Below are 115343 nucleotides of genomic sequence, written 5' to 3' on the forward strand. Positions count from 1 at the left end.
GTTCGTCACTTGCACATCGAGGCTGATCACGTCCCCGACGCTCACCGGCGTAATCGGTTGCCGCTGGACTTGGAGGGCTTTGAGCGATCGCATCGGTAAGACCGCCCCCAAGATCAGTAACGCCAGGATTAACCCACTAATCACATAGAGCCAACCCGCCATGGTGTTCGTGGCTGCCCCGAAAAAACAAAGACCAATCGTCAACAAAACGCCGCCCCCAAAGGCCGGAGCGGCTCCGTTGGACTCTAGCCAGTCATACCATCGCTGCAATTTTCGTTTCATGAATCCCTAGGGTGTCGCTATGGTTGGAGAGGATTGGGTGCATGGTTCGATTGATTCCCTGTTACCGAGTTTGTGCCGCCCACTGTCCCACTACACCATACAAAATTGCAGTTCCAGAATGAGCCGATCGAATCCTCTGGGCCGCCCAGGGTGAACCCTGGCAGAGCCACAGTTATTGCAACGGGGACGTTAAAAGAGCTTGAAGGAAGCGCGATCGCCCTGGGTCATTGTCTAGGATCAACAGTAATCATTCAATTTGAGCACAGGAACAAGAAGCCATGACTCAGCAGCGTATTTTAATTGTTGGGGGTGTCGCTGGCGGGGCATCCTGTGCGGCGCGATCGCGTCGTTTAGACGAAGATGCCGAAATTATCATGTATGACCGCGGCCCCTATGTGTCCTTTGCCAACTGTGGTCTGCCCTATTATGTGGGGGATGTGATCGTTGATGAGTCTAAGCTCTTAGTGGCTAATGCAGACTTATTTCAAGAGCGCTTCAATATTCAAGTTTGCCTAGAGCATAATGTGTGCGGGATCGATCGCGATCGCCAAACCATCACCGTAGAAAATTTAAAAACCGGTGAAAAACGCGAAGAAGCCTACGATGCCCTCGTGCTTGCCCCAGGTGCTGCCCCCATTCGTCCCCCCTTGCCGGGAATTGATTTACCAGGAATTTTTGCCCTGCGGACGATCCCCGATAGTCGGCGGATTCGGGACTGGATTACGACCCACCAGGTGAAAACAGCGGTGATCGTCGGCGGGGGATTTATTGGCTTGGAAATGACAGAAAACTTGATCCATCGGGATATTCAGGTGACGTTATTAGAACAACTCCCCCAAGTGATGCCGCCCCTTGACCCGGAAATGGTGGCCGCAGTGCATGATCTGTTGCGGGAACGGGGGGTGAACCTGTGTTTAGGGGATGGCGTGAGCGGGTTTGCGACGGCGGGCGATCGCATCCAAGTCAGCACAGCATCAGGGCAAAGGCATACAGCAGATCTTGTCATTTTAGCGATCGGGGTGCGACCGGAAAATCAACTGGCGAAGGCGGCAGATCTGGCCATTGGCGAACGGGGCGGCATTCAAGTCAATGACCAAATGCAAACCAGCGATCCGCACATTTGGGCTGTGGGGGATGTGGTGGAAGTGCAGGATTTTGTCACCCAAACGCCGACCCAAATTCCCCTAGCCGGCCCGGCTAACCGTCAAGGTCGAATCGCAGCGGATGCGATCGCTGGCCGTGCGAGTACCTTTCGCGGTGTTCAGGGTACGTCCGTTTGTCGGATTTTTGACCTCACCGTTGCCAGCACCGGAGCCAGCGAAAAACTGCTGCAACGCCTTGCGATCCCCTACGAAAAAGTCCATCTCCACCCAGGGCATCATGTGGGCTATTTTCCCGGTGCAACCCCCATTGATATTAAGCTCCTATTCGCTCCCGAAACGGGCAAAATCTTGGGGGTGCAAGCCGTGGGAGAATCGGGCACGGAAAAGCGGGTTGATGTGATTGCAATGGCAATTCAAACAGGAGCGACGGTATTCGACCTCGAAGAAGCAGAGCTATGTTACGCGCCGCAATTTGGCGCGGCAAAAGATCCTGTCAATTTTGCCGGCATGATTGCGGCGAACCATCTCCGGGGCGATGCACCGATCGCCCAATGGTCGGATCAGGCATGGCGATCGCATTGTCTTGTTGATGTGCGCACGGTGTCTGAATTTGCAGCGGGGGCAGTGGAAGGGGCGATCAATCTGCCCTTGAATGACTTGCGCGATCGCTTAACCGAACTCCCTCTCGATCAGCCCATTTATGTCTACTGCCAAGTGGGACAACGGGCCTACTATGCCACTCGCGTTCTCCGTTTAAATGGCTTCGAGGCCTTCAACCTCACCGGCGGATACAAAACCTATGACGCGATGCAGGCAACATAAGACGCGGTGATCATTGGGGCAGTGAGTATTGCCTGATATCGACTATTCCCCCTCTCCTCATGTGCTATTCATGGGGCAAGAGGGGTTGAAAATGTCACCCGTTATTCAACTGGGCCAAAGCTTTATCTAGGTCCAAATCCATGAAGCGATCGCAAGCAAAATACATCCACTGAATCGACGTTTGCGGATCGCGGCCAATGGATTGAAACCCCAGCGCCGCCGTCAACGCCTCATAACTGGGATGAATAATCAGCGTATAAATATCGCATAAATTCGGAAAATCCACCGTCATCTGCTCCAACGTCCTTTGCACATCCTGAACAAACACCCGACGATAGGCATTTAAATAGTCCGGCGCAATCATCCAACTGCGAATAAACACCGCCACACAGCTTGTATCTCCTGGGGTTGCCATCTTAAACCGGTCTACTTCTCGAATTGCGCTCAGATGCAGGCCACGATTGGGCGGGCCAAAAAAATTAGCCTCCGACTCACTCGTTACCGGATAGAGCAAGAAAAACCCGACCGGATTTTGATTATCGTCCCGCCGCAACACCCGCATCCCCACAGAATACTGCCGTGCCCAGCCCCGCAACAACCGCGCAATCCGATGGGGTACGGCTTCGGTATTGTGGTTCATCCAGTTGTAGTTTGTGGCCAACAACTGCGCCACGGGAATCGCATCACAGCGGGGATCAAAATCATCCAGATGCAGCGGGGGTAAGATGCGGTGCTCTCCTTGGGTTTCGGCAAATAGGGTGAGGGCGAGGGGTTGAATGGTGATTTGGGTGGTGTTGCCGTCGAAGCGTTTGCCAATGAACCCCAGGGCGGCCAGTTTATCGAGCATCATCCCGGCGGAGCGATCGCTCCCCTGCTCTTTATCGCTGTAGAACAATTCCGCCGCCTGCCGATGGCTACAGGTCACCAGGCCCGCCGGTTGGGTTAATTGGGTCAGCGGAGCCGGTCTGCCCTCGTGGGCCAACGCATAGATCCACAGCCGCACCAAGCATTCCGCCCGCACCCGCGTCAGCCCCACCCGCTGAATTAAACGTTCCACCCAATCCTGATAATGCTCCGCACTGACCCACTGCTCCAACTCGAACATGGCCGACAATCACGCCTCACGTTTTCCCTATTCTAAGCAAATTTCCTGCACTCTCCTACATCCTGCTTCACCCCCCTACACCCTGCTCTTCGGCTTTCGGGTGGCTCAGGGTTACTCATTGTTTCCTCACAATTCCCTTTGGCATAGTGAAAACAGTTCAGCAATTCATGATCCATTCGAGGTTTCTATGGCAACAACAACAAAGCATCAAACCGCACCTGTCCATACCAATGCTTGGGTCTTGCAAACCTATCTTTGTTTTTTTATTTCCATCGCGGCTACTCTCCTCGGCATTTTGTATATGCCGAATCAAGATAATTGGGTTAAAGGGTATCTATTAATGGGAATGCTATTTTCCGTGGGTTCAACGGTGAGTTTGTCGAAAACAGTGCGCGACATTGAAGAATCCAAACGGATGATCAGCCGCATTGATGAAGCTAAGTTAGAACGCCTCTTAGCTAATTACGATCCCTTTAAGGACGTTTAATCATCTCCACACGGATAAGGGGCTGAAGCCCTTTGCCTGGCAATCCACCCACTTAGACAAGGCGGCTTTAGCCCCTTGTTTTTTTCAGGCAAAGTAAACCCAAAAAATAAGGCAGCGTCAGCCCCTTGTTTTGCCAAGTCAGCCCCTGATTTGGTGTACAGAAGCACGAGCTTAACAGTCGTAGTCTACGGCGAGGGTTTCGGCGAGGATGGGTTTGATTTTGGTGGCGATGATTTCTTGGTGGAGGGGGTGGGGTTGGTAGTCGGCGAGACCTTGACGATCGTGGAATCGCACCACTAAGCCATGGGTGAAGCCCTGCGATCGCGCCGAAAAATTTTCCCCACAGGATAACGCCACAATGCTGGGAATTTTCCCCACCATGCCCCGCAATGCCGCGAGAACATCGGCGATCGCCGCCTCCGTTGCATCCGGCTGCCATTTAAACAGAACAATATGTTCAACCATTATTTAGTATCCGTTCAGACCAAATTTGAGTGTAGGGCGTGACGGGGTAGTCTGTTCCTTCGGGTCTCTTTTTATCAATTTTTCATGAAAAACACAAACTTTTGTACCTTGTAATACTATTTGTTTTCAGGAAATGCAAATTAGAAACAATCTCATTGGCAGATAACGTGGGGGCAGCCTCAACGCCCATTCTGGGGCTGCGTCTAACATTCTAGGGACAGAATCAGGCCTTGCCCTTGTCTCCATCTGCTTCAACTGTACTGTGGAGATTGAGGCAAACTCACCCGGAGCGGAAAGGGAACCGATAGGATGAAGGTGAGTTGTCTATTTTCCCTTCGCGCCGATTTTATGGTGTTAGTTCTGCTCGACTGTGATGGAAATTTAAACCAGGTCGTCACGCTAACCCTCGAAATTCAGGCTGAGGGCCAGGCAACACCGCCCCGCATTGTTGACCGTTTACCCCCCAATCTGGCTTTGGCCGAATGTTATGAACAGTGGCGATCGCTTGCTCACCCCTGCGCCTCGACTCCGGAACACCTCGCCCAACGACAAGCCCTCACCGCCACCCTAATCCAAGAGTTCAATCAGTGGCTGCGATCCGAATCCCATGACAATCTTGGTGATACCCTGCGCACTCACCTCGATCCGACGGATGACATTGTGGTGCTAGTGCAGGCGAGTGTGGGGTTACAGGGTTTACCGTGGCAGCAGTGGGACTGGTTGACGCAGTATCCCAAGGCTGCGATCGCGTTCCGTACCCCTGACCCTCGGGCCGAAGCACGGGAACTGAAGCCACGCGATCGGACCGCCCTCCAGCCTCTCCGCATCTTGATGGTGTTGGGCCAGCAGTCTGAACCGGAAGACCGCGATCGCCCCCTCCCCGCCATCGAATTTTGTCGGTTAATTGAACCGAGCCGCGCTCAACTCCATCAGCACCTCTGGGATGCTCAGGGATGGGATATCCTCTGCCTGTCGGGGGCGCACCTCAACCCAGAAAATACCGCTCAGATGCTACACCATGGCCTCAAAAAAGCGGTAAAACAGGGACTTGTAGTGGTGCTGCTGAACATTATCGATGGCCTAGCATTCGTCCCGACCTTAGCGGCCTTGGGGTTGTATACGATTGTGATGCGTGAGCCGGTGTCGGATGCCGTGGCGCAAACTGTTTTATATCAGATTTTACGGAATTTTCAACGGGGACAGCCCCTTTCGTTAGCCGTGCGTACGGCTCAAGCGCAGTTACAGGCTGTGGACTGGGACGGTTTGGAGGGGATGGGGCTGCCGATGGTGTACTACCCGGCGATGGGGGGATCACTCTCCCAGAGCTATGGGGTTTTAACCTGGGATGATCTGAATCCGACGGCAACCCTGCCCTGTCCCTATCGAGGGTTGGGTGCATTTACGGCGGCGGATGCGGCGGTATTTCGGGGACGGCAAACGATGGTGGAGCGTTTGGCCTATGGGGTCTATAGTCAGCCGTTGGTGGCGTTGATCGGAGCGGCGGGGATGGGGAAATCGTCCTTGGTGTTGGCGGGGTTAGTCCCGCAGTTTGCATCGGAGGCGGCGATCGCAATTTTTCGTCCTGGCACGACACCGCTCCACAATCTTGCCACCGCTTTAATGAAGCTGCTGCCGGAGCCTGATCCCCTGCTGGCGTTAAAGTTGGCGACGGGGGAGGCGAATTTTTTGGCGGTGATTAAAAGTGCGTTGCAGCATCAGCAGCAACCTCGTTTGCTATTGATCGCGGATCAATTTGAAGAACTGTTTACGGGGTGCGATCGCACCACCCAAGCGGAATTTTTGGAGGTTTTTCTGTCCCCTGTCCATGCGGCTGATACCACGGCCTCACCCTGGCACACCCCTAAATTGACCGTTATTCTCACCCTGCGGGCCGATTTTCTCGAAGCGGCCCTGACCGATGCCCAGCTTGCGCCGCTGCTCTGTCGCCATCAGCCAGAATTATTAATGCCCATGACCCCGAAGGCGTGCCATGCTGCGATTGTCGAGCCTGCCGAGGCGGTGGGTGTGAGCCTGGAATCGGGTTTGACAGAACGGATGATCGCGGCGGTGGAGAATGAACCCGGCCGGTTACCGTGGTTGGAATTTGCCCTGACCCGTCTTTGGGACTACCAACGGGAGCAGGAGCCGGAAGGGTTGCGATCGCACCAACTCACCCACCACGCCTACGATGCGATCGGGGGCGTGGAGCAGGCGATCGCTCGCTATGCGGAACAGGCTTACCATCACTTAAACAGAGCCGCACAGGCACAAACTCGCCGCCTGTTTACCCGCTTAGTCCAACCCGGCCAGGGGACAGCCCCTGCCCGTCGCTCCATCCCCCTCGACGATCTCGGCGATCGCGATCTCCTCACCTATTGGGCGGATCATCAGTTACTTGTGGTGGAGTCGGATCGGGTGGAATTGGTGCATGAGGTGTTAATTCATGCCTGGGATCGGTTTCAATCATGGCTCCTGGAGGATCGGGGGTTTCAACTCTGGCAGGAGCGATCGCGTTCCCAGTGGCAGCAATGGCATCAAGCCAGATCTGACGAAGACAAGCTCTTGCAGGGTATGGCTCTCACCGAAGCAGAACAGTGGCTTGCCCAACGGGATACAGAGTTAGCCCCCAGGGCACGGGAATGGATTGCGGCGAGTGTAGCCCTGCGGCAGCGGGAGGCGCGATCGCGTCGGTGGCGGCAACTGTGGTTCGCGGCGGGGTTGCTCTTGGCAGTATTGTGGGCGGGTGCAATCCGCTGGCAGCACCATCAGGAGCAAGACAAGGCCCCAACCAGGACGAATCGAACCTGTCCCGCAGCGGTACAGCCCTTGGATCGTGAATGGTGCAGTTGAGCATCACGGATGAAAACGATAGGCTGAACTCAATACACCGAACCCCTACCCAGGAAACACCCATGTCTACGCTCCATCACTACACGATCGCAGAATTGAACGCCCTCGACCAAGCGGCGTTTACGGCGGCGCTCGATGGCATTTTTGAAGAAACCCCCAGCATCGCCTGTCAAGCCTGGCACGCCCGACCCTTTCGCGATCGCGATCTCCTCCATGGGGCGATGGTGGATGTGGTGCGATCGCTTCCCCAATCCGAACAACTCGCCCTGATCAAAGCCCATCCCGACCTCGGCAGTCGCACCAAAATGGCCGATGCCTCCGTCCAAGAACAAACCCGCGTCGGCCTCAATCACCTTAGTCCCACGGAATATGACCAGTTCACCGCGTTAAACAATACCTACAAAAAGCGGTTTGGCTTCCCATTTATCATCGCCGTGGGTCACCACACCAAAGAAAGCATCCTCGCCGCCTTTGAAACCCGTCTGCAAAACAGCCCAGAGCAGGAACAAGCCCAGGCATTAGCAGAAATTTTTGCGATCGCCGCCCTCCGTCTCGAAAATCGAGTCGCCGCATCACCCTAGAGCCTCACCCCGTCCAAACTTGAGTGTTTCTCAGGTTGGCAGGAACAGCCCTAAACTCCGATGATGAAAGAGACCCACTCTAACGTTAGATGGTGTGATCATGGTACTCCTCAAAATTAAAGGCTCAATTACGTTCGGTCTGGCCTTGGCTGCGATCGTTTTCTTCACATCGGGCGATAAATTTCTCCCCCAACCCCTCAGCGGCTGGAGCTACAGCCTCCGCACCGGAACCGTCAACTGGATCAGCGGCATCTTCGACCCCAGCAACCGACTTGACCCCAACGAAGCCCGCCAAGAACAGATCGAACAACTCGAAGGCCAATAGGCGGGGAGGTGCGATCGCACCACCGCCGATCAACTCCACCGCCATCGATCAAGACAAGCAAGACTGACCCTTGAGAATCAAGCTTTCTTGCGAGTTGAGCTTTTGCGGGTGGTGGTTTTCTTCGTCGTGGTGGACTTTTTCGCCGTCGTCGATTTTTTGGCGGTGGTGGACTTTTTCGCCGTCGTGCTGGTGGATTTTTTGCGGGTGGTTTTCTTTTTCGTTGCCGCCTTTTCCGCCAAAATGGGCAGAGCCTTTTCCAGGGTCATCGTCTCAATCGTTTCACCCTCCGGTAAACCCGCATTAACGTTGCCATGCTTCACATAATTTCCATAGGGGCCGGCATAGATGTTGACGGGTTCTTGATCCTCAGGATGTACCCCCAACTCTTTCAGCGGCGTTTTGCTCGCATTGCGACCCCGGCCCCGCTTCGGTTGGGCCAACAGTTCCAAGGCCCGCTCCAAGGTAATTTCCAACACATCATCCGGCACTTTAATCGACCGATAATCCTTACCATTTTTGCCTTGATCATGAACGACATAGGGCCCAAACCGTCCCAAGCTGGCTTTCACCTTCGCACCGGTTTCCGGGTGTTCCCCTAACAGGCGAGGCAACGCCAACAGTCCCAGAGCCAAATCCAGGGTGACATCTTCCGTCTTCACTCCCTTGGGCAGGGAGGCCCGTTTTGGTTTCGGATTTTCATCGGTTTTTTCGCCCAGTTGCACATAGGGGCCATAGTTACCCACGAGGACATAAATGGATTCTTGCGTTTCCGGATGAACGCCCAATTCTTCGGGGCCTTCCAGTTTTTGGCGAATCAGTTGATCCACTTGCTCCGGGGTGAGATCCGCCGGGGTTAAGTCCGGGGGAATGGAGGCGGTCACCACATCATCACCGTGGGGGACTTCAATATAGGGGCCGAATCGACCGATTTTAACCACCCCCGTCAGGTTGTCGAGGATGACGGTTTTAGCTTTGCCCACTTCGATGTCCTGTTCGCGGACTTTGACCTGCTTTTCGAGGCCCTGTTCCCCTAAATAAAAGGATTCTAGATAGGGCAACCACTTGGCATCGCCAGCGGCAATTTCATCAAGGGTTTGCTCCATCCGGGAGGTGAAGCCAGTATCGACTAGATCGGGAAAATGATCTTCGAGGAGACGGGAGACGGCGAAGGCGGTGAAGGTGGGAATTAGGGTTTTGTTGCGCATCTGGGCATAGCCGCGATCGATGATCGTGCCGATGATGCTGGCGTAGGTGCTGGGGCGGCCAATGCCTTCACTTTCAAGGACTTTCACCAAGGAGGCTTCGGTGTAGCGGGCGGGGGGTTGGGTGTCATGGCTGAGGGGGTCGAGGGCCTGACAGTTCAGCACATCATCCACCTTGAGATCCGGGAGGGTGATTTCTTGATCTTCAAGGGCGGCATCGGGATCATCGCTGCCTTCAACGTAGGCACGGAAGAAACCGGGAAAGTCAATCCGTTTGCCGCTGGCGCGGAATTCGGCATCATCGACTTTAACGGTAACGCTGAGTTGGGTTAGTTTAGCGTCGGCCATTTGACAGGCGACGGTGCGTTTCCAAATCAGGTCATAGAGGCGGAATTCGCGATCGCTCAATCCCGTCTCCTGGGGTGTCCGAAAACTCGACCCCGCCGGCCGAATCGCTTCATGGGCTTCTTGGGCCCCTTTACTTTTCGTGGTGTATTGGCGCGGCTTCTTGGGTAAATACTCGTTGCCATATTTATGGGTGACACAATCGCGGGCAGCCGAAATCGCCTGCTCCGACAAATGCACCGAATCCGTCCGCATATAGGTGATGTAGCCCTCTTCGTAGAGTTTTTGGGCAATGCGCATCGTGTCCCGCGCTGAGTACCCCAGTTTCCGGTTGGATTCCTGTTGCAGGGTGGAGGTAGTGAAGGGGGGCGACGGGCGGCGGATGGTGGGCCGTTCATCGGTGTGGCTCACCGTCCAGGTTTGGGGTTCGAGGCGCTCTTTGAGGGCGAGGGCTTCGGCTTCATTGAGGACAACGACTTTTTTACCCTTGGCGAGGGTGCCGGTGCTCGGATCAAAATCGCTCCCGGTGGCGAGCTTTTTCCCCGCTAGGGTGACTAATTTCGCCTCAAATTTACCTTTTTTGGCCTGCAAGTGGGCTTTGAGATTCCAATAGGAGGCGGTTTGAAAAGCTCGCCGCTCGCGCTCGCGTTGTACCAAAAGCCGCACCGATACCGATTGAACCCGTCCGGCGGACAGTCCGAAGGAAATCTTTTTCCACAGCAGCGGTGAGAGGGTATAGCCGACGAGACGATCGAGAATGCGGCGGGTCTCTTGGGCATGGACGAGATTTTCGTTGATGTCGCGGCAGTTATTTAGGGCCTTTTGGATGGCTTCGGCGGTGATTTCATGAAAAACCATCCGCTTGGGGGGAGTTTTCGGCTTTAAAATTTGCAACAAATGCCAGGAAATACTTTCGCCTTCACGGTCTTCGTCAGTGGCCAGGATTAATTCATCGGCATTTTTGAGGGCATCTTTTAATTCCTTAACAATCTTTTTTTTGGTTTTCGGAATGACGTAAATCGGTTCAAAGTTGTTGTGAGCATTGACCCCAAGTTGCGACCAATCTTGTCCCTTGTAGGAGGTTGGAATTTCATCAGCGGATGAGGGCAAATCCCGCACATGACCCATGGAGGCTTGGACTATGTAGTCACTGGGAAGATAGTTCCGAATGGTACGGGCTTTTGTGGGAGATTCAACAATAACAAGAGTGGACATAAGTCGGTTATCAAGGAATGGAGTTATCAGAGATTGCGAAACAGTCGGCTAATAACTTCAAGGTCAGGGGTAAATGATTTACCTATTTTCAGAGATACCACAGACCAGCCAGAATTGGCAGTGGATGGGATCAAGCTTGAGCCGATGCTGGGGCAAAATCGAGGGCTGTGGTGCGGTGAAATCAGGTCGATGGAATCGTGAGGAAGGCAGGATCGCGCCTTGCTCTGAACGGTGGTGCCACTATTCCATCTAAGTTAGCCGATGATGTGTCCCATGGTGGCCGGTGGGGGACAAACGGGGTTGGGTGAAAAGAATGGTGAGGGTTTAACCCCATTAATTCTTTATTAAGCCTGCCCGGATTACCATCGATGGCCCAAGGGACGGCTTGGGTCTGGGGTAGGGGGGCGATCGCATCACCGTGAATCCGAACCGTGAATCCGAATTGTGTCCCAATTCCGCATCCCCCCAAAGGTTAGGATAAAATGTGGCCATTCCTCAGCGACAAGACTATGGGCAGTACATTTGGGCATCTGTTTCGGATCACCACCTTCGGCGAGTCCCACGGGGGCGGCGTGGGCGTGGTGATTGATGGCTGTCCCCCCCAGCTTGAGATCAGCCGCGATGAGATTCAGTTTGAACTCGATCGCCGCCGCCCCGGCCAAAGCAAAATCACCACCCCTCGCAAAGAAGCCGACCAATGCGAAATCCTGTCGGGGATGTTTGAAGGGAAAACCCTCGGTACACCGATCGCGATTATGGTGCGCAACAAAGACCCACGCCCCCAGGATTATGAGGAAATGCGCCTCAAATATCGCCCCTCCCATGCTGATGCCACCTATGATGCCAAGTACGGGATTCGTAATTGGCAGGGGGGGGGGCGTTCCTCCGCACGGGAGACAATTGGCCGGGTGGCAGCAGGGGCGATCGCTAAAAAAATTCTCCATCAAGTGGCCGGCGTTGAAATCGTCGCCTACGTCAAACGAATTCAAAATCTTGAAGGTGCGATCGACCCCGAAACCGTCACCCTCGACCAGGTCGAAGCCAACATCGTCCGCTGTCCGGATGTCGAATGCGCCGACCGAATGATAGAACTAATTGACCAAGCCCGGCGCGATCAAAACTCCCTCGGCGGCGTTGTCGAATGCGTCGCCCGCCACGTCCCTCCGGGCCTCGGCGAACCCGTCTTTGACAAACTCGAAGCCGACCTCGCCAAAGGGATCATGTCCTTACCAGCCACGAAAGGCTTTGAAATCGGGTCAGGCTTTGCCGGTACCGTCTTAACCGGCAAAGAACACAATGACGCTTTCTGCCTCGATGATCAGGGAACAATGCGCACGGCCACCAACCGTTCCGGCGGTATTCAAGGGGGAATCTCCAACGGAGAATCGATTATTTTACGGGCTGCCTTTAAACCCACTGCTACCATAGGACAAGCACAGCAAACGGTGACAACCACAGGTGAGGCCACTGTCCTGGCCGCAAAAGGTCGTCATGACCCCTGCGTTTTACCCAGAGCTGTCCCCATGGTGGAAGCAATGGTGGCCCTAGTCCTGTGCGATCACCTCCTGCGGAATCAGGGTCAATGTACTGTTTTAATGCCTTGAGTGCTCCATGGAAACTAACCCTTCTAATGAATTTCTGATCCAATTCTGGGGAGTTCGGGGAAGCATTCCCTCCCCTGGCTCTGACACTGTCGGTTACGGCGGTAACACCTCCTGCGTCGATATGCGCATTGGGGGTAAACATCTGATCTTTGATGGCGGCACCGGTCTTCGGGTTTTGGGTAAGTCCCTGCTGAAACAGTCCCCCATCGAAGCCTACGTTTTCTTCACCCATTACCACTGGGATCACATCCAAGGAATTCCCTTTTTCTTTCCCTATTTCAGCCCCCAAGATCGGTTTCATATCCATGGCCAAGTGCCACCAGAAGGGGAACTGATGACGATGGAGCGGCACTTTAAAGAACGGGTGCTGCATGTTAATTCCCCAGTCCCCATCGCTGACATTTCCGCCGATCTGCGTTTTCACGATATTGTCTGCGGTGAAGCCTTCCAACTCGATGACATCACCATCGAAACTAAGCCCCTCAATCATCCCAACGGGGCCATGGGCTACCGGGTCAGTTGGCGCGGCTATACGGCAGTCTATTGCACGGATACCGAGCATTTACCCGATCGCCTCGATGAAAATGTGGTTCACCTAGCGCGGGATGCGGATGTGTTCATCTACGACGCGATGTACACTGATGCGGAATACCACAACCCGAAATCTCCAAAAGTGGGCTGGGGTCATTCCACTTGGCAAGAAGGAGTGAGGGTGGCTGAAGCGGCTGGGGTGAAGCAGTTAGTCATTTTTCACCATGAGCCAAACCATAGCGATGTGTTTCTGGATGATCTCAGCCATGAGGTGTTGGCTGCGTCTCCCACGGCAGTGATGGCAAAAGAAGGCTTAATTCTGGATGTTACCCAGGCCGGCCAGTAATAGACGGCCTACTCGTACTCTAGGATTCATGGTACTATAGGAGACTGTGAGTTTTGGGCAAAACGAATGTTGCACGCAGAAGAAATTATTCGTTCCGTTGAGTCGGAATTTATTAAGGATGATATCCCCACGATCCATGTGGGGGACTTGGTGCGGGTCGGTATCCGTATTCAAGAGGGCGGTAAAGAACGGGTTCAGCCCTATGAAGGCACCGTGATCGCCAAGCGTCACGGCGGGATCAATGAGACCATCACCGTGCGGAAGATTTTCCAAGGGGTGGGGGTTGAACGGGTTTTCTTGCTTCATTCTCCGAAGGTCAGTGAGATTAAGATTGTGCGTCGCGGTAAAGTGCGGCGGGCGAAACTGTACTACTTGCGCGATCGCGTCGGGAAAGCGACTCGGATCAAACAACGCTTCGATCGCCCCCTCAAGTAGTCTCCAGCCTACTGTTGACGGTTTACCTGCGTTACTAGCCATTCGTTCCCGCTTTGCATTACAATGAAAATCCAGTGGAGAAACCTGTTGAAGCACCCCACTTCATCGACTCCCTGTGCGCTCTTAGTTCAGTTGGTAGAACGCAGGTCTCCAAAACCTGATGTCGGGGGTTCAAGTCCTCCAGGGCGCGTCACCATGCTTACTGGGATACGCCGTCGGCAGCGCAGTGCTCTATCCCGATGCTTCAGTTGTCATTATGGCTGGGCGCGGGTGGGTCTTCTGGCGACCAGAAATACCCTGGATTTAGGGTATCGTGAAGAGAAGGGACACCTGACTCTTGAGGTGAGATGATCGGGTCAGTGGATCGCGAATTGCGATCGCACCTCGGCCCACCCCCTTGAGTCCGTGCAATATCCCCCAATAACACCGTTTAGGTCATCCAAGTATCACGGGAGATTCTGGTTATCGTGGCTAAAAAAAACCCCCAAAGCAACAACACCCCCAAAGCAACAGCAACCCCAAAAGGCGGCAAACCTGATGCCAAAAAAGACGGCAAAGGAAGCGAAGACTTCAGTGTGACCGGCTTTTTAAGCGAATCCAAAGAAGAATTAAGCAAAGTCGTCTGGCCCTCGCGCCAGCAATTGATCAGTGAATCCGCAGCCGTCATCTTAATGGTGACCCTCGTTGCGACCACGATTTATTTCGTGGATAACTTGTTTGTGTGGTTGAGTAAAGCGGTATTTTCATGAGTTTTCTACCCGAAGATGAACATCAAACCGAACAGTCCCCAGAAACCCGCGAAAAACCGCGTTGGTATGCTGTTCAAGTCGCATCCGGTTGTGAAAAACGGGTGAAAACGAATCTAGAGCAACGGGTTCACACCTTAGATGTTGCTGATCGCGTCTTGCAAGTACAGATTCCCCAAACCCCCACAGTCAAAGTCCGTAAGGACGGAGTCCGGCTGCATAGCGAAGAAAAAGTCTTTCCCGGCTACGTGTTAGTGCAAATGCTCCTCGATGATGAATCCTGGCAAGCGGTGAAAAATACGCCCCATGTGATCAACTTCGTCGGCGCTGAGCAAAAACGCCCCACCGGGAGAGGGCGGGGTCACGTGCGACCGGTTCCCCTCAGTCCGGGAGAAGTCGAGCGGATCTTCAAACATGCTGAAGATCAAGAACCCGTTGTCAAAATTGACATGGCCGTTGGTGATAAGATCATGGTCCTGTCGGGGCCGTTCAAAGATTTTGAAGGAGAAGTGATTGAGGTCAGTCCGGAACGGAGTAAACTCAAAGCCCTCCTATCGATTTTTGGGCGCGATACCCCTGTTGAATTGGAATTTACACAGGTCGAAAAACAAGGCTAACTATGGCAAAGAAAGTTGTTGGGCTCGTTAAACTGGCGTTACCCGCAGGTAAAGCCGCTGCGACCCCTCCCGTGGGGCCCGCTTTGGGTCAGCATGGGGTGAATATCATGGCGTTTTGCAAAGAATACAATGCAAAAACGGCGGATAAAGCGGGTTTGATTATCCCGGTGGAAATTTCGATCTACGAAGATCGGAGCTTCACCTTTATTCTGAAAACGCCTCCGGCATCGGTTTTGATTAAAAAAGAAGCCGGTATCGATAAAGGAGCCGCTCAACCGAATACCCAAACGGTGGGCAGTATTACCCGTGATCAGTTGCGCAGTATCGCTGAAATTAAGTTGCCGGATCTCAATGCCAATGACATTGATGCGGCGATGAAGATTGTGGCGGGCACGGCGAAAAACATGGGCGTTGCGATTACAGACTAGAACACGATAGCGGGGAGAAGCACGGCTTCGTTTGCACCCAAAGGAGAATAAAATTCATGGCTAAAAAATTATCACGCCGGTTACAGGCTGCGTGGGCGAAGGTGGAAGATCGGCCCTACGAACCCACAGAGGCATTGGCATTGTTGAAAGAGACGGCAACGGCTAAGTTTGATGAAACGGCTGAAGTCCATATCCGTTTGGGAATTGACCCGAAGTACACGGATCAACAGTTGCGGACGACGGTGGCGCTGCCGAAGGGTACGGGGCAAGCCGTGCGGGTGGCGGTGATCGGTCGCGGTGAAAAGGTGAAGGAAGCAGAAGATGCTGGGGCGGATCTGTTCGGTTCGGAAGAGTTGATTGAAGAAATCCAAAAAGGCATGTTGGATTTTGATAAGTTGATTGCGACACCGGACATGATGCCGAAGGTGGCGAAGTTGGGGCGGATGTTGGGGCCGAAGGGCTTGATGCCGTCGCCGAAGGCGGGCACGGTGACGACGGATGTGGCGAGTGCGATCGCTGAATTTAAAGCCGGGAAATTAGAATTCCGGGCCGACCGAACCGGCATCGTTCATGTTATGTTTGGTAAGGCATCGTTTCCGGCCGAAGATTTATTACAAAATCTCAAAGCCCTTCAGGAAACGGTGGATCGTAACCGTCCCTCTGGTGCAAAAGGTCGCTATTGGCGCAGTATCTATGTTTCTGCTTCGATGGGGCCATCGATCCAGGTCGATATCAGTGGGTTACGGGATCTGAAGTTAACTGAAGCGGCTTAGACGAACCATTATTCCGACACAATTGAATGATTCATTCTCTGTGACATGCTAAAGACAGCAGGTGCAGATGGCTTAATTGCCTGCCGAGGTTTGTTCCGGGAATGATGTGCGATCGCGGACTATACCCTCCGTAGCACATTGTTTCCGTAACGCGACCCCGGCCCCCGTGTCGGGGTTTTGTGTGGGCGAAGCGATGCTAATTACAAGGAGGTGAGACCAGATTATGGGGAGAACCCGCGAAAATAAGGCCGAAATCATTGCCGACCTCAAAGAACATTTGAGTGCGTCGCAATTGGCTGTTGTTTTTGACTATCAGGGCCTCTCCGTTGCGGAGATTACCAATCTGCGCGATCGGATGCGTCCCCTCGGTACGGTGTGCAAAATCACGAAAAACACGTTGATGGAGCTGGCTGTTGCTGAGGATAGCGAATGGAAACCGATGACAGAATTTCTGTCGGGTTCCAATGCGTTTTTGTTAGTCCAAGATGACATTGGCGGTGCAATCCGTGCTTTCCAAGCCTTTAAGAAGGAAACCAAGAAAACGGAATTCCGAGGCGGGGTGATGCAGGGCCGGGCCCTCAATGAAGAGCAGGTGAAAGCGATCGCTGATCTGCCCTCCAAAGAGGAACTCATGGCACAAATTGCGGGCGCGATCAACTCGATCCCGACCAAGATTGCCGTGGGTGTCAAAGAAGTCCCGTCATCCATTGCACGGGGTATCAACGAAGTACCCAGTTCTTTGGGTCGTGCGATCGCCGCGATCGCCGCCAAAGGCGACGAATAGGCCCAACCCGATTCGGTGCTGAGCCAACAAAACTCAAACATTACGACGATTTACACTGATACAGGAGATCAACTATGTCCGCAGCAACCGACGAAATTTTGGAAAAGCTCAAGGGTCTAACCCTTTTGGAAGCATCTGAACTCGTGACCCAAATTGAAGACGCTTTTGGCGTGACCGCAGCCGCTCCCGCTGGCGGCGGCATGATGATGATGGCTCCGGGCGCTGGCGCTCCGGCAGCCGCTGAACCCGAAGAAGAGAAGACCGAATTTGACGTGATTCTCGAAGAGTTCCCCGCTGACAAGAAAATCGCCATCCTCAAAGTTGTCCGTGCGATCACCGGATTGGGCCTCAAAGAAGCCAAAGAAGTGGTGGAATCTGCTCCCAAGGCGCTCAAAGAAGGCACCAGCAAAGACGATGCCGAAGCGATCAAGAAGCAGCTTGAAGAAGCTGGCGCAAAAGCCACGATCAAGTAGCTTCATCGCATTAATTAAAGCGTTATTGAAAATCTCCCTAGTGAATATCACTAGGGAGATTTCTTGTCTTTTGAAATGCTGGACTTATACTGGAAATTGTGATCGACTAGAAGCTATATTCCCAACTCACTACATAACGTTGTATTGAAAATACGTGTATCCGGATCACCGTTCTCAATCCAACCCTTTTCAGGATGGTTGATTCGTAACCATTCTGTTTGAGTATCCTCACTAAAATACGGGCTTCCCACTACTGCAATACGTTCGCCCGGATAAACACGACCACGTTCATCAGTGCTAGGATTTGGCAGTTCGTAGGCATTAAGTCCAACTGTGCTACTTACTCGATAGTTAATACACAATGTATCAGGAGCCGTTAAATTGGGTCTCACGTCTGGCAACTCGCGTTCACAATCCGATATCAGATAGCGTGCCTGGACAAACCCCTCACCAGGGAGCCGGACTGCAATCCAACCGGATAAGTCACCATCTTCACCTAAGATAACCTTATCACCTCGACTCAAATCCATAACTATACCACTTGACTCTGTGCGAGATTGGTGAATCATCGCAAGATCATTGTGTACCTGTCGGCATTCCCCCGTCATATCCCTTTCAAGTTGAGCTACCTCGAAGGAAGCTGCATGAGCAACAGGAGAGGTCAAAGATACATGTTGCACTATGCCTGAGACAGAAAGGATACTTACTGCGCCAATGTTGAGCCAATTTTTTATCATATCTATACCTTTCCCTGAATTTATCAACATTCTCTTAAATTATTCTCATCATTTCCAGGTGTACGAAACTCAACCCATCCTTCAATGGGAGAGTTTGCGTCCAAAAGAATCACTTTGATCCACCAGCGATCTGAATCTAGGTCATCTGGTTCAATGGAAGTGTTCAGTTGTTGATAAACAGTTTCACCAGAGAACAGTTCTTGATTGGTTTTTCGGCGAATATGCGGTGAAGAATGAACGATTAGATCTTTATTGACTCGGTAGCATTGTCCACGCTGTTGCAAATTAGTTGGGGTAGCCTGAACTGAAATGTCGAATTCATCACAATCATCATGTTCATCTACAGACCGCGCTTGGACAAAACCCGAAGTTCTAGGGTTTTCGGCATCTTCAATTTTGACCCAGCCATCTGGATAATCTTCGATTATACGAACAATATTTTCCCGATTTAAACTGACACCTGGTATTGGAGCGGCTGTTGAGGACCTCCTGAATACACCTGTCTCTTCTTTAATGTAGGCGCATTGATTCCTGAAAGATCGCTGAGTGATCTCAGTTTGATCCGGGAGAAGGTCACGAGGGGATGAAGTTCGGGAGAGAGCTGCGATCGCAGATCCCTCTGCCAGTGTTCCTAACGTTAGTGTGAGCAGCGCAAATAGACGAGTCCAGCAGTTCATTGGTTTCATCATTCCAGTGGTTCGGTCTCTAATATACTCAAGAATTCTCAATTGCGGACGAGAAGACTTTTCCATCTTCGCTTATATAGTCTGGCTTGATCCTGCATTTTTATACATCAGCAGGGTTTTGTCACGTTTATTCACCGTGAATAACACTCGGTCTGCATCAGGCTCTAAGCAGAGTGGACAGTTTTTGAAGTGCCTCCTAATGTAACGAAAGATGGCGAAGGTTAACGATGGATTGCGAAAAGGGCGGGGAGTGCGATCGCACCAAAAGCCCAGTGATAGGCTAAGGGACAAATTTAACCCCTCGCGTCATTGAAAAAGGGCGCAACCCTGCGCCCTAGACCGATGAAATTACCCTATGTACAATCACAATAGCAACAGTGGACTGTTAGAATCTGCACTCCTTGCTACGGTTGGAGCCGGAATTGTCACCTCTTTTGCGATTAGCCAGGGACAACATCCGCTCCACGCGATCTTAATCACGCTCACCGCCGCTAGCTTCGCCTTGCTCTGCCAGAAGTGCAGCCAGCGTTAACCCCGGACTTAATAGTAGTTGCCGACTTTGCGGTGATGGACGGCGGTGCGGGCCTCGGTTTTCGCCACCCGGCCATCGGTCACTTGACTGTAAACAATCCAGTGATCCGGCACATCCATGCGGCTCACCACTTCGCATTCTAAATAGGCAAGAGCATCGGCGAGAATCGGCGCACCGTTGTTGGCTTGGCGGGTTTCGATGCCTTCAAAACGGTCTTGACCGGGCTTAAACCGCTTGAGGAAATGTTTCATCAGGGGTTGATAGTTGCCGTCTTCAAGAACGTTGAGGACGAAGCGATCGCCCACCTGCATCAAGGATTCAATGGCGCGATCTTTGGCCACCGCGATCGACACCCCAAAGGGTTCAAAACTCGCTTGGCTCACCCAAGAGGCTAACATCGCCCCTTTCACATCACTCTTTTGAGCCGTAATGATATACAAGCCGCCACTGATCCGCCCGATCGCCTTATCCAAATCACTATCGAGGGATTTGCGCTTTTTAATACTCTTCTCACGGCTGAGGAATTGCCCCAAATCCGTCCCCGCTTCATCACAGAGTTGGTAGAGCGCTTCATCGGGATTATCTTTGATCCGAATACTGGGAAACGCCACGGTTACGCCCAGGTTGCGGAATTTGGTGAGGAGCGGATCAAGAGGTTCATCATCACTGCCGTAGGATTCCAGCAAGCCCACCACCTGCTTATCGTTGGCGGAGGCGAGGATCGTGCTCAGGCTCGTGGATGCTTCGGTAGCCTTGTCCCCAGCGGCGGGGGGCATCGCAATCACTAGCCCGGCGGCCCGTTCGGCCAATTCCCGAATTTCCTGCTGATCTTCGCCGATCATGTCCATCATTTCGACGGCGATACCGGTTTTCGTGATGCCGTGGGCGATCGCTTGGGAGAGGCGATCGCTATATCCATAGTCCGACACATAAAACACCGCCACCACCGTTTCGCCCTTGGTTTGGGACACTGACCAATCGTGGTAACGCTGGATCAACTCGTGGGCATTGTGGCGCAAGAGCGGGCCGTGACCATTGGCTACCGTTTCCACCTCGCCTAAATTCTTCATCCGCTTAATCGCCCCTAAGACCGATCGCGCATTGGGGCCCATCAAACAGTCGTAATAGAAGCGATAGTCCGGCTCGATGGCGCTCAACTGCACATCAAACAGGTCATCGCTGCAATAGTGCAGCCCGAACACATCGCAGGTGAAGAGGGTCTGCGTGCCCCAGTCGTAGGTGAGGATTGTATCGGGCCAATGGAGGTTTGGGGCGTTGACGAATTCGAGGACGTGATCTTTGCCGAGGTCGATTTTGTCGCCACTTTTGACGATCTGCCGTTGGAAATCTTGGTGAATGAAGCCTTCGAGAAATTGGATCGCCACTTTTGAACCCACAACCGTCGCGTTTGGAGCCATTGCGAGGACATCTTTCACTAAACCGCTGTGATCGGGTTCGGTGTGACTGATCACGAGGTAGTCAATTTGGCTGGGGTCGATCTGACCCGTGAGAGCGTCAAGGTAAAGCTGTTTAAATTTGGCGTGGGAGGTATCGACGATCGCCAGTTTATCGCCGCGAATGATGTAGCCGTTGTAGGTTGTGCCATTTTGCAGGCCGAATTCAATATCGAAGCGATCGCGATCCCAATCCAGCGATCGGATCACCGTGGTATCGGCGGCAACCTCAGCGATTTGGATGGTTAGGCGTTTTTGGGCTTGTTCGGCGGTGGCAACCATGCGACAACCTCCTTCACAGTTGTTAACAGTATTTAATCTGTTTACATTGTGCCACGCTGACCGAGGCGGTTGGGATTACGGTTCGTTATGGCGTTAATTAAAGCCAGCCGATGCGCTTGGGGGGCCAAAAGCGGAACACGGCGCGGCCAATCACGTTGGTTTCCGGCAGCACGCCCCAAATATGGGAATCATTGCTGTTGTTGCGGTTGTCCCCCATGACGAAGAGGCGATGGTCTGGGACGGTGCGATCGCTCAGTTCGTAGTGGGGCGGCGCGGCGGTATAGGGTTCGGTGAGGGGTTCATCGTCGCGGTACACCTGGTCATCGTGAACGCTGATGTGATGGCCGCCCGTGGCCATGACGCGCTTGATGAAGGCTTGTTTGGGGAGATAGCCGTATTCTTGCAGCAGACTGGGGGGATTGAACACAATCACATCGCCCATGGTGGGGGGATGGAAATGATAGGACACCTTTTCGACAACGACGCGATCGCCCGTTTCCAGGGTCGGCAGCATTGAATCGGAGGGAATATAGCGCGGTTCCGCGAGAAAGGAGCGAATTAAAAAGACGCAGAAAAGTGCGATCGCGATCGTTTTAACGTTCTCCCAGAGCGAGGCTCGCCATTGGGGAACAGGACTAGGGTTAGGCTCGGTCATCAGCGTTTGCAAGGTGAGGGCAGCCCAGAGCAGGCACGAGTTCCAATGTATCGCAAATGTCCGAGGGTTTTACCGAGGGCTTACCCTATCCCTAGCGGGAGGCTTCGCCAACGACAGGCTCAGGGTACGCTCAAGGTTTTTAGGGTGCGCTCTATACTGAGAAAAGCGTTACAAAAGTTTACAGAATTTGAGATCATGTCGGATGCCATTGTGATCGGAGCGGGGATTGGCGGTTTAACGGCTGGTGCATTGCTGGCTAAAGCAGGCTATCAAACCGTGGTAGTAGAACAGGCAGCCGTGCCGGGGGGCTGCGCGTCCACGTTTCAGCGGCGGGGCTTTACCTTCGATGTGGGGGCGACTCAAGTGGCGGGCTTGGAACCGGGGGGCATTCATCACCGGATTTTTAACGAGTTGGGGGTGGAGTTGCCGCCCGCATCGTTTTGCGATCCGGCTTGTGCGGTGTTTTTGCCGGGGGAGACGGAGCCGATTCGGGTGTGGCGTGATCCGGAACGGTGGCGGGAGGAGCGATCGCGCCAATTTCCCGGCAGTGAGCAGTTTTGGTGGCTGTTAAATCAACTGTTCCAAATTAGTTGGCGGTTTCAGGGGCGCGATCCGGTGTTGCCGCCCCGTAATGGCTGGGATCTGGGGCAATTGATCGGGGCGTTGCGGCCCGATACATTGCTGACGGCTCCCTTTGCGGCGCTGACGGTGGGGGATGCCCTGCGTCTTTTGGGGTTGGGGTCGGATCAGCGGTTGCGGACGTTTCTCGATTTGCAATTGAAACTCTATTCCCAGGTGGACGCAAACGAAACGGCTCTTCTTTACGCGGCGACGGCGTTGGCGGTATCCCAAACGCCCCAGGGATTATTTCACCTCCACGGCAGTATGCAGGTGTTGAGCGATCGCCTCGTCACCGCCTTAGAAAAACACGGCGGTCAATTGCGCCTCAATCATCGAGTGATGGCCATTCATCACGATCGCGGCACAGTCCAAAGCGTGACGATTCAGCAGGGGAAGACGGGAGAAACGGAGCAATATCGAGCCGATGAGGTGGTGGCCAATGTGACAGCGCATAATTTGATTGAGCTGCTCGATCCGACCCCCAGCCCACAACCCACGCCCGCCCCGATTTTCCCCCCCACCACTTGGCTGAATCAGCGGCAATATTGCGATCGCATCACCCAACTGCCCCAACCCAGCGGCGCGTTTGTGGTCTATTTAGGGGTCGATCGCGCTGCCATTCCCGCCGACTGTGCGCCCCATCTGCAATTTCTCTACGATCCGGCGGGAGAGATTGGCGAAAATAATTCGCTCTTTGTGTCCGTGAGTCAGCCGGGGGACGGTCGCGCTCCGGAGGGTCAAGCCACGATTATCGCGTCGTCGTTTGTGGATGTTGCGCCCTGGTGGGATTGCGATCGCGCCACCTACAACGCCCAGAAAAAGCACTGGACAGAAGATGCGATCGCGAAACTCAACCGCTACTTTCACCTCACCCCCGACACAATCAAACATTTTGAAGCCGCCACCCCCCGCACCTTCGCCCGCTACACCGCCCGCCAACAGGGCTACGTCGGCGGCCTGAGTCAACGCCTCGCCACCTTTGGCCCCTTCGGTTTTGGCACACGTACCCCGTTCCCCCATCTTTGGCTCGTGGGCGACTCCACCCACCCCGGCGAAGGCACAGCCGGAGTTAGCTACTCCGCCCATACCGCCGTCCGCCAAATCCTCGCCCAAAAATCCTAAGGATTCCATCCGGAAACAAGAGGCTAAAGCCCCTTGACTAGCATTGGCTCAAAACCAATGAGCCTGCATGGTGCGGAGAAATTCAGGGGTGATCGGGTAGCCGGAAGCGGAGCCGATCACCGAGTCAATGCCACAGTGGGGACAGAGGGCGGTTTGGTCAGCGGGGCGATCGCCGTCTTGCACCCATTCTTTGATCTGGGACGGTGGAAAAATCTGGCAGCAGTAAAAGCAGCCGCAGGTGTCGCTGCGCTGGATTGCGTCGTAATGGCGAATCGAATGGGTGTGGGCGGTGATGTGGGGTGGTTCGGTCATGGTGCGATCGCGATGGTGTGCTTGTTCCGTTCCGGATCAGAATGCAAGAACCCCATGGTGGTAAAGATGAAGGAATTAAGAAGTAAACGCTCTTAAAAATGTCAAGTTTTGTAACGAAGATGTGATTTTATTTTATCAAATTATGTCAAAGTCCCACGGCATCAGGGATCGGGGGGACATTTTTTGGTAAAACCTAACACTGAGTATCTAAAAATTCAGGGTTTAAATCAGTTCCACGTTTGATTAACCCTGACCCCATGACAGAACACCAGAGGAGACCGGTTATTTATGTTCACCCACGTCAAGTCCACCATTCGCAGCATAACGCCCGCCGATCAGGACAGTCGCTCCATCGTGAAGGTGGTCTATGTCGTGCTTGAACCCCAGTATCAAAGCACGCTGACCGCTGCCGTTCGTTCGATCAATAAGAACAATCCGAACGTTGCCATTCAGGTGAGTGGATACTTAATCGAGGAATTACGCAGTGAAGAAAATTACGAGGCGTTTAAGCAGGATATTGCCGACGCGAATATATTCATCGCCTCGTTGATTTTCATTGAAGACCTTGCCGATAAGGTGGTGGCAGCGGTGCAACCGCATCAGGAGCATTTGGATGTGTCGATTGTGTTTCCCTCGATGCCCCAGGTGATGCGCCTCAATAAGATGGGCAGCTTCACGATGGAGAATTTGGGGCAATCGAAGAGTGCGATCGCGCAATTCATGCGCAACCGCAAAAAGCAGTCCGGCTCTTCGTTCCAAGACAGTATGTTAAAGGTGCTGCGGACGCTGCCGAAGGTGTTGAAATATTTGCCGGTGGATCGCGCCCAAGATGCCCGCAACTTCATGCTCAGTTTTCAATATTGGCTGGGGGGTTCGGCGGATAACCTGGAAAACTTCCTGCTGATGTTGGCGGATAAATATGTCTGCAAGGACGATCAGCACCAACTGCAATATGCTGATCCGGTGGTGTATCCGGATATGGGCATCTGGCATCCCCTCGCGCCGAAGATGTTCGAGAATGCCGATGAATATTGGGCATGGTTCAATAGCCGCGATGATATTACCGAAGAATTGCGCGATCCCCTTGCGCCCTGTGTGGGTCTGGTGTTGCAGCGGACGCACCTCGTCACGGGCGATGATGCTCATTATGTGGCAATCGTTCAAGAATTTGAAGTGATGGGGGCGCGGGTGATTCCGGTGTTCTCTGGGGGCTTGGATTTTGCGAAGCCGGTGGATGAATATTTCTGGGATAAGCGGATTAAGGGCGTTGAACCGACGACCTATGTGGATGTGGTGGTGTCTCTGACGGGGTTTGCCCTGGTGGGTGGCCCGGCGCGTCAGGATCATCCGAAGGCAATCGAATCCCTGAAACGCTTGAACCGTCCCTATATGGTGGCGTTGCCCTTGGTGTTCCAAACGACGGAAGAATGGGAAGAGAGTGAATTGGGCTTACACCCGATCCAAGTGGCGTTACAGATTGCGATTCCGGAATTGGATGGGGCGATCGAGCCGATCATTCTCTCTGGCCGGGATGGGGCAACGGGACGAGCGATCGCACTGCAAGACCGGGTCGAAGCGATCGCCCAACGCGCCATGAAATGGGCCAACCTCCGCAAAAAGCCCAAACTGGATAAAAAAGTCGCGATCACCGTCTTCAGCTTCCCCCCCGACAAAGGCAACGTGGGAACTGCGGCCTATCTCGACGTATTCGGCTCCATCTACGAAGTGATGCAAGCCCTGCAACACAACGGCTACGACATCGACGAACTCCCCGACTCTCCCCAAGCCCTGATGGAAGCGGTGATCCACGATGCCCAAGCCCAACTGGCCAGCCCCGAACTCAACGTGGCCTACAAAATGTCGGTGATGGAATATGAACGCCTCACCCCCTACTACGAAAGCCTCAAAGAAAACTGGGGTGATCCGCCGGGACACCTCAACACCGACGGTCAAAACCTCTTGATCTACGGGAAACACTTCGGCAATCTGTTCATCGGGGTACAGCCCACCTTCGGCTATGAAGGCGACCCGATGCGCCTCCTGTTCTCCCGTTCCGCTAGCCCCCACCACGGGTTCGCCGCCTACTACACCTATTTAGAACAAGTGTGGAAAGCAGATGCCGTGCTGCACTTCGGAACCCATGGCTCCCTAGAATTCATGCCCGGTAAGCAAATGGGGATGTCTGGCGCGTGCTATCCCGACAGCCTGATCGGGTCAACCCCGAACCTCTACTACTACGCCGCCAACAACCCCAGCGAAGCCACGATCGCTAAACGGCGCAGCTACGCCGAAACCATCAGCTACCTCACCCCCCCCGCTGAAAATGCCGGGCTCTACAAAGGGCTGAAGGAACTGAGCGAATTGATCGGCTCCTACCAAGGCTTGAAAGAAGGCGGCCGGGGGATTCAGATCGCCCTGACCATCGCAGACCAAAGCATCATCCTCAACCTTGACAAAGACATCCCCGAACTGGCCGATCCCGATGCCCTCAAAGCGAAACTCCAAGATCCCGATGCAGGCGAAATCCGTGATAACTTCATTGGTTCGGTGTATCGTCGCTTGATGGAAATCGAGTCGCGCCTCTTGCCCTGTGGGCTGCATGTGATTGGCAAACCGCCCACAGCCGAAGAAGCCGTGGCCACCTTGGTGAATATCGCCAGCTTGGATCGCGAAGAAGAGGGCTTGAAAAGTCTAATGCGGATCATCGCGGAGAGCATTGGTCGCAATATGGAAGAGGTCTATCGGAACAGCGATCGCGGCATCCTCGATGATGTCAATCTGCTCCAAGACATCACCACCGCCACCCGTGCCGCCGTCGGAGCCTTAGTACAAGCCCAAGTCGATAGCGATGGCCGCGTCTCGATGCTCTCGAAACTCAACTTCTTCAACCTCGGCAAAAAAGCCCCCTGGGTCGAATCCCTCCACCAGTCCGGCTATCCCAACGTCAGCGAAGACGACCTCAAACCCCTATTTGAATACCTCGAATATTGCCTAGAGCAAGTCTGCGCCGACAACGAACTCGGTGCGCTCCTCAAAGCCCTCGAAGGGGAATATGTTCTCCCCGGCCCCGGCGGTGACCCGATCCGGAACCCCCTCGTCTTGCCCACCGGCAAAAACATCCACGCCCTCGATCCCCAGTCGATCCCGACCCTTGCCGCCGTCCAATCGGCCAAAATCGTCGTCGATCGCCTCCTCGAACGGCAACGCCTCGACAACGGCGGCAACTACCCCGAAACCATCGCCTGCGTCCTCTGGGGAACCGACAACATCAAAACCTACGGCGAATCCCTCGCCCAAATCCTTTGGATGGTGGGCGCGAAACCCGTCCCCGATGCCCTCGGTCGGATCAACAAGATCGAACTGCTCTCCCTCGAAGAGTTGGGCCGTCCCCGCGTTGATGTGGTGGTGAACTGCTCCGGTGTTTTCCGCGATCTATTCATCAATCAAATGGCGCTCCTCGACCAAGCCGTGAAAATGGCCGCCGAAGCCAACGAACCCCTAGAGATGAACTTCATCCGCAAACATGCGATGGAACAAGCCGAGGAAATGGGGATCAACCTCCGCCAAGCTGCCACCCGGATTTTCTCCAATGCCTCCGGTTCCTATTCGAGCAACATCAACCTAGCCGTTGAAAATAGCTCCTGGGAAGAAGAGAAGGAATTACAAGATATGTACCTCAACCGCAAATCCTTTTCCTTCAACTCTGACAATCCCGGCATCATGGACGAAAACCGCGAGGTGTTTGAGTCGGCATTAAAAACTGCTGATGTGACATTCCAAAACCTGGATTCGTCGGAAATCAGCCTCACGGATGTGTCCCACTACTTCGATTCTGACCCTACGAAGGTGGTGTCGAGTCTACGGGACGACGGCAAAAAACCCGCTGCCTACATTGCCGACACGACGACGGCCAATGCCCAGGTGCGATCGCTTTCCGAAACCGTCCGCCTCGATGCCCGCACCAAGATGCTCAACCCGAAATGGTACGAAGGGATGCTCTCCCACGGCTACGAAGGGGTGCGCGAACTCTCCAAACGCCTCGTCAACACCATGGGCTGGTCTGCCACAGCCGACGCGGTGGATAACTGGGTTTATGAAGACACCAACAGCACGTTCATCGAAGACCCCGAAATGTGCAAACGCCTCATGGATCTCAACCCCAACTCATTCCGCCGTATGGTCGGCACACTCCTTGAGGTCAACGGTCGCGGCTACTGGGAAACCTCCGAGGAAAACATCGAACGCCTCCAAGAACTCTACCAAGAAGTCGAAGACCGCATCGAAGGCGTGGAGTAAATCGCCACTCGATGACTAACCGTTTAGGTTTAAGGCATAGGACGCTCTCCTGTGCCTTTTTTCGGGTCTATAGCTGCTAATTTCGTTAGCATAATGATCGGATGATCATCCACAATTCTTGGAGGCTAACGGTCTAATGGAGCACATTACGGATCAAATGCTTAACGCTAATTTAGCGGCAACCTTAAATAAGGTTTGTGACAGTCACACACCGATCACAATCACTCGTAGTGATGGTCAAGCGGTGGTGATGCTTTCACAAGAAGAGTATGAATCTTTGGCAGAAACGGCCTATTTATTGCGCAGTCCTACTAATGCCCGACGATTACTCGATTCCATTGCAGAGTTAGGCTCTGGTGGCGGCCAAGAACGGGAGTTGATCGAGTGACGCTGATTTTTTCCGAAAATGCTTGGGCTGATTATTTATATTGGCAAGATCGCGATCGCAAAATCCTCAAACGCATCAATACCCTTATCAAAGATATTCAGCGACACCCTTTTACGGGGATTGGCAAACCAGAACCGCTCAAACATGATTTTTCTGGCTATTGGTCACGGCGAATCACAGACGAACATCGCATCATTTACAAGGTTGACAACAATTCGATCCAAATCGCCCAGCTTCGTTATCACTACTAATAGTTAAAGTGTGCCTATGTATTGAATTGTACAGACCCAACTATAAACCCCAAAAATTCAAAGAGGTGAAAATCATGCCTAAGCTAAGCGATATAATCGATCACTTGCAGAAGAAGAAAAAACATGAACAACTATGGTACGGCGTTACTTTTAACAGCTTCATGGATTGTCCCTCGTCAGTTGTTTGCTATCCAATCTTTAGACGAATTTTTTCAATTGAGAGCATTATCGTCAAGGTTGAACACCGAGATCATAGAAATCCTTCATACTGTCCTAATCCTGTAGACTACTACTATTCTAAAGCAGCCCCTGGCAAAATGTCAGTTGCTCAGTGGATTGACAAAAGGTTTAATAAATGTTTTCCGCAACTTAAAGCCACTGTTTTAAGTCTTGAAATAAACAATGAAAATATCAGTTATGGATATAAAAAGGTCTCTCAAGGTATTCAGTTATTTGAAGTAAAACAAAAATATGAATATAAACAGATTTCCCAAAGTATTCAGTTATCTGAAAGAAAAGAAAAAGAGAAATGGATACCTCGCTGGTGTGCATATTTTGCAGATCTAAATGTAACACTTTCTTTCCCAATAGATAAATCCAATCGTGAACAAGCTCAGCAAGGTATAACCGCGATTCAACAAGAGCTAGAAAATCATCATATATCAAATGAAGTTGAAAATATATTTGGATTTTGCTGCGGGGTTAAAGTTCATTTGTCCAGGGTTGTCTTGACGGGTGCTCAATGTGCTCAACTCGAAAACTATTTTAGTGAATTAGCAGAAAAACATGGTGGACAAAGTTCGTTTGCCTGGGATGTTGACCAATTCTTGAATGAACCATTTAATGTTAAGAATGTTGGAACTGATGCTGAAGACTTGAAACAGATTCTTGAAAAATCATCATTAAACTCATAGGCAAGTTAAAAAATACTCAATTAAAACAATTATGACTCCCAAAGAACAACTTGTGCATGAACTTGAAGCAGCACCCGATTCTTTAATTAGTGAATTATTGGTTTTTCTGCGCTTGGCAAAGATGAGACATCACAGTCAAACAGAACAGCCATTGTGGGAATTTATTGAGGAATTAGTTGCCGATATTCCCCCAAGTGTTTTAGACACATTACCGAGTGATAGTGCAGTGGAACATGATCACTACATCTATGGGACTCCGAAACAAGGTTTTGTATAGGGAATGAAGTAGATTTTTGCTGATGCATTTTATTGGCCGGTCTTGTTAAATCCAAGAGATGATCCGTTGCAGGTTGACTCCAGCCTAGGGGCGGTGGGGTTGACGGTGGCGATCGCATCTAAGCTTACCCAGCACAACATCAGTCAGGACTTGAGACTACCTTTATTTTCAAGTTTTTTCAATTAAACCGTTCTTCATTTCAAGCCTGATGAATCTCTGACTCTGCTGCCGGAATAACTTCGACTCGTGCAAATTTCAGGCCGGTTACTCCCTGTAAGGGTTCTACGGCTCCCATGGTGCGATCGCAAGTGATCCAACCTTCGCGCTCTAGGTAGCGTAAATAATGCTGATATTCGAGCCATTCTGATTCCGTGGAATAGACAATGGTGAGCATACCGGGTTGGGTGATGCGGGCTTGGTCTTGGGTGGAAATGGCTTTGTCAATGCGCTTTTTAACGATTTCGTAGCGGGTGTCACGTGTGCCCATCACGTCAAAAAGTTTTTCGGTTTGTTCGTCGTGGAAAATATCGACGGTGATATCTTGTACCAAAATTAAATGGGCTACTTGGAGAGGATTATCTTGCTCGTCGCGGAGGTTGAAACAGGTGCGGGCACAGTCACAGAGGGCGCGGAGTTGTTCATATCGTAGGCTGTGGAGATGGAATTGGGAAAATTGGGGATGAATGGCTTTGCCGAGGTAGATCATGTGGTCGATCCCATCGGTGACTTCGGTGTCGCAGTAGTGGGGTAGGATGGTCTGCATTTGGGTTTGCCACTGTTCCCAGGTGTCGCGCAGGTGGGCGGTGATTTGCTGTACAGTGCTGTCGTAGCGGGCGCGGGCGTGATAGATGCAGTGGTGATCGTTGTTGCAGGCTTGTTCGTAGGTGGCGATCGCTTGCTTCACCGCTGGACTGCATTGCTCGAAATAGTCAAAATAGGCCTCCACATGGTCGTGAAGATAGTCCAACGCGGTGACTTCGTCTTCGACTTTGATCCCCTCAGCGAGGCGATCGATTTGCACTTGTAGGTCGGCTCGCACCTGTTGGAGAAAGGCGATCGCTTGGTTTTCAAGGACGCGATCGATAATTGCGATCGCTAAATTAAACTGCGCCAACAGATCCGCCTGAATCGCTCGATTGCGCTCATCAGAAGAGCCGCGAATATCCGACATCCCATACATCGGATACAGGCCCCGAAAAATAATCTGCTCCGGCGGCAACCCCAAACTGCGCCGCTCTGCTTCCTGGGCAAAGCGCCACTCCACCGCCGGATGTACCCGCATTAGTTTGTTTTGATTAGCCTGACGCAGGGCGGTACGGAAGGCGGGGATCAATTGTTCAGCGTAGGCGGCATCGAGTTGATCGTATTGGTGGGGCGTGGGACAGCCCAAAATCACCACCCCTAGCACCTGTTCTGGGCCGCCCGTGCTCAGGGATTGCGACACCGGAATCAACAGCAGCGATCGACAGCCCCGCTCTAGCAAGATCTGCTCTAGGGGAGTGGGGCAATCGGCTTCGAGGTCGGGCACATTCCAGACGCGATGGGCTTGAATGGCTCGCAGGGCGTGGGCTTGTTCTAAGTCCTTCAGGGTCAAGGTTTCCAAGGGTTCAGCCTGCCCTTTGCAAAAGAGGAACGGCTGCACCCGGTTTTGTTTCATGCTGAGGATGAGAGTGGTGGTGGCATGAAAGAGGGCGTGGAGCTTGTGCCCGACGCAGTGGAGATGTTCAGGATCAAAGACGGCACTGCCCACATCCACTAAGACATGATTGAGGCGGCGTAGGGTTTCCTGGGGGGTGATGTCGATACCTTCCCAAATGACATCCCCTTCGATTTGGTAGTTATTCCAGGCGATGCGGGTTTCGAGGTTGGTTTGAGAAAGACTGGCGGGTTGGTGGAGGTCAAGGTCGGCGAGTTCGTCGTAGGTGGGATCAATGCGGTGGGCGCGGAGGTGTTCCCAGCGGAACCAGCCTTGGATGTAGCGGGGTTTGGCATGGTGGGGGCTGTGGAGGGTGAAAATTTGCGGCTCGTCCCAAAGTCGCCAGTCTTGGGGGGCGATCGCCGCAATATCGCGCAAAATGAGGGGAAGCCGTAGCCGTCGTTGGAGAGATTGGCGATCGCGGGACGATTCCGGGGGGCAGAGGTCGAAGAAATTGAGCGATCGCGCCGCTAATTCCGTCGGATCTGTCGGTAACCCCACCAACTGAGCTAAAGCCCCATTCACCGCCAAGAGTTCCCAGGTTTCCGAGTGGAGCGTTGCCGTCAGCAGTTTACCTTGACCCGCCGCCGGGGTCGTTGGCTCCGTACCATTGCGTTCTGAAAAAATATCAAGCAGGTGAGGCTCAGTCATGGCGGGTTCACGGCGAGGGGATGGTTCGGCTTACGATTTAACTTTCATGACTAATTTTTAGCCAACAGAATCTTTTTTCACAAATTTCCTGTTCTCAGCCTACAAAATTTTTGAGATCTTGCCTGCACTGCGATCGCCCGCCAGAACTTCAACCGGTGACGCGATCAGACCGTTTCAGCCGCGCCTTCAGGACTCCGAGGCAAGGCCACGAAGCCCCTGGCTCTGCCTAGAGTTCAAAATAGCCCTGGATGTTTTCCGGCTGACACCCTTCGAGCACAGGGGTGGCCCGCTGTTGGATACTTTTCGACCCCTTCACCGCCACCAAATATTTACCCGCATTGAGGCGATTGCGATAGGGGAGCGCGTCACCGCTGCCGGCGGAAATCCCAATCCCGCCGCCGACGAACACACTGCCCATTGCCCCGCCGATCGCTCCAAACAAGCCCCCCAGAAGATGATTCCCCACTTCCCCCGCCCAGGCAAAGAGGTTGATATGGGTAATGGCATTGAAGGTAAAGCCCGCCGCAAACCCAAAGGGAACCAACCAGATCGCCATCAGCTTGGCCTGTTCGCGGGCTTTCTGGTTAGGGTCAATCAGGCCAAACTCATCCGCACTTTTGTAGCCCCGGCCGAGAATCGTGACTTGATTCATCGGCAGCTTAGCCTGTTCGAGGGCCGTGTAGGCGGCTTCGGCGGTGATGCGATCGGGAAATACAGCAATTAAATAGTTCATGATCAATCCGGCAATGGTGATGGGGATTTAGAGATCCCATACTCTTTCGTAGAATACCAGCGAACCTTGAACACACTACAGGTGGGGGGGAGAATCCGAGGTGCGATCGCCCCCCATCCGCCCAGTTGTGAATTCTTTCCCAAGCATTCCCCGCAGTTCCCCGTTTCCCGATACAATGCCTACTGCAATGCTCCGTCCGTCGGCAGCGTTACAGATTTTCTTAACGTTATTTGTTATGGCTAAAGTCCTAGTATCTGACCCTATCGATCAAGCGGGGATCGATATCCTATCTCAAGTGGCCAAAGTCGATGTCAAAACGGGCTTACCCGTTGACGAACTGATTGCCATTATTCCGGAATATGACGCTTTGATGATTCGTTCCGGCACGAAAGTCACCAAAGCCGTGATCGATGCCGGGACACAACTTAAAATCATCGGCCGGGCAGGTGTGGGGGTGGATAACGTGGATATTCCCGCCGCCACCCGGCGCGGGATCGTTGTCGTCAACTCCCCCGAAGGCAACACCACCGCCGCCGCCGAGCACGCCCTCGCCATGATGTTGTCCCTCTCGCGCCACATTCCCGAAGCCCATAGCTCCCTCAAGGCGGGCCGGTGGGAGCGTAAACGGTTTGTGGGTGCAGAGGTGTATAAAAAAACCTTGGGGGTTGTGGGGCTGGGTAAAATCGGCTCCCATGTAGCCACCGTTGGGAAAGCCTTGGGGATGAACCTGATTGCCTATGATCCCTTTATCTCCGCCGAACGCGCCGAACAACTGGGCTGCCGTTTGGTGGATCTTGACTTCATTTTCAAAGAAGCGGACTATATTACCCTCCACGTTCCCAAAACCCCGGAAACGACGAATCTCATTGGGCGTGATGCCCTCGCCCAAATGAAGCCCACCACCCGGATCATTAACTGCTCTCGCGGTGGGATTGTGGATGAACAAGCCCTTTACGAAGCGTTAAAAGCAGGCACGATCGCAGGGGCAGCCCTGGATGTATTCGATGCGGAACCCCTGGGGGAATCTCCCTTGCGAGACCTCGAAGAACAGATCGTGATTACCCCCCACTTGGGCGCATCTACGGCAGAAGCACAGGTGAATGTGGCCATTGATGTGGCTGAACAGATTCGCGATGTGCTGCTGGGGTTACAGGCGCGATCGGCGGTGAACATTCCGGGGTTGAATCCCAACGTGATGGAAAAACTGAAACCCTATTTGCAACTGGCGGAAACCTTGGGAAATCTCGTCGGGCAGTTGGCCGGCGGTCGGGTCGATCGCTTCAATGTGCGCCTGCAAGGGGATCTCGCCATGGCCCAAAGTCAGCCGATTGTGGTGGCTGCGTTAAAGGGTTTGCTCTCCCAAGCGCTGCGGGAGCGGGTTAACTACGTGAACGCTGCGATCGAGGCGAAAGAACGCGGCATTCATGTCACAGAAACGAAGGATGCGTCTGTGTCGGACTATTCCGGTGCGCTCCATCTGGAGGTGCGCGGTTCCTTGGGTGAGCATTCGGTGACGGGGGTGTTGCAATCCGATGGAGAAATTCGGGTGACGAATCTGGATGGATTCCCCCTCAACCTGCCCCCCAGTGGTCATATGCTGTTTACCCTGCACCGGGATATGCCGGGAATTATTGGTCAAATTGGCTCGATGCTGGGTAATTTCAATGTCAATATTGCCAGTATGCAGGTGGGGCGGAAAATTGTGCGCGGTAATGCCGTGATGGCCTTGAGTTTGGATGATCCGCTGCCGGATGGGTTGCTGACGGAAATTACCCAAATTGCGGGGATTGAAGATGCCTATACCGTCACTCTCTAGGGCCGCTGGTGGGATGTAATCCTGAGCATGGGGTGCGATCGCGCCCCTCCGGCCAGGGTTGAGGGGGATACTGGATGATGATGCCATGTTGATGTATTGAGGACAGTCCATGACAAACCGCTGGTGGGAACTGCAAATTATTGGCCATCCGGCTGCTGAAGATGTAATCTTTTGGCGTTTAACGGAGTTTGGCTGTCAGGGGATGGCCACGGATTTAATTCCAACCCCACCGGAAGAACTGCCAACGCTAGGGACGGAACGAGCGTTACGGGTGCGGGCCTATCTGCCGGAAGCGACCGCCCACACCTTGGATCTGTCGGCGCTCTCGATCTGGCTGCAACAGGATGCGATCGCGGCTGAAATCCTGCCCCCTAAAGTCACCTGGAACTTGATCCGCGAAGAAGATTGGTCCAGCAGTTGGAAAGACCATTGGGAGATCCAAGAAATCGGCGATCGCTTTGTGATCTGCCCGGCTTGGCTATCCGTTCCAGAGAGCGATCGGATTCCCCTCCGCCTCGATCCTGGCTCCGCCTTTGGAACAGGAACCCATGCCACCACCCAGCTATGTCTTGAATCCCTCGAAATGCGCGCAGCGCAATGCACCCCTGAAACCGTCCTCGCTGACATCGGGTGCGGTTCCGGCATTTTATCGATCGGGGCAATCCTCCTCGGCGCAGGTCATGTCTACGCCGTGGATACCGATATCATGTCCGTCAAGGCCACAGTTGACAATTGCAATCTCAACAACATCCCCTCAGAATGCTTAACCGTCAAACAGGGCAGCATTGATCTCGTGCAAGCGGGCCTAGACGACAGCTTAGACGGTTTGATGTGCAATATTCTGGCCGAAACCATCATGCCGATGATTCCCCAGATGGCGAACCTTGTGAAACCGAAAGGCTGGGCGATTCTCAGCGGCATTCTCCTTGAACAAGCCCAAGAGGTGTCCGATGTCCTCGAAGCCCACGGCTGGATCATCGCCACCCTCTGGAAACGCGGCGAATGGTGCTGTTTTAATGTGCGCCGGGGCTAGGCCGCCGTGAATGGGGACTGAATCTGTGAATATTTTCGACGTTTTGGAGTGAAACACCATCACCCCATGATAATGAAACTATCCTGCGCGTTTTGTTTGGACTGTTGTGCAGACGAAGTGTTGAGGGCATCAGAGGGCATCGGAATCACGATTATGGATGGGGGATGAGAATCCATCGCCCATCGTTGCTTTTCTGTCAGGCTGTGGTGTCATGAGTCCGAATCAAGTTACGCAAATTGTCCCGACCTTAACGCCTGATGTGAGTGGGTTAGGGGACTATGCTTTTTTATTGGCGCAGGTGTTGCGCTCCGAGTTTGATCTCACGACCTATTTTGTGCTGGGAAATCCTGAATGGCGGGGTGATGTGGACGTGGATGGGTTTCCGGTGCAGAAAATTTTGCAGCGGAGTCGGGCGGGGCTGTTGGCGCAGTTGAATAGTTCGCCGATTGTGTTGCAGTACGAGGGCTATGGCTATGCGCGGCGGGGATATCCAGCTTGGTTGTGGCAGGGGTTGCATCATTGGCAGGTAAAAACGGCCTCCTGCTGGGTGACGATCTTCCATGAGGTGTATCCCTATGATCATGGCCCTTTTTGGACGAGTTCCTTTTGGTTGTCGCCGTGGCAGCGGCATTTGGCGGGGCAACTGGTGCGGGGTAGTCATTACGCACTGACGAGTAAAGAAAGTTATCGGCGACTGTTGCTGAAGTTGCGGCGCGATCGCAAAACCCCCATTACCGCCTTGCCGGTCTGTAGCAATATTGGCGAACCCACTGGCCTAAGACCCTTGCGCGATCGCGCCCGTCGCCTCGTCGTCTTTGGCCATCCCAACAGCCGCCGCCTCGTGTATCAGCGCGACTACGCTGCCCTTGTCCACGCCTGTCAAGCCTTCGGCATTACGGAACTGTGCGATATTGGCGTTCCCATGGGCAACCCAATCCCCCCGATTCCCAATGTGAAGATGTTGGCATTGGGCATTCTCGCCCCGGCCCAGATTAGCGCCATCATGCAAGATGCGATCGCCGGCTTCATCAGTTTTATTCCCCCCGACTACCTCGCCAAATCCGGGGTCTTTGCCGCCTACTGTGCCCATGGTCTTCTGCCCATCTTGGCCCAACGCGGCAATAAACCCATGGACGGTTTGCTCATCGGTAAACACTACTGGGTAAGCAATCCCGGCCATAGTATTTCCCTCGCCACCGGCCAATGTATCGCCGACAACGCCCATGCTTGGTACGCTGGGCATCGTCTCTATGCCCATGCCCAAACGATCGCCCACGCCATTCGTTAAGCGGGTACGGTTTCACTCACTGCCACCGATGGAAAATTTTAGTTAAAATCGGCGAGACTGAATTACACCCTCTTTAGATCTTAAGTAGTATGACTGCAACCATAACCAAGCCTCAGTACGAGGTCAAAGATATTAATCTTGCTCCCCAAGGGAAAAAGCGGATCGAATGGGCAGGCCGCGAAATGCCGGTGCTGCGCCAGATTCAAGAACGGTTTGCTCAAGAAAAGCCCTTAGCCGGAATTCGCCTCGTCGCTTGTTGCCACGTCACTACTGAGACTGCACATTTAGCGATCGCCCTCAAAAATGCCGGAGCCGACGCAATTTTGATCGCCAGTAACCCCCTCTCCACCCAAGACGATGTGGCCGCTAGCCTCGTCGCCGACTACGGCATCCCCGTCTTCGCGATCAAAGGCGAAGACAACGCCACCTATCACCGCCACGTCCAAATCGCCCTCGATCATCGCCCCAACATCATCATCGACGACGGCAGCGACGTGACCGCCACCCTGATCAAAGAACGCCAAGACCAAATCGGTGAAATCATCGGCACCACCGAAGAAACCACCACCGGGATCGTCCGCCTCCTCGCCATGTTCAAAGATGGTGTGTTGACCTTCCCCGCCATGAACGTCAACGATGCCGACACCAAGCACTTCTTTGACAACCGCTACGGCACCGGTCAATCCACCCTCGACGGTGTGATTCGCGCCACCAATGTGCTCCTTGCTGGGAAAAATGTCGTCGTGGCCGGCTACGGCTGGTGTGGTAAAGGTGTGGCCATGCGAGCGAAAGGCATGGGTGCAAACGTGATCGTGACGGAAATCGATCCCACCCGTGCGATCGAAGCCGCCATGGATGGCTTCCGCGTCATGCCCATGGCCGAAGCGGCTCCCCAAGGCGACCTTTTCATCACCGTCACCGGCAACAAGCACGTCATTCGCGCCGAACATTTCGAGGTGATGAAAGATGGCGCGATGGTCTGTAACTCTGGTCACTTTGACTTAGAAATCGACTTGGCGACCCTGAAAACCATGACCAGCGAAGTCCTCGAAGCCCGGAACTTCACCCAAGAATACAAGCTCAAGACGGGCAAATCCGTCATCGTCCTCGGTGAAGGTCGCTTGGTGAACTTGGCTGCGGCGGAAGGTCACCCCAGTGCCGTGATGGACATGAGTTTTGCGAACCAAGCGATGGCCTGTGAATACTTGGTGAAAAATAAAGGCAAACTTGAACCGGGCCTCCATTCCATTCCCGAAGCGGTGGACAAAGAAATCGCCAGCCTCAAATTGGCCGCGATGAATATTGCCATCGACAGCCTCACCCCCGACCAAGAAGAGTACATCAACTCCTGGACGGTGGGAACCTAAGCCGAGACAGACACCACTGGCGCGTTAACCCGCTCCAGTGAATTCAGGGATACACACCATCAATGAACATTATTGATGGGCTGTGCGTCTAAACAGGGGAGGGGCGATCGCTTCTCCCCTGTTTTGTTTAATCGTGGTCTGATCCAATTGATCAACAGGTCTATGGTGTGCAAACTAGCCTTCAGGATCAGCCATGATTGAGATATCACGAGTTAGGAAACTCATCATGTTTAAGCACCTTATCCCCTCTATGTTATTTTCTACGGCGCTGCTGGGCACAGTGTTGACGGGTGCTGTAGATGCTCAAAATTCAGCCTGTGGATCGAGCACCAATGTGTTTGGCGGCCCATCCCAATGTGTGGGAACCTCTCAAAATAATGCCCTCAGTTGTAATGCGATTCCGGCGAATCCGAGCCATCGCATGAGTTTAAGTAGCGCGATGGCGGTGGAAATTAGCGCCACGGCCAACGGCGGCAGCGGTCAACCAAGTTTGATGATTGTGGGCCCGGATGGGTGTTTTTATGCGATCGCGACTCGGAGCGGCGGCATGGCGAAAATTCCCGGCCTGTGGTCATCGGGGGAACACGCTATCTATGTGGGCGATGTGAATGGGGCAGCGAGTGCCTACACCCTATCGATCACTCAAGATTAAGTCCCGATTGAGCGGTGCTCAACCCTTGGTGTTGTGTCCATTGCACGAGGCCGGTGTCACTGGTCCAGAGGATTTGAGTCTGGGGGGTGGAGAGGGTCTGATCCGGATCAGGTTCGCGGCGACTGAGAATAATCCCCAGCGGGGCGGGAATTTGCGTAAAGAGATCCGGCGTTACTGCGTCTTCCGTGACGACGATCGCATCGGGTAGCGTTTCAAAGGTTGGCCATTGGGTTTGGGGCGCGAGGATCAAGAGCCAGGTTTGGTGCGGATGGTGGAGCCAGAGGAGTGAGCCATCGGCGTTAATGTTGGTGACGGTGGTTGACTGGAGTTGCAGGCTTTGATTGGGGGTGAGGGGGGCGATCGCCGTCAAGGCCTCTGACGCAAGGGATTTTCCTTGAGTTGCGGGGGGAGTTTCCCAAAGTTGCCCTAGGTTGCGATTGGTGGCCAGACTGGGCAGATTGGCGCGATCGCTCTCCCGCAACAGCAGCACCGCATCCAACGTATTCACCCCCGATTGCTGCAAGACCGGGGTGAGTTGATACTCAATCACATCGCGATCGCCTGTGCCCACTAACCCCACCGCGCCCCGATCTTGAATCAAGAGCACCGGATCAGGTGCTGCATCCAACAGCGTCCAATGGACTGCGATCGCCCGTTGATAGACCAAAGGCACCACCAACACCAAAAGCCCCGCCAGAATCACCCCCCAGCGTCGCCACTGCCGCAGCCCCGTGAGGCAAAGCATGATCCACAGACTATACATCACCCCAACTTGCCACAAATCCACCGATCCCACGGCCCGCAAGCTGCCCGGCAACTCGTAAAACCACGCCACAATGTCCCGCAACACCAGCACGGGCCACCCCAGCAACATTGCGCCATAGGAACCCACCACCGGACTAATCAACGCCAAAACTCCACTGGCAAAGCCCCCGATACTAATGATCAAAATCAAAGGCGTAGTGATGATGTTGACAATAATGCTGTAGGGCGAAACGGTTTTGAAATGGTAAATCAAGAGTGGCAACGTCCATACCAATGCCCCGACGGGAACCGCAACAAGCGTCGCAACCGATGGCGGCAACGTTCCCCACTGAGCAAACCGATCCATCACCCAAGGGGTCACTAAAATTAACCCCACCGTTGCCATAAAACTGAGTTGAAACCCCACATCAACAATCCAGAGCGGATCGATGAGCAGTAACGCCGTCGCTGTGACGAGAATGAGACCGAGCGATCGCACCCGTCGCCCCGCCACCAACGCGATCAGACCCACCACACCCATCAACGCCGCCCGCACCACCGATGCCTGAAACCCCGTCAGGCTCACGTAAATCAACAGCGTCATCACCCCCGCCACCAACTGCACCCATTGCGGCAATTTCCCCGTTACTACTTTCACCATCCCCACCAACACCGACACATGAAACCCAGACGCGGCCAAGGTATGGGCGAGGCCAACTTGGATAAATTGGGTTTGCACATCCACCGCCAAATCCACCGCCTTGCGCCCCAACACCATCCCCGCCACCAAAAACCCCGACGGACTCCCCAAGCCTTCCACCAACGCTTTCACAATCCGTTGCCGAATTTGCCAGAGTCCCTTGGGTCGCTCCGTGGGTTCGCTCATTAGTTGCCCGGTAAAGCCCGTAAAAATGCCCTGTTGCCGGAGATAGGCGCGAAAGTCGAAGCCGTCGGGAATGCTTGGGGGCGGGGGATCATAGAGTTTGCCGAGGAGTTGCACCTGTTGGCCAGGAACGAGGCCGGTGCCATGAAGGAGGGGAATTGTGGCGTAGACTTTGCCGGCAATATTGGCGTTGCCGTTGAGTTGCTCGACTTGGAGGATGAGGCGGATTTTTTGCTTGCGGGTGATGCTGGGGGGTTCGGTAATGCGACCGACGATCACCACATTTTTGCCGTCGAGTTGGGCTTGGTGATGGTGAATATCTTGGGGGCTGGGCTGGGGTTGACTGAGGTGAACGTAGCCCACGGCCAGGGCGGCGATGAGTCCGGCACTACACCAAACGCGCCAATCGGGGCCAGCCCGCCACCGGAACGGCAGGATGCGACTGAGGATCAAACCGAGGCTGATCCAAACGAGGGCGATCGCTTCCGGTGCGATCGGTAATTGCGCCGCCAAAACGCCACTTAGATAGGCAATACACACCACGGCCCAAGCCAATCGACTCATTGGTTTAATCTCCCAAGATCGGACAAAATCTCAATGGAGGCGATAACTACCCCCAGATGCGTAGTTTAAGGGGCGGGCGGTCAAGTTGCTGTTGTCGTAAATACTGCCAGAGTGTGATGAACCATTGTTTGACTTCGGTGGTGGATGCACCGCGATAGCGAGCGAGGAGACCCTGGTGCTGGGTGGTGGTGAGGCCGAATTCGCCCTGGGGTGGTGGGGGAAGTTGGCGCAGGGTGTGGAGGAGTTCGGGGGTGATGGGTGGGCCGAACCAGAGAAAACTACCGATGATCGGCTGTTGGTTGAGGCTGTGGGGGTGGTTGACGGTGTCCATGCCGCCGGGTAGGCCTTGGCGATCGCACCAGATCGGTACGCCATTTTGATACAGTTCCAACTGCGATCGCCACATCCCGCTGAGAAACTGTTCCCCCCGCGCCGTGCGACCAAATCGCGTCATTTCCCAGCCCGCAAAGATGCCCCCCGGTTCAAGGTCTATCCGCATCGTCTGGCGATAGTTCGCACCGTTAAAGGCGATCGCTTCTTGGGGCAACCATTCCAGCACCGCCCCCGCGTTCACCTGGGCGGTAATGCGATGCTCTGCCTCCGGGCCATTGCTGCGGTAGAGTTTCGTGGCGGCGGCGGTGGTGAGGAGGGCGTGACTGTCCGGGGCGAGGGTGATCTGGGTGGAGAGGCGATCGCCCCCGACGATCCCCCCAGCGGTATGGAGCATGACCGTGTGACAACAGCGATCGCCTTCAGGATAGAGCGATCGTTGCACTTTGAGCGGCGCACGATGGTACGAGCGTTGTAAAACCGTTTTGCCTGCGATCGCACCATAGTCAAGCTCTAATTCCCCCTGCCAGCCCCCAGCGTCTACATCGTAAGGGTTTGTTACAATCATCTCCATATCCACTCAAAATTCTTTAAATAGGATTAAATAATCTGGTCACTGCCCCATGTTGCGCGATCTCCTCCCCTTTGTTATCCCCGTCGATACCGTCTTTCTAGCGGGTGCAGCCCTCTGGTCGCTCGCGCTCTACCTGAGTTTAACAACCCTGCGCCACTGGATTGAACACCAACTAACCCGCTGGTTTAACTTCGCCGATCGCTCCCTCTATATGTCCGCGAAAGATTTTGAAGCCTCTCGCCCCGCCCGCGAATCCTTCAACAGCTTATCCGCTGTCCTGATGACCTTAATTCCTTTCCTGGTGGGGGGTGTAGCGTGTCATTGGTTGGTGGAGTTGAGCTTGGGTCAGAGTTGGGGAGTCAGCGGCGGCATCCTCGCCTGTGTTGGCTGTGGCATTTACGAACTCGGACGACGCTCCACGAGTGATCCGAGCTAATCCCTCACCCTCCCTCGTTACTTGGCAGAGCCAAGTAAACACTTTCAGCTTAGATGACTCCTCCTTTTCTTATCCAGAACTCACGTTGATTACTAACCGTTTGATCTGGTGAGAGCTTAGCCCAATTTGGGCATCCCAGCTCATCTCTTACGCCCAATGACTCGACCCACCGCAACAATCCAAGTCAATACAAGCTACACGACTGATCCCATCGGGAAACGGTACGCCCAGAACCTGAAGTCCGCCCTCAATGCCGAATTTCCCGATTGGGACGTGAACGTGGTGCCCGGATCAGCGGATTCAGTTATGCTACCCATTGAGGATATGCAGGAGAATTTTCGGACTGAGTGCCATGTCCGTAAGCTGATGACAGATGCTCTGATGCAAGCGGTCGATGATTGCCAAAACGAGCAGGATAGTCCCTAACACAGGCAGTCTGGATGGACGATCTCTACACAGGTGGCAGAGCCGCAGATTGTCCGTGCCACGGCGGAGCCATGACACGAGATTTGAGATTCAGCATCAATTACTCAGCTTCGAGGGCAGCGATCGCAGTCTTGATCAGGCTATAAAAATGGGGTTTGGTCACATCCACTGGTTTTGCAGCCTCACGACTTTCACCGAGTAAGCCCGTGCGCTGTCCCCGTTGCACCGCTAAAACTTGGCCCTGCTCATTTCTGATCCGGAGTTCATTTTCGGCGTTGGCGAGACTGCATTGATAGGGGCGGTTTTTATAGGTGAAGTGGGCGGCTTTTTTGCGGGGCGTGGGGGGTGGCAGGGCGGCCAGCGTAGGCTGTGGGGTGGTGGGATGGGCGGCGGTGGATGGGGTGGCGCGGAGGCCGGCGAGTTGCAATTGGAGGGTGGTGTTGCCCTGCCAGTGGTTTTCTTCGACGGTGTAGGCCACGTCGAGGGGGCTGGGGAGGGGGAAGTAATCACCCCAACGCCAGGCGATCGCGTCTAAAACCGTTTCACCCTGGGCTAGCTTGAGTTTGAGATGATTGCCTTTGAGGACGCGCTGATCCGCGATCGCCACCTCCGACGACCAAAAGACCGGCGCATTAACCCCCATTCCCCAAGGCTGCAAGCTCTCAATTTGCTGATAAAGCGCGGCGGTGATGTCGCTCAATTGTGCCTCAACATCGACGAAGACACAGGGTTTGAGGTGTTCGGGTTCAAGGTGTTGGTGGGCGAATTCGCTGAGGCGACGTTGGAAGGTGGGGAACTGGTCGAGGTTGACGCTAAAACCCCCGGCGGCTTGGTGGCCGCCATGTTTCAGGAGGCAATCGTCACAAAAATCGAGGGCTTGGGCGACGTGAAATTCCGGAATACTGCGGGCCGAGCCGCGAATCGTCGTGGGGTTTTCTTGGGTGCAGATGAAGACGGGCACGCCGTAGCGTTCCACGAGGCGCGAGGCGACGATGCCAATCACGCCATGGTGCCAATCGGGTTTGTAGACGACGAGGACGCGATCGCGCCGCCAGGGGAGGTCTTGGGTTTCCACCAGTGCCACGGCTTCCTGTTCGATCTGTTCGCAGAGTTGGCGGCGGCGGCGGTTGGTGGTTTCGCATTCCGTGGCCTGGGTGAGGGCGATCGCAGGATCATCGGTGGTGAGCAGTTCGATCACATGGGCTGGGTCGCCAATCCGTCCCACGGCATTAATCCGTGGGCCGAGGCGAAACCCGATCGCATCCGGTCGCATCGGTTTGCGCTTTTCGTCCATCTGCGCCAACTGCATCAGGGCTTGTAAACCCGCTAGGGATGATTGCGGCAGGGTTTTTAAACCCCGTTTGACCCAGCGTCGATTCACGCCGGTGAGGGCGGCTAAGTCTGCGATCGTCCCCAAGGTGCAGAGATCCAACAGCGTCACCGTCAGCCCGCCCAACTGCCCCAAGGCCTGACCCGTGGCCACCGCCAACACATAGGCCACCCCCACCCCGGCTAAGGTGCGATAGGGGGAGGTTTCCGGCAGGAGTTTCGGGTTGAGAATGGCATCCGCTGGGGGGAGTTTCGGGGGTAAATCGTGGTGATCGGTGACGATGACGCTAATGCCAAGATCCACGGCGCGGTGAATCGGGTCATAGGCAGCGATGCCATTATCTACGGTCAAGATTACCCCCACGCCCGCATTGGCGCAGTCTTCAACGATGCGCTCGTTGATGCCGTACCCCTCATCCATCCGGCTCGGAATCGCGTAGGTCACCTCCGCCCCCCAATGGCGCAGGGCGCGGATTAATAACGCGGTGCTGGTCATGCCGTCGGCATCGTAATCGCCACAAATCACGATCGGGTCGTGGTCTGCGATCGCGCCTTGCAAAATCCCGACACTTTTCGCCAAATCGGGGAATTCATCCACCGGAGCCGGCAGGGTCGTCAATTCCGGATCAACGTGCTGCTGTGCTTCCTCTGGGGTCGTAATGCCCCGATTCAGCAACACCTGCACCAAGAGCGGCGAGAGGCCCGTCGCCGCCACTAAAGCGGGAATGCGATCGGGCTGGGACGGGGCAAGCTGCCAACGCTGGTCAGGAAGTTGAGTCATGGAAAGAGGAGAATGTGCCACGCCTGATTTTAGCGAATCCTTTCCCGTAGAAAGTCCATTTGTTTGAGAAAAGCACGTAAAATTAGAACTTGAGGCTAATGAACAGTAGTGATAATGTGCTTTTTGTCTATCTGTGATTTTGACATATATTCTAAAAACTATTTATTCTAAACTAAGGCACAGAAACCATAGGATATATAGATATTGAATTAAGTCAAGATTTCTTGTCAAATAACTTCTTGAAAGAACATTTATGCCAGAAAACTCTAGCTCAAGCAATCAACATAGTTACAGTCGCAGCTTGTCCAATTCAATGCAAAGTAGGTATTCAGACTATGAAAATGAACTTTTTGAACTTCTCTCATTATCAAATAGACACACAGTAAATAGTTACATAAGAATGTCTGAATTGTCTAATTATTTAGACGAATTTAGTCGTCAGAGTAGATGGAACGAGAAGGATGATGCTGAACTCAATGCTCTTATAGTACAGTACACCAGTCTGCGTGAAGAAAGTATGCAAAGTATTAACAACAGAGCGCAAATTTTATTGCTTGGGGTTACAGCAATATCTGCGCTAATTGGTGGTTCTTTGACAATTCAAGATCCACAATCTAGTAGAATTTTGATTTATTCCATATTCTCTGGTGCAATTCCATTAGTTTTTATATTCGTGTTGTTTGTTTGGGCTGGTGAAGCTATGCGTGCTCAGCGTGTCGGCTATTTTCTGACAGCCGAAATGGAAGCTCGAATTAACCGAAAACTTGGACGATTTATCATGAATTGGGAGTCAGCACTCTGGTCAGGGATTTTACCTCGTGATGAGATTTTTGGGCCATCAATGATGTCTCTTGCCGTACTTGGTTTTTTGGCAACGGTATCCCCTTGGCTTGGAATCATTCTATGCGGAAGGCAAAATATTCCATCAATACAAATAATTCTGGCAGTGCTTATCCCTTATCTATTTCTTGCTTTGTCGGCCTTATATATCGTTGCCAATCTAAAGCGCCTCAAAAATAATCCAGTTGTTAGATCAGTATTCTTAAGAGATGTTAGAGAACATAGAAATAATCAAAGTCAACAACGTCGCCACAGCCGTAGAAGTCGGTAAGGTTTCAATTATGGTCAACATCCTACTGCGTTGCTTTGGGGGTCACAATGCCCCGATTCAGCACATTCCAAAATTAGGATCGCCGACCAACTTCACCCGTGCTGTGATTCCTAGCTTGGAAGCGGTCAAGGGTTCCCCCATCTTCCAGAGAGTGCCATGAACGAATTGCAGTCCCAGGGCCACGCGATCAATCGGGTTTCCTTTTTTCGCGAAGCCGCCCCCTACATCCATTCCCATCGCGGCAAAACCTTCGTGGTTGCCTTTGCCGGAGAAGTGATCGCCAGTCCGAAATTTCCCCAAATCATGCAGGATTTAGCGATCATCTCCAGCCTAGGGGCGCGGCTGATCCTCGTCCACGGCACTCGCCCCCAAATTGACGAACGCCTCCACAACACCAACACCCCAGTCCAGATTCACAACGGTATCCGCGTCACAGATCTACCCACTCTCCTCGCTGCCCAAGAAGCGATCGGGTTTTTGCGAATTCGGATTGAAAATCAACTCACCCACATTCTCAATCAGCCCTCCATTTCGAGTCATGGCCTCGGCATCATTTCCGGGAACTTCATCACCGCTCGCCCGATGGGCATTCATGACGGTGTGGATTATCGCTTTACCGGGCTGATTCGCCGCATTAATCATGGCCTGATTCAACAACAGCTTGATGCGAATCATATTGTGTTGCTCTCGCCAATGGGCTATTCCCCCACCGGCGAAGCCTATAACCTCCGCTATGAACATGTGGCGATCGTGGCGGCCAAGGCCCTCACGGCGGATAAATTGATTTTCCTCAGTTATCAACCCCTCAATATGCCGCGTAAGCTCACCCTTGATGAAGCCCAAACCTATGATCATGAATTTATGCTGCCTGCCCTCGAAGCCCTAGATGATGGGGTGGATCGGGTGCATTTAATTGATGCGGAAATGGATGGGGCGTTGTTGTTGGAAATGTACACCCGTGACGGGGTGGGCACGATGATTTCTGAGGATAAGTTTGAACAGTTGCGATCGGCGAATGTTGAAGATATCAGCAGCATTTTAAATCTGATTCGTCCGTTGGAAAATAAAGGCACGTTGGTGAAGCGATCGCGCGAACATTTAGAAATAGAAATTCATAATTTCCATGTGATCACCCGTGATGATCAAGTGATTGCCTGTGCTGCGTTGTACAACACCGATGATGATCAAGTCAGTGAGTTAGCCTGTTTTGTGGTGCATCCTCAATATCGCGGCTCTCAACGGGGCGATAAATTGCTCGACCATATTACCCAACTTGCTCACCAACAGGGCAAAACTAAACTGGTGGCCCTAACCACACACACGACCGATTGGTTTCGGGAACGGGGTTTTATCAAGGGCAGTATTGAAGACCTTCCCCCGAATAAAAAATCCCTATATAACTATCAGCGCAATTCTCAAGTGCTGTTTAAACAGATCACCGAATAAACCCAACAGATCGCAAACCCACCTCCCCCCGGCGGGGTACTTCCCCCCGGAGCGAGCAGCGAGCTAGAAGCTCGCACGACAGAAGCTTCAGACCGGCAGGGATCTATGCGATCGCAGCCAATGTCGGCACATCCACCCAAGCGCGGCGACGGTGGGACTCGTGGGTGAGATCCATCAAGAGTTGAGAATAGACCCCTTCAGCGAGGGAGGGGGCGGCGGGTTTGCCCTGGTCGATGCAGTGGACCCAATGATCGACGACGCGGATGAAGGGGGCGAGGCGGCCATCGCTGAAGGATTGGGGGAAGGCGAGACGTTTGGGGATCTCCTGTTCGGTGAGGGGTTGGCCCGCTGGTGCGCCCCAGAGTTTGAAGCCGTGGACGTAGTCTTTGAGGTTGTCGCTGCCGAGGACGAGGGTGCCGCGATCGCCGTACACTTCCAGCCAATGGCCGCGGCCGTTGTAGGTGACGGAACTAAGGGAGAGTTGCACAGGTGTTCCGTCGGCCAGTTCGAGCAGGATCAACCCGGTATCATCGGCATCGACGGGCTTGAGTTGGTTGCCATCTTTGGGATCGGGGCGTTCCGGGATGGCGCAACTGAGATGACCACAGAGCGATCGCACCGGCCCAAACAACCAATGAATATAGTCAAACGCATGGGAACCAATCGCCCCCAACGCGCCACCGCCTTGATCCTGCCGCGCATACCAATTCCAGGGCCGACTCGGATCAGCCCGACTCACCACCAACCAATCAATCTTAATCAGCCGAGGTTTCCCCACAAACCCATCAGCGAGCAGTTCTGCCAACCGTTGCCAGGCCGGAACAAAGCGAAATTCAAAATCCGCCACGGCAATCACGCCGCGCTCCTGGGCAAGGTGATGGAGTTCTTGGCATTCGGCCACCGTCATCGTCATCGGCTTTTCGAGGAGGATATGTTTCCCCGCCAGAATCGCTTGCTTGGCCATCTCATAATGTAAAAACGGCGGCGTGGAAATCGTCACCGCGTCCAGTTCCGGCAAACTCAGCAGCTTATCGAGGTGATGAAAGGCATGGGGAACGTGGTGCTGATCCGCGATGGCTTTCGCTTTGCCGAGTTCGGGGTTCCAGACTGCGATCGCTTGCGTCTGGGGATGGTGTTGCAATCCCGGCAGATGAATTTTTTGACCAAACCCTGTTCCTAGGACACCAACATTCAGCATAATTCCTCCCAATACTTCTCATGCTTGGCAAAACTGAAGCCTTAGCAATCACGGTATCATGATTAAAAACAGTTAAGTTTCGTAAACACCTCGTTAATCTGTTGTAATTTGGGTGATTTGTTTTGAGCCGATCCACCAGTCCCACCCTTGAAACCCGATGGCACGCCCTCGCCCCCCTGTGGCAAGGTCACTCCCCCGCCATTCACACCGGACTTCCCCACGAGCAACTCGCCCCCGCCTGGCAAATCCTGATGCTCGGCGACGGTTCACCGACGCGCCATCTAACGCTGCTCACCCGCGAAGTGATTGAAGTGGATGTAATCGACATGGCTTCGATTGGAATGGCTCCCGATGACGCACCCGCTCAAATTGAGGTGGTTCCAGGGCCACGGTTACGTCGTCAGGTGTGGCTCCGCACGGCATCGGGGCAACGGTTGGCCTATGCGGTGTCCTGGTGGGATGCGAACCATGTGGATGAGTATCTACAAAATCGCGCCTTGCCAATTTGGGATAATCTCTCGCAACTGCATAGCGAACTCTATCGGGATATTCAGGGGATTTACTACGGCGATTCGGCAGCGTTGGCGGCGGAATTTCAAGAGACAGGGCCATTCTGGGGGCGGCATTATCTGTTTTGGCACAGTGGCCAGCCCTTGACGCTCATTTATGAAGTGTTTTCACCCTATTTACAGCGGTATTTAGGGGCAATGGGGGGCGGGGACTGGTTGCGATCGCACCCCCCCAGCCGATAAACTACAAGATCGTGACTCAACGCCCACAGGAGTAACTATGGCAAAGCGTGTACAAGTTGTTCTCAATCAAGATGTTAAAAAACTCGGCACGAATGGCGATGTCGTTGAAGTAGCCCCCGGTTATGCCCGGAACTACCTCATTCCCCAAGGATTCGCCATTCCCGCCTCCCCTGGCATTCTCAAAATGGTGGCCCAGCGCCGCGAAAAAGAACGGCTACGGTTAATCGAAGTCAAGAACCAAGCCGAAGCCCGGAAAACAGCATTGGCGACGGTGGGACGGCTCCGGATTTACAAGCAAGCTGGGGAAGGCAACGCCATTTTCGGAACCGTCACGAGCCAAGATGTGGCGGATGTGATTCTCGAAAAAGCGGGTCAAGAGATTGATAAGCGCAATCTCACCCTGCCGGAAATCAATCAACTGGGAACGTATCAAGTGGAAGTCAAGCTGCATGCCGAAGTGACCGCGATGGTGGAAATCGAAGTAGCTCCACAATAGGCGATCGCTGTTTTCAACGTGAGGCGCTGAGTCTAAATGTTCGAGTTGCCGGGGAGTTATGGACTCGCCCGGCTTCGTCTGTTGTCTGTCTGCGAATCCCTTAGCAAGTCTATCTTTGTTTTGTCAGATTGGGTTCAAACGCTGATTCTTTTCTGAGCTGTGATCAGAAAAATTCGCTGAAATCTCCCAGAGTGACAGAAGCAAGCTATGCACCTGATTGACGGACAAAAGATTCAGTCAGGGGAGTAAGAAAAAGAGCAAAACTGGAATTCAAGGCGATAAGAGCGTTGCCGATGCTGAGGACGAGAAGCCATAGCCGGTTCAGGGTCAGAATTAGAAAAGAAAGCAACAAGCCGAATCAAGCGCCAGCCCTCAAGGAGAGCAGTACGAATCCACTCAAGACCGATACGAAAATAGCTATTGCCGCGAAACCAATGGGGGTCAACCCAGCGACGCTTGCCCGATTGGACAACCTCAAGACCCTGAGCTGAGACATAGAGAGTCGCCAGAGCCAGAATGAAGCAGAGACGGGAAAGAACACAAACTGAGCGAAGTTGGGAAGATTGGAGGTGCCAACCCCCAGACTGGTCATCGAGAAACGCCTCCTCGATATCAAACCGGAGACCATACTCAGCAAAAGTCTGGAGGTGGGTCGGTTCATCACTGACAACCGCCCAAAACTCGCCATTGACATTGTTGCGACCGAAAATGACATGAACCGGACCATACCATTCACCTTTGTGAAGTTTGACGTTGTGCCAGCAGAGGGCTTCACCGGGTTTGAGATGAAACGCTTTTGGTTGGCTCCAGCCCTTGGCAGAGTGCCAAAGCCAGGTATTGCTTTTGATGCGGATGCGATAATGCCAGCCGAAGGTGCGCACCAGCGTCATAGTCTCCGTCTGCACAAAGCCACGGTCAGCCAGCAGCACCACCTTCACCCCTTGCGGTAGGAGTCGAGCGACATCTTGGAGCAGTTCTCGGTAGGTGTTGGCGGCAACCGAGGCACTGGGATGAGCCAACACACGCCAGCCTAGGGGTAAAGCACGACCGCGATGCACCACAGCCACCCGAATCAGACAATACTCATCCCAAAATAGTGAGGTGTCTAAGCTCAGGTACATCACCTCATCCTGCCAATCGGCTAAGGCGGCTTTGATGATGGGTTTGTAGAGTCGATGAATATTGATGCGGCTATTGCCCAGCCAGCGTCGGACTCGCCGCTGTTTACTTTGGGCAAACAATCCTCGACAGGGCAGATACGGCAGCCATTTCGTGAGGTTGACTGCTCCGGTTTGGATGACGGCGATGACCATCCAGATGCAGGTAGTCAGGTGGCTCAGATGCGCCCAGGGGATGTCTTGACCCAACCAGGTTTTCAGGGCATTGTAAATTTGGGAGTTTTTTTCACAGTTCTCCAGAGTTTTGTTGTGGTAACTCAATTCTAGAGGACTGACTCCCATTTCTTAATTCTCTGTATTTCAGTCAGGGCAACCTCTTTAGCTATCCCTACCACTTCTTTTGTCAGTCAATCAGGCTATGCACTGAGACAGAAAAAGAGATCCCACAGGGGATCTCTTTTTCTGTTAATTCAGCTTCATGGCTACAGTCGAACCTTGGGGCTAGTTCATCCCTAGGTATTCAGCTTCAGCTTCAAGCTGCTTCACTAAAGCTTCGTTACCAGAAGAGCGGGCAGATTCTAAACGTTGTTGGAGGCTTTTGCGAAGATTGTCGCGGTGGTTGGCTGCCGTGTTGCGGAGTACTTCTTTGCGTGTTTGGTTCAACATAATTAATCCCTCGATCGAAATAAAATGGTCTAAATCATTGGGGCACACTTTTAAGATATCACCATTCTCTGATAAATCGGGTTTTGTAACAAAAAAAGTAACAATTGCTACAGAATTTTAGCAGTACTTTCTTTCGGCTTCCAAGGATTTTCTTTCGATCACACAATAATGTTGACCTTGCTCACTGACTTTGGAGTTCAAGATGGTTACGTCGGCATCTTAAAAGGGGCGATCGCATCCATTGCCCCCCGCTGCACCATCGTTGATCTCACCCACCAGATTCCCCCGCAAAATATCGCAGCGGCCCGGTTTTGCCTGCTCAATGCCTATCGCTATTTTCCGGCGGGTACGGTGCATGTGGCGGTGGTTGATCCGGGGGTGGGGAGCGATCGCCACGCTGTCGCGATTCAAATTCAGGAGGGTTGGCTTGTGGGCCCGGATAATGGCCTGTTTAGTGGTGTTTTGCAAACCTCGCCGCCCCTCGCTGCCGTTACCTTGAATAATCCTCACTATTGGCGCACGCCTCACCCCAGTACCACCTTCCACGGTCGGGATATTTTCGCACCCGTGGGGGCGCATTTATCCTTAGGTGTGCCGCTCACAGAACTCGGCGATTCGCTCAATCCAAAACACTTAGTCTCCTTGCCGTTACCCGCAGTCACAGAAGACCCCACCGGACTCCACGGCACGATTCAACATATTGATCATTTCGGCAATTTAATCACGACAATTCCGGGGGAACGGCTACGTGATCGCGCCTGGGGGATCAAGGTGAGCGATCGCACCCTCCCCGCCGCCCACAGCTACAGCGATCGGCCCTGGGGGAGCGCGATCGCTTTAATCGGGAGCCATGGCTGGGTTGAAATTGCGATTAATGGCGGCAATGCCCAAGCCCAGTTAGAGGGGCAAATTGGCGCAGCTTGCACTCTGATCTGGCTAGATTTACCGTAGCCGCCGCCAAATCCAGCCCCAGACGGGAGGCGATCGCTACAGATGCGCCGCTAAAAATTCAAGGGTTTTCTCCCAAGCATCCAGCGCCGCCGCTGCCACGTAGCGCGTCCCCGACGGATTCGCAAAGGCATGACCCGCACCCTCATAGAGATGCACCTCAACGGACTTATCCAAATCCTTGAGGACGCGCTCAAATTCTGCCACGGTTTCCGGGGTCGGGTTGGTATCTTCCCCGCCAAAGAAGCCAATGATCGGCATTTCCAGGGTTGCCAGTTGCTCCGGATCAGTGGTGATGCCACCGCCGTAGTAAATCACCGCTGCATCAAGATCATCGGGGAACAGCAACGCCGTATTCAGCGACCAAGTACCACCAAAACACCAGCCCAAGCTAGCAATTTTCGGGGCTTGCTGAGTCTCATCTAAATAGGCGTAGGCTTGGCGAATGTTGGCGCGGGCGGCCTCTAGATTGTTTTGCACTGTGCCGACTAGGGCGCGGGCTTGGTTGGGGGCTTCGGCCACTGCGCCGTTATAGAGATCGATCGCGAGGGCGGTGTAGCCTTCCCCGGCAAGGCGGCGCGTCATCGTTTCAATATTTTCATTCAGCCCCCACCATTCGTGAATGACGATGATCGCGGGGCTGGGTTCAACACTGTCGGCGGGGCGGGCGAGATAGCCTTGCATCGGCAGATCTTCATCCGTCATGCCGTAGGTGACAGTTCCGGCGAGGACAGCTTGACTGGGGGCAAATTCAGTAATGGCCGATGCGATGGGCTGATCGCTGCGGTGCAGGGTATGGAGGCGATCGCTTTGGGCCATGGATTCCGGTGCTTGCACCATCGCCCAAAACAGAATGGTACAGCAGGCCGCGATCGCAGCAAGAAAAGCATTGCGCATAGTGATCGATGGGGATGAAAAACGCCCATAGTGTAACGAATTTGAAACACAATTGTGGCTATACTGGTGCAAAAGTATTAATCAACAGCCATGACAACGTGGAATTACGAAACAGCGATCGCTGAACTCGAAACCCTGATCACTCAACTGGAAACCGGCAATCTCCCCCTCGAACAAGTTTTTCAACAATTTGAAACCGCCACCCAACACCTGCAACAATGTGAGGCATTCTTGCAACAGGGTCAAACCCAAATGACCCTCCAGATCGAAACCCTCACCCCGCCCGATTCCCCCTAGCCGCCATGCCCAAATTTCACCCCAAAGCCCCCTATCTCGTCCTGATTTTTGGCTTAGGGTGCATTGTCGTGAGCCATCTCCTCGTCCCGATCAATCCGGAATACAGTCTTCCCGGTATCCCTGAATTCTTCAGCGTCGCCGTCCTCAGCGGTCTGCTCTACTACGCCCTTTACGGTGCAAAATCCCTCCGCCGCTCCCATTGGGTGATCCGCCCCCGCGAAAAATTTCTGCTGGGCTATATTTGGGCGATCGTGCTGCTAATCACCGGGCCGCGGGCATTGTGGTCGCTCTTCTTCACTCCCGGCCAAGTCTGGAATCCTTGCCTCGCCGTCCCCGGTCTCGCCTTCAAACTGGAATGTTTCCTCCAAGCTAGCTACAGCAACACCTACGGCCTGCGGACTTACTTCACCCTCGTCATGGCGACTCTGTTGGGAACCTTGGCATTTTTCTTCGCGAGGATGGTGCGGAAAGGGGGGAGGTTATTATTAGGCGCGATCGCATTTGGGCCGGTTTTGGTGGCGATCGTCTCATTTACCTGCATCGCCTTGGGCATTGAACAAGCCTTGCCCAAAGTCTTGATGTATAACAGCTTTGAGGGTTTTGCCTTTGGTCGCTTCGTGCAAGTGTTTGGGAATCCGAGTTGGGTTTGGCCCTATTGTGCGCCGGGACTCGCGATCGCTCTGTGGTATGTTTTCGCCGCTCAACAGTATGGCAAACGGTTAATTGCCATGAATGGGGGGATTCTCTTGATCAGCGGCATCGTTTGGTCACAACAAAGCGGCGGGTTAGTGCTCTGCGGGTTATATTTTCTCGCCTGTAATGGCTATGCGTTGTATCTGAACTCGCGGCGCATTTTTTGGGGTCTGAGTGGCCTATTGGTTGCAGCTCTTGTTTGGATACTGAGAAACGATGCATTAATTCAGTCCATTCTTGCCCAGAATAATCCTTTTATTGAGCAACAACGCCTCAAGATTTGGGGATCAGCGTTAAAAATGTTTCGCGATTCTCCTGTTATTGGTCATGGTTACGCCAGTTGGTTTCAAACTTTGAAGAGCTATGATACTGGCGTGGGACTGTTTGATACGGCCCATAACTTCTACGTGCAGATTTTGGCGGAATTGGGATTGTTTCATACGCTGTTAATTTGGATTGCGTTGGTGTTGATTGCGATCGCAGCCCTCCCCGCCCGTAATGATCAGCGTCAACCCCTTTTATTGATCAGCTTAGGCGTTGTCGCCTTTATCGTACCCACAGCAGTACAGGAAATCGACTATTTACGACCTATTTTCTACATGCACACCCTATTTTGGGGAACGCTCATCGGCACTCGCTTCAATGATGAGTCCGCATCAAAACAGGAAACAGGTTCAAATCAAAAAGGGGGCTTAATCACATCCTGGCGATACCAACTCAACACACGACTGCAAACTATCGAGTTATTCAGACGTGATTTGTTCAATATGCCGATCACCGTAATCCTCTCAAGAATTACGCGATCGCTCCTCACCCTGTTGCACAAAATCGGGATTCATCCCCGCTATAAACATGGCCTCATTTCGTTGACGAGTGTTGCGAGTTTAGGACTAATATTTTGCCTGTTGAATTTTAATTTGGGTGCGTCGGTGTTTGAAGCGGATGTGACCCAAGCGGGGTTTATTGCGCGGTGGTTTGGCCCCCAAGTTCGTTTGGCATCCTTTGGCAGTTTGGCGAATAAATCCTATTCGATCTATTCGGCGGGGCCGCAGATTTACCCCATGAATGCCCAGATGAGCGATGGTTTGACGGTTGTGGTAGACAGTGCGGCGGATGAACTGTGGCTCTCGCCAGAAAATGGCAATGTGTTGTGGCCCAAGCATCACACCTACACCTTTGACCCGGTATTTGGGTCGGGGAGTCGGTGGGTGAGTGTGCTGACCCCGCCGCCCTTTGTGCAGTCCAATTTAGGGATGGCCTGGTCGGGGGGGATGGGACCATGGGAAGAGTTTGAGGGCGTAACGGGGCGCTGGTGTGGTGCGGATTGTTGGTTTGTGGCGAAAAGTTGCGGGGTGCGCGATCGCCTCGATCTAACCCTCGCCGCTCCTCGGCCTGATCTGGAGTCTGATCGTGCGATCGCGGCTGAATTGACTACCTATTCACTCCCAATAGACGGGCAATTTTCGCGCCAATCCCTCGGCAACATCACCAAACCCCTCAGCCAAGAAACCCTCCAAATCACCCCCCAAGACCCCCTGCCGATTGAGGTGGACGGTGCGACAGATACGGGCTGGTATCTCGTTCACGCCGAAACCTTTTCGACCTTTACGGAACCGCCTGCGGATGAAAACACCCCAGGGCGTGAGTTGGGAATGGCAATTTTAGAATCAGATTGTCAGGGGATTCAGTGATTTTTTGGCATAGCTCCGGAGTCGATGGACAGCCACACTATCTCACGGGAGCGGGATTGAGGGATGGCCTGAATGTGACCTTAACCCTGGGTTTGCCCCGACGTAATTCTAGGCGATCGCACCCTACCAGCTTCGTCCGGGTTAATGTCACAATGAAAGGCATTGATTCTATTCTCTGCACCCGTAAAACGACCGATGGCTAAGACCCCTCCATCCCTGACTGGACAAGCAATCCGTGAGCAATTTCTCAACTTCTACGCCGCCAAGCAGCACAAAATTCTCCCCAGTGCTTCCCTGGTGCCCGAAGATCCGACGGTATTGCTGACGATCGCGGGGATGTTGCCGTTTAAGCCGATTTTCCTCGGTCAGAAGCCCGCCCCCTGCGATCGCGCCACCACATCGCAAAAATGTATTCGCACCAACGACATTGAAAATGTGGGACGTACCGCCCGCCACCATACATTTTTTGAGATGTTGGGGAATTTTAGTTTTGGGGACTATTTCAAAGAGCAGGCGATCGCCTGGGCCTGGGAACTCTCCACCGAAGTTTTTGAATTACCGCCCGATCGCCTCGTGCCGAGTGTGTTCCGTGACGATGATGAAGCCTTTGCAATTTGGCGCGATCAGATTGGCATTCCGGCCCATCGGATTCAGCGCATGGGTGAGGAAGATAATTTTTGGAAATCTGGCCCCACGGGCCCCTGTGGGCCTTGTTCAGAAATTTATTACGACTTTCATCCTGAACTCGGTGATGAGGCGATTGATCTCGAAGATGATACGCGGTTTATTGAGTTTTATAACCTCGTATTTATGCAATATAACCGCGATGCGGAGGGAAATTTAACGCCCTTAGCCAAGCAAAATATTGATACGGGGATGGGCTTGGAGCGAATGGCGCAAATCCTCCAACAAGTGCCGAACAATTATGAAACGGATCTAATTTTTCCGATTATTGAAACAGCGGCTAAAATTGCAGGGATTGATTACGAAAAAGCTGATAAAAGCACCCAAGTTTCCTTAAAAGTGATTGGGGATCATGTGCGATCGGTGATGCATATGATTGCCGACGGCATCACGGCTTCAAATACCGATCGCGGCTATATTTTGCGGCGACTGATTCGGCGGGTGGTGCGTCATGGGCGCTTGATTGGCATTGAAGGGGCGTTTATTAATCAGGTGCTGGCCAGTGCGATCGCTGTTTCTGAATCGGCCTATCCCAATGTGCGCGAACGGCAAGGGGCGATTGAGGCGGAACTCACACGGGAGGAGACGCAATTCCTCAAAACCCTGAGCCGGGGTGAAAAACTGGTGGCGGACATCCTCGCGGCGAAACCGCAGCAGATCAGCGGTGTGGAAGCCTTCACCCTCTACGATACCTACGGGTTTCCGTTGGAATTGACCCAGGAAATCGCTGAAGAGCAGGGGATTACCGTCGATGTGGCGGGGTTTGAGGCGGCAATGGAGTTGCAGCGCGATCGCGCCCGTCAAGCCCACGAAACCATTGATCTCACCGTCCAAGAAAGCCTCGATCAACTGGCCCAAAACGTCCACCCGACGGAATTTCTCGGCTATACCGAAGTGCAAGCGACCGCGCAGATTGTGGCACTGTTGATCGATGGTAAAACCATGGAGCAAGCCAGCGCGGGTGCAGCGGTGCAAATTGTCCTCAACGAAACGCCCTTTTATGCGGAATCGGGGGGGCAAATTGGCGATCGCGGTTTCCTCAGTGGCGATGACGTGGTGATTCGCATTGACGATGTGCAAAAGGAATCGGGGATGTTCATCCATTACGGGCGCGTCGAACGGGGCACGGTGCAAACCGGCACAACCCTAACGGCAACCATCGATCGCGCCTGTCGCCGCCGCGTCCAAGCCAACCACAGCGCCACTCACCTCCTGCAAGCGGCGTTAAAATTACTCGTCGATCCGGCGGTGTCCCAAGCGGGTTCGCTGGTGGATTTCAATCGGCTCCGGTTCGATTTCAATCTGAATCGGGCCGTGAGTCGGGATGAATTGGCCCAAATCGAAGCCCAAATTAATACCTGGATCGCCGAAGCCCACGATGCAGATGTGGCGGTAATGCCCATCGACCAAGCCAAGGCTAAGGGCGCGACGGCGATGTTTGGCGAAAAATATGGTGCGGACGTGCGGGTGATTGATTTTCCGGGGGTGTCGATGGAACTCTGTGGCGGGACGCATGTGCGCAATACGGCGGAAATTGGCGCGTTTAAAATTATCAGCGAGGCGGGGATTTCGTCGGGGGTACGGCGGATTGAGGCGGTGGCGGGCCCGGCGATTCTGGATTATCTCGCGGTGCGGGATCAGGTGGTGCGGGAGTTGAGCGATCGCTTCAAAGCCCAACCCGAAGAACTCGTTGAACGGGTCGAGAAATTGCAAACGGATTTGAAAGCAACCCAGAAGGAACTAGAAGCCGCGAAGGGAGAATTAGCGATCGCCAAATCTGACCAACTCCTCAACGATGCCGAAACCGTGGGCGACTTCAAAATTCTGGTGGCTAATCTCGGCGACCTCGACCCCAAGGCCCTTCAAACTGCCGCCGAGCGCCTCCAACAAAAACTGGGTGAAAGTGCCGTCGTTCTTGCCTCCACCCCTGCCGCTGATAAAGTCTCCCTCGTGGCGGCCTTCAGTCCCCAGGTCAATCAGGCGAAAAAACTCCAAGCGGGTAAATTTATCGGCGGTATTGCTAAACTCTGTGGCGGCGGCGGCGGCGGTCGTCCCCACCTCGCCCAAGCCGGCGGCCGCGACGCGAGCCAACTCCCCGCCGCCCTCGACACCGCCAAAACCCAACTGCGCGACGCTTTGCAGTAGCCCTCTCCCTAAATCTCTCTCCCGCCAGGAGAGAGACTTTGAGCCGTTCCCCTCGCCCGTGGGAGAGGGGCTAGGGGCGAGGGTTCCAGAGGTAAGGGCTAATCCAAATTCGCTAAAAACTCCGCCACCGACTCCGCAAACTGCGCATCATTATATTGTTCCAAAATGCGATGATAGGCCACCCGTTGGCGATCGCGCACCTGTTGCGGATAGCGCAGCGCATAGATCAACTTTTCCCGAAATGATTCAAGGTCAAGGGGTTCACAGAGCAAGATGCGATCGGCCGCATCCCCCAACGCCTCCGTAATCAACGGAATCCGCGTCGCCACCACCGGCGTATTGAGCGTCAACGCCTCAAAAATTTGCGGCGGAAAATTCCCCTCCATCGTCGAAGTAAACGGCAACGCCGCTGCATGCTGATAGAGCCAGTTCAATTCTCCATCAGATACATCTTCGAGCAAAATCACCCGCTCCTGAAACGGTAATTGGGTATATCTTGCCCAGGTTGCCGGATGAATTCGAATATTTGCTGTCAAGACCAACTTTAAATCTGGCAGCATTTCACCCAAATCCTGGAATAGTTTCAGCAAAAATGATAACTGCTTATTCGGCCGATCCTGAGTCGGATAAAACAAGTACCGCCCCTCGCCAATGATCGTCATCAACTGGCGCTCATTTGCTGGATCAATAGTTTCCGTTTTCTGGGTCAGTAGCGGAATTGGAAACATTGTGATCTTCTTGGGATCAACTTCAAGAACCGTATTGGGTAAATAGGACTGTGTAAATGCTGAAGGTGTAAAAATCGATGTTGCTTGGTGAACGATGGTGTAACCGATGCGATCGTGCCAATGGTCTAAACTGCCCGCAAACTTTTGCCCCCCGAAAAAGTGCGGCATATAGTCTGGCAAATACACGATCGTCTTTTTCTGAATTAAGGCACTCTCTGGAAATAGATAATAATGGGGAACCCAAACATAAGCCGCTTGCTCATCTTGATTCACCGTTTCTAAATATTCCAACTCGTTATACACCACCAAATGGTCATAACGACGGTTGACAATATTACTATATTTTTTGATGATTTTCGGATGCACTTTAAGGCGTTTCATCACTGCCGTTCCCGCCTTCAATCCCACTAAACCAAGAGCCAAAAACGGCAAGGCTGTAAAATGAATCGCCAACCGCTTCAACCATACCCACTGCCAAAACCGCAACCAACCCGCCTTAATATTTTTACGCCGATGTACAACTTGGGCCGTCCATTGCGATCGCTGTTGAATCCACGGCCAAAACCACCGCCACGTCGTCGTATACTGGCGACGCAGTTGCACCAGCGCCTTCCGTACCTTGGACTGATACCGTAACTCCGTATCTTCTGGATCAAGGAGCAAAAATTTCATCCGCCCTGGGTAGCGATGCGCCTCGAAAAATCCATAACAGGCTTCCAACTGACCCGCCCGACAGGTAATCACCACCTGATACTCTGTCTTCGCCAACGCCGCCTCCACAAACTTCCGCACCACACGCGGAATCCCCTCCGACGACAAATATTGCCCCTGCTCATTCAACCGCACAATCGGCCCCGGAAAATGAAACAGCACATAAAGCCGTTGCAACTGCTCTGATGGTTCCGCCTCACGACTCGCAGGCGATCGCAATAAAACAGGTTGTGATGAAGTGCGATCGTGCTGCAATGTAGCGATCGCCTCCCGCCACGCCTGACCTGATCCCAACGGCACAACCCGCATCCGCTGCTTTAACCAGTCATGCTCACCCACCAACGCTGACGCATCATAGGGCAAAATCCAAAAATCACCCCGCTCCTGAATCACCCGAAAATAGTTTAACTGCCAAAATCTCTGCGAAAGTTGACCCGGCAGATCATATGAACGATAAAACACCCGACCAGCATAGCGCGTCAGAATGCGCCCTAAATAACGAGGATCGGAAACAATCACCACATCAATCTCAGAATAGTGGCGCGGTGTTGCGTCTGCCGCTGGATTGCCCGCCCCTTGCTGTATCCAGTCACCGTAGAGGTGTTCTAAAAAATCTGGCTGTAGCCCCAAGTGATCGAGAATCGGCTGATTTGATGCTACAATCTGCCTGATTGACGGAGCTGAAGTAAACATCACCAAAATATGGAAGTCTTGCGATCGCAAGATCTCAAGTTCATCATTTGAGGGGCGATCGCCAACCCAAATAACCGTTAAAGACTGTTTAACATTCATAAATACCGTTTCATCTTAATCCACCATCAATCAATCAATCTTTATACCGCAATGCAACCTGCTCCTTGCAGCACCAGAGCAAACCATATTATGTCATCTTTCACGCCTTGATTTTGTGAAACTCAAAAAAAATGAAGCGACTCAAATCAATTGCGCGAAAAATCAAAATCAAACTCATTAATCTGGGGTTCAAAATTATTCAATTTTTGGATTTCTTGAGAATCCAAATCATTTTAACCCTAGGGAATCAAAGCCACTCACACCAAACACCACAACTTCTAGTTGACATCTCCGAGCTAGTTCAAGAAGACGTTAAGTCCGGCATCCAGCGAGTCGTTCGGAGTATCACCCTAGAATTCCTCAAAAACCCACCCGACGGTTATCAAGTTGAACCCATCTACTTCGACGGCCGAACCTACCGCTACGCCCGCCACTTCACCCATCACACCTTCGGCATTGAGCAGGCTGATGTGAATGATCGGAGAATAGCGATCGCCCCTCACGACATCTTCCTCGGACTCGACCTCAACTTTCGCTTCATGCCCGCCATCACCCGCGCCTGGTGGCAACTCAAACACCACAACCTCAAAATTTACTTCATCGTCTACGACATCCTCCTCATCCGCCACCCCGAATGGTGGCCCCCCGGAGCCGATAACCTCCTCCGCCATTGGCTCGTCACCGTCGCCGAAATTGCCACCGGCCTCATCTGTATCTCCAAAGCCGTCGCCGACGACGTGACCGACTGGCTACAACACGAATCCTCATTCCCCCACCCCCTCCCCAAAATCACCCACTTCCACCTCGGAGCCGACATCGAAAACAGTGTCCCCACCACCGGACTCCCCAACAACGCCAACACCGTCCTCACCCTCCTCAAACAACGCCCTAGCTTCCTCATGGTCGGCACCCTAGAACCCCGCAAAGGCCATCAGCAAGCCCTTGATGCATTCAACCTACTCTGGCAAGATAACCTAGATATCAACCTCGTCATCGTCGGCAAAGAAGGCTGGCTCGTCGAATCCCTTATCCACCAAATCAACACCCACCCCAAACTCCATCAAAACCTCTTTTGGCTCCAATCCATCAGCGACGAATACCTCGAAAAAATCTATGAATCCAGCACCGCTCTCCTCGCCGCCTCCTACGGCGAAGGCTTTGGCCTCCCCCTCATCGAAGCCGCCCGCCGCAACCTCCCCATCATCGCCCGCGACATCCCCGTCTTCCGCGAAATCGCCGGTCAATCGATACATTACTTCCATGCCAACCACCCTCAAGATTTTAGCCAGTTATTGCAAGCCTGGCTAAGACTAGATGAAAGTCAGAAGATAATATCGCAAAAAATAATTTGGCTAACTTGGTCACAAAGCTCAAATCAACTATTTAAAATAATATTTTGTGGCAAAAATTCTGACTAGCATGAAGAACATACTTAAAATTGACTTTTCGATTCTCATTTTTTTGATGCCAGTAACCCTTTATCTCTTTCTCTTATTTTTTTGGCACATTAATGATTTTTACAACATCACAGGAGACGAACCACACTACCTGATCACTGTAGATTCAATCGTTAATGATTTTGATCTAAAAGTGCAAAATAATTATCAGCAAGAAACACTTGTGTCAAGATCTTTTGGTGGCAGTCTAGCACCACATGCCTACTATTCACCATCTGGTTATAGTATTCATGGTATTGGAATAGCAATTCTGTTGGCTTTTCCATATTATATTGCAGGAGTAATAGGAACCAAAATATTTTTGGCTGTCTTATTTGGTATATCCATTCCATTTATTTCTTATAAAATTGTATCCGAGGTTAGTAAATCAAAGCGATGGTCTACTGTGATATCGCTAGCTTTCTCATGTTCATTACCATTTTATGCAGCAAGTAACCAAATATTTCCAGACTTGATCACCGGAGTAATTATCACATATGCAACGTATTGTCTGATTCTTTGTGAGCCAAAACGAAAATCCGTAAAATCCTGGATTATATTATTGCTTTTAATTTCATTTTTGCCTTGGCTCAGAATGAGTTTCATACTCCCATTTTCTATATTGACCTTCTACAGTGTTGTTTTGAACACAAGAAGGGTTGATGGGATTTATGAGATTTCCAATAAATTGCTTTTTTTGATTCCAGTATTGTCTGTTGTTCTCATTGCTTTTTACAATAAAGTTGCATTTCAGAATTTCCTAAATCCATATGGAAAGCAAGTTTTTACATTCACCATTAATGAAATCGGATTAGCTTTTTTAGGGCTGGTATATGATCAAAAGCAAGGTTCACTTTTACAAAATCCATTGCTTATTATTGGTTTTTTTGGATTATTTTTGTTCTATAAAAATAATAAAAATGGGTTGTTACTAGTATTGAGTCTCTATGTTTCAATCAATTTACCTAATTCAATGCTAACTCTTCCAAGTTTGTATGGAGGATTATCTTTTGTTGGAAGATTTGCATGGAGTTCTATTGGTTTATGGCTTTTTCCACTAGCTTATGCTGTGCGTTTAGCTTTATCTTTTCAATCAATTAAACTCAACCGAATATTAATTTTTTTAATGACCATAAATATGTTAACTCAAGTATCATTTTATCGCGTAGCTCTCACTTACAATCATTTTTTATACAACACAAATATTCAAAACATTGAAAATACAACTAATAATTTGTACAAAGAAGTTTTTCTGCCCGTCAAGGGTCTCACTGGAAACATATTTGAAATTGAAAAACTACTACCTTATTATCATGATCTTGAAACCTATGCTAGTCATCCTCCTAATTACTTATTTTTGATGCTCAGTATGTCTCTAATATATATCGGAAAAATATGTTACAGTAAGACAGATTTGAAAAATATCAAGAATTCAAAATTCTAATGTTTATAGATATGAATATACTTTTAACGAAATTAGTACTAGTGATATCGATAGCTGCTAATATCACTTTTTTTGTATTATCTTATTACACAAGAGTTATCAATCAGTTTTACTTTTTTAATAGTGACTCTCTTTATATTCCATCACTATATAAAGATTTATTTTATGGTAATGGATCATTTTGGGATTGGTTTTTAACACCAGCACCTTATTTTTTTCCTGATATGTTGCTTTATATTGCTGCATCTGTCTTTCATGATGATGATTCCTATAATGCGATCGTAACTTTTGGAATACTTCAGCTATGTTTTACATTTTTAGTTTCATATCTTATTTTTAGGATTTTTTTTGATACAACACTTTCACTGATTTTTTGTGCTTTTTCAAGTATTCTTTTAATTCCATTAGTGATTCAAAGCTTTGGAGTTTTTAAGTATGCAGGCTTTAGTGCTTTTCACTATGGAGCAACTTTATCTTCTTTATTATGTATATTAATGCTCTTCTATTTTTTAGACTTATTTTGTAATCAAAATAAAAAGGCAAGGAAAATCAAGAAAATATCGTTTTTTTTCTTATACTCTACTGTGATTGGTATTTCTATAGCATCTGACAAACTATTTTTATTGATTTTTTGTGCCCCAATTTTGACATACTGGCTTTACAAATTAATTCTTATTTTACGACATTTATCTATTAAGATTAAGACAGGTATTTTAATTCGTAACTCTCTTATCGCCTTGACAGTCACTATCATTTGGACGGGTTTAACGGGAGATAAAGCTATTGCCACTGAAGAACTCTTAATCGGTTTAATTGGCAGCATTATTTTGACACTTGTCTTTTACTATCTTGAACGAAAAGTAAAAAAACAAAATCAAAATTTATCAGAATTTGATCATATATCATTGCTGCTATTAGTTTCTTTTATCTCTAGTGTTGTTTTTACAGAAATTCTTGTTGTGCATGAAACTGAATACTTAAATCTTGTATTCGGATTTCAAAAATTCAATGAAAGCTTAGATATTATAAGACAGTTCTTTGATGACCTTTTGAATAAAGATATACTTACATTTGCATGTATTGTCATTTCTCTGGTTCTTGGTTTATGTATTTTAATACACTATCTGGTTTTCACATCAAAGTCACACAGGGATCAAAAAAGTGCTTTGAATCTAGTGAAAAAAAAGATAGCTATGCTTTCTTTGATTTCTACAGGAGGAAGTTTTGTCACTGTTTTTGTAGTCTGTATGAATGAATCCTGGTATGTAGGAGACAGATATGTCATTAATATATTCATTATTCCGCTTATTTCGCTTTTTCCTTTAATTAAGTACTTTTTAATCACAAATAAAATATTTTCTTTGTCAAATAAAGTTAGGAAATACTCGCATACTATGTTTGTAGTTTTATTGATAGTTGTAATGACATCAAAATCAACTTTAGCTAGTAGCATTTTGGACAAAACATTGGCTGGAGAAATATATACAGAATATTATCCAAGTGAGATTCAGTGCTTAGATCAAGCAGTTGAAAAATACAACTTAAAAGAGGGAATTTCAGGCTATTGGCATGCAAAATGGGCCTATATTTTGAGCAAACATGACATTACAATGGCACAGTATGATTATAATCATAAGCCAATGACATGGATTACAAGTGACGGATGGTACAGAGACACATATGATTTTGCACTAATTATTACCCTACAAAATTATGATCCGGGGTTTAATTTGAATAGAAAATCTTTGATTGAGCTGAATGGAGAGCCGGAAGTAGTAATCACTTGTCCAGTATTTGATGTATTAGCTTATCCGACTCGAAAGCTGAAAATTGAACCTATTGAGCCACAAAATTTGTGATAGATAGTATTCTGATTGATTTGACACCAGTGGATGGGCGGCCGAGTGGGGTGGGGTTGTATGTGTATCATTTGGTGCGGGAGTTGTGGGGGTTGGATTGTGGGGTTTGGGGGGTGTATCAGCCGGGGTTGAAGAATTGGCTGCGGGGGAGGCGGGAGTTGCCGGGGGTGTTGCGGGCGTTTAACGATCGCATCCACCCTTTCCCCTGCCCTGTCCGTCTGTCTAATCTGCTGCTGGACTATTGGCCACAGTTTTTCGCGAAATTTTTAGAACCAAGGTTGGGCTACCCAGATATTTTTCATGGCACGAATTACACGGTGTTTCCGTTGAAGCGGAGCCGCCAGGTTTTGACAATTTATGATGTTACCTTTGCGCGATATCCTCAGTATGTAAATCAGGTGGTGCAGCAGTACGAGCGGAGGGTGCGTAAATGCCTGCAATGGACGGATTTAGTGATTACGATTTCGGAGAGTTCTAAGCGAGATATTGTGCAGTATTTAGGAGTTGAACCGGAACGGGTCTGGGTGACGCCGTTGGCGAGTCGCTATACGTTCAACGATGTTCAGCGCCTAACACAAGAAAATCAGGCGATGCGATCGCCTTTCAATCACCCCACGCCCTATCTTCTTTTTGTGAGTACGATTGAGCCGCGCAAGAATGTTTTAAGCTTGATCCGAGCCTTTAATTACTTAAAAGAACATCATAAAATCCCCCATCAATTAGTGCTCATTGGGCGCAAGGGTTGGCTTTATGAACCTATTTTTGAGGCATTGGCGCGATCGCCCTACTGTGAAGAAATTCACCATCTTGATTATGTTGCTGATCAGGTGGTGGCGCAGTATTATCATCATGCGGATGCGGTGGTGTATCCGTCCCATTATGAAGGATTTGGTTTACCTGTTTTGGAAGCGATGATGTTTGGGGCTCCCGTCGTCACGTCGAATACGTCATCATTACCTGAAGTGGCTGGGGATGCGGCGGTAATGGTGTATCCGGATGATCCGCTAGCATTAGCTGAGGGCATTTTTAAGGTGATTCACGATCGCACCTTCCGTCGTGACTTAATTCAACGTGGTCAGCAGCAAGCGACTCGGTTTTCATGGCGATATACAGCCCAGGAAACACTCAAGGCATATCAATCATTGCTTTAAGTTTTTATGATTTATTCGGTTTTAAAACTGATTCGTGTCCATCAGTGGGTTAAAAATGGGTTTGTTTTTGCGCCGGTATTTTTTGCATCGCGGTTAAATCAAAGTGCCGTATGGGGACAGATGGCGATCGCATTCCTAGCATTTTCCTTGATGGCGAGTTGTATTTATGTAATTAATGACTATGTGGATATTGAGCGCGATCGCCTCCACCCCACAAAGTGTCAACGTCCCTTAGCTTCAGGTGCAATTACCAAGCCACAGGCAAAGGGGCTTGTATTGCTTTTACTGGTTCTTGCTGTCGCTTTAAGCATAACGCTGCCTTGGCCAGCAATTTGGATTGTTTTGGGCTATTTTGTGATGAATTTGTTCTATAGCTTTAAGCTTAAACACATTGCGATTCTTGATATTACAATTATTGCGATTGGATTTTTATTACGGGTATTTTTAGGGGGTGTAACAACGCAGGTTTTTATTTCGCACTGGCTAATTATGCTGACCTTCTTATTAGCGATGTTCTTAGGGTTGGCGAAGCGGCGTGATGAATATTTGATTTATTTACAAGGAAAAAGTACGAGAACATCTATTGAAGGCTATAATATTGACTTCATTAATGTGGCGATGATGTTGACGGCATCTGTGACAGTTGTAACGTACATTATGTACACGGTATCCGATGAAGTTATTCAACGAATTGGGCATTCTAGTCTTTATATCACAACAATCTTTGTGGTATTGGGAATTTTACGATATCTCCAACAAACTCTTGTTTTTACACAAAGTGCCTCACCCACCAAAATTCTCCTGCATGATCATTTTTTACAAGGTATTATTGGGGCGTGGGTGATCACTTTTGGCTATTTTTTGTATGTGTAGTATTCAGTCGGGTGAACAATGGTTGAAGTCCAAAAGAGTGGTACGGTTCAGCAAACGTTGACGGGATGGGGACGCTATCCGGTGGTGGAAAGTCACGTACAACGTCCTGAAAAAATGTCTGCCCTTGATTCCATCGTGGCTCAACCTTCATCGCAGTTGGCGCGAGGGTTGGGGCGGAGTTATGGGGATGCGCCGTTGAATGGGTCGGGGCAAACGGTGTTGATGGAACGTCTCAATCGGATGGTGGCGTTTGATGCCGCAACGGGAATGCTGCGGTGTGAGGCGGGGGTGCCACTCCATGAGATTTTGGCGGTGTTTGTGCCGAGGGGTTGGTTTTTATCGGTGACACCGGGGACGAAATTCGTGACGGTGGGGGGCGCGATCGCATTCGATGTTCATGGTAAAAATCACCACTGTGCCGGGTCATTTGCGCGGCATGTGGAATGTTTTGAGCTATTGATTGCCAGTGGAGAGGTGATCACCTGTTCGCGCACAGAAAATGCTGATCTATTCTGGGCAACCGTGGGCGGCATGGGGTTAACCGGAATTATCTTAGAAGCCGAGTTGAAACTGAAAAAAATCGCTTCGTCCTATATTAATAGCTTTAACATTAAGGCGAAAAATTTAGATGAAGCGATCGCACTCTTTACCCAATATGAACCCCTCTATCCCTATTCGGTGGCATGGATTGATTGTCTAGCGACGGGGCGTAGTTTAGGGCGAAGTATTTTAATGTTTGGCGAGACGGCGGCGGTGGCTGATTTATCGCCGCAACAACAGGCGAATCCCTTGCCCATTCATGAAAAATCGAAGTTAACGATTCCTTTAGATGCACCGTCGGTGTTTTTGAATCGCTACACGATGGGCAGTTTTAACCAACTGTATTATCATCGTCAACTGCAAAAAGAGCAGCGGGCAATTAGCCATTATGACCCGTTCTTTTATCCCCTGGATTTTGTTAATGATTGGAATCGCTTGTATGGTAAACGGGGTTTTGTGCAGTATCAATGTGTGCTACCGATGGAGACAAGTCATGATGGCTTGACGGAAATTTTACAGCGTTCGAGCCAAAAAGGATGGGCTTCATTTTTAGCGGTATTAAAACGGATGGGACAACAGGAAGCGGAGTTATTATCCTTTCCCATGCCGGGCTATACATTGGCGTTGGATATTCCGATTAAGATCGGATTGTGGACATTTTTAGAGGAGTTGGATCAGATTGTGATTCGGTGTGGGGGGCGGTTGTATTTGGCGAAAGATGCGCGGGTGAGTCCGGCGAGTTTTCGGGCGATGTATCCCCAATATGAGGATTGGTTAGCGATTAAGCGACAGGTTGATCCCGATAATCATTTTCGCTCAACGTTGTCGGAACGATTGGAGATTCAGCCATGACTAAATCAGTAGTGATTATTGGAGCAACATCGAGTTTGGCGCGGGCGTTGGCGCATCAGTTGGCGCGGCGAGGTACGGATTTATATTTAGTAGCGCGGGATGAAGCGGAACTCAAACGGATTGCCCAAGATTTAAAAATTCGCTATCAAGTTGCGGTGAATTGGAGTCAGTTTGAGGCGTTGGCGTTTGAGTCCCATGGGGAAATTTGCGATCGCATTCTCGCCCAAGCCAGCCCCCTCGACGGTGTGATTATCTGCATGGGTGAACTGGGCAATCAACCCACTGCCCAAACAGATATAAATCGCGCCCTTGCCATTATCCAATCTAACTATACCGGGGCGGTTTCGGTGTTGACTCCTTTAGCCAATGCTCTGGAAAAACAAGGCTCAGGTTGGATTGTGGGGATTGGTTCCGTGGCGGGCGATCGCGGTCGCCAAAGTAATTATGTCTATGGCTCAGCCAAGGGAGCATTGGCGTTATTTTTGCAGGGTTTACGGAGTCGCCTTAGTAAAGTGGGGGTGCATGTGATGACGGTGAAACCGGGATTTATGGACACCAAAATGACCTTTGGCCTGCCGGGTTTATTTCTCGTGGCTGACCCCAATGATGTGGCTGAGGATATTTTGACGGCGTTGAAAATGCGCAAAAATACGGTGTATTTGCCCTGGTTTTGGTGGGGAATTATGATGATCATTCGATCCATTCCCGAACCTATTTTTAAAAAAATGAAACTGTAGCATCGGGGCATCCTGGGTAAAATGCTTGGCCTGGACAGATGCGATCGCCGTCGAAAATGTCACAATACATCCTGATGCTTACTCCCAATTTTGACGAATCCATGAGTCGTGTTACCAACACCACCGCCCATGTCCGCATCACCCATCAATCATGGCCACAGGGTCGCATTGCCGGTGAGGTGCGAGCCTCGGATTATGCCTGGGAATTTCAATGGCAATTTCGTCAGGGCCAGCTACAAGTCCAACCATCCCTAGGGCGAGCGTTAATTCTTGAACCCTTGAGCCGTTTTTTAGAACGAAGCGATTACCAACTCGAACCCGGCGGTGATTACGAATTCACGGTCAGGGCGAAGCTTTGAGCCTCAAGCCGACCTGCATACTAAAACATAGCGATGGCTGAGTAGAGTCGAAGTCAGAGCGACCGGGTTTCGACTCCGCTCAACCCTCCTACAGGGAAGGGGGTCAAGCCTCTTGCCCAAGCAAAAACCCCCTGACGAGAGCGTCAGGGGGTTTAAGGGGGTGGCTTTTCGAGTTTGGGATCAGGGAGTTGACTCCGGGGGGGGATAGCGTGGGCCCATCGGGGGGAGCGATCGCACCCTCTGCGCCGCCGCCTACACATTGCCATTCCGGAATTCTGCCGCCAGCGTCAACAGATCCGTCCAACCCTTTTGCACTTTCTTCGCGGTCATGCCTGTGATCGCCATGATGTCCGCATCACTCACCTGTTGCTGCTTCAACTCCAGGAGTTGCAATTGGCTGTCCGATAACTGCGCTTGAAATGCATCCCATTGGGGATGGGTCATGCCGAGGCGTTGGCTCACCCCCGCATCGAGCCATTGGTGGACTAATTCCCAGTGGCTGGTGCGGGCGAATTTTTCCACATGGTATTTAAACCGTTGTTGGAGATAGTCCCGCTGGCGGGGGGTGAGGCCGAGGATTTCGTCAATTTCCGAGGCGGGGAGGTCTTGGAGTTTGAGGGCGAGGTAGTCGGCGCAGTCTTCGTGACCTTGGCTTTTGAGGTAGTTGAAGAGGGCATGGACGACGCGATCGCGCTTCACCGTTTCCCACAGATCCGGCGTTTCCGTCACCATTTGGCTGCGCACCTGTTGCACCGTGGCCGAGCGATGATGGGCTTCTGCATCTGCACCTTTGGGAAATTCCACCGCCTGCTCAATGTCTACCGCTGTTTCTTTCGGTTGACGACGGGCGAAGGTTTGGGCCCGCAGGATGATCAACTGTTGGGAATAGCCGTTGGGGAGCGTGATCCGACGCTTGGCGTATTGTTCCGTGAAGGCCATGTATTCCGCCAACTGCATCGGGGTGCGGGGTTGGTAGTCTTCGGGCACATCATTTTCGCGGCGGAAGGCTTTCAAGGATTCCACATAGAAATCTTGTAAGAAGTCTTCAATCAACACATAGCGACCGGAGAAGCCCAGTTGCGCCTGGGTCGGGGCGATATGTCGATACACCATCACGCTCAGATTGCTGTGGAGTTCGACGCGCCCTTGTTTGGAGCCGAGGCGATGGTAGGCGAGGCATTTTTTGAGGCGGTGCTGACCGAGATAGAGGAGATGGGAGGTGATGTCGCCGGATTTTTGGATGCGATCGCTCTTGCTACAGACGCGCTCCACTTCCGTTGTAATCCGTGCCACCACCGCTTTGGCTGACCGGGACACCGACCCCACTTGGCGGCGAATGTCATCAATTAAAATCCGCTCTAAGGAAAAGGAAGACGGGCCGTCTTTATCCGGATAGTCAACAATCGCTGGCGAAGCTTGAGAAGTCGAGTAAGAAGAGTTTACAGTTTCAACGTTCATGGTAATGCCCCTAACACAGTAGTAACGGTATTGAGTGGTGAGGCAGGGGGTTTGGACTTCCGCCCTGCTCTACACTTTGACTGTATGGTGATGCCATGGCTCCTGGATCTGTGCTTGTGTCACAACCTCAAACCTGTCAATGAACGCGAGCCGATGAGCGATCGCAGTTCCCCAGCCTCGACCCCCACAACAAAGGAGCCAGAGCGGGTTTAAGGCATTCTGACTGTGGTGAAGCGGCCGGAGCATCACTCCCGGTTTGATGAGACACTTGAAAAATTGGGTTATTAAACCCCAAGCGTCCGAAATCCTGACGGGTTGTTTTGTAGGGGGGCGATCGCTAACCCTAGTCACGGTCAATCATCCAATCTTCAAGGGCCTCCACCCCCAACCCGGCCCGCACCATGCGCGGAGTATCGGTGGTGAGATCGAGAATCGTTGAACTCTTAAACCCCAGTTCAACCCCCGTATCGATGATGATGTCCACCACCGTATCCAAGGCATCAAACAACCGCATCCGTTCAATACCCAAGGTGGGCCATGTCCCGTCCTCATCCGTTGGTACATAGGCCGAAGTGGAGATCACTGGATTGCCCAAAGCGGCCAAAATCGACTGACAGACGGGTTGATTCGGGACACGAATCCCGGTGGTTTTCCGTTTGGGATTCATCACCACGCGAGGTACGAGCTTCGTCGCCGGCAAGAGAAAGGTATAGGGCCCCGGAATTAAGCAGCGCATGAGTCGATAGGCTTGGTCAGCAACAAGGGCATATTCAGCAATATTGGATAGGGATGAACAGAGGAAGGTTAAGGGTTTGTCGTTGGCCATCCGTTTTAGCTGTCGCACTCGCTTCACGGCGGCGGGGGCATTGAGGTCACACCCGATCGCATACACGGTGTCGGTGGGGTACAACATTACAGCCCCTCCCCGCAACGCTCGAACTATAGTCTCTATTCGGTCAGTTTGCGGATTATCCGGATGGATTGAATACAGAATCGCCATAACGTAGAACGTGAAAAATTCAACAATCAGCCCTAGACCCGCTACCCCAGCGCGTTAAGCTGAATCTATGGCTTATGGAGGTAGGGTGAACAATGACCAAAATCGCCTATTTTGACTGTCCGACGGGGATTGCGGGCGATATGTGTTTGGGAGCATTGGTGGATCTTGGCGTTCCCCTAGAGTACTTGATTGATCAACTGCATGGGCTGGGCATGGCGGGGGAATATACGCTGCGATCGCACCCGATCACCCACCACGGCCAACAGGGCACGAAAGTCCAGGTGGACATTCAGAACTCCGACCATCCCCCCCATCGCCATCTCCCCGAAATCACCGCCCTCATCCAGGGTGCAAAACTGCCCCGCCAAGCCCGCGACTGGGCGATCCAAGTCTTTGAACAGTTGGCGATCGCCGAAGGCGCGGTTCATGGCATCCCCCCGGAAACGGTTCATTTCCATGAAGTGGGGGCAATGGATGCGATCGTGGATATTGTCGGCACTTGCATTGGCCTTGATTGGCTTGGAGTTAGTCAGGTCTATTGTTCCGCCCTCCCCACGGGCAGCGGCACAGTCATGGCCGCCCACGGTCGCCTCCCTGTGCCCGTCCCCGCCGTCCTGAAACTGTGGGAAACCCGCCGCGTCCCGATCTACAGCAATGATCTTACAGGCGAACTCGTCACCCCCACGGGAGCGGCGTTGATGGTCACCTTAGCCCAGAATTTTGGCACTGTACCGCCCATGCAGATCCAGAAAACCGGCTGGGGTGCGGGGACGAAGGCCTTACCACTGCCAAATATGGTGCGCGTGTGGATTGGCACACCCACCACTGCCGCTGAGACATTGGCCGCTGATCCCAACGTTGACGACCTCGAAACGGTGATCGTCCTCGAAACCCAGATTGACGATGCCTCGCCCCAAGCGATCGCCTATGCCCAAACTCAACTCTTTACCGCTGGGGCCCTCGATGTGTTCACCCACGGCATCCAAATGAAAAAATCCCGCCTCGGCACGTTGATCACCGTCATCTGTCCCCCGGCGGCTGTGGCGGCCTGTGAAGGGGTGCTCTTCCAAGAAACGCCCACCCTGGGGATTCGGCGATCGCCCCAACGCCGCCGCATCCTCGCCCGCCGCTTCCACACCGTCACCACCCCCTACGGCGATATCACCCTGAAAATTGCCTCCCAAGGCGATCGCATCCTCAACGTTCAGCCGGAATACGACGACTGCGCCGCCCACGCCCAAACCCACGGCATCCCCTGGCACACCGTCCACCAAGCCGCCCTCATCGCCTGGGATCAACAACAATGAATCCCCCGCCCCATACAATAAATCCTGATCCCCAGTCATTGATTCTGATCCTGAAGCGTCGCCCATCGCCTAGGGGCGCGATTCCCTACCCCCACCCAACCCGATGACCTTAAATTCACCCACTCAATCCAAACCGCGATCGTGGACCCAAGCCTTTCGCTACTTGATCCCCTTTCTGGATGGGGATGTGGCCCATTGGTCGATGGAAGCGCGGTTGCTGCGGTGGTTAACGTTTCTCTGGTTATTTTTGGGGTTGATGGTGCTGTTTTCCGCCTCCTTCCCGGTGGCCGATGCCGAATATGGCGATGGACTGTACTACTTCAAGCGTCAACTGGTCTGGATTGCCTTGGGGATGGTGGGGTTTAGTGTGGTGGTGCGATCGCCCATCCGCCGCCTCCTCAATCTGGCCCGCTGGCTGATGCCCTTTTTTGTCCTTCTCATTGTCATCACCCTCATTCCCGGCATCGGCACCACCGTCAACGGAGCCACCCGCTGGCTCACGGTCTTCTTCATTCCCCTCCAACCCTCAGAACTGATCAAACCCGTCCTTATCTTGCAAAGTGCCTCGATCTTCGGTCGCTGGCCAAAATTGCCGTGGATTTTGCGGGGCATTTGGTTGAGCATTTTTGCCATCATGCTAGGGGCGATTCTCCTCCAGCCCAACCTCAGCACCGCCGCCCTCTGTGGCATGAGTCTTTGGCTGATGGCGTTGGCTGCGGGTCTGCCCTGGCTTGCCCTCTGGGGAACCGCTGGTTCTGGTTTAGTCTTGGGACTCTTCAGTATCGGCATCCAAGACTACCAACGCCGTCGGGTGATCTCGTTCCTCAATCCCTGGGCTGACCCAATGCAGGACGGCTATCAACTGATTCAAAGTCTTTTGGCGGTGGGGTCGGGGGGCCTGTGGGGATCAGGGTATGGCCTGTCGCAACAAAAATTATTCTACTTGCCCATTCAATACACAGACTTTATCTTTGCGGTTTTCGCCGAAGAATTTGGCCTCGTGGGCGGGATCTTGCTGCTGCTCCTTTTGGGCTGCTATGCGACGCTGGCGGTGTGGGTGGCGCTGAAGTCTCGCTACGCGGTGCATCAACTGATTGCGATGGGGGCGATGATTTTTCTGGTGGGGCAGGCGTTGGTTAATATTGCGGTGGCTACGGGGATGCTGCCGACGACGGGGCTACCGTTGCCGTTCTTTAGCTATGGGGGCAGTTCGGTGATTGCGAGTTTAGCGATCGCGGGCCTCCTGATCCGCGTCGCCCGCGAAAGCACCGTTGCCGAAGTCGTGTCACTCCAGGGCCGCCGCGCCAAGCCCCAAGCCACCCCCCCGAATCCCACCCCACCCGAAAACCCTTAAAGCAGGGTGGTACACTGGGCTATGGGCTGATGGCCCTCTGTTTATTCAACTCTGCGGACTAAAATCTGTGGCTTCGCTTCGTTCTTCTCGCTCACCGGCTTGGCAACGCTTCACCTTAACCCTGCTTGCTCAGGGGGTGCGTCTTTGGCGTGATCCCCAAGCTCGACGCTTGGGCCAATGGGGGATCGGCACGGGGGGCGCGATCGCCCTCTGTTTATGGAATTGGCAACTCGTCCTCTCCACCAGTGCCGGAGTTGGGGCGATGCTCTCGGTCTATTGGCTGCAAACGGGCCAATGGCGGCAATATTGGGCCACGGTGCAGCGGGTGCTAGATGGCCCGCAACAGCCCCTGGTGATTGCGGTGGCCAGCGGCGGCGGCATTGCGATCGCCACCTATCTCGCCAGCACCCTCTGGCTCACCACCGAAAACCATTGGCTCGCCACCAGCGAAATTCTCCAAAGCGTTGGGATCGTGGCTATTCTCGGCCTGCTAATCACCCAGTTTCTCCACCAACACCGCCACCACCTCAACCACCGCTACGATCGCCTCGTCTGGGCCCTCAGTCACCCCAACCCGATCAAACGCCTCTTCGCCGTCCGTAAACTGAGCCAAGCCTACCCCAGCTACAGCCGCAGCCAACGCGCCCATCTGCGCGAATATTTCCTCCTCTCCCTGACTCAAGAAAACCATCCCCGCGTTCAACAGGCCCTCGTCGCCACCCTCAACCACATCGATCCCGCCCTCCTTTCCCACACCGACCTCCAACCTCTCCACCTCCCCCTTCACCTCAAACACCCCATCCCCGAACCCCACTGGATCGAACGATAAGCAAAAACCCCTCATCCTAGGGGGAGAGGGGTTGAGGGTGAGGGTGAGGGGTCAATTCAGGAGGGTGGGTTAGGCGGCTTAAACTTCCGATATCACTGCCATTGAGCAATCCGCCGTAACCCACCGATGCAGAGGGTGTGACCCTATTCTTGAGTTTGCAGCAAACCAATGGGGCATTCTACGCCCGTGCCCCCCAGACCACAGTAGCCGTTGGGATTCTTCGCGAGGTATTGCTGGTGATAGTCTTCGGCGTAGTAGAATTCCGGCGCAGCTAGGATTTCCGTGGTGATTTCACCATAGTTCGCGGCTTGGATTACCGCTTGATAGGCTTGCTTGGCGGCGATCGCTGCCTGCTTTTGAGCCTCGGAATAGGTGTAGATCCCCGACCGGTACTGCGTGCCCGTATCGTTCCCTTGGCGCATGCCTTGGGTGGGATTGTGGCTTTCCCAAAACACCTTAAGCAACATTTCGTAGGGAATCACCTGGGGATCGTAGACCACCAGCACCACCTCGTTATGCCCCGTTTGCCCCGTACAAACTTCCTGATAGGTCGGATTAGGGGTCAAACCCGCCCCGTAGCCCACCGCCGTGGAATACACGCCCTCTAACTGCCAAAACTTTCGTTCGGCTCCCCAAAAACACCCCAGCCCAAACATCGCCAGTTCCATCCCCTCCGGAAACGGAGCTTTGAGGGGATGACCGTTGACAAAGTGTTGTTTCGGAACCGGCATCGCTTGGGAGCGTCCCGGTAAGGCTTCGCCGGGGGCCGGCAAGGTTAATTTTTTACCAAAACCAAATAAACCCATAGTGTAAAAATATTGGCCGCAGCCATCACGATCTACATCTATACAGTCTAGCGATCCTCCCCAAGAAGGTTAGGGAATTGTGGCGCGATCGCACCCCCCAATCCAGACCTGGGATCAATTGTTACGGTTTATTGACGCAATGATCCCCGCCATGCCCATCCTCTCGTGTGCTGGGAATGAATTCATGCCATCCGCCCCTTGACCCTAGAGGATTAGGCTTCTTAGATATAGGCAAGCGATCGCACTCGCTGTCTCAAGATGCGATACCTTCTGTTCATCCAAATGCTTTTTTTGATAGCAACCCTGATAACAAACAAAACGTACCGATGGCCGAACAACGCCAATCCTTAGAAGAACTTACCTTGCGGCAACTGCGTAAAGTTGCCAGTGACTACAACATTTCCCGATACAGCAGAATGCGGAAATCGCAACTTCTCGCTGCTATCCAAGCGATTGAAATTGAACGCCTAGCTCCCCCCCTTTCATCTTCCGTTAACTTAGCGAGTCAACCAACCGAGGAAAAAACAGCAGTGGAAGCATCAAAGTTTGAAGTGGGTCAATACGACGAAGCCCTCCCGGATTTAGCTTCTGTGGATGCAGACTTACCCGAATTACCCAGCGGCTACGGTGAGAGTTGTATCGTTTTAATGCCTCGTGATCCCCAATGGTGTTACGCCTACTGGGATATTCCCAGCGACCAGAAAGAAAGCCTGCGTCGTCAAGGGGGTCAACAGCTTGCCCTCCGCATTTACGATGTTACCAACATTAACCTCGACGACCAAAACCCCCAAAACACCCAAGAATACCCCTGCGACGAACTCGCCCGTGAGTGGTATTTACCAATTCCGATCAGCGATCGCGACTACATGGTCGAAATCGGCTACCGCTGCATGGATGGCCGTTGGCTCAGCCTCGCCCGTTCCGGCATCGTGCGCGTCCCCCCCGTCTACCCCTCCGACTGGATCGAAGACCGCTTCATGACCGTGGAATGGGAACAAGAACTCGCCGGAAAATCCATCCATCACTTCGAGCAGATGGGCGGCGAAAGCATTGAAGACGAAATTCGCCGCCGGATGCGCGAACTTGAAGAAGTCGCCGCCACCAAACGCCAAGCCGGTTCCATGTTCCGCGCCGAAGAAAGCCTCAGTTCCTACATCTTCCCCTCTGGAATCGGTCAATGGGCCTCTGGTGCAGGCATGTCCGGTGCAGGCATGTCCGGTGCAGGTTTAACCATGTCCGGTGCAGGCATGTCCGGTGCAGGTTTAACCATGTCCGGTGCAGGCATGTCCGGTGCAGGTTTAACCATGTCCGGTGCAGGCATATCCGGTGCAGGTTTAACCATGTCCGGTGCAGGCATATCCGGTGCAGGTTTAACCATGTCCGGTGCAGGCATATCCGGTGCAGGAATGATGTCTGGTTATGGCATGGGTGAAACTCTCGTTTCTGGTATGGGCATGATGTCCGGCGCGGGGATAATGTCCGGCTATGGCATGGGTGAAACCCTCGTCTCTGGTATGGGCATGATGTCCGGGGCAGGCTTAACCATGTCCGGTATGGGCTTAACCGCTTCCGGCGCAGGATTGACGATGTCCGGTTATGGCATGTCCGGCTTCGGCATGGGTGAAACCCTCGTATCCGGTATGGGGATGATGTCTGGCATGGGCATGATGTCCGGTTATGGCATGGGCGAAACTCTCGTCTCTGGCATGGGCATGATGTCCGGGGCAGGCTTAACGATGTCCGGCATGGGCTTAACCGCTTCCGGTGCAGGATTGACGATGTCGGGCTATGGGATGTCTGGTATGGGCATGATGTCCGGTGCAGGCTTAACCGCTTCGGGTTCCGGCATGGGCATGATGTCCGGCATGGGTTTAATGTCCGGTGCAGGCTTAACCGCTTCGGGTTCCGGCATGGGCATGATGTCCGGCTATGGGATGTCCGGTTACGGGATGTCCGGTGCAGGCTTAACCGCTTCAGGTTCCGGCATGGGCATGATGTCCGGGGCAGGCTTAACGATGTCCGGTTATGGCATGTCTGGGGCAGGCTTAATGTCTGGTATGGGCATGATGTCCGGTGCAGGCTTAACCGCTTCGGGTTCCGGCATGGGTATGATGTCCGGCGCAGGTTTAACGATGTCCGGGGCGGGCCTCAGTGGCTTAACCATGTCTGGTTACAATATGTCCGGCGTTGGCTTCTCCGCCTCTGCTCCCCCGATTCGACCCCGCAAATTCTGGCTCGTGGCTGACGCGGAATTGATCGTCTACGGTGCAACGGAACCCGATGCCACCGTTACGATTGGCGGCCGTCCGATCAAACTCAATGAAGACGGTACATTCCGGTTTCAGATGTCCTTCCAAGATGGCCAACTGGACTACCCGATCATGGCTGTGGCTGCCGATGGTGAACAAACCCGTGCGATTCACATGGAATTTGAACGCCAAACGCCATCCCGCCACACCAATACGCGGGAAGAAGCCACTTTAGAATGGTTCGATGCTTAATCGCTTCAATCCTTAGCTTCAATCCTTGAGAGGGAGAGAGGAGTGCGATCGCACTCTTTCACCCCTGAACCCCAGAAAAATCGAGTCTCTGTCATCATGGCAGGGACTCGATTTTTTGGGTGTGAGCATGGGCGCGTTGGTTCCGTGCGATCGCACCCCCTTGGAACTTAATCCCCCTCAACCACGTCCGCAATCTATAGAAGATATCGGGTTAATTCTGCCGTCACTCAATCCCTGTTGTTATCGGTCGCTCCTTAAAAAAATGACTATGCGTTTATCTCGCCTTTCTCTCACCGCCCTTGGCTTTTCCCTCCTCAATACGATGGTGTTCGGTCATGTGCTCTCAGTCTCGGCCCAATCCCCCAACGAGCCAGCGGCAGAAGAAGCCGATGTCGTTGTTGAACCCGTAGACAATCCCCGCTTTTCTTGTCAATCCATGGAGGCAACCCCCACCGTTGCCTACAGCCCCGTCGAACAACCCAATCAACAGTACGCCTGGGCAGCCCCCCGCAGCTTAGGCGGCGGTTGGACCGCAGAACGGCGTTGCGCAGAGATTAGCCGCCGCCTCGAAGAATACCGCCCCGATGGCCTCGTGGAACTCAGCACCGGCATGGAAAACGGCTATGACACCATCTGTGTGACCACCGAGGATGATCCCACCTGTCGCATCGTCTTAACCGTTCCCCCCGGTCAAGACCCGATCGCCACCCGCGACAGCGTCTTCAATAACCTCACCCTCGCCAACAGCGGCCAACAAACCCAAGGCGTGCCCACCCTCCAAGACCGCAACCGTCCCGGCAATATTCTCGGCGATCTCCGTCAAGTAGGTGATATTTTTGGCGTGGATTTACCCGGTGGCGGTGCAGCGAATCCCGCACCCTCCCGCTCCAACTTCGGCGGCATTAACCTCCGCCCCTTCCTCGCCCCCTCCGATCGCGGCACCGGTGAACAGTTAAATCTCCGCTCCTCTGCACCGACCCCCACCACTCCCGCCAATCGTCGCCCCACTCCCCAGGGTTTACCGATTGATTTTGATATCTAGATGGTGCTCTGGCTCCCTGTTGTTTCTGTGCGTTATGTTGATTGAGTCCCTACGGTGTAGGGGCTTTTTTTGTGCAGCCTCAAAACGGTGCAGCGGAGATCATCGGAGCTAATGGGCGATCTGAGGGCAGGAGGACGGCATGGACGCAGCGGTGCAGAACTATCACCAGTGGGGGTTTGCGGTGGTGCGGGGTCAATTCAGCGGGGCGGCGTTGGCGGCGATCGCCACCGCAACGGCGGCCTGTTTTGAGGCGGTGAATGGTGCGATCGCAACCCACGGCGCGGCTCACGTTGTGCTCCCCCCGTCCTATCGGTTTGACCCCTATTCCACCGCCCTCAACCCCATCGCCCTCGAAGACTTCGGCCTCGCCTCCTTCGCCGCTACGCTCCGGGCTTGTCTCACCGCTACCCCGGATGGGCTGGCATTGTTGGACGCGATCGGCGGTCTCACCCACTGCACCCTAACCCGCGCCACCCTCCGCCACCAATACGCCCCCCATCGCGCCCATCCCCTCCACCACCCCAACCGCTGGCATCAAGAAGGGGCCTACGGTGTGACGTTTCCCCCCACACCCGATCAACCGCCCTACTGCACCCCACCCCCCACGCCCATGGTGACGCTGTGGCTCCCCCTCACCCCCTGCGGCATTGATGCCCCCAGCCTCGAACTCTACCCCATCCCCCAAACGCAGCTTTTCCACTATCACGCCCTCAATGACGCAGACTTAGCCGCCCACTTCGCCCCCACCCCCCCGGAGCTTGTGCAATTAGAGCCAGGGGACGGGGTCTTGGTGCATTGGGGGACGTTACACCGCAGCGGGGTACGGGTCGGGATGAGGTGCGATCGCTTCAGTCTCGGCCTCCGCTGGTTCAATCCCACCCAAATTCCAGCCGAATTAGAGGGCGATCGGTGGCTATTGCTATAGGTGCTTCAGTATGATCGCGCCAGTCATCCATCGCACCGTTGGGTATGATCATTGCTAGGGACAGTCCAAAAAATGGTGAATGCTTAAGCCCATGACCATTGTTATGGCAAACGCTCAAGTCCATGAAAATCTATCTCGACACCAACGTCTTTAATCGCCCGTTTGATGACCAAACTCAACCTCGAATTATTCTTGAAACTCAAGCACTTCGGACTATTTTAAAATTGATTGAAATGGGAAATATAGAGCTAATGAGTTCCTCAGTCTTGGCCTATGAAAATAGTCGAAATACTAGCCCTGTTCGTCAAAAGTGGGTTCATCAATGTTTAGCACTTGCCACAACATCGCAACCGCTCCAAAATACCATTATCCAAAGAGCAAAAGCCCTAGAACAAACCGGACTCAAAACCATTGATGCGCTGCATGTCGCTACCGCAGAAGCAGCCCAATGTGAGGTTTTTCTGACCTGTGACGATCGCTTACTGCGACGTTACTCTGGCCCACTGCGAGCCATGAATCCCGTTACATTAGTTTTAGAACTGACAGAGGTATCCGAATGAAGATCGCTTTACCCAATGAACAAGCCATTATTCAAGAAGCAATGCACCAGTTGAGTCAAACGATGCAACCGTCACAGATGATCGTTTTGATGAGTCGTTGGTGGTCGGATGGCGGCGATTATCTTCAGCACCGAGAGGAACAGTTCCAACATGAAACGGTAGACAGCCTCTCTGAGAAAATACTGGCCTTTGATCAACTCAGTCAGCATGAGATCGCACCATAAATTCAAGGTTGAAGCCCCACACAAAAAAATCGCCCTAACTAACAGCGATCGGAATCGACTCCGCTCCAATTCTCGACATTTTATAGAAGGGGGGTATGGGTTGGACGGGATTCCACTCCGGTGAGGGGACAGGCGCAGGGGTCTTGGGCGAGCCATTGGGAGCCGACGGTGTGGAGGGCGGCGAGGACGGGGCGGAGGGATTCGCCTTTGGGGGTGAGGGCGTATTCGACGCGGGGGGGGACTTCGGCGTAGACGCGGCGTTCGGCGAGGCCGTGGGTGGTGAGGGTGCGGAGGCGGGCGCTGAGGGTTTTGGTGCTGATGCCGGGGAGGGCTTTGAGGAGTTCGTGGGTGCGGCGATCGCCCCCAAACAATTCCCGCAGGATCAGGATTGACCACTTATTGCCTAAGAGATCTACCACATATTGAATCGGGCATTGGGTCACGGGGGCGGCGCAACGGTCTGGGTTTACCATGCGGATTACCTTGTGTTTCTTTTGATTAATCCAGATTCGAGGAGGGACTGTCGCCCTTTGCCCGGAAAACTTAATAATTTGTAGAATCCCCCTCAACCCCTGAGGGCATCGCAATCGTTTCCCTCTGGAAACTTAGGGGCAGAGCCGGAAACCCTCTTGTCGGCTTGGGGAGCTTAGGCAAGGATGGGGAAACTTGAATGACCTTTCTTGCTGATTGCACCCTATGGTTACTGCGCTGCCGACTCCCCAAATCGATGAGATTCGCCCCGGTGTGAAGGCTCCGGTGAAGGAAACTCTTTTGACACCACGCTTTTATACGACGGATTTTGAGGCGATCGCAAAAATGAGCCTCGCCTCCCAAGCTGACGAAATTGAAGCGGCGATCGATGAATTGAGAGCCGATTACAATCGCCATCACTTTGTCCGCGATGATGAGTTTAATCAGGCCTGGGATCATCTGCCGGAACATGTGCGATCGGTGTTTATTGATTTTCTCGAACGGTCTTGTACGTCGGAATTTTCCGGGTTTTTGCTGTTTAAAGAACTGTCGCGCCGCCTCAAAACCGACAGCCCGAAGTTAGCAGAAGCCTTTGGTTTGTTGGCGCGGGATGAGGCACGGCATGCGGGCTTTTTAAATAAGGCGATGGCGGATTTTGGGGTGTCGTTGGATCTGCGCCATTTGACGAAAAAACGTTCCTATACGTTTTTCCCGCCGGAATGGGTGATCTATACGGTGTACCTGTCGGAAAAAATCGGGTATTGGCGCTATATTTTGACGTTCCGCCATTTGGAAAAGCAGCCGGAATATCAAATTTATCCCTTGTTTCGCTATTTTGAGCAGTGGTGTCAAGATGAGAACCGCCATGGGGATTTCTTTAAGGTGTTGTTGCGATCGCAGCCTAAACTCTGGAAAACCTGGACATCTCGCCTCTGGGCCCGCTTTTTCCTGTTAATTGTGTTCGTTACTCATACCTTGACAGTGTTTGAGCGATCGGACTTTTATGAAATGATTGGCCTTGATGCGAAAACCTATAACCGGGATGTGATTCGCAACACCAATGAAACCTCGCTGCGGGCGTTTCCGGCGGTGTTGGATACGAGCCACCCGGACTTTTTCCGCCTCATGGAAGACTGTTCCGATGCGAATTTGGAGTTAACGCGGATTGCGAACAGCGATCGCCCGGCTTGGCTCAAAGCCCTGCAAAAATTGCCCCTCCAGGCCCGCATCGCTGGGAATATCCTGCGTCTCTATTTCCTCAAATCCATTGACGCGGAAGCCCAACGCGCCACAGTGCATTAAGGCCATTTTCAAGTTGGTTCACGCTGGTTCCCCCGTCTCCTCATGCCAGGAGACGGGGGATTTTTGCATCGATTGGTACTGGCTCCATCCTGTACCCTAGAGGCAAAGACTCCATCCGTAAACCTACGATGCCCTCTGTAACCCTGTATAGTTCCAATCGTTGCCCCTACGCCCACCGCACGCGCCTGACCTTGACAGCTAAGGGGGTAGAGTTTGAACGAGTCGAAATTGATCTCGACAATAAACCGGACAATTTCCACGAAATTTCACCCTATGGAAAAGTGCCGGTGTTGGTAGTGGGGAGCGATCGCATTTGGGAATCCGCAATTATTAATGAATATATTGATGAAGTATTTCCCAATCCGCCCCTGCTGCCCACCTTACCGGGAGAACGGGCGATCGCTCGGATTTGGATCGACTTCGTGAACACCAAGTTAACGACCGCGTTTTATAAACTCCTCCTCGCCCAAAACCCCGCCCACCAAGACCAGTGGCGCGAAGAACTGCACCACCATTGCCGCTTCCTCGAAACCGAAGCCCTCCAACCGGATCAGCCCTACATCCTCGGCGACACCTTGAGCTTAGTGGACATTTCCGTTTATCCCTGGTTGGAGCGGTGGTCTGCGATCGCTGCCCATCGTCAATTTCCCCTCCCCGACGACTGTCCGCGCCTCCAACGTTGGTTCCACACCCTCCAACAAAACCCCACGATCCAAACCTGGCAAAACGACCCCGCCCAATATGTCGAAGACTATCGCCGCTATGCCAACAACACCGCCACCAGCACCACCGCCCAAGAACTGCGCCAAACCTAAGCCAAGCTCCGCCCCATTTTCCCCCATCCTCAGCCCTACCCCCCGTGGGGTTGCGAGGAAAATATGTCAAAATCAACGATTAATCATGCAATTGGTCAAGGGGAGCACAGCACCGTGACAGTTCAAGACATCATCGATAAAGGCGGGGTCGCCATCTGGCCCTTACTCTTCCTCTCCGTTCTCGCCATGGGGGCAATTTTTGATCGCCTCTGGTTTTGGTCGCGTGTCCTGCTCCAAGAGCGTCAAATTCTGATGAGCGTCATGGACACCGCCTATCGTAACTGGGATGCCGCCGTCGAAGTCGCCCGCGACTACCGCGAGCACCCCATGGGTCGATTTCTCTACACCCCCCTCCACCTCACCCAACCCGAACCGGAGGTGTTTCATCTCGCCCTCGAAGCCGCCGCCGATGACGAACTCGCAATGATGCGCCGAGGCGACAAAATCCTCGAAGCCGTGATCGCCCTTTCGCCCTTACTCGGCCTCCTCGGTACGGTCTTGGGGCTGATTAATTCCCTCGGCTCGATCAGCATTAGCGACCTCGGAACCGCCTCCACTGCTGGCGTGACTTTAGGGATCGGGGAATCGCTCATCTCCACGGCGGCCGGGTTGGTGGTGGCGATTATCAGTCTCGCGTTTTATCGTCTCTTCCAAGCCTTTCTCTTTGGTCAAATCCGCGTCTTCCGCAAGGCCGGCAGTGATCTCGAAGTGCTCTATCGCCAACGGTGGATCGAAGCAGAACAGATGAAACAGCCCCCTAGCCCGAAAAAAATCCTTGAGATTTAAATCCGGTAATTGGGTGGGATAGGTGTCCCGCCTGTTTAAATTCCACAAGAGACCCTCACTGTTTAAATGAGCAAGATGCTCTAAGCGTCAGCCACAATCCTGAAATGTCCAGATTGATTGCCTCATACAACCTGAAATCGTTCAAAGCTCACCACCGCCAAGAACTGAAGTTCTTGGCTCATAGCGGAAACCCATTAAAACGGGTTCAGAATGCAGTAGGCTTTAGCCTACTTTCGCGATGAGCCAGGGATTTAAATCCCTGGCGGAGTGTCATCTCAGTGTTCAGTGAACTCGTAAAAATTTTCTCTCATTCGCTCCTAAATTCTGATGAGTCAATCCCCCTCTACGCCTCCGAAAAAACGTGCCCCGGCCCCGGCGGCCCATCCGCTTCAACTTTGGCAAGATAACCACAAACAAGAGGAAGTGCGGATTGAGATTATTCCGCTGATTGATGTGATTTTTTGTATTTTGACGTTTTTCATTTTGGCGGCGGTGGGGGTGTCGCGGCAGCAGGCGATTAGTTTGAACTTGCCGAAGGCGACCACCGGGACAGCCCAGATGCAGGAAATGCTGATCATCAGTTTGGATGATTTTGGGCAGGTGTATGTGGAGCAAAATCCGGTATCAACGCGAAACCAATTGTTTCAGGCGGTGGAGAGTTATTTTGCGACGCGCCCGGATGGGTTGATGGTGTTGTATGCCTCGAAGGAGGCGCGGTATGACGAGGTGATTCAGGTGTTGGATATTTTGCGGGAAGTGGGGGGCGATCGCGTCGCATTGGCCACCCTCCCCGAAGGTCAAACCCCGCAATCTATTGATCCCAATGGGATCGACCCCAACCCCCTCGACCCCAACCCCCTCGACCCCAACCCCCTCGACCCCGACAGCCTGCCCAATAATGGCCTGCCGCCGGAATTGGGGCAACCGGGATTTGATCCGTTAAATCCGAGTCCGAACGGAACCCCCAACCCGGCGAATCCTAGCGATCCCCTCGCGCCCTTAGGTGCGCCCCCGATGCCCAACACGACCCCGCCCAACACTGCACCGGAACCCGCCCCGAATTTACCACCATTACCGGGAGATCCGGCACCGACGAATTAAGGGTTAGCGTTGCGGCTCGGAGGACTGAAGCGATCGCACCTCCCAGCGTTTGAGGGCCCGCGAAAAGGCGCTGAGGTCAGAAAATCCCAAAAGATAGGCAACTTCGCTTTTGGTTAATCCTTGACGCTCTAGGAACGTTGCGGCTAAGTCTTGGCGCACTTCGTCGAGAAGCTGAGAGAAAGATGTGCCCTCCGCTTTTAGTTGATATTGCAAACTGCGGGGGCTGAGCATCAGACGGTTGGCGATGTCTTTCACCGTGGGTAATTGGCCGTGCAGCATGACGGCCAAAATTTGACGCACGCGATCGCTGGTGCGATCGCCCCAGAGTTGCGCCAACAACTCCCGCCCCTGTTGCTCAAAAAATTTGAAAAAATTTGGATTCGCCCCCATCACCGGCAGCTCCAACAATTGGCGATCGAGCACACAATAGGTTTCCGCCTCGTCGAACCGAAACGGCACACTGCCAAACGTCGCCCGATGCACCAACAAGCGCGGATCATGCTGTGGCGCTCCGTAGTGAAACCCCATGCCCTGGATCATGGGGACATCTTGACCCCGCAAAAAATCAAACACCCGTTTCACCGCCGACATGATGAAATCCGCCACATACTGCTCGGCTGGATGCCACCCCAACGCGCTCGGCTGAATCGCCAACACCACCGCACCCTCCTCCTGCCGCATCACAAACCGAGGCACATCCGCCGTCAACCGTTCATACTGCGTCAAAACGAAAAGCGCATTACTGAGCGTCGGCGCGTTCATCATCATGTAGCCCAACACACCCAACCCATTCAAACGGCAGTAGCGGCTGAGTTTTAACCCAATCTGTTCATCCTGAGTCATGGCCGCAAATTCTTCCCACATCGCCCAGCCCTGTTGCACCCGGAGCCGCGCCCCCGGCAAGAGCAGCATCGTTTGATCGAGGCCGATCCGTTGAGTGACGGCATCAATATCGATGCCGTGGGCCTTGGCCATTTGTAAATGTGCATAGATAATCGCGGCGGCTACGGTGGGGGAATGGTGGGACATTGCTTTAAGAATCAGCACAATTTTAATAAAACGTCACCAAAAACTGTGCCTAAAGTCAAATTTTTGGCGCTTTTGGCCAACCTGACTTGGGGATGCCTCCCCCATAATGCAAACAACAGCACTATTGGGGCTTGTTTAAAAGTGGGATCTAGACCACAGATCACCGATCGATGGTTTGCGATCGCAGTCTTAAACCCTTGGGATGCTGACATTGTTCGCTCATTCAATCATAATGTCTTCTCACGCCGAACGTTCTCGTCAACCCGCCCCATTAATGCCACCGCCGCAGCAGACGGCACAACGGAGTGCGATCGCGCCTCCAGCGACGACGCTTCCCCCCGGTGCATTAATGAACAACGTCCAGCACGTCACCACCCCAGTCCAGGCCAAACCCACCATCCAACGCCAGGCCAACGGCGAAAGCATCGCCCCGATGGATGTTGAATCCGACATTCACCGCGCCCGTGGTGGTGGTCAAACCCTCGACCCAAACCTTCAGCGATCGATGGGGCAAGCGATGGGCGCAGACTTTAGCCATGTCAAAGTCCACACCGATCGCACCTCAGACAATCTTAACCACGCTCTCCAAGCCAAAGCCTTCACCACCGGCAGCGATGTCTTTTTTCGCCAAGGCGAATACAACCCCAGCAGCAAAGGCGGCCAAGAACTAATCGCCCACGAACTCACCCACGTCGTCCAGCAAACCGGCGCATCGGTGCAACGCCGCCCTGACCCGCTCATTCAGCGCGTCGGGTTAGCAGATGCATCAAAACACCTCACCTCCCCTGATCCCGCTGCCGATCAAGCTGCGCGAGCAGAGTTCATCCGAGACAACTTTAATGATTTTTGGTTTCGACTCCGGATGGATCGGCCACTATGTGAGGCAACCTTAGAGTTTACAGATAAAAACCTTGCGGGTGAAAATCTGAGAATTATTCGGGATGTATATCATTCATCTATTGGCTTACCTGCTGTTTTTGATCAATATATTCCCGATGGTGCGCCTGATTTTGTCAATATTGGCTTCCCCCTCAGAACTCGATTGACCACCCAAGGTCGCGATAATTTGACGATGGCCGATATAGAAGAGGTGTTGAAAGAGTTAGCCGGATCTGTAAGAGGGGTCATTCATGGCGAACGAACGAAGCCAGCATTTGCCGTAGATTACATTGCGATGTCCGATGCGTTTGGATATAGCGTCGGAGGGGGTCGTGAAAGACGTGGGCGGGGTGATGCGAGTGCAGACTCAGCGAGTGCAGCCGCATCTTAATCAGCACAGTTCTACGCTAGTTGAATTTTAGGCTTGCGTTGAACGGTACTTTTTGAAGTTATTTATTCCTAAACAATTATGCCCTCTCACGATCAAATTTCCCGTAAACTTTCCCAATATTTCCCAACCTCAAAGCAGACAGCACAACGGAGGGCGATCGCACCTCCCGCGACCACGCTCCCACCCGGCGCATTAATGAATAATGTTCAGCAGGTCACCACCCCCATTCAACCGAAACTCACCGTCGGAGCAGTGGGCGACAAATACGAACAAGAAGCCGATCGCGTTGCCGCCGATGTGGTTCAGGAACTTCACGCCCCCGCCACCCAACGCCAAGCCATTGACACCCCTTTTAGCCATGTCGCCCAACGCACCACCGTCCAGCGAAAATCCACCCCGCCCACCATTCAACGGAATCCAAGTCTATTAGAGATGATGATGGGTAGCGCATCAGCAATGGCAGCGCCTGTGCCTGTTTTTTCAGTGAAAAATCCGGGTTTATCGGCTCAGACGGTTAAAGATAATGTCACTGCGGCAGTTAATGCTAAACCCTTCATTACAGAATTAGCATCGTCACCCTGGACATGGGCTGATCTTGGGTTTGAGTTAGAAAGAATATACTGTGCGGAGTCGTGGCACTTCATTAATGCAGTAGGAGAATATCAGAAAAATCCAAACCGCTCCAATTTCTTGGGAATTATGGAGGATTTTATAAAGAGTAGTGGATCAAAGGCTTTGAATATTGCCTCTAGCGATCGCCACTCCTATATCGATAAAGCGGCTGCAATGGAAGCCAGTGGAGAACTTGATTCTCCCGCAGCGAATCATTTCAATGATGCCCTGGTGCTTCAAGACCACGAGATTCTTAAGAGATCAATAGATGCTTATCGGCAACAAATTTCATCTTTGTCTTAAGGAAAGAGTGATAATTGAATTTAATAAAGACATGGCTAGATGTCTATCCTTTTTGTCAAATTCACTCACGAAATTGTTCTCAAATCTCTAGATTTATAGAGTTTTTATGTGACTTGTGATTTTTGGATTTTATACATCAAACGATTGAAACAATGTCAGAACAGTTGCAGGAGTTATATCGCGGGGTTGCCTGGGTGCGATCGCATAATTAGACTTCGGTCTATCCCACTGTCGCCAGTGGCCCGGCGTACAATTATTGTGACCCCTGTTCTAGCAAATCCTGACACCCCCCTTTTTGGTTATGTCTTCCTACTCAGATGTATTTCGCAAGCCGCATCAAACTAATCTACCCGCTCCAGCCCAAGCGTTACAGAGAGAGGCGATCGCACCCCCGCCCACAACTCTCCCACCCGGCGCACTCATCAACAATGTCAGCCAAGCCACCATCCAACGCCAGGCCAACGGCGAAAGCATCGCCCCGATGGATGTTGAATCCGACATTCACCGCGCCCGTGGTGGTGGTCAAACCCTCGACCCAAACCTTCAGCGATCGATGGGGCAAGCGATGGGCGCAGACTTTAGCCATGTCAAAGTCCACACCGATCGCACCTCCGACAATCTTAACCACGCTCTCCAAGCCAAAGCCTTCACCACCGGCAGCGATGTCTTTTTTCGCCAAGGGGAATACAACCCCAGCAGCAAAGGCGGCCAAGAACTAATCGCCCACGAACTCACCCACGTCGTCCAGCAAACCGGCGCATCCCAACAACGTGAAGGGTCTTGAAATATTCTATGTTCACAAAATATTCAAACGGTGCATCGGAGCCGTCTCATTCAACAGCAAAGCCTGTTTTTTTGAGGCTAACTTTATTAGACTTTGGTCTAAGTTTCATGGCTAAAGAACGATAGTATGATTAACCGCAATAGCACCTTAAAGTGTTAAACAACACCGCTCACCGCACTACACTACAATTTTCTAAGGGTTGTAAGGGTGAGTGAGTTTGGAGCTTATCCCAGTTTGTTACTCCATTTCATAACCATGCTGCCCTACGCCAAAATATCCCGCAAAATCCAGCAGGCTAAGCAAGCCGCCAAGGTGAACCCACCCCAGGCCCAACGCCAAGCCGCCCCTCCCACGAATTTCCCGGCTGATGCTCTGATTAGTAATGTCAGTCAATCCACCACCCCCATCCAAACCAAGCTCACGGTTGGCGCAGCGGGTGATCAATACGAACAAGAAGCTGATCGCGTTGCAGCCAATGTCATGCAGCGGATTAATGACCCCATGGTCCCTCAATCTTTCAACAGCGATCCGAATCACATCAATCGTTTTCCTGGATCGAAAGGCGCAGAGGGTGTTAGCGGGGTGAAAGGTGGAGTTAAAGGTGGAGTTAAAGGTAATAACATGGGCGGTTCTGTATCAGGACCGCCATCACAAGGAACGATGGGAGGACCGCAAAAAGATATAGGAGGCGGTGGTGCTGGTGACCCTTCTAAAGAAGTCGAGAAAAAGGTTGATGAAGCAGTCAAGGATGTTGAAGCGGCAACTGAGCAAACAAAAGACCCGATAAAGCGAAGGGAACTGGAAATTGCGAAGAACAAACTTGAGGAGATAAACAATCCTTCTCTAGCAGCACCCAGTGCTTGGGGTAGTCTTCCGGCATGAGGCTTTTTCTTGCTTATTTTTTGTCTGTCATGCTCTGTTTGGCGTTGTTCCATCATGACCGAGCAAAGTGGTGCTGAAAGTCTGTCGAGGTGTCACGGCCTCAGCAAGGGTATTCATCATCACCTTGGAAAGTTGTAGTTTCGTTGCTATAGGGTAAACCTGCGCTGATAGTGGTTGAGTGATGCCAAAACAATTACAGGAACTTTATCACGGGGTTGCTTGGGTGCGATCGCACCTCAGTCATTATCTCGAATCGGGTCAAGTGCAGCGCGACCATCCGTCGCCGCCCGTGTCACTCTTGGCGAGTCTGTCGCAGCGGTTGGGGTTGTCGTCGTTTGAGGCGGAAATTGTCCTGCTGGGGGCGGCGATGGAACTTGATCCCCATTGTGCGACCCTCTGCGCTGAGATTGCGGGCAATCCGGAGCATACCTATCCGACGCTGGCCCTGGCGTTGGCCCTGTTTCCCGATGCGGTGTGGGATGTGTTGTCGCCCCAGCGGCCCCTGTTGCAGTGGCGATTGTTCAGGTTCGATGCAACGGCAGGGCTGACGCAGGCACGGTTAACCCTTGACCCCCGGATTTTGTGTTATTTGCTCGATGTGCCTGCGTTCGATCGCACCTTGTCCGTCTGGATGCACCCCCTCAGCCTCGAAACCATCGCACTCCCTCCCTCTCGCCAAGCGATCGCCGATCAAGTCATCCCCGTCTGGCGTTCGGGGCATTATCCCCTCGTGCAACTGTGCAGCACCGATCAACAGTCGAAAGCGGCGATCGCCGCCACCATCGCCCAGGCCTTAGGCTTGCAGATTTATCAACTCCCGATTAGTAACCTGAGCAGCGATCGCGAAGCCTTGGCCACCCTCAAACAACAATGGCTACGTGAGGCAATTCTCAGCCAAGCGATCCTCTTCATTGATGCCGATGCCCAAACCCGACCCGACCAAGGAGAGGCGATCGCCAACTTCGTCGCGGGCCTCTCCGTGCCGATCATCCTCAGCAATCACAGTCGCCAAACCCTCAACGGCCAAACCCCCCTCACCTTTGAACTGCGCCCGCTCCCTTACCCCGAAAAACGGCAATTGTGGCACACCTACTTAGGCGATCGCGCCGCTGACCTCAATGGCCACCTTGACCCCCTCATCACCCAATTCAGCCTCAACAGCCACACGATCCAAGCCGCCTGCGCCGCCGTCCAAGATAGCCCAGTGCCAGAATTGCGCGATCGCCTCTGGAACTACTGCCGCACCCAAGCCCGCCCCCGCCTCGACCACCTCGCCCAACGTATCAATTGCACCGCCACCTGGGACGACCTGATCCTCCCCGATCGCGAACTGAAGATCCTCCGCGACATTGCCAGCCATGTGCAACAACGGGCGAAAGTGTACGAAAAATGGGGATTTGCCTCAAAAAGTGGGCGGGGGTTGGGGATCACGGCTCTGTTTGCTGGGGCCAGTGGGACGGGGAAAACCATGGCCGCCGAAGTGCTGGCCCAAGAATTCCAACTCGATCTCTATCGCATTGATCTCAGCGCCGTTAGTAGTAAATACATCGGCGAAACCGAGAAAAATCTCCGCCAAATTTTCGACGCGGCCGAAGCCGGATCAGCGGTGTTACTCTTCGATGAAGCTGATGCTTTATTTGGCAAACGAACGCAGGTGAAAGATAGCCACGATCGCCACGCCAATTTAGAAGTGAGTTACCTATTACAACGGATGGAAGCCTATCAAGGCTTGGCGATTTTAACCACAAATCTACGCGATTCCCTCGATCAGGCCTTTGTGCGACGGCTCCGGTTTATGCTCACCTTTCCGTTTCCCAAGGCAGAGCATCGTTACGCCATCTGGCAGCGCATTTTTCCCCCTCAAACCCCCACCCAGGCGTTGGATTATGATGAATTGGCCCAGCTTGAAGTGGCGGGGGGCAATATCCGAGCGATCGCGCTCAATGCCGCCTTCGTTGCCGCCGAAGCCCATGAGCCGATCCACATGAAACATCTTCTCAAAGCCGTGCGCGTCGAATATTTAAAAATCGGTCAACCCCTGACGGGGATTGATCTAGATGCGTGGTTGGAGCCGCAACGGGTAGAAAACTGAGGGGGAGCCAGAAATCAAGGGGCGCGATCGCGCCGAAATTGGGCGGTGAGGGGTGCGATCGCGCCTCTGCCCCTCCTTTAGAACGGCCCAGAAACACGCTATTCTAAGGGTTACCCTCGAATCTCACACCCAACCGGATTCGATGCACCCCTGACTTCACTCGACGTAACCCACCATGTTTGACGCTCTCGCCGACCGCTTAGAAGACGCTTGGAAAAAGCTACGCGGCCAAGACAAAATTTCCGACACCAACATCAAAGACGCACTCAAAGAAGTGCGGCGGGCCCTCCTCGAAGCCGATGTTAACCTGCAAGTGGTGCGGGATTTTATCAAAGAAGTGGAGCAAAAAGCCCTCGGTGCAGAAGTGATCACCGGAGTCCGTCCCGATCAACAATTTATCAAAATCGTCCATGATGAATTGATCGCGATCATGGGCGACAGCAACGCCCCCCTCGCCCACGCCGACACCGCCCCCACCGTTATTTTGATGGCCGGTCTCCAAGGGACGGGGAAAACCACCGCCACCGCTAAACTCGCCCTCTACCTCCGCAAAGAGCAGCGCAGTTGTTTGATGGTGGCCACCGATGTTTATCGTCCGGCAGCGATCGATCAATTGATCACCCTAGGGCAACAGATTGATGTGCCCGTCTTTGATCTGGGTAAGGATGCGAACCCCGTCGAAATTGCCCGCCAAGGGGTGGAACGAGCGAAAGAATTGGGCGTGGATACGGTGATCATCGATACCGCCGGACGGTTGCAAATTGACGCAGACATGATGGGCGAGTTGGCCCAGATTAAAGCGATCGTTAAGCCCGATGACACCCTCCTCGTCGTTGATGCCATGACCGGGCAAGAGGCCGCCAACCTCACCCGCACCTTCCACGATGAAATCGGCATCACGGGGGCGATCCTGACGAAAATGGACGGGGACAGCCGAGGCGGGGCGGCGCTTTCGGTACGCTGCATTTCCGGCCAGCCGATTAAATTCATCGGGGTGGGGGAAAAAGTGGAAGCCCTCCAGCCCTTCTATCCCGATCGCATGGCTTCGCGCATCCTCAACATGGGCGACATTCTCACCCTCGTGGAAAAAGCCCAAGAGGAAATCGATCTCTCCGATGCCGCCGAACTCCAAGAGAAAATCATGGAGGCGCGGTTTGACTTTAACGACTTCCTGAAGCAGATGAAGCTGCTGAAAAATATGGGGTCGTTGGGCGGGATTATGAAGCTCATTCCCGGCATGGGCAAACTAAGCAGTTCCGACCTTCAAAAAGGCGAGTCGCAACTGAAAATCACCGAAGCGATGATCAGTTCGATGACCATGGCCGAACGTAAAGATCCCGACCTCTTGGCCAAGTCTCCAAGTCGGCGCGATCGCATCGCTCGCGGCTCCGGCCATTCCGTCCGCGCAGTCTCAAAACTGATCGCCGACTTCACCCGGATGCGATCGATGATGAAACAAATGGGCCAAGGCGGCGGCATCCCAGGGATGGGGATGCCCGGTATGGGCGGCGGCGGTCTCGGCGGCATGTTCGGCGGTGGCCCCGGCGGTGGGATGCCCAACATGGGCGGCGGCAAAAAACGCAAAAAAACCAAGAAAAAGAAAGGCTTCGGCGAACTTTAACTCTACAACGCAGGCAAGGGGCTTCAAGCCCCTTGTTGTTCAGCGATCGACCCAGTAGATTCAACTGCACCGATGAGGAGCGATCGCGACATGATCACGAAATCCGGATTGGATACTCCAAAAAGCAAAGATTGAGCGGAGTCGAATCAGAATAGCCAAGTTCCGACTCCGCCCTAGTGTCTTGTCTAGCTTAAAAAGGTGAGTTGTTATCCAGAGGGGTGAGCGGAGTCGAACCCCGGAGCACCAGACTTCGACTTCGCTGAGTCCCAGATTTCGTAAGGCTATTGCTTCAACCGCGAATGTGCTGGTTATCCAGGTTGCGATCGCTGGAGAGAGATGCGCATCAATCCAGATGGTCATGCCACTAAAATGGGATGGTTTAGTTTCCGTGCAGCATAGAGTAGTGAGGCTTTCAGATCATCGGCTTCCAAATCGGGCATTTCCTCTAAAATTTCTTCTGCACTTAGACCAGCGGCAAACAGATCCAGTACATCCGATACCCGGATTCTCATCCCCCGAATGCACGGACGACCACCGCACTGCTTAGTATTAATTGTAATTCTGTCCAGTAAGGTTGGCATAGAGCATATCTCAGTTGTTGTCTTTCTCTAGTATGACCCTTGACGCGATGCCCATTAGTAGTGAGTGAAGTAGAAAACATAATCTAAGTCATGACCACCGTTTTGAAGCGGATTTTGAGGTAGTCCTCTTCCATTTTTGCGCCAGCGGGTTGGAGGGCGGCGAGAGCTTGGGGGAGGACGAGGTTACGGCGATGGTTGCCGATGCGAACGTTTAATTCGTCGCCGGTTTTATTGAGTTGAATTTGATCCTTGCGGATGCCGGGTAGGTAGAGTTCAAGACTGTATTGATCACCGTCTTGGACGACGCGCATTGTGTTTTCTTGGTAATAGACTTGGGTGGGGTCTTCGTCACCGTAGAGAGTTTTCTTGAGGCGATCGAGGGCTTCGAGTCCGCACATTTCCGTCGAATAAAGGGGCACTTCTTTCACGGGCAGGGGATGAAAATCGCTGTGAATTTCTTGCTTGTAAACCTGTTGATTAGCTTTCCATTGTTGGAAAAACGGATCATTGACGGTATCGGGAATGATTCGATTGGCAATGATTAAATCCGTGGCGACGTTGTACAAACTCAGGTAGGCATGGGCGCGGCGGGATTCTTTCAACACCATCCGCTCTGGATTGGTAACGAGGCGCACCGAGGTTTTTTGATTGTCGGTGAGAACCTTTTCCAGGGCTTCGATTTGCTCATAAAATTCGTAGGGCGCATCCATCACCTCTTTATCCGGCAGGGAAAACCCGGCAATGGGCTTAAAAAACGGCTCCACGAGGGGACGCAGGGCCACAGACATCCCCTGCAAGGGTTTGTAGAAGCGGCGCATATACCAGCCGCCGACTTCGGGGATGCTGAGGAGACGTAGGGCGGTGCCGGTGGGGGCGGAGTCGATGATCAGCACCTCATAGTCGCCGTCGTCGTAGTGGCGTTTCATGCGCACGAGGCCGAAAATTTCATCCATGCCGGGGAGGATGGCGAGTTCTTCGGCTTGGACTCCGTCGAGGCCGCGGGCTTGGAGGACTTGGGTGATGTAGCGTTTGACTGCGCCCCAGTTGCCTTCGAGTTCCATCAGGGCATCAAGTTCAGCGGCCCAAAGGTTGGGGCGAATTTGCTGGGCTTCGTGGCCGAGGTCGATTTCGTAGCTGTCGGCGAGGGAGTGGGCAGGATCGGTACTCAGGACGAGGGTTTTGTAACCGAGTTCGGCGCAACGGAGGCCGGTGGCGGCGGCCACTGAGGTTTTACCGACTCCTCCTTTGCCAGTCATTAAGATTAAGCGCATGAGTATTTATCCTTACCTTGGGGCTGATGATGAGAGATTGATACGTTTCTTTACTTTAACGGGTTTGGAGGACTGACTGACGAGGCAAGGGCGATCGCTGACTCATCACCGAGGGCTGAACCTGTCGAAGTGCGATCGCTTATCCTAATCCCTCCGGGAGGCTTCGCCAACGACAGGCTTAGGGTGCGCTGGGTTGTTCAGAGTTCTCCACGGAAGGCACGTTGTAGGAGAGAGTTGTGACATCCCTCCAAAAACTCCTAAAAAACACAAAAAACCCTAAACCCATAAAGCCCCAACCCCATCACGCAGAGATGAGCCGCCCCCTCGGTTCCGGAACCTCCCGCCCCAACTCCTGCGCCGTCGCGATCCATTCCCGAATCACCCCCTCCACATTACGCACCGCCTCCGTATAACTTTGTCCATCCGCAAAACATCCCGGCAACTCCGGAACCTCCACCACAAAGCAATCATCCTCATAGCTCCAATAAATCACTAATTGATACTTAATTGACATCGCGATCACCTAAATTATATTTAAGAATTAAACTTCTAATTTGCTTAACTTGATATGCCTTGGCTTGGGAATCTCTTGGCTGAATGTTGATAATTTCAATAATATCCTCCCTCGTGAAAATAAAGTGATCACCCTTCACCCTTTGGTCAAAACCCAACTTAAGCAACAAACTAAAAAGTTGTTTAAAATTAATAGTTGTGTCCGACTCACCCCTGATTATCTTCAATAATAGCTTTTCATATTTACCCATCTAAAAAGCCCCATGTATTGATCTATTCAAAAGACTCAAGCGCAAATTGCACTGGTTCGATATGCAGTCATGAAACTAAAACAGTCAAAATATCCCTATCACTCCGGGCGGGTAATGTCGATCGCAATTTGGCCGCCAAAGTCGGGTATGGGGGCGGCTTCTTTGGTGAGCTTAACGCGAACTTGCGAGATCCGAGGCAACGCGAGAACCTGCTCACTGATCACGGTGGCGAGGCGTTCGATCAGGGCGTAGGGTTGGGTTTGGATCGTGGTTTTGACGATCGCGATCGCATCTCGATAATCCACCGTCTCTTCGAGGCGATCGCTCGCTCCCGCTGCGGCAATATCCACCCACAGGGTTAAATCTACTGAAAACCATTGCCCTAAAACCGTTTCTTCGGGCAATGCGCCAGTATACCCGTAGGCGCGAATGTTAGTGAGGTGAATGCGATCGCTGCTCATTCCCCTAAATCCTGGTGGGTGAAGGGTTTCGCGTTTTCCCCGGTATAGGTGGCAGCAATGTGACCCTGGCCGCAGACTTCGTATTTATAGGTGATTAACCCCTCTAACCCCACGGGGCCACGGGGCGGCATTTGAGCGGTGCTGATTCCCACTTCTGCACCGAACCCGTAGCGGAAACCGTCGGCGAATCGGGTCGAACAATTGTGAAACACCCCCGCCGCATCTACGTTTTGCTGAAATTGACGGGCGATCGCTTCATCCTGAGTCACGATCGCATCGGTATGTTTCGAGCCGTAGGTGTTGATGTGGTCAATGGCGGCGGTGACGGAATCCACGACTTTAATCGACAGGATTAGATCGCTGTATTCCGTCGCCCAATCCGCATCGGTGGCAGGAATGATGGGAATGATCGCCTGAGTTAACGCATCGCCGCGCAGTTCTACGCCCTGGGCTTGGAGGGCGGCCGCGAGGGGGGGCAGGATTTGAGGCGCGATCGCGTCATGCACCAGCAGCGTTTCAATGGCATTACAAGCCGCCGGATAATGGGTTTTCGCATCCACGGCAATAGCGATCGCCATCTCTAAATCCGCCGCCGCATCTAGATACAAATGGCAAATCCCATCGGCATGACCTAACACCGGAATCCGCGTATTGGCTTGGATGTAGCGCACAAATTCATTCGACCCACGGGGAATAATCAGATCCACATAATCATCCAAAGTGAGGAGCGATCGGATTTCGGCGCGGGTGGTGAGGAGTTGCACCGCATCGGGATTAACAGCGGTCGTCTCTAAAGCGCGATGGATCACCTCAACAAGGGTTTGGCACGATCGCAACGCCTCGCTGCCTCCTTTCAAAATCACGCCATTACCGGACTTAATCGCCAAACTGGTGATTTGAATCAGAGCATCGGGACGCGCTTCAAAAATAATCCCCAACACCCCCAGCGGGCAGGTAATCCGCTTCAACACCAACCCCGTATCCAGTTCCCGGTGAATCTGCACATGGCCAACGGGATCAGCCAATTTCGCCACATCCCGCACCCCGGCGATCGCCCCCTGCAACTTACTCGCGCCCAGCTTCAACCGCGCATAGAGGGGCTTCGCGATCCCGTCCCGTTCTGCGGCATCACAATCGGCCTGATTGGCGGCCAATATTTCCGGGGTAGCGGCTTCGAGGGCAGTGGCGATCGCTTCTAGGGCCGCATTGCGATCGGCGGTCGATAAGGTGGCCAATTGTTGGGCAGCGTGGCGGGTTTGGCGACCGAGTTCGGTCAACGTGGGGGTGATATCAGAGGCGATCATTGACTTGGATTCTATTCAAACAACTATCTATAGCATAGACACGTTGATGGCACTACCGAGGTAAGAAGGGCATAGAGACCATGCCCCTACCGGATGTCGCGTCGGGGTTTGGTCTCCAAACCCTGAATCTCCAAACCCTTAATAACAGCCATACACCGAGGCCTGGTAGCGATCGCCCACATGATCCACCCCGCCCACAAACACATTCACTTGATAGGGTTGATTATCGGCACGCGGTCGGGCATCAATGCGTAACGGCTCATCGGTGCTGATCCGTTGCTCATCTTGATCAAATATTTCATCAGACGTGTCATCGTTATATTTCAGATTCAATTCAATGTCATAATCGCTGCTGCCATCCTCATCAATCGCGTCAATCATGGCGATAAAACTACGAAACTGTTGAGGCACCGGCACAATCCAATCCGTATTCCAATTATTACGAACCCCAATCCCAAACGGGCCGGTTACAGTGGGTACTGAAATCCGTTTTTCCACCGTATTTTGCTCATCCCGTCCCCCCACAACCATCAACCGCATACAGGTTCCCCTCTCCACCAGAGGCGGCGGCGGTGTGGCGGATGTGCGACAGCCCACAACGGCGGCAGTGTAGCGATTACCGATCGCTTCATCGCCAACGCGCACATTCACCTGATAGGGCTGGAGGTCTTGGCGAGGTTCGGCGGTGATCAAAAAGACCTCCCCTTCAGTTAAATCTGTGGAGCGGCGATCGTAGATTTCATCATGTTCATCGTCGCCATATTTTAAATTCACTTCGATGTCGTAATCGTCCGTGTCCTCTGGGGCGATCGCAATAACATATTTTTGATAGATTTCCGTCGTAGGAATCGCCCAATCGGTGTTGAAATTATCGCGGATGGTAATGCTCGGTAAGGGCCCCGGTAATGGAATCGGAAAAGTGGGATTACGGGGCGTTTTTTCCACTGTGGTTCCCTCGCCACCCACCACATTCAGAGCCACGGATTCTGTCCCAGCAGGGCATAGATCATCAATAGATGGGGTCGGTGATTGTGCGATCGCACCTTGGGGAGCAAACAAATTCAACCCACTTATCGTGATCAATAACAGAGAAGAACTCAGCGCGTTGTACCGTTTCATAAAAACACCCAATAATCAACAAAAAACGTCTCTCGATCATGCTATGGATTTAAATGGTGTTTGTCAGCCAAGGTGAAAGATGCTTTTCTCCAGTTAAAGAAAATATTCTGCGGGGCGATTCTATGCAGGGTCAAAATCTAGAGTGGCCTAAGCAAAATCGCGGGGTGTTCTCCTCAATTTGTCGCAAATTAAGCACATCTGAATCGTTCAACTCTTAACGTCTGGTCGCTTCAAAGTTAACCATTGAAAAACGTGATCAACGGTTAATTCCATCTCAATCTTTGTTAAGACTGGCAAGCGATCGCCCCCTCAATGTGGTATTCCCAGGCGGGCGATGCTTCGAGGCTGGGTAGCGCAAGAAATTCAGCGCGGGAAAGGGCGACAGGGGCGCGGGTCATCGGGGCAAACCGGGGGAGATTTTTGGGCGTATTTTAACATTGCCCATTTGGGGGTAGGTTGAAGGGATGACCCGATGGAGTTAAACCCATGACTGATACCCAAAAGACAACCGGTGCTGAGGCTGTGGACGCAGCGATCGCCCAAGGCCTCGACCTCGACGGCAGCCCGATCCCGGCGGCGAAATTGAAACTCTATCAAGACGTGATGGGGTTAGAGGGCGATCGCCAACGCAGCGGCGTGAGTAATACGATGCGATCGCGCATTGTCCGCATCGGTGCTAAACACCTCTCCCAAGCCGACCTCAATCAACGCCTCCTCGATGCTGACTTCGCCCCCCTCAAGGAAAAAGAAATCCTGTTTTATTACGGCGGCAAATAGCCGTCGGCAGCGGGAAGGGTCGGGCGCAGTTAGGAACAAAGGTACGGGATAGGCCAGAAGCGATCGCCCATGGGATCATTAACTCCATGGCCCCACACCCCCGCCGCAAAATCTATCTCGCCACGACCCTGAATCCGGACGAAGCCGATGCCTTTGACCGGATCGCGGCGGAATTGAGCCTGAATCGGGTGGAACTACTGCGCCAAGTGGTGCGGGACTATGTGGCGCAATGGACTCCCCAATGGGACACCATCGAGGCAGATTGGGAGGCACACCCCCAGCCGGATCTCGCGGCGGATATCTTAAACCGCTTAGATGACATTGAAGCGCGGCTCCAAGCCCTAGAAGCGCCCCCCTTAGCCTTACCGCCGCCAGCGATCGCCACCCTCGAACCCAGCACCGAGAGCCACCCCCCAGACAGCGCCCCCACTGCGCCCCCACCGGAACCGATACTGATCCAGCCGCGCCCCCCCATTGATCCCCCCACACCCCTACGGCAACAATCCCCTGAGTTTTTACCCAAAACCGCCAGTATTTACCACTATTCGACCCTCAGCCCGGATCAACTCTGCCGCCGCTTCAACATCGATCGCACCCAAATTATTCAATCGGCGCGGTTGTTGGGGGTGAAGCAGTCGGCCTATTTGGAGGATTTGACGGGGTGGACGTGGGACGCGATCGCGCGTGTTTTTCGGGAGTCGGGTTAGCCCTTGAGTTGGGGGAGAATTTGCGGCAGGAGTGTGCCGGGAATGGCGTTAAGGGCGCGGTTTTGGCCGTCGATGCCGCCGAGTTCGTAGCAGGTGCGGATGGCTTGGACGATGCCGATAACGGTGGTTTGGTAGAGGTCGGTACTGGGGGTGAGGAAGTCGAGGGTTTGGCTGTAGGCTTGGAGGGCGGCGTTGAGGTGGTGCAGTTTTTCCGAGGGGGTGAAGGGGATGCGGGATTCGGTGGCGAGTTGGTAATGGACAATACCCAGGTTGTGGTAGCTGGTGGGAAAATCAAAGCTGACGAAACGGGGCGGGTTTTGGATGCTGAGGGTGTGGCCGAGTTGGCTGGCGGTTTGGTAGGATTGGGCGGCGTTGAGGAGGTCGGTTTTGGCGGTTTCAGGGTCACGATCGCGATCGCTGGCCAGATGCCAATAGGCGGCGGCGAGGTTGTTGTGGGTGGTGGCGCAGCCGAGGGGGTCAGCGTCGGGGGTGCGATGGGTCAGGCTGGCACAATAGGCCGCGATCGCCGCTTCTAAATACTCCGCCTGCGGTTCGTGCTGCGCCACCATCCAATAGGTGGTACCGAGATTGGTTTGGATCATCGCCCAGTTGGCCCAGTCGCTGAGGGTTTCATATTGGGCGACGGCTTGGTGATAGGCGGCGATCGCGGCTTTCAAGTTGGGGAGAGGGTCTTGGTGTTGGGAGAGATGCCAATAGGCAGTCCCTAGGTTGTTTTGGCTGGCTCCGAATTTGGCGCGATCGCGTTCCGGATCACGATGGCTCAAGGAGGCCTCATAGGCCCAAATCGCCTGTTGAATATTCTCGCAACGATCGCAATATTGAGCGAGGTCACTATAGACCGCACCGATATTGTTATGCAGCATGGCGTAGGTGTCGGCGGTGTTAGGGCCAGCCCCGATGTTTTGTAGGGCGCGATGGTATTGGTGGAGGGCTTTTTCAAGATCCACCCGGGCCGGGGCAATGCTTGCGGCAGTGTCGGGGGATGGGGCTGGGTCTTGGCGGCGCGATCGCATCCAATAGAAATTTCCTAAATCATTAAACAGGTCTACCATCTGCGCCAAGGCCTGCGCCGGTAACTGGTGCAACCATTGTTCCGCCGCGAGAATGGCCTGATCGAGCACCGCTCGGCTCGTCTCACCTTGGGCAATGCGCTCGCGATACTGTTGCACCAATGCCTCCAGATCGGGCCCGCTTTCCCACTGCCCCGCCAAGGTCACCAAGGGGAATACCCCCTCTTTGGACGGGGTGCTCGGTCGCGGCGGCAAATACCCCACGGGCCGAATCCCCTGCTCCGACGCAAAGGGAAACACCCCCGTATGACACCGCCAAAACTCCGGCACACTATGCTGAATCTGATGGAGCCAGGGGCCATTCACCCACACCACTAGGTTAAATTCCAATTCCGGTAAATGGCGACCGAGCGATCGCAACTGCCGCAAAAACTGCTGCTGGATCGGGGCGGGTTGGCGGGTTAGTTGGGCCACGTTCCGCAGTTCTAAAATGGGCGGGTTGGTGGCTTGGGTGAGGTAGGGATGGTCTTGGAGAACTGATGCGATCGTGGCGAGGAGTTTCGGGTCGGTCACATCCCACGGAATCGTGAACAACAAGACATCATCGGTTTCCAAATCTTGGGTTAACCGTTGGGACAAAACTTGCACTAAGGGTTCATCCTCACACACCCCGAACAAAAGCTGACGACGCAGCCCTGCCGCTAAGACCTGATGCAAGCGATCGTAGGTCTGAGGATTTTCGGTGACATCGGGCACGGCTGTCATGGTGGTTTTGCAAAAAGGGGAGCAAGGCTGAATACTGCCATTTTCGGATCGAGACGCGCTTAGTCAGGAGAGAATTCACGCCAAGCCGGAGTCAGATGCGATCTAGCCGGGGCGTGAGGGGCGGCGGTGGGATTGCTCCGCTGCCAAAGCCTATCGCATCTGCCCGCTGGGGAGTGTGGGGATCGCGCAGCACGGGGCAATGGGAAGCCGTGCGGCGCGATCGCAACCCCGTCCAAGGCACAATGGACTTAAAATGTCTTTTTTAAATGGGAGATCTTGGATGCGTATCCTCCTCGTCGAAGATGATCCGGAACAGCGGGAACCCTTGCAAGCCGCGTTAACACGATCGGGGCATATTGTGGATGGAGTGGCCGATGGCGCGATCGCTCAAACCCTCCTCCATGACCAGCCCTATGATTTATTAATTCTCGATTGGCTCTTGCCCGGTGTGGATGGTGTCACCCTCTGCCGTCAGGTGCGCCACGCCCAGCAGAGCACGCCGATTTTGCTCCTGACCGCCAAAGATACGATCGCCGAAAAAGTCCAGGGCTTAGATGCCGGGGCGGATGATTATCTGGTCAAGCCCGTGGATGTGGCGGAACTGTTGGCGCGGGTGCGGGCCTTGCGACGGCGATCGCCCCACTGGTGCGGCGATGTGGTGGCGGTTGCTGAGTTAACCTTGCACCTCGATACCCTGCAATTGCACTATCACGCTGCACAGATGCACCTGAAAAGCGGCGATTTTCAACTCATGGAATATTTAATGCGCCATCCCCGACAAGTGCTCTCCCATGCCCAACTAGAGCACGCCCTCTGGACATGGGATGAAGCACCCGAAAGTAATGCGATCGCCTCCCGGATACGACGACTCCGCCAACGCCTCCAACCCCTAGGCATCGAAGACTGGATCACCACGGTATACGGCATGGGGTATTGTTTTCAGCCCCCCTCAACAGCATGATCCTCCCCACCCTCGCCGCCCGCTGGCAGGCTCTCCCGGTGCGGGTGCGCGGCAACACCATCATCGCGATCCCGATTCTCTGCTTAATCACCAGTTTAAGCGCCGTAGCTTGGCTGAAAATGAGCCTCACCGAAGATGAAATGTGGGTGCAACATACCCAAGTGGTGCGCCTGGAATCGAAACGACTCCTCAACGCCCTGATCGATGCGGAAACGGGAATGCGCGGCTATGGCCTCACCCAACGGGAGGAATTTTTAGACCCCTATTACCAAGCTCAAGCGGTGATTCCGCGATCGCTCCGTCGCCTGGAAAACCTCGTTCGTGATAATCCGAGCCAAGGGGCACAAGTGCAAGTTATTCGTGAGCAAGTTGACATCACTCTGGCACTCTTGGCGCAAAAAGTGACGCTGCAACGGGGCGCACTGCGATCGCAAAACCAAGCATCGGACGGCGTAACCCTCTACGACTGGCTCAACGCCGGTAAAGCCGCCATGGATGCCACTCGCCACGCCATCGATCAATTTGCCGCCGTCGAAGAACAACTCCTCCAACAGCGCCAAGCCCACCAAGACCATTATCAGCAAATCACCTGGTATGTGCTGTGGATTTCCGGCGGCTTCGGGTTAGTGGGGACGGCGTTGGCGATCCATCTCTTTTGGCATCTTGAGCGCGAACTGACGACCCAAGCCACCCAGTTACAAACCACGAACCGCCAACTGACCGCCGCCTGCACCCAGTTGGAACGCTTCACCGCCAATGCCTCCCATGAATTGCGCACCCCCCTCGCCGCAATCCTCAGTAATGCTCAGGTGGGATTGATGGATTGGGAGGACTGGGAAGAGGGGGAGCCGCCCCCAGTGGGCGTGCGCCAACGTCTGACGAAAATTGTCACCCTCACGAAACACATGAGTGAATTGGTGCGACAACTGCTCTGGTTGGCCCGACAGGAGGGCAACGACACCCAGCCCCCCCCGTTTGGGGCGATCGACTTGGCCCCCTGGCTCCAACAGTGGGCCAATGAAGGGCAGAGCCAAGCCACGGCGGCGGGTCTGATGTTCACGGCGGAGATGCCAGCAACGGCGATCGCAGTCTGTGGAGATGGGGCATTGTTGGGGCAGGCGGTGATTAATGTGCTGATCAATGCCTGTCACTATACGCCTGCGCCGGGGGCGATCGCCTTCCGAGTCATTTCCGCAGCCGCCCACATGATTCTCGAAGTGCAGGACACCGGGCCGGGAATTCCGGCGGCCGCGTTGCCCCATCTCTGCGAACCGTTTTACCGGGTGAATCCGTCCGGGGCGGCGGCGGGGTTTGGGTTGGGCTTGGCGATCGCCCAGCAGATTGTGCGGGTGCATGGGGGAGAGTTGCGGATTACCAGCGAGGTGGGCGCGGGGACGACGGTAGCGATCGCCCTGCCGCGTCTTCCCTAAAGTTTCGCGGTCATGTTGTGGTCATAATCTCCCCGTAGATTAAGAAACATCAACAAACGTTACATCTATCACGCCAAAACACACCATGATTCACCTCAAGTTTCCCACCCGTTCCCTCGCCGCGATCGCCACAGGTTTAACCCTCAGCGCCGCCAGTTTCGCCGCCGTGATCTTCAACAGTGCTGAACCCGCCCAAGCCGATACCCGCAGTTTAACGGGGGTTGTGGAACGGGTGTGGGAAGATGGTTTTCGGTTGCGCGTGGGCGATCGCAGCATCAAAACCGATACCTGGGATGTGTGTGGTGATTTCACGGCCCGCCATGTGCAAGTGGGCGATCGCCTCACCGTCATCGGTGAATTTGAAGGCCGTGAATTCGACGTTTTCGGCATCACCAACGCCGACGGCGAACGAGTCTGCCGTTAACCTCATCCCCTAGGAGGTTCCCGCATCGGTTCAAGCAACGCGGCTAACCCAGCCACTAAGGCCCGGGCCGCACCGCTCTGACCCCGCACCCCTTGCAGATCGGTGCGCATTTGGGCGAGGCGGGTCGGGTCATTGCAGAGGGCATCAATACAAGTGGCGATCGCGTCAGGAGTAGCCACCTCGCCGACCAATTCCGGCACAATCTCCCGACCCGCCCAGAGATTCGGCCAAGCATAGAGGATCTTTTTACCCTGTTTTTCCCGCCGTTGATAGTGCCAATACATTACAGAATTAAAGGCGGTGACGAAGGCTGTGCCGATGCCCGGTAGATTGGCGATCAATCCCGGTACGCCATCCCAGGCCCGCATCGCATCGATCTGTTGAGTGGGAATAATCACACACATGGGCACGCCGAGGGCAGCGAGTTCGGCGGTGTTTGCGCCGATGGTGGTGATGCAAATTTGACAGTGACGAAGCCGATCATGGGCGGGGTAGTCTGTCCAGAGGTCGATGCGGTTGCCCTGGGCGGTTTGCAGATAGGGAGGGGCCGCGGGGGGGGTGATTAGGGTGGCGGTGGCGTTGTCGAAACGGGCGGCGATCGCATTAAATTCGGGGTCAGCGTAGCGGGCGAGGGTGGCGGGGTCGAGGGTGGGGGCGATGGGGATGGCGATGCGGCTCTGGGGGCGCAGCGGTTTGAGGCGGTTGGCGATCGCGATCGCCGTGGGTACACCTTGGGTGAGTTTCATCGGTTTGGAACCGGGTAAAATCCCGATCCATTCCGTCTCGGTCGCTGCGGGGGAACTGGATTGCTCCACATCCCGCAGCAGATCCCCGACAACCTGCGCCTTGTGCCGAGAGTGGGGCGGGAGTTTTTGGGTAACGGCTTCGTTCATGACGGCAAACCGATCCACCCAGCGCGGCCAGCGGGCTTCCCATTCGGCATAGATGACGATTTTGTACCCCAAGCGTTTACCAATCACGACGGGAAAAACTTGATCGCCGCCGAGGAAAATCACAATGCCTGTCGGTCGCCAATCCCAATCCTCACGGGTTTTACCCCATAACAGAAAGGGCCAAAAGTGATCGGCGGCTTGGACGCGATCGCACCCCTCAAAGCCCCGCACCACCTCCGCTTCCGTACCCATCGCATTGGTGCAGGGCGAGAGGATCACCGAGATGCGCAACTGGGTGCGATCGCTCCCCCACTGCTGCCGCAGTTCCCGCACCACGGGCCGCACCCAATTCGCCACCTCGCCGGGCCCATTGGACAAAATCAAAATATCGATCGGTTCGCTCCGTTGGTTCGCCATTGCCCCAGTTTCCTCCAGCCTTCAAGAAAATAATACGGGGTTGCAGAGCGTATCCCGTGCGGCCTGGTGCAAAAAGGCATGGCGCAGCACGAGGGCGTGAATGTCCGGAGCGTAGCCGCCACCAATAACACAGGCGACGGGATAGCCCGCCGCGTGGCAACTGCTCAACACCATGCGATCGCGCCGATAAATCCCCGCATCACTGAGCGCCAGTTTACCGAGGCGATCGCCCCCATGGACATCCACCCCGGCATCGTAAAGCACGAGATCTGGCTGGGCAAGCTGCAAAACCTCCGGCAATTGGGCCGCAAGAATTTGCAAATATCCATCATCATCGAGGCCAGCGGGGAGGGGAATATCGCGATCGCTCTGCTGTTTCTGGCCTGGAAAATTCGCCTCACAGTGCATCGAAAAGGTAAACACCCTCGGCTCCTCCCGAAAAATCCACGCCGTCCCATCCCCCTGATGCACATCAAGATCCACAATCAACACCCGCCGCACTTGTTCTGTGAGGAGGAGCGATCGCGCTGCGATCGCCAAATCATTAAAAATGCAAAACCCCGACCCATAATCCGGAAACGCATGGTGCGTCCCCCCCGCCGTATTGCACACGATGCCATGCTGTAACGCCAGTTGCGCCGTCAACACCGTGCCCCCCACCGCCGTACAGGTGCGTTTCACCAGTCCCGGACTCCAGGGCAGGCCAATCCGCCGCTGGGCTTTCGGGTCGAGGGTTCCGGTACAGTAGGCGGTGACATAGGCGGGGTCATGGACGAGGGCGAGAAGTTCCGGGGAGGCGCGATCGGGTTTAAACACCGCATCGGGGTGGGTAATCCCTTCGCGCAAAAGATGATCATGGAGCAGCTTAAATTTCGGCATCGGAAACCGATGCTGCTCCGGCAACGGTGTCACATAGTCGGGATGATACACAATGGGCAGGGCGGCAACCATCGGCAAGACAGCATGAAGAATCAGGCTTTAATGTAGCGCGATACCGGAGCGCGATCGCCCCTCTCCTTTGGCAACGGCTGATCACCAAAGCCAACACCGTTCACTGTCCCCAGCGTTCCGATTCAATGCACTGCTTTTTTCGCGTCATGTGATGACCGGACTAACTTAACGTCTTTAGCGTCGAAAGAGTGTGAGAATTTGTCGCCATGCTTGCTGGCCCAAGGTCATTTTTTGGGGAGACTCGATTTTGGCATAGACCCGCGCCCCTGGTTGTAAACCATCGGGCTGATCGGTGGCGATCGCAATCACAGGAATCAGCGAACGATTCAACTGTTCATCGCGCTCCACGACCGTCCCAATCTGCTCAATCGTGCCGGTGAATGTTTGCAGTTCCTGTTCTGGTAATGAAAACGTCACCACCGCCCCCTCGCCAATCAAAAGCTGATCCTCCTGCTTGACCTGCATCCTAATCCTCAACTGCTGAGGATCAACAATATCCAGCACCTCATCTCCTTCTCGGACGACTCGCCCCGCCAGTTTATGAAGATCCTGGGTGACCACCGTGCCAGACATCGGCGCGGCCAACACGGCCCGCTCTTGCTCGCGCTGCTCTCGCTTCAAGAGTTGTTGGTGTAACTGCTGCTGCATCGGCACACGATTAACTACGAGGGTTTGGGCGGCTTGATAGTCTTGCCGTGCCACCTGATAGCTATTGCGCAGTTGGACAACGCGGTCATAACGCTGCTTCCACTCGTCCTCCATCCGTTTAATGACTGCATCCCGTCGAGCCGTCACCTCATAGATCTCAGACTGGGCTAAAAGTTTTTGGCGTTCAATATCTAGGACTCGCTCGTTTGAGATTGCTCCGCCCTCCTCTGCGGCTCGATAGCCGGTGAGAGATTTCTCTAAATTAGCAACCCGTGCTTGGAGATTTTGGATTTGGTTGTCATAGCTGGCAATTTCCGGCGGCGGTGATCCAGCCTCTAACTGGGCGATTTCGTGCTCCAACTCCTGAAACCGCAACTCGGCTTGCTTTAAATTCGCAGCGATTTCTTGAACCTGGGCTTGGGCGGTCAACGCATTTTGTTGGGCGGCATTGACTTCGGTTTGCGCTTCTAAACTCCGCAGCGCAAAGGATTCCACATCCGCCTCTAGGACCTCACTTTCGAGCAACACCAGCGGTTGCCCCGCCTCTACGGTGCCATCGGACTGGACAAACACATCGGTGATCACGCCGGGGGATTGGGCGTAGACTGTGCGACGGGTTTGGGGCAATGGTTCTAGCCAAGCATCTTCGGCGCGTACCGATGGTTGGGATGAAATTTGGCTGATGAGGCCGAGGGTGACGGCGATCGCCCCTAGAATAAATAACCCTTGATAGGGTGAATCCGGGCTAGGCACAGCAGGGGATTGGGGCGATCGCGACGGCGGTTGCTGTCCGCCGGCTTGGCCCGGATTGGGGGTCGAGGCTGGACGCGGCGGCACAGCCTGAAATTGGGGTTTACCCTGGAATTTTTCGTCAGGATTTTGAGGGTGCGGTGTCATGGGAACGAGGGGGAATCTCCGGAAAAAAGTAATAAATCAACCAAGCAATGATGAAGAACGCCACCACCACAGCGGCATGATCCAGCGTCCAAATCACCACAAAACGGAACAGCGAGCCAAACACAAAACAGATATACAGCAGCGACAACGGCGCATAGATCGCCAAAATCCGTTGATCTCGTGCTGATTCCGTCTGCGGCTGTCGGCTGAAGAGCGATCGATAAAACTTAAACGAGCGATCCTTAAGGCTATTAATTCCCGTCATCGCCACCAGCAGATGATAGCCATCAAACCGCGCCATCGGGTTCAAATTCACCACCAACGTAAATAACGATGCCGCCAACAACAGATAACTTGTGGGTTTGAGCCAGCTATTCACCGCCGAAAAGTGCCACAACCACAGCGCCACCGCCCCGATCACACATTGGCAAATGATCCCCGCTGCCACCACGAGCACCCGCTGCTGTTTTTTCTTCAATTGATAGGAATCTGTGGAATTGGTGTAAGCCGCCGGAATTAAACACATAAACAGCAGTCCCATGTCCTGCACCTGGCCGCCGTAATGCTTCAGGGTTAAGGCATGACCCAATTCATGGATCGTCACCACCAACATCGACAACAGGACAAAGGGCACAATCAACACCGGCCCACGGGTTTGCCAGAGCAGATTCCCGGTGGTGATCAGTTCTGCGGAATCGTGCAGCCCCCACACCAGCGAGAACCCCATCAACCCCAACAACGCCCAAAACACGGGTGCAGTCCAAATCCAGCGCAGCCATTGGGCCGGAGCGGTTAAGGCGCGATCGGGATTAATTAGCGATCGCTTGTAATACAGCAATTGCAGCGGTGTCCACTTTTTCGGCTTCGGCTTCGGAGGGTTTACGCCCGCCAACATCCCCGCCACCGTCAGCACTTTCATCAGTTCCTGAAAATGCGCGGGGGGCACATCGAGGTCGCGGCAAATCTGTTGGGGTGGTGCAGTGCCAAGACGGGTGATCACGTCTTTAGACAGCATATCCACCTGGAGATATTGCATATTCTCCGGGTTACGGACGAGGCAATAGCCATCGGGATGATCAATCAAGGTAACACCGGGTTTCAGGACCGATTGGGACGAAACCGAGGCATCGACTGGGGCGGCGATATCTGCATCGGGGTTGGCAATAATGTTCAGTGCTTGGAGCTTGTGGAAGAGTGTCGGGAGAAAGTCGGCGGGAAGGCGATCGCCAAACTGCCGTTGACATTGAGACTGCAAACGTCGCAAGGTCTGTTTCCCGGTGCAACGACTCAACGCAAAGGCTTCAAACTCATCAACAATGTGCGCTAACTGTCGGTCGTCTGTGAGCATCACAAACTGACCTGTTTTTTTACTTTGACCGATCTGCCAATATTGCCGCAGGTCGGGAGTCAACCAGTCCATATTGACCCAGGTTGAAGACAACGAGAAATTCGGTTTCTCAGCAACCATAACAATGAATGTTTACACCCTCTTTCATTGACTTTTGCATTGTACGATAATTACTCTTCCAGAAAAGTTAAAATTTTTGCAGCCCTGAAAAAATAGTTGTAAAAGGCTGAGTTAGCGGTGATTTGGAGTAATTTTGATTCCAAAATATCGATCATTCATTGTGCTCAAAATCAATATCCATGAACTGTTTTGAGCAAAAATAGCAGGGCGATCGCCCCTGATCATCCCCAAAATTTGCCTGTCAACCCGCTCAACACCACAAAATTCTTCCGCCTCGCTCAATTGATCCGGAAACTCCCATCACCCTCGATCGCACCTCTGGTGCGATCGTCTCCACAACCCACCATTCATCCCGGTCACCCACTTCAATCAAACGCTTGATTGAACGATAACCCTTGCTGAAAAAGGCTTTTAGGGTTTTAACTCCTTAGTGCTCTCACTTGTAACACCTGATACCATAATCCTCTCATCGTCAAAAATCTGCCGACTATTTCAGTAGTATTGAATCGTATTGAAATGCAAATTCAGTGTTTTTACGTAAACAAAAATATGATATTTATTGCTCCTTTACATTAGCTGTTGTAATCTTCATCAAAACTTCACAAGAAATATTAACCACACTGCATAAAAACACAAAAATTCTCTAGATAGTACTAAATAAGAGCGTTATGTCGTATCAACCACGTTCTGATTCAGGTTACTACCCCTTTGTCTTAAGAGCTATGTCTAGAAAGCCACAAGCCCCCAAGAATTTCCAAGCCCTTCTCCTGGAACCAATTCTCACACCCAGTGCGCTCCTTGAGGGCCTTGGTGATGACACGCCAGATGTTGATGATTTTGATATTGATGATTTTGATGTTGATAACGTTGCTGATGATTTTGATGGGGGTGATTCAGGGCGTGATGCGATCGCCTTTGATATCAATGATGTCGAGATTTTACCCTTTGCTTCACGCCCTGAATTCGACTATACGGGCGGGGTGTTTACCGTCGGTGAGGATGGCACGGTGGGCATTGACTTCCTCTTTGATGGGGGTGCATACCGTCGCGGCGAAGTGGGCATTTTCAGCCTTGATGGACTTGATCCCGCTAGTGATGATTTCATCCAGCTTGCGGCAGAACGAGCCTTGAGCAATTCTGAGCAAGGTTATGTGATTATCTCCGATGCCACCGATGGGGCACGTTTCAGCGGCACAATGCGCGAGGCGGATTTCAACGCTGGTGATTATCGTGGCGTGCGAGAGTTTGAGATGAAGGCGGGCGATCGCTTCGGCATCATGCTTGCGTCTAACCACTCCATCGAAGACGTAGCCAACGGCAAAATCGAAAACGTCCGCTTCTCCATGGCCACAGACAACCCCAACGATGATTTCTATTTTGGTCAGATCGCCGATGTGACAGGGGACGGCAACACCTTCGCCTTTGAAGATGTCACCCTAGACCAATCCGACCAAGACTATAACGACATTGTGTTCCAAGTGCGCGGCGCAACGGCCGAAACCGCCCTCATGGATGAGGTGGTCGCCGAAGGTCGCGATTGGCGCACTCAGAACATGGGCCAAGCCCTGATCGAATATGCCAACGCCTACACCCATGGTGTGGACTACACCGCCGCCGATTTTGAAGCCGCACGAGAATTTCAGCCCTTGGTGGGGGTGATTGATACCGGCGTGAATGTGGATGCGATCGGCTTGGATGCTGGCGAAATTTTGATCGGCTCAGACTTCATCGACGGCGATGATAATTCACTGCTCACCGATGGCGAGGGCGATGAACATGGCACGCAAGTCGTCAGCCTGATCAATACGATCAATGACGATGCACCCCTGTGGGTGGGGCGTTCTGTGGGTTCGGGTCAATGGGTGAGTTCCCTGGTGGAATTTGTTGATGCGGCGGTGGAGTCGGGTCAACCGAATGCGATCGTTAATCTGAGCATGGATCTCACCCAAATCGACGCAGACGGCAACGTCACCACTCGCTACGAATTCACCCCGATGGAAACGGCCGCGTTGGAATATGCCCGCCAAAATAACATCCTCGTCGCAGTCGCTTCGGGGAACCAAGCAGGGTTGATGTCAGCATTGGGTCAAGCGTCCCAGCAGTTCGATAACATCATCACCGTCGGCGCAGCGGAGCAGTTTGATCCCGATGCATCCAACTGGCAAGGCTACGATCGCGCTGACTATTCCAGTTATGGCCAAGGGTTAGACATCATGGCCAAGGGTGGTACGCAGGATAATCCCGTGGTGGGCAAAACAGGGTTTGGCTCATCAATGGCCACCGCCCAAGTCACCGGCGCAGCCTCCCAAGTTTGGGCAGTCAACCCCGACCTCAGTTATCAACAAGTCATCCAAATCCTGAAACAAACCGCCACCGATTTGGGTGTGGCAAATCCGGATCTGGAGACGGGGGCAGGATTGTTAAATG

104 protein-coding genes, 1 tRNA gene and 3 pseudogenes (2 of these 108 cut by a window edge) are annotated in these 115343 nt (G+C 53.0%); 70 read left to right on the forward strand and 38 right to left on the reverse strand.

From position 1 onward, the window contains the following. A protein-coding gene (locus tag SPI6313_RS08925) for a DUF58 domain-containing protein (RefSeq protein ID WP_072620673.1) crosses the window boundary here: on the reverse strand, positions 1–282 show its 5' portion. 864 nt of this gene lie to the left of the window's left edge; only the first 282 of its 1146 coding nucleotides appear in the window; the start codon lies at positions 280–282; its stop codon lies beyond the left edge, outside the window. 278 nt (positions 283–560) lie between these two features. Between SPI6313_RS08925 and SPI6313_RS08930 the strand changes: the two genes are divergently transcribed. Continuing rightward, the gene (locus SPI6313_RS08930) at positions 561–2207 is read left to right on the forward strand and encodes an FAD-dependent oxidoreductase (protein ID WP_072620674.1); all 1647 of its coding nucleotides are present in this window, start codon (positions 561–563) and stop codon (positions 2205–2207) included. Between the two features lie 94 nt (positions 2208–2301). On the opposite strand, the gene SPI6313_RS08935 is transcribed toward SPI6313_RS08930, so the two are convergent. Beyond that, positions 2302–3312 (reverse strand): hypothetical protein, encoded by a 1011-nt coding sequence (locus SPI6313_RS08935; protein ID WP_072620675.1) that lies wholly within the window; start codon positions 3310–3312, stop codon positions 2302–2304. 187 nt (positions 3313–3499) lie between these two features. On the opposite strand from SPI6313_RS08935, the gene SPI6313_RS08940 reads away from it, so the two are divergent. Beyond that, the gene (locus SPI6313_RS08940) at positions 3500–3799 is read left to right on the forward strand and encodes a YiaA/YiaB family inner membrane protein (protein ID WP_072623069.1); all 300 of its coding nucleotides are present in this window, start codon (positions 3500–3502) and stop codon (positions 3797–3799) included. A gap of 171 nt (positions 3800–3970) precedes the next feature. On the opposite strand, the gene SPI6313_RS08945 is transcribed toward SPI6313_RS08940, so the two are convergent. Continuing rightward, entirely contained in the window at positions 3971–4264 is a 294-nt protein-coding gene (locus SPI6313_RS08945; RefSeq protein WP_072620676.1) for a Dabb family protein, read from the reverse strand. Positions 4265–4612: 348 nt separating this feature from the next. On the opposite strand from SPI6313_RS08945, the gene SPI6313_RS08950 reads away from it, so the two are divergent. From SPI6313_RS08950 to SPI6313_RS08960, 3 genes are all read left to right on the forward strand, one after another. Continuing rightward, positions 4613–7114 (forward strand): nSTAND1 domain-containing NTPase, encoded by a 2502-nt coding sequence (locus tag SPI6313_RS08950; RefSeq protein ID WP_139276590.1) that lies wholly within the window; start codon positions 4613–4615, stop codon positions 7112–7114. Between the two features lie 62 nt (positions 7115–7176). Beyond that, a complete protein-coding gene (gene uraD / locus SPI6313_RS08955) occupies positions 7177–7695 on the forward strand; it encodes a 2-oxo-4-hydroxy-4-carboxy-5-ureidoimidazoline decarboxylase (RefSeq protein WP_072620678.1) in 519 nt (172 codons plus the stop codon). 100 nt (positions 7696–7795) lie between these two features. Beyond that, positions 7796–8020, forward strand: coding sequence for a hypothetical protein (locus tag SPI6313_RS08960; protein WP_072620679.1), 225 nt, complete (start codon positions 7796–7798; stop codon positions 8018–8020). 77 nt (positions 8021–8097) lie between these two features. Here the strand turns inward: SPI6313_RS08960 and topA are convergent, their stop codons facing one another. Further along, positions 8098–10782, reverse strand: coding sequence for a type I DNA topoisomerase (topA, locus tag SPI6313_RS08965; RefSeq protein WP_072620680.1), 2685 nt, complete (start codon positions 10780–10782; stop codon positions 8098–8100). 509 nt (positions 10783–11291) lie between these two features. On the opposite strand from topA, the gene aroC reads away from it, so the two are divergent. The 10 genes from aroC to rplL all read left to right on the forward strand — a co-directional run bounded on the left by aroC (position 11292) and on the right by rplL (position 17519). Then, a complete protein-coding gene (aroC, locus tag SPI6313_RS08970; RefSeq protein WP_072620681.1) occupies positions 11292–12386 on the forward strand; it encodes a chorismate synthase in 1095 nt (364 codons plus the stop codon). Positions 12387–12393: 7 nt separating this feature from the next. Beyond that, positions 12394–13263 carry an MBL fold metallo-hydrolase gene (locus tag SPI6313_RS08975; protein ID WP_072620682.1) on the forward strand — a complete coding sequence of 290 codons (870 nt, stop codon included), beginning with the start codon at positions 12394–12396 and terminating at the stop codon, positions 13261–13263. Positions 13264–13332: 69 nt separating this feature from the next. Further along, positions 13333–13698, forward strand: a complete 366-nt coding sequence (rplS, locus tag SPI6313_RS08980; protein ID WP_072623070.1) for a 50S ribosomal protein L19 — start codon at positions 13333–13335, stop codon at positions 13696–13698. A 117-nt stretch (positions 13699–13815) separates the two neighbouring features. Then, a tRNA-Trp gene (locus SPI6313_RS08985) sits at positions 13816–13888 on the forward strand. 277 nt (positions 13889–14165) lie between these two features. Then, positions 14166–14447: a preprotein translocase subunit SecE gene (secE, locus tag SPI6313_RS24395; RefSeq protein ID WP_072620683.1), complete on the forward strand. Its 282-nt coding sequence runs from the start codon at positions 14166–14168 to the stop codon at positions 14445–14447. Continuing rightward, positions 14444–15061: a transcription termination/antitermination protein NusG gene (nusG, locus tag SPI6313_RS08995; protein ID WP_072620684.1), complete on the forward strand. Its 618-nt coding sequence runs from the start codon at positions 14444–14446 to the stop codon at positions 15059–15061. The genes secE and nusG overlap by 4 nt, the downstream gene beginning before the upstream one ends. Before the next feature lie 2 nt (positions 15062–15063). Further along, complete coding sequence (gene rplK, locus SPI6313_RS09000; protein WP_072620685.1) at positions 15064–15489, forward strand: 50S ribosomal protein L11; 426 nt, start codon at positions 15064–15066, stop codon at positions 15487–15489. 56 nt (positions 15490–15545) lie between these two features. After that, entirely contained in the window at positions 15546–16262 is a 717-nt protein-coding gene (gene rplA, locus SPI6313_RS09005) for a 50S ribosomal protein L1 (protein ID WP_072620686.1), read from the forward strand. 223 nt (positions 16263–16485) lie between these two features. Further along, positions 16486–17046, forward strand: a complete 561-nt coding sequence (gene rplJ, locus SPI6313_RS09010; protein ID WP_072620687.1) for a 50S ribosomal protein L10 — start codon at positions 16486–16488, stop codon at positions 17044–17046. 74 nt (positions 17047–17120) lie between these two features. Further along, positions 17121–17519: a 50S ribosomal protein L7/L12 gene (gene rplL / locus SPI6313_RS09015; protein ID WP_072620688.1), complete on the forward strand. Its 399-nt coding sequence runs from the start codon at positions 17121–17123 to the stop codon at positions 17517–17519. Positions 17520–17632: 113 nt separating this feature from the next. Here rplL and SPI6313_RS09020 read toward each other — a convergent pair whose 3' ends face one another. Both SPI6313_RS09020 and SPI6313_RS09025 read right to left on the reverse strand, forming a co-directional pair. Continuing rightward, complete coding sequence (locus SPI6313_RS09020; RefSeq protein WP_072620689.1) at positions 17633–18286, reverse strand: hypothetical protein; 654 nt, start codon at positions 18284–18286, stop codon at positions 17633–17635. Continuing rightward, on the reverse strand, positions 18280–19008 hold the full coding sequence (locus tag SPI6313_RS09025; protein ID WP_139276591.1) for a hypothetical protein: 729 nt from the start codon (positions 19006–19008) through the stop codon (positions 18280–18282). The genes SPI6313_RS09020 and SPI6313_RS09025 overlap by 7 nt, the downstream gene beginning before the upstream one ends. 289 nt (positions 19009–19297) lie before the next feature. Between SPI6313_RS09025 and SPI6313_RS23465 the strand changes: the two genes are divergently transcribed. Then, positions 19298–19474, forward strand: coding sequence for a hypothetical protein (locus SPI6313_RS23465; protein WP_175551109.1), 177 nt, complete (start codon positions 19298–19300; stop codon positions 19472–19474). Between the two features lie 8 nt (positions 19475–19482). Here the strand turns inward: SPI6313_RS23465 and SPI6313_RS09030 are convergent, their stop codons facing one another. Together SPI6313_RS09030 and lepB are read right to left on the reverse strand one after the other, a co-directional pair. After that, complete coding sequence (locus SPI6313_RS09030) at positions 19483–21210, reverse strand: diflavin flavoprotein (protein WP_072620691.1); 1728 nt, start codon at positions 21208–21210, stop codon at positions 19483–19485. Between the two features lie 97 nt (positions 21211–21307). Then, on the reverse strand, positions 21308–21865 hold the full coding sequence (gene lepB, locus SPI6313_RS09035; RefSeq protein WP_072620692.1) for a signal peptidase I: 558 nt from the start codon (positions 21863–21865) through the stop codon (positions 21308–21310). A 195-nt stretch (positions 21866–22060) separates the two neighbouring features. Here lepB and crtD point away from each other — a divergent pair, with 195 nt between their 5' ends. Continuing rightward, positions 22061–23608, forward strand: a complete 1548-nt coding sequence (crtD, locus tag SPI6313_RS09040; protein WP_084668957.1) for a C-3',4' desaturase CrtD — start codon at positions 22061–22063, stop codon at positions 23606–23608. Between the two features lie 48 nt (positions 23609–23656). Here crtD and SPI6313_RS09045 read toward each other — a convergent pair whose 3' ends face one another. After that, positions 23657–23920, reverse strand: coding sequence for a cytoplasmic protein (locus tag SPI6313_RS09045; RefSeq protein ID WP_072620693.1), 264 nt, complete (start codon positions 23918–23920; stop codon positions 23657–23659). A gap of 288 nt (positions 23921–24208) precedes the next feature. Between SPI6313_RS09045 and SPI6313_RS09050 the strand changes: the two genes are divergently transcribed. The 5 genes from SPI6313_RS09050 to SPI6313_RS09070 all read left to right on the forward strand — a co-directional run bounded on the left by SPI6313_RS09050 (position 24209) and on the right by SPI6313_RS09070 (position 30046). Next, positions 24209–28216 (forward strand): magnesium chelatase subunit H, encoded by a 4008-nt coding sequence (locus SPI6313_RS09050; protein ID WP_072620694.1) that lies wholly within the window; start codon positions 24209–24211, stop codon positions 28214–28216. Between the two features lie 136 nt (positions 28217–28352). After that, the gene (locus SPI6313_RS09055; RefSeq protein ID WP_072620695.1) at positions 28353–28604 is read left to right on the forward strand and encodes a type II toxin-antitoxin system prevent-host-death family antitoxin; all 252 of its coding nucleotides are present in this window, start codon (positions 28353–28355) and stop codon (positions 28602–28604) included. Next, positions 28601–28855: a Txe/YoeB family addiction module toxin gene (locus tag SPI6313_RS09060; RefSeq protein ID WP_072620696.1), complete on the forward strand. Its 255-nt coding sequence runs from the start codon at positions 28601–28603 to the stop codon at positions 28853–28855. The genes SPI6313_RS09055 and SPI6313_RS09060 overlap by 4 nt, the downstream gene beginning before the upstream one ends. Positions 28856–28929: 74 nt before the next feature. After that, the gene (locus SPI6313_RS09065; protein ID WP_072620697.1) at positions 28930–29769 is read left to right on the forward strand and encodes a hypothetical protein; all 840 of its coding nucleotides are present in this window, start codon (positions 28930–28932) and stop codon (positions 29767–29769) included. A 31-nt stretch (positions 29770–29800) separates the two neighbouring features. Next, complete coding sequence (locus SPI6313_RS09070; protein WP_072620698.1) at positions 29801–30046, forward strand: hypothetical protein; 246 nt, start codon at positions 29801–29803, stop codon at positions 30044–30046. A 199-nt stretch (positions 30047–30245) separates the two neighbouring features. On the opposite strand, the gene SPI6313_RS09075 is transcribed toward SPI6313_RS09070, so the two are convergent. Together SPI6313_RS09075 and SPI6313_RS09080 are read right to left on the reverse strand one after the other, a co-directional pair. Continuing rightward, entirely contained in the window at positions 30246–32393 is a 2148-nt protein-coding gene (locus tag SPI6313_RS09075; RefSeq protein ID WP_072620699.1) for a tetratricopeptide repeat protein, read from the reverse strand. Positions 32394–32619: 226 nt separating this feature from the next. After that, entirely contained in the window at positions 32620–33126 is a 507-nt protein-coding gene (locus SPI6313_RS09080; RefSeq protein WP_072620700.1) for a hypothetical protein, read from the reverse strand. Positions 33127–33361: 235 nt separating this feature from the next. Here SPI6313_RS09080 and serA point away from each other — a divergent pair, with 235 nt between their 5' ends. The 5 genes from serA to SPI6313_RS09105 all read left to right on the forward strand — a co-directional run bounded on the left by serA (position 33362) and on the right by SPI6313_RS09105 (position 39282). Beyond that, positions 33362–34942, forward strand: coding sequence for a phosphoglycerate dehydrogenase (gene serA / locus SPI6313_RS09085; protein WP_072620701.1), 1581 nt, complete (start codon positions 33362–33364; stop codon positions 34940–34942). Between the two features lie 109 nt (positions 34943–35051). Continuing rightward, complete coding sequence (prmA, locus tag SPI6313_RS09090; protein ID WP_072620702.1) at positions 35052–35975, forward strand: 50S ribosomal protein L11 methyltransferase; 924 nt, start codon at positions 35052–35054, stop codon at positions 35973–35975. 211 nt (positions 35976–36186) lie between these two features. Then, complete coding sequence (locus tag SPI6313_RS09095) at positions 36187–37263, forward strand: hypothetical protein (RefSeq protein WP_072620703.1); 1077 nt, start codon at positions 36187–36189, stop codon at positions 37261–37263. A gap of 89 nt (positions 37264–37352) precedes the next feature. Then, on the forward strand, positions 37353–38630 hold the full coding sequence (ahcY, locus tag SPI6313_RS09100; protein WP_072620704.1) for an adenosylhomocysteinase: 1278 nt from the start codon (positions 37353–37355) through the stop codon (positions 38628–38630). A 250-nt stretch (positions 38631–38880) separates the two neighbouring features. Beyond that, positions 38881–39282 (forward strand): hypothetical protein, encoded by a 402-nt coding sequence (locus SPI6313_RS09105; RefSeq protein WP_072620705.1) that lies wholly within the window; start codon positions 38881–38883, stop codon positions 39280–39282. Here SPI6313_RS09105 and SPI6313_RS09110 read toward each other — a convergent pair. Both SPI6313_RS09110 and SPI6313_RS09115 read right to left on the reverse strand, forming a co-directional pair. Next, positions 39269–41473 carry a ComEC/Rec2 family competence protein gene (locus SPI6313_RS09110; protein WP_072620706.1) on the reverse strand — a complete coding sequence of 735 codons (2205 nt, stop codon included), beginning with the start codon at positions 41471–41473 and terminating at the stop codon, positions 39269–39271. The two genes, SPI6313_RS09105 and SPI6313_RS09110, sit on opposite strands and share 14 nt — an antisense overlap. Before the next feature lie 46 nt (positions 41474–41519). Next, positions 41520–42371: an urease accessory protein UreD gene (locus SPI6313_RS09115; RefSeq protein ID WP_217650554.1), complete on the reverse strand. Its 852-nt coding sequence runs from the start codon at positions 42369–42371 to the stop codon at positions 41520–41522. Positions 42372–42426: 55 nt separating this feature from the next. Here SPI6313_RS09115 and SPI6313_RS09120 point away from each other — a divergent pair, with 55 nt between their 5' ends. After that, positions 42427–42813, forward strand: a complete 387-nt coding sequence (locus SPI6313_RS09120) for a hypothetical protein (RefSeq protein WP_072620708.1) — start codon at positions 42427–42429, stop codon at positions 42811–42813. A gap of 156 nt (positions 42814–42969) precedes the next feature. After that, a complete protein-coding gene (locus tag SPI6313_RS09125; protein WP_072620709.1) occupies positions 42970–43239 on the forward strand; it encodes a hypothetical protein in 270 nt (89 codons plus the stop codon). 100 nt (positions 43240–43339) lie between these two features. Here the strand turns inward: SPI6313_RS09125 and recJ are convergent, their stop codons facing one another. Further along, positions 43340–45349, reverse strand: a complete 2010-nt coding sequence (recJ, locus tag SPI6313_RS09130; RefSeq protein ID WP_072620710.1) for a single-stranded-DNA-specific exonuclease RecJ — start codon at positions 45347–45349, stop codon at positions 43340–43342. Positions 45350–45602: 253 nt separating this feature from the next. Here recJ and SPI6313_RS22855 point away from each other — a divergent pair, with 253 nt between their 5' ends. Next, on the forward strand, positions 45603–46460 hold the full coding sequence (locus SPI6313_RS22855; protein ID WP_217650555.1) for a hypothetical protein: 858 nt from the start codon (positions 45603–45605) through the stop codon (positions 46458–46460). Positions 46461–46616: 156 nt separating this feature from the next. Next, positions 46617–47906, forward strand: a complete 1290-nt coding sequence (argA, locus tag SPI6313_RS09140; RefSeq protein ID WP_072620712.1) for an amino-acid N-acetyltransferase — start codon at positions 46617–46619, stop codon at positions 47904–47906. A gap of 103 nt (positions 47907–48009) precedes the next feature. Here the strand turns inward: argA and SPI6313_RS09145 are convergent, their stop codons facing one another. Next, positions 48010–49104 (reverse strand): Gfo/Idh/MocA family protein, encoded by a 1095-nt coding sequence (locus SPI6313_RS09145; protein WP_072620713.1) that lies wholly within the window; start codon positions 49102–49104, stop codon positions 48010–48012. Positions 49105–49226: 122 nt separating this feature from the next. Here SPI6313_RS09145 and SPI6313_RS09150 point away from each other — a divergent pair, with 122 nt between their 5' ends. Both SPI6313_RS09150 and rplI read left to right on the forward strand, forming a co-directional pair. Beyond that, positions 49227–49856 carry a chorismate lyase gene (locus SPI6313_RS09150; protein ID WP_072620714.1) on the forward strand — a complete coding sequence of 210 codons (630 nt, stop codon included), beginning with the start codon at positions 49227–49229 and terminating at the stop codon, positions 49854–49856. A gap of 37 nt (positions 49857–49893) precedes the next feature. After that, entirely contained in the window at positions 49894–50352 is a 459-nt protein-coding gene (rplI, locus tag SPI6313_RS09155; protein ID WP_072620715.1) for a 50S ribosomal protein L9, read from the forward strand. Between the two features lie 233 nt (positions 50353–50585). Here the strand turns inward: rplI and SPI6313_RS23470 are convergent, their stop codons facing one another. Together SPI6313_RS23470 and pirA are read right to left on the reverse strand one after the other, a co-directional pair. Further along, complete coding sequence (locus tag SPI6313_RS23470) at positions 50586–51812, reverse strand: transposase (RefSeq protein WP_175551102.1); 1227 nt, start codon at positions 51810–51812, stop codon at positions 50586–50588. Between the two features lie 159 nt (positions 51813–51971). Continuing rightward, positions 51972–52133: an arginine synthesis PII-interacting regulator PirA gene (pirA, locus tag SPI6313_RS23475; RefSeq protein ID WP_483881763.1), complete on the reverse strand. Its 162-nt coding sequence runs from the start codon at positions 52131–52133 to the stop codon at positions 51972–51974. Between the two features lie 171 nt (positions 52134–52304). On the opposite strand from pirA, the gene SPI6313_RS09170 reads away from it, so the two are divergent. After that, positions 52305–53087 (forward strand): SAM hydrolase/SAM-dependent halogenase family protein, encoded by a 783-nt coding sequence (locus tag SPI6313_RS09170; protein ID WP_072620717.1) that lies wholly within the window; start codon positions 52305–52307, stop codon positions 53085–53087. A gap of 36 nt (positions 53088–53123) precedes the next feature. Here the strand turns inward: SPI6313_RS09170 and SPI6313_RS09175 are convergent, their stop codons facing one another. Next, complete coding sequence (locus SPI6313_RS09175; RefSeq protein ID WP_072620718.1) at positions 53124–53981, reverse strand: dienelactone hydrolase family protein; 858 nt, start codon at positions 53979–53981, stop codon at positions 53124–53126. 90 nt (positions 53982–54071) lie between these two features. Here SPI6313_RS09175 and xseB point away from each other — a divergent pair, with 90 nt between their 5' ends. The 3 genes from xseB to alaS all read left to right on the forward strand — a co-directional run bounded on the left by xseB (position 54072) and on the right by alaS (position 59491). Next, a complete protein-coding gene (xseB, locus tag SPI6313_RS09180) occupies positions 54072–54278 on the forward strand; it encodes an exodeoxyribonuclease VII small subunit (protein ID WP_072620719.1) in 207 nt (68 codons plus the stop codon). A 5-nt stretch (positions 54279–54283) separates the two neighbouring features. Then, a complete protein-coding gene (locus tag SPI6313_RS09185; protein ID WP_072620720.1) occupies positions 54284–56662 on the forward strand; it encodes an O-antigen ligase family protein in 2379 nt (792 codons plus the stop codon). 195 nt (positions 56663–56857) lie between these two features. Next, positions 56858–59491, forward strand: a complete 2634-nt coding sequence (gene alaS / locus SPI6313_RS09190) for an alanine--tRNA ligase (protein WP_072620721.1) — start codon at positions 56858–56860, stop codon at positions 59489–59491. Between the two features lie 98 nt (positions 59492–59589). Here the strand turns inward: alaS and SPI6313_RS09195 are convergent, their stop codons facing one another. After that, complete coding sequence (locus SPI6313_RS09195) at positions 59590–61722, reverse strand: glycosyltransferase (RefSeq protein ID WP_072620722.1); 2133 nt, start codon at positions 61720–61722, stop codon at positions 59590–59592. 131 nt (positions 61723–61853) lie between these two features. On the opposite strand from SPI6313_RS09195, the gene SPI6313_RS09200 reads away from it, so the two are divergent. The 8 genes from SPI6313_RS09200 to SPI6313_RS09240 all read left to right on the forward strand — a co-directional run bounded on the left by SPI6313_RS09200 (position 61854) and on the right by SPI6313_RS09240 (position 70973). Next, positions 61854–63140, forward strand: coding sequence for a glycosyltransferase family 4 protein (locus tag SPI6313_RS09200; RefSeq protein WP_072620723.1), 1287 nt, complete (start codon positions 61854–61856; stop codon positions 63138–63140). After that, a complete protein-coding gene (locus SPI6313_RS22860; protein WP_217650556.1) occupies positions 63121–64602 on the forward strand; it encodes a hypothetical protein in 1482 nt (493 codons plus the stop codon). Before SPI6313_RS09200 ends, SPI6313_RS22860 begins: the two co-directional genes overlap by 20 nt. Then, positions 64602–66461 (forward strand): hypothetical protein, encoded by a 1860-nt coding sequence (locus tag SPI6313_RS09215; protein WP_072620726.1) that lies wholly within the window; start codon positions 64602–64604, stop codon positions 66459–66461. The genes SPI6313_RS22860 and SPI6313_RS09215 overlap by 1 nt, the downstream gene beginning before the upstream one ends. Next, a complete protein-coding gene (locus tag SPI6313_RS09220) occupies positions 66458–67612 on the forward strand; it encodes a glycosyltransferase family 4 protein (RefSeq protein ID WP_245788677.1) in 1155 nt (384 codons plus the stop codon). Before SPI6313_RS09215 ends, SPI6313_RS09220 begins: the two co-directional genes overlap by 4 nt. 6 nt (positions 67613–67618) lie before the next feature. Then, a complete protein-coding gene (locus SPI6313_RS09225) occupies positions 67619–68485 on the forward strand; it encodes a UbiA prenyltransferase family protein (protein WP_072620727.1) in 867 nt (288 codons plus the stop codon). 18 nt (positions 68486–68503) lie between these two features. Continuing rightward, positions 68504–69877, forward strand: a complete 1374-nt coding sequence (gene dprE1 / locus SPI6313_RS09230; protein WP_072620728.1) for an FAD-binding oxidoreductase — start codon at positions 68504–68506, stop codon at positions 69875–69877. Continuing rightward, positions 69874–70614 carry an SDR family oxidoreductase gene (locus tag SPI6313_RS09235; protein ID WP_072620729.1) on the forward strand — a complete coding sequence of 247 codons (741 nt, stop codon included), beginning with the start codon at positions 69874–69876 and terminating at the stop codon, positions 70612–70614. The genes dprE1 and SPI6313_RS09235 overlap by 4 nt, the downstream gene beginning before the upstream one ends. 74 nt (positions 70615–70688) lie before the next feature. Beyond that, positions 70689–70973 (forward strand): DUF3146 family protein, encoded by a 285-nt coding sequence (locus SPI6313_RS09240; protein ID WP_245788678.1) that lies wholly within the window; start codon positions 70689–70691, stop codon positions 70971–70973. A 252-nt stretch (positions 70974–71225) separates the two neighbouring features. On the opposite strand, the gene SPI6313_RS09245 is transcribed toward SPI6313_RS09240, so the two are convergent. Together SPI6313_RS09245 and SPI6313_RS09250 are read right to left on the reverse strand one after the other, a co-directional pair. Continuing rightward, positions 71226–72431, reverse strand: a complete 1206-nt coding sequence (locus SPI6313_RS09245) for a HetZ-related protein (RefSeq protein ID WP_072620731.1) — start codon at positions 72429–72431, stop codon at positions 71226–71228. A 343-nt stretch (positions 72432–72774) separates the two neighbouring features. Beyond that, complete coding sequence (locus SPI6313_RS09250; protein ID WP_072620732.1) at positions 72775–73431, reverse strand: L-threonylcarbamoyladenylate synthase; 657 nt, start codon at positions 73429–73431, stop codon at positions 72775–72777. Between the two features lie 92 nt (positions 73432–73523). Between SPI6313_RS09250 and larC the strand changes: the two genes are divergently transcribed. The 3 genes from larC (at position 73524) to SPI6313_RS09265 (ending at position 76921) form a co-directional block, all read left to right on the forward strand. After that, positions 73524–74738, forward strand: coding sequence for a nickel pincer cofactor biosynthesis protein LarC (gene larC, locus SPI6313_RS09255; protein ID WP_072620733.1), 1215 nt, complete (start codon positions 73524–73526; stop codon positions 74736–74738). Positions 74739–74841: 103 nt separating this feature from the next. Continuing rightward, entirely contained in the window at positions 74842–76092 is a 1251-nt protein-coding gene (locus tag SPI6313_RS09260) for an FtsW/RodA/SpoVE family cell cycle protein (RefSeq protein ID WP_072620734.1), read from the forward strand. Between the two features lie 67 nt (positions 76093–76159). Further along, positions 76160–76921, forward strand: coding sequence for an ATP synthase subunit I (locus SPI6313_RS09265; protein WP_139276596.1), 762 nt, complete (start codon positions 76160–76162; stop codon positions 76919–76921). A gap of 143 nt (positions 76922–77064) precedes the next feature. Here the strand turns inward: SPI6313_RS09265 and msrA are convergent, their stop codons facing one another. Beyond that, positions 77065–77727 carry a peptide-methionine (S)-S-oxide reductase MsrA gene (gene msrA / locus SPI6313_RS09270; RefSeq protein ID WP_072620736.1) on the reverse strand — a complete coding sequence of 221 codons (663 nt, stop codon included), beginning with the start codon at positions 77725–77727 and terminating at the stop codon, positions 77065–77067. A gap of 326 nt (positions 77728–78053) precedes the next feature. Between msrA and SPI6313_RS25075 the strand changes: the two are divergent. The 6 genes and pseudogenes from SPI6313_RS25075 to SPI6313_RS09295 all read left to right on the forward strand — a co-directional run. Further along, positions 78054–78635 (forward strand): annotated as a pseudogene (locus SPI6313_RS25075) (DUF4912 domain-containing protein); the annotation flags it as partial. 1242 nt (positions 78636–79877) lie between these two features. Continuing rightward, positions 79878–80228, forward strand: a pseudogene (locus SPI6313_RS25080) (DUF4912 domain-containing protein); the annotation flags it as partial. A gap of 268 nt (positions 80229–80496) precedes the next feature. Further along, positions 80497–81270 carry a COP23 domain-containing protein gene (locus SPI6313_RS09280; protein ID WP_217650557.1) on the forward strand — a complete coding sequence of 258 codons (774 nt, stop codon included), beginning with the start codon at positions 80497–80499 and terminating at the stop codon, positions 81268–81270. Between the two features lie 139 nt (positions 81271–81409). Beyond that, complete coding sequence (locus SPI6313_RS09285) at positions 81410–82195, forward strand: phytanoyl-CoA dioxygenase family protein (protein ID WP_072620739.1); 786 nt, start codon at positions 81410–81412, stop codon at positions 82193–82195. Positions 82196–82317: 122 nt separating this feature from the next. Continuing rightward, positions 82318–82755, forward strand: a complete 438-nt coding sequence (locus SPI6313_RS09290) for a type II toxin-antitoxin system VapC family toxin (RefSeq protein WP_072620740.1) — start codon at positions 82318–82320, stop codon at positions 82753–82755. Continuing rightward, positions 82752–82979 carry a hypothetical protein gene (locus tag SPI6313_RS09295; protein WP_072620741.1) on the forward strand — a complete coding sequence of 76 codons (228 nt, stop codon included), beginning with the start codon at positions 82752–82754 and terminating at the stop codon, positions 82977–82979. Before SPI6313_RS09290 ends, SPI6313_RS09295 begins: the two co-directional genes overlap by 4 nt. An 80-nt stretch (positions 82980–83059) precedes the next feature. Here the strand turns inward: SPI6313_RS09295 and SPI6313_RS09300 are convergent, their stop codons facing one another. Next, a complete protein-coding gene (locus SPI6313_RS09300) occupies positions 83060–83452 on the reverse strand; it encodes a winged helix-turn-helix transcriptional regulator (protein ID WP_072620742.1) in 393 nt (130 codons plus the stop codon). 223 nt (positions 83453–83675) lie between these two features. Here SPI6313_RS09300 and acsF point away from each other — a divergent pair, with 223 nt between their 5' ends. The 4 genes from acsF to SPI6313_RS22305 all read left to right on the forward strand — a co-directional run bounded on the left by acsF (position 83676) and on the right by SPI6313_RS22305 (position 87454). Continuing rightward, positions 83676–84752 carry a magnesium-protoporphyrin IX monomethyl ester (oxidative) cyclase gene (acsF, locus tag SPI6313_RS09305; protein WP_072620743.1) on the forward strand — a complete coding sequence of 359 codons (1077 nt, stop codon included), beginning with the start codon at positions 83676–83678 and terminating at the stop codon, positions 84750–84752. Positions 84753–84880: 128 nt separating this feature from the next. Beyond that, positions 84881–85567 carry a glutathione S-transferase family protein gene (locus SPI6313_RS09310; RefSeq protein WP_072620744.1) on the forward strand — a complete coding sequence of 229 codons (687 nt, stop codon included), beginning with the start codon at positions 84881–84883 and terminating at the stop codon, positions 85565–85567. Between the two features lie 114 nt (positions 85568–85681). Then, positions 85682–86353 (forward strand): MotA/TolQ/ExbB proton channel family protein, encoded by a 672-nt coding sequence (locus SPI6313_RS09315; RefSeq protein ID WP_072623073.1) that lies wholly within the window; start codon positions 85682–85684, stop codon positions 86351–86353. 327 nt (positions 86354–86680) lie between these two features. Further along, on the forward strand, positions 86681–87454 hold the full coding sequence (locus tag SPI6313_RS22305; RefSeq protein WP_084668958.1) for an ExbD/TolR family protein: 774 nt from the start codon (positions 86681–86683) through the stop codon (positions 87452–87454). 3 nt (positions 87455–87457) lie between these two features. Here SPI6313_RS22305 and SPI6313_RS09325 read toward each other — a convergent pair whose 3' ends face one another. Continuing rightward, on the reverse strand, positions 87458–88501 hold the full coding sequence (locus SPI6313_RS09325; RefSeq protein ID WP_139276598.1) for an AraC family transcriptional regulator: 1044 nt from the start codon (positions 88499–88501) through the stop codon (positions 87458–87460). A gap of 214 nt (positions 88502–88715) precedes the next feature. Here SPI6313_RS09325 and SPI6313_RS22310 point away from each other — a divergent pair, with 214 nt between their 5' ends. The 6 genes from SPI6313_RS22310 (at position 88716) to ffh (ending at position 96047) form a co-directional block, all read left to right on the forward strand. Further along, positions 88716–89753: an eCIS core domain-containing protein gene (locus SPI6313_RS22310; RefSeq protein ID WP_217650558.1), complete on the forward strand. Its 1038-nt coding sequence runs from the start codon at positions 88716–88718 to the stop codon at positions 89751–89753. Between the two features lie 78 nt (positions 89754–89831). Continuing rightward, on the forward strand, positions 89832–90668 hold the full coding sequence (locus tag SPI6313_RS09335) for a regulator of G-protein signaling domain-containing protein (RefSeq protein ID WP_072620746.1): 837 nt from the start codon (positions 89832–89834) through the stop codon (positions 90666–90668). Positions 90669–90969: 301 nt separating this feature from the next. Beyond that, a complete protein-coding gene (locus SPI6313_RS09340) occupies positions 90970–91452 on the forward strand; it encodes an eCIS core domain-containing protein (RefSeq protein WP_072620747.1) in 483 nt (160 codons plus the stop codon). Between the two features lie 255 nt (positions 91453–91707). Then, entirely contained in the window at positions 91708–92334 is a 627-nt protein-coding gene (locus tag SPI6313_RS09345; protein ID WP_072620748.1) for a hypothetical protein, read from the forward strand. A 181-nt stretch (positions 92335–92515) separates the two neighbouring features. Further along, positions 92516–94426 (forward strand): ATP-binding protein, encoded by a 1911-nt coding sequence (locus SPI6313_RS09350; RefSeq protein WP_072620749.1) that lies wholly within the window; start codon positions 92516–92518, stop codon positions 94424–94426. Between the two features lie 175 nt (positions 94427–94601). Further along, positions 94602–96047, forward strand: a complete 1446-nt coding sequence (gene ffh, locus SPI6313_RS09355; RefSeq protein WP_072620750.1) for a signal recognition particle protein — start codon at positions 94602–94604, stop codon at positions 96045–96047. Positions 96048–96296: 249 nt separating this feature from the next. Here ffh and SPI6313_RS25360 read toward each other — a convergent pair. The 8 genes and pseudogenes from SPI6313_RS25360 to SPI6313_RS09395 all read right to left on the reverse strand — a co-directional run. Beyond that, a pseudogene (locus SPI6313_RS25360) lies at positions 96297–96407 on the reverse strand (DUF5615 family PIN-like protein); the annotation flags it as partial. Beyond that, positions 96404–96628 (reverse strand): DUF433 domain-containing protein, encoded by a 225-nt coding sequence (locus SPI6313_RS09365; protein WP_072620752.1) that lies wholly within the window; start codon positions 96626–96628, stop codon positions 96404–96406. The gene SPI6313_RS09365 and the pseudogene SPI6313_RS25360, both read right to left, overlap by 4 nt. A gap of 83 nt (positions 96629–96711) precedes the next feature. Further along, positions 96712–97899: a TRC40/GET3/ArsA family transport-energizing ATPase gene (locus SPI6313_RS09370; RefSeq protein WP_072620753.1), complete on the reverse strand. Its 1188-nt coding sequence runs from the start codon at positions 97897–97899 to the stop codon at positions 96712–96714. A 301-nt stretch (positions 97900–98200) separates the two neighbouring features. Beyond that, positions 98201–98413: a type II toxin-antitoxin system HicB family antitoxin gene (locus SPI6313_RS09375; protein ID WP_072620754.1), complete on the reverse strand. Its 213-nt coding sequence runs from the start codon at positions 98411–98413 to the stop codon at positions 98201–98203. Further along, positions 98403–98663 carry a type II toxin-antitoxin system HicA family toxin gene (locus SPI6313_RS09380; RefSeq protein ID WP_072620755.1) on the reverse strand — a complete coding sequence of 87 codons (261 nt, stop codon included), beginning with the start codon at positions 98661–98663 and terminating at the stop codon, positions 98403–98405. Before SPI6313_RS09380 ends, SPI6313_RS09375 begins: the two co-directional genes overlap by 11 nt. Before the next feature lie 98 nt (positions 98664–98761). Continuing rightward, the gene (gene folB, locus SPI6313_RS09385) at positions 98762–99124 is read right to left on the reverse strand and encodes a dihydroneopterin aldolase (protein ID WP_072620756.1); all 363 of its coding nucleotides are present in this window, start codon (positions 99122–99124) and stop codon (positions 98762–98764) included. Continuing rightward, the gene (gene proA, locus SPI6313_RS09390) at positions 99121–100428 is read right to left on the reverse strand and encodes a glutamate-5-semialdehyde dehydrogenase (protein WP_072620757.1); all 1308 of its coding nucleotides are present in this window, start codon (positions 100426–100428) and stop codon (positions 99121–99123) included. The genes folB and proA overlap by 4 nt, the downstream gene beginning before the upstream one ends. Before the next feature lie 138 nt (positions 100429–100566). Further along, positions 100567–101487, reverse strand: a complete 921-nt coding sequence (locus SPI6313_RS09395; RefSeq protein WP_139276599.1) for a hypothetical protein — start codon at positions 101485–101487, stop codon at positions 100567–100569. Positions 101488–102033: 546 nt separating this feature from the next. Here SPI6313_RS09395 and SPI6313_RS09400 point away from each other — a divergent pair. Next, entirely contained in the window at positions 102034–102324 is a 291-nt protein-coding gene (locus tag SPI6313_RS09400) for a small RNA NsiR4-regulated ssr1528 family protein (RefSeq protein WP_072620759.1), read from the forward strand. An 86-nt stretch (positions 102325–102410) separates the two neighbouring features. Then, complete coding sequence (locus SPI6313_RS09405) at positions 102411–103031, forward strand: hypothetical protein (RefSeq protein ID WP_072620760.1); 621 nt, start codon at positions 102411–102413, stop codon at positions 103029–103031. Here SPI6313_RS09405 and SPI6313_RS09410 read toward each other — a convergent pair. Both SPI6313_RS09410 and SPI6313_RS23480 read right to left on the reverse strand, forming a co-directional pair. Then, on the reverse strand, positions 103028–104827 hold the full coding sequence (locus SPI6313_RS09410) for a tetratricopeptide repeat protein (protein WP_072620761.1): 1800 nt from the start codon (positions 104825–104827) through the stop codon (positions 103028–103030). The two genes, SPI6313_RS09405 and SPI6313_RS09410, sit on opposite strands and share 4 nt — an antisense overlap. Positions 104828–104918: 91 nt before the next feature. Next, a complete protein-coding gene (locus SPI6313_RS23480; protein ID WP_175551110.1) occupies positions 104919–105068 on the reverse strand; it encodes a hypothetical protein in 150 nt (49 codons plus the stop codon). Positions 105069–105107: 39 nt separating this feature from the next. Here SPI6313_RS23480 and rppA point away from each other — a divergent pair, with 39 nt between their 5' ends. The 3 genes from rppA (at position 105108) to SPI6313_RS09425 (ending at position 107642) form a co-directional block, all read left to right on the forward strand. Further along, a complete protein-coding gene (gene rppA / locus SPI6313_RS09415; RefSeq protein WP_072620762.1) occupies positions 105108–105788 on the forward strand; it encodes a two-component system response regulator RppA in 681 nt (226 codons plus the stop codon). After that, the gene (locus tag SPI6313_RS09420; protein ID WP_072620763.1) at positions 105785–107218 is read left to right on the forward strand and encodes a sensor histidine kinase; all 1434 of its coding nucleotides are present in this window, start codon (positions 105785–105787) and stop codon (positions 107216–107218) included. Before rppA ends, SPI6313_RS09420 begins: the two co-directional genes overlap by 4 nt. A gap of 85 nt (positions 107219–107303) precedes the next feature. Next, on the forward strand, positions 107304–107642 hold the full coding sequence (locus tag SPI6313_RS09425) for a hypothetical protein (protein ID WP_072620764.1): 339 nt from the start codon (positions 107304–107306) through the stop codon (positions 107640–107642). Positions 107643–107644: 2 nt separating this feature from the next. On the opposite strand, the gene SPI6313_RS23485 is transcribed toward SPI6313_RS09425, so the two are convergent. The 4 genes from SPI6313_RS23485 to SPI6313_RS09445 form a co-directional block, all read right to left on the reverse strand. Next, positions 107645–108952, reverse strand: a complete 1308-nt coding sequence (locus SPI6313_RS23485) for a glycosyltransferase family protein (protein WP_072620765.1) — start codon at positions 108950–108952, stop codon at positions 107645–107647. Between the two features lie 21 nt (positions 108953–108973). Beyond that, the gene (locus tag SPI6313_RS09435) at positions 108974–109903 is read right to left on the reverse strand and encodes a histone deacetylase family protein (protein WP_072620766.1); all 930 of its coding nucleotides are present in this window, start codon (positions 109901–109903) and stop codon (positions 108974–108976) included. A 174-nt stretch (positions 109904–110077) separates the two neighbouring features. Further along, complete coding sequence (locus tag SPI6313_RS09440) at positions 110078–111448, reverse strand: HlyD family secretion protein (protein ID WP_072620767.1); 1371 nt, start codon at positions 111446–111448, stop codon at positions 110078–110080. Beyond that, positions 111423–112916 carry a site-2 protease family protein gene (locus SPI6313_RS09445; protein ID WP_072620768.1) on the reverse strand — a complete coding sequence of 498 codons (1494 nt, stop codon included), beginning with the start codon at positions 112914–112916 and terminating at the stop codon, positions 111423–111425. Before SPI6313_RS09445 ends, SPI6313_RS09440 begins: the two co-directional genes overlap by 26 nt. A gap of 722 nt (positions 112917–113638) precedes the next feature. Between SPI6313_RS09445 and SPI6313_RS23975 the strand changes: the two genes are divergently transcribed. Next, positions 113639–115343: the beginning of a DUF4114 domain-containing protein gene (locus SPI6313_RS23975; protein WP_072620769.1), read on the forward strand. It continues 2276 nt past the right edge of the window; only the first 1705 of its 3981 coding nucleotides appear in the window; it begins with the start codon at positions 113639–113641; the stop codon falls past the right edge of the window.

The organism is Spirulina major PCC 6313 (assembly GCF_001890765.1).
Lineage (GTDB): Bacteria > Cyanobacteriota > Cyanobacteriia > Cyanobacteriales > Spirulinaceae > Spirulina > Spirulina major.

Excerpts from the sequence above, each read along its gene's own strand:
- SPI6313_RS09405 (WP_072620760.1), top strand. The coding sequence starts at position 102,411 with ATGGCCCCACACCCCCGCCGCAAAATCTATCTCGCCACGACCCTGAAT.
- SPI6313_RS09065 (WP_072620697.1), top strand. The coding sequence starts at position 28,930 with ATGCCTAAGCTAAGCGATATAATCGATCACTTGCAGAAGAAGAAAAAA.
- SPI6313_RS09215 (WP_072620726.1), top strand. The coding sequence starts at position 64,602 with ATGTTTATAGATATGAATATACTTTTAACGAAATTAGTACTAGTGATA.
- topA (WP_072620680.1), bottom strand. The coding sequence starts at position 10,782 with ATGTCCACTCTTGTTATTGTTGAATCTCCCACAAAAGCCCGTACCATT.
- lepB (WP_072620692.1), bottom strand. The coding sequence starts at position 21,865 with ATGACCGAGCCTAACCCTAGTCCTGTTCCCCAATGGCGAGCCTCGCTC.
- dprE1 (WP_072620728.1), top strand. The coding sequence starts at position 68,504 with ATGGTTGAAGTCCAAAAGAGTGGTACGGTTCAGCAAACGTTGACGGGA.
- SPI6313_RS09235 (WP_072620729.1), top strand. The coding sequence starts at position 69,874 with ATGACTAAATCAGTAGTGATTATTGGAGCAACATCGAGTTTGGCGCGG.
- SPI6313_RS09375 (WP_072620754.1), bottom strand. The coding sequence starts at position 98,413 with ATGTCAATTAAGTATCAATTAGTGATTTATTGGAGCTATGAGGATGAT.
- ffh (WP_072620750.1), top strand. The coding sequence starts at position 94,602 with ATGTTTGACGCTCTCGCCGACCGCTTAGAAGACGCTTGGAAAAAGCTA.
- SPI6313_RS09310 (WP_072620744.1), top strand. The coding sequence starts at position 84,881 with ATGCCCTCTGTAACCCTGTATAGTTCCAATCGTTGCCCCTACGCCCAC.
- SPI6313_RS09280 (WP_217650557.1), top strand. The coding sequence starts at position 80,497 with ATGCGTTTATCTCGCCTTTCTCTCACCGCCCTTGGCTTTTCCCTCCTC.
- rplI (WP_072620715.1), top strand. The coding sequence starts at position 49,894 with ATGGCAAAGCGTGTACAAGTTGTTCTCAATCAAGATGTTAAAAAACTC.
- prmA (WP_072620702.1), top strand. The coding sequence starts at position 35,052 with ATGACAAACCGCTGGTGGGAACTGCAAATTATTGGCCATCCGGCTGCT.
- SPI6313_RS09115 (WP_217650554.1), bottom strand. The coding sequence starts at position 42,371 with ATGATTGTAACAAACCCTTACGATGTAGACGCTGGGGGCTGGCAGGGG.
- SPI6313_RS09445 (WP_072620768.1), bottom strand. The coding sequence starts at position 112,916 with ATGGTTGCTGAGAAACCGAATTTCTCGTTGTCTTCAACCTGGGTCAAT.
- SPI6313_RS09370 (WP_072620753.1), bottom strand. The coding sequence starts at position 97,899 with ATGCGCTTAATCTTAATGACTGGCAAAGGAGGAGTCGGTAAAACCTCA.
- serA (WP_072620701.1), top strand. The coding sequence starts at position 33,362 with ATGGCTAAAGTCCTAGTATCTGACCCTATCGATCAAGCGGGGATCGAT.
- folB (WP_072620756.1), bottom strand. The coding sequence starts at position 99,124 with ATGAGCAGCGATCGCATTCACCTCACTAACATTCGCGCCTACGGGTAT.
- SPI6313_RS09120 (WP_072620708.1), top strand. The coding sequence starts at position 42,427 with ATGTTGCGCGATCTCCTCCCCTTTGTTATCCCCGTCGATACCGTCTTT.
- SPI6313_RS09105 (WP_072620705.1), top strand. The coding sequence starts at position 38,881 with ATGTTATTTTCTACGGCGCTGCTGGGCACAGTGTTGACGGGTGCTGTA.
- SPI6313_RS09300 (WP_072620742.1), bottom strand. The coding sequence starts at position 83,452 with ATGGTAAACCCAGACCGTTGCGCCGCCCCCGTGACCCAATGCCCGATT.
- SPI6313_RS09075 (WP_072620699.1), bottom strand. The coding sequence starts at position 32,393 with ATGACTGAGCCTCACCTGCTTGATATTTTTTCAGAACGCAATGGTACG.
- SPI6313_RS09365 (WP_072620752.1), bottom strand. The coding sequence starts at position 96,628 with ATGCCAACCTTACTGGACAGAATTACAATTAATACTAAGCAGTGCGGT.
- SPI6313_RS23485 (WP_072620765.1), bottom strand. The coding sequence starts at position 108,952 with ATGGCGAACCAACGGAGCGAACCGATCGATATTTTGATTTTGTCCAAT.
- SPI6313_RS09435 (WP_072620766.1), bottom strand. The coding sequence starts at position 109,903 with ATGGTTGCCGCCCTGCCCATTGTGTATCATCCCGACTATGTGACACCG.
- SPI6313_RS09335 (WP_072620746.1), top strand. The coding sequence starts at position 89,832 with ATGCCCTCTCACGATCAAATTTCCCGTAAACTTTCCCAATATTTCCCA.
- SPI6313_RS09080 (WP_072620700.1), bottom strand. The coding sequence starts at position 33,126 with ATGAACTATTTAATTGCTGTATTTCCCGATCGCATCACCGCCGAAGCC.
- alaS (WP_072620721.1), top strand. The coding sequence starts at position 56,858 with ATGGCTAAGACCCCTCCATCCCTGACTGGACAAGCAATCCGTGAGCAA.
- SPI6313_RS09145 (WP_072620713.1), bottom strand. The coding sequence starts at position 49,104 with ATGCTGAATGTTGGTGTCCTAGGAACAGGGTTTGGTCAAAAAATTCAT.
- ahcY (WP_072620704.1), top strand. The coding sequence starts at position 37,353 with ATGACTGCAACCATAACCAAGCCTCAGTACGAGGTCAAAGATATTAAT.
- aroC (WP_072620681.1), top strand. The coding sequence starts at position 11,292 with ATGGGCAGTACATTTGGGCATCTGTTTCGGATCACCACCTTCGGCGAG.
- xseB (WP_072620719.1), top strand. The coding sequence starts at position 54,072 with ATGACAACGTGGAATTACGAAACAGCGATCGCTGAACTCGAAACCCTG.
- SPI6313_RS08975 (WP_072620682.1), top strand. The coding sequence starts at position 12,394 with ATGGAAACTAACCCTTCTAATGAATTTCTGATCCAATTCTGGGGAGTT.
- SPI6313_RS09285 (WP_072620739.1), top strand. The coding sequence starts at position 81,410 with ATGGACGCAGCGGTGCAGAACTATCACCAGTGGGGGTTTGCGGTGGTG.
- SPI6313_RS08940 (WP_072623069.1), top strand. The coding sequence starts at position 3,500 with ATGGCAACAACAACAAAGCATCAAACCGCACCTGTCCATACCAATGCT.
- SPI6313_RS09195 (WP_072620722.1), bottom strand. The coding sequence starts at position 61,722 with ATGAATGTTAAACAGTCTTTAACGGTTATTTGGGTTGGCGATCGCCCC.
- SPI6313_RS23465 (WP_175551109.1), top strand. The coding sequence starts at position 19,298 with ATGTACAATCACAATAGCAACAGTGGACTGTTAGAATCTGCACTCCTT.
- SPI6313_RS09425 (WP_072620764.1), top strand. The coding sequence starts at position 107,304 with ATGATTCACCTCAAGTTTCCCACCCGTTCCCTCGCCGCGATCGCCACA.
- SPI6313_RS09245 (WP_072620731.1), bottom strand. The coding sequence starts at position 72,431 with ATGAACGTTGAAACTGTAAACTCTTCTTACTCGACTTCTCAAGCTTCG.
- SPI6313_RS09350 (WP_072620749.1), top strand. The coding sequence starts at position 92,516 with ATGCCAAAACAATTACAGGAACTTTATCACGGGGTTGCTTGGGTGCGA.
- rplJ (WP_072620687.1), top strand. The coding sequence starts at position 16,486 with ATGGGGAGAACCCGCGAAAATAAGGCCGAAATCATTGCCGACCTCAAA.
- SPI6313_RS09055 (WP_072620695.1), top strand. The coding sequence starts at position 28,353 with ATGGAGCACATTACGGATCAAATGCTTAACGCTAATTTAGCGGCAACC.
- SPI6313_RS09260 (WP_072620734.1), top strand. The coding sequence starts at position 74,842 with ATGACCTTAAATTCACCCACTCAATCCAAACCGCGATCGTGGACCCAA.
- SPI6313_RS09440 (WP_072620767.1), bottom strand. The coding sequence starts at position 111,448 with ATGACACCGCACCCTCAAAATCCTGACGAAAAATTCCAGGGTAAACCC.
- msrA (WP_072620736.1), bottom strand. The coding sequence starts at position 77,727 with ATGGGTTTATTTGGTTTTGGTAAAAAATTAACCTTGCCGGCCCCCGGC.
- rplL (WP_072620688.1), top strand. The coding sequence starts at position 17,121 with ATGTCCGCAGCAACCGACGAAATTTTGGAAAAGCTCAAGGGTCTAACC.
- SPI6313_RS09185 (WP_072620720.1), top strand. The coding sequence starts at position 54,284 with ATGCCCAAATTTCACCCCAAAGCCCCCTATCTCGTCCTGATTTTTGGC.
- SPI6313_RS22310 (WP_217650558.1), top strand. The coding sequence starts at position 88,716 with ATGTCTTCTCACGCCGAACGTTCTCGTCAACCCGCCCCATTAATGCCA.
- SPI6313_RS09420 (WP_072620763.1), top strand. The coding sequence starts at position 105,785 with ATGATCCTCCCCACCCTCGCCGCCCGCTGGCAGGCTCTCCCGGTGCGG.
- SPI6313_RS23470 (WP_175551102.1), bottom strand. The coding sequence starts at position 51,812 with ATGGGAGTCAGTCCTCTAGAATTGAGTTACCACAACAAAACTCTGGAG.
- rplA (WP_072620686.1), top strand. The coding sequence starts at position 15,546 with ATGGCTAAAAAATTATCACGCCGGTTACAGGCTGCGTGGGCGAAGGTG.
- nusG (WP_072620684.1), top strand. The coding sequence starts at position 14,444 with ATGAGTTTTCTACCCGAAGATGAACATCAAACCGAACAGTCCCCAGAA.
- SPI6313_RS09110 (WP_072620706.1), bottom strand. The coding sequence starts at position 41,473 with ATGAGTCGATTGGCTTGGGCCGTGGTGTGTATTGCCTATCTAAGTGGC.
- SPI6313_RS09070 (WP_072620698.1), top strand. The coding sequence starts at position 29,801 with ATGACTCCCAAAGAACAACTTGTGCATGAACTTGAAGCAGCACCCGAT.
- SPI6313_RS22855 (WP_217650555.1), top strand. The coding sequence starts at position 45,603 with ATGCCAGAAAACTCTAGCTCAAGCAATCAACATAGTTACAGTCGCAGC.
- SPI6313_RS08950 (WP_139276590.1), top strand. The coding sequence starts at position 4,613 with ATGGTGTTAGTTCTGCTCGACTGTGATGGAAATTTAAACCAGGTCGTC.
- crtD (WP_084668957.1), top strand. The coding sequence starts at position 22,061 with ATGTCGGATGCCATTGTGATCGGAGCGGGGATTGGCGGTTTAACGGCT.
- rplK (WP_072620685.1), top strand. The coding sequence starts at position 15,064 with ATGGCAAAGAAAGTTGTTGGGCTCGTTAAACTGGCGTTACCCGCAGGT.
- SPI6313_RS09295 (WP_072620741.1), top strand. The coding sequence starts at position 82,752 with ATGAAGATCGCTTTACCCAATGAACAAGCCATTATTCAAGAAGCAATG.
- SPI6313_RS09400 (WP_072620759.1), top strand. The coding sequence starts at position 102,034 with ATGACTGATACCCAAAAGACAACCGGTGCTGAGGCTGTGGACGCAGCG.
- SPI6313_RS09030 (WP_072620691.1), bottom strand. The coding sequence starts at position 21,210 with ATGGTTGCCACCGCCGAACAAGCCCAAAAACGCCTAACCATCCAAATC.
- SPI6313_RS09125 (WP_072620709.1), top strand. The coding sequence starts at position 42,970 with ATGACTCGACCCACCGCAACAATCCAAGTCAATACAAGCTACACGACT.
- uraD (WP_072620678.1), top strand. The coding sequence starts at position 7,177 with ATGTCTACGCTCCATCACTACACGATCGCAGAATTGAACGCCCTCGAC.
- larC (WP_072620733.1), top strand. The coding sequence starts at position 73,524 with ATGACCAAAATCGCCTATTTTGACTGTCCGACGGGGATTGCGGGCGAT.
- SPI6313_RS09050 (WP_072620694.1), top strand. The coding sequence starts at position 24,209 with ATGTTCACCCACGTCAAGTCCACCATTCGCAGCATAACGCCCGCCGAT.
- proA (WP_072620757.1), bottom strand. The coding sequence starts at position 100,428 with ATGATCGCCTCTGATATCACCCCCACGTTGACCGAACTCGGTCGCCAA.
- SPI6313_RS09175 (WP_072620718.1), bottom strand. The coding sequence starts at position 53,981 with ATGCGCAATGCTTTTCTTGCTGCGATCGCGGCCTGCTGTACCATTCTG.
- SPI6313_RS08930 (WP_072620674.1), top strand. The coding sequence starts at position 561 with ATGACTCAGCAGCGTATTTTAATTGTTGGGGGTGTCGCTGGCGGGGCA.
- SPI6313_RS09240 (WP_245788678.1), top strand. The coding sequence starts at position 70,689 with ATGCTTACTCCCAATTTTGACGAATCCATGAGTCGTGTTACCAACACC.
- SPI6313_RS09290 (WP_072620740.1), top strand. The coding sequence starts at position 82,318 with ATGAAAATCTATCTCGACACCAACGTCTTTAATCGCCCGTTTGATGAC.
- SPI6313_RS09380 (WP_072620755.1), bottom strand. The coding sequence starts at position 98,663 with ATGGGTAAATATGAAAAGCTATTATTGAAGATAATCAGGGGTGAGTCG.
- SPI6313_RS08935 (WP_072620675.1), bottom strand. The coding sequence starts at position 3,312 with ATGTTCGAGTTGGAGCAGTGGGTCAGTGCGGAGCATTATCAGGATTGG.
- SPI6313_RS09045 (WP_072620693.1), bottom strand. The coding sequence starts at position 23,920 with ATGACCGAACCACCCCACATCACCGCCCACACCCATTCGATTCGCCAT.
- rppA (WP_072620762.1), top strand. The coding sequence starts at position 105,108 with ATGCGTATCCTCCTCGTCGAAGATGATCCGGAACAGCGGGAACCCTTG.
- SPI6313_RS09025 (WP_139276591.1), bottom strand. The coding sequence starts at position 19,008 with ATGGAAAAGTCTTCTCGTCCGCAATTGAGAATTCTTGAGTATATTAGA.
- SPI6313_RS09340 (WP_072620747.1), top strand. The coding sequence starts at position 90,970 with ATGTCTTCCTACTCAGATGTATTTCGCAAGCCGCATCAAACTAATCTA.
- SPI6313_RS09225 (WP_072620727.1), top strand. The coding sequence starts at position 67,619 with ATGATTTATTCGGTTTTAAAACTGATTCGTGTCCATCAGTGGGTTAAA.
- SPI6313_RS09020 (WP_072620689.1), bottom strand. The coding sequence starts at position 18,286 with ATGTTGATAAATTCAGGGAAAGGTATAGATATGATAAAAAATTGGCTC.
- SPI6313_RS09170 (WP_072620717.1), top strand. The coding sequence starts at position 52,305 with ATGTTGACCTTGCTCACTGACTTTGGAGTTCAAGATGGTTACGTCGGC.
- SPI6313_RS09250 (WP_072620732.1), bottom strand. The coding sequence starts at position 73,431 with ATGGCGATTCTGTATTCAATCCATCCGGATAATCCGCAAACTGACCGA.
- SPI6313_RS09410 (WP_072620761.1), bottom strand. The coding sequence starts at position 104,827 with ATGACAGCCGTGCCCGATGTCACCGAAAATCCTCAGACCTACGATCGC.
- SPI6313_RS09200 (WP_072620723.1), top strand. The coding sequence starts at position 61,854 with ATGAAGCGACTCAAATCAATTGCGCGAAAAATCAAAATCAAACTCATT.
- SPI6313_RS08945 (WP_072620676.1), bottom strand. The coding sequence starts at position 4,264 with ATGGTTGAACATATTGTTCTGTTTAAATGGCAGCCGGATGCAACGGAG.
- SPI6313_RS22305 (WP_084668958.1), top strand. The coding sequence starts at position 86,681 with ATGAGTCAATCCCCCTCTACGCCTCCGAAAAAACGTGCCCCGGCCCCG.
- SPI6313_RS09095 (WP_072620703.1), top strand. The coding sequence starts at position 36,187 with ATGAGTCCGAATCAAGTTACGCAAATTGTCCCGACCTTAACGCCTGAT.
- SPI6313_RS09345 (WP_072620748.1), top strand. The coding sequence starts at position 91,708 with ATGCTGCCCTACGCCAAAATATCCCGCAAAATCCAGCAGGCTAAGCAA.
- SPI6313_RS08960 (WP_072620679.1), top strand. The coding sequence starts at position 7,796 with ATGGTACTCCTCAAAATTAAAGGCTCAATTACGTTCGGTCTGGCCTTG.
- recJ (WP_072620710.1), bottom strand. The coding sequence starts at position 45,349 with ATGACTCAACTTCCTGACCAGCGTTGGCAGCTTGCCCCGTCCCAGCCC.
- argA (WP_072620712.1), top strand. The coding sequence starts at position 46,617 with ATGAACGAATTGCAGTCCCAGGGCCACGCGATCAATCGGGTTTCCTTT.
- acsF (WP_072620743.1), top strand. The coding sequence starts at position 83,676 with ATGGTTACTGCGCTGCCGACTCCCCAAATCGATGAGATTCGCCCCGGT.